Source organism: Streptomyces spinosisporus (assembly GCF_022698145.1).
Taxonomy (GTDB): Bacteria; Actinomycetota; Actinomycetes; order Streptomycetales; family Streptomycetaceae; genus Streptomyces; species Streptomyces spinosisporus.
This window is the reverse complement of record NZ_JALDAX010000022.1, coordinates 1-114,138: the sequence shown is the minus strand read 5'-3', so window position 1 is coordinate 114,138 and position 114,138 is coordinate 1. Positions and strand designations below refer to the sequence as shown.

Here is a 114,138-nt window from a genome sequence, read left to right as displayed (position 1 = left end):
GTGCGGGTGCCGGTGGTGCGGTCGGTCAGGAAGACGTCGATGTCGTGCGGGCCCCAGCCGATGAAGGCGGCCCAGCGGCCGTCGGTGCTGAGCGCGGGGACACCGAGGGCGGTCGGCACCCTGGAGACGGCGCCGGTGCGCAGGTCGCGCACATACGCCTGGCTGTCGGCACCGTGGCCCGGCTCCGGCACGAGGTCGGTGGCCGCGGAGTGGAAGGCGGCGAAGCGGCCGTCCGCCGTGATGGCCGCGGCGCCCGAGGCACCGTCGGCCTGGCTGCCGTCGGCCGCGGTGCTGATCCGGTCGACGCGTGGTGGGTGCGGTGCTGCGGCGGCGCTCGGGGCGGTCGCCGCGACAAGGACGAGCAGTACGGCCGCCCCTGCCGCCTTGCCGATCGGTCTGCCGTGTGCGGCGGCTGTGGACATGGTTCCCCCTGCGGTCTCGCTGTTCCCTCAGCGGTCTGCGGTCCCGCTTCGAGGCAAACGCACCGGCGGACACAGGGTCAATCGGACGTAATGCGTACAACCCGGGTGCCGGGTCAGGCGTCCGCGAGGAGCGACTGATCCAGGAACTCCCGTACGTGGCCGAGAACTTGCGCCCGGTCCGTGCCGCGCAGCCCGATGGCGACGTGGATGGAGAGGCCGTCCAGCAGCGCGCGCAGCCGGGCCGCGTAGCGGTCGGGGTCGACCCGCCGGAACTCCCCCCGCGACATCCCCTCCGCGATCAGCGCCACCAGGTCGCGGTGCCAGGCGCCCTCGATCGCGGCCTGCCGGTCACGGGCGTCGGAGTCGACGGCGGCGCTCTGCGAGCGGTTCCAGACCTCCAGCCAGAGGATCCAGTGCGGATCACGGTGACCGTCGGGGACGTACAGGTCGACGTAGGCGTCCAGCCGCTCACGGGCCGTGCCCGTGCGTCCGAGCAGCCTCCCGCGCTCCGCGCCGAGCCGGCCCTCGCTCCACTCCAGGGTCTGCAGCAGCAGCTCGTCCTTGGAGCGGAAGTAGTAGAGCAGATGCCCGCTGCTCATCCCGACCTCGCGGCCGAGCGCCGCCATGGTGAGCTTCTCCAGACCTCGCTCGGCGATCATGTCCATGGCGGCGGCGAGGACCTCCTCGCGCGGCGGGGCATTCCTGCGCACCCGTGCCGCACCGGCCATCCCCGACTCCTCCGCCATGTCCGCTACGTCCACTACGTCTGCTGAATCCTCGGCTGCTGCTGGGTGATGCAGTGAATGCCGCCCCCACCGGAGAAGATCGTACGCGCGTCGACGAGGGTCACCGCCCGCTCCGGGAACAACCGGCGGAAGATGCCGGCGGCGTCCTCGTCGCGCGGGTCGTCGAAGCCGCAGAGCACGACGCCGCCGTTGCAGAGGTAGTGGTTGATGTAGGAGTAGTCGGCCCAGTGGCCGTCGGCCTCAAGGACGGTGGGCGCCGGGACCTCCACGACCTCCAGAGCGCGGCCCCGGGCATCGGTCGCGGCCTTCAGCAGGCCGATGGCCTCCCGAGTGACCTCGTGGTCGGGATGGGCCGGGTCCGGCTGGGAGTGGGCGACCACGACGCCCGGGCGGGCGAAGGCGGCGACGATGTCGACATGGCCGAGGGTGCCGAAGCCGTTGGGGGGATAGTCGCCGGTGAGGCCGCGCGGCAGCCAGATCGCCTTGCGGGTGCCGAGGTGGGCGTGGATCTCCGCCTCGACCTCCTCGCGCGTCCAGTGCGGATTGCGCTCGGGGCCGAGCTGCACCGTCTCCGTCAGCAGCACCGTGCCCTCGCCGTCGACATGGATCGCGCCACCCTCGTTGACGAGCTTCGAGGCGTACGTCCGCGCGCCCGCGAGGTCGCCGACATGGGCGGCGATCTTCGCGTCGTGCTCCCAGCGGGCCCACCCCTGGGCGCCCCAGCCGTTGAACGTCCAGTCCACGGCGGCGAGTTCACGGCCGTCGGTGAGGAACGTGGGGCCGATGTCGCGCATCCACGCGTCGTCCAGCTCCCGCTCCACGGTGTCGATGTCCGGGCCGAGCAGCGTCCGCGCGTCCGCCGACTGCCCCGGGCCGCACACCACGGTCACCGGCTCGAAGCGGCGGACGGCGCGGGCGACCGAGGCCCAGGCCGTGCGGGCGGCGGCGAGGTCGCCGGGGTCGGCGAAGGTCGGGTTGGGGCCCGGCCACGCCATCCAGGTGCGCTCGTGCGGGGCCCATTCGGCGGGCATGCGGAAGCCGTCGGCGGCGGGGGTGTTCACGCGCGGACCAAGGGGGTTCATACGGAGCCCTTCACAGGAAGTAGAGGCGGTTGAGGGAGACCGAGTCGGCGGGCTCCGAGCGGATCGGCTCGCCGTCGAGGGTGACCAGGCCCGTGCGCCCGTCGACGTCCACCGCTCCGGTACGGGAGTTGAGCCGCAGGTCGGCGGGGCCGATACCGCGGGTGCCGCGCACGGCGACCCTTCTTCTGCGCGTGGGCATGGTGTCGCCTCCCTGGTCGAGGGCGGCCTGCGCGACGAAGGCCACCGAGATCTCGGCCGGCGTCGCGCCGTGCGCGCCGAACTGCGGCCCGAGGACGAGGGGTTCGCAGGTGTCGGTCGCCGCGTTCGGGTCGCCGACCACGCCGTACGCCGGGAAGCCGGACTTGAGGACGAGCTGCGGCTTGGCGCCGAAGTACTCCGGCCGCCACAGCACGATGTCGGCCAGCTTGCCGACCTCGATCGAGCCCACCTCGTGCGAAAGGCCGTGCGCGATGGCGGGGTTGACGGTCAGCTTCGCCATGTACCGCAGGACGCGCTCGTTGTCGTGCTCGTCCGGGGCGCCGAACTCGGCCTTCATCTTCCCGGCCATGGCGAACGTACGGCGGACCGTCTCGCCCGCCCGTCCCATGCCCTGCGCGTCGGAGGAGGTGATGCCGATCGCGCCCAGGTCGTGCAGCACGTCCTCTGCGCCCATCGTCCCCGCGCGGATGCGGTCGCGGGCCATGGCGGCGTCGCCGGGCAGGTCGGTCTTCAGGTCGTGGACGGAGACGATCATGCCGTAGTGCTCGGCGACCGCGTCCCGGCCGAAGGGCAGGGTGGGGTTGGTGGAGGAGCCGATGACGTTCGGCACGCCCGCCATCTTCAGGACGTTCGGGACGTGCCCGCCGCCGCAGCCCTCGATGTGGAAGGCGTGGATGGTGCGCCCCTCCAGCACCCTGAGGGTGTCCTCGACCGTCAGGCATTCGTTCAACCCGTCGCTGTGCAGGGCGACTTGGACGTCGTGCTCCTCGGCGACCCGAAGGGCCGTGTCCAGGGCCCGGGTGTGTGCGCCCATGTCCTCGTGCACCTTGAAGCCGCTTGCGCCGCCCTCGGCGAGCGCCTCGATCAGCGGGGCCTTCGCGGACGACGAACCCCGGCCCAGGAAGCCGATGTTGACCGGCCAGGCGTCGAAGGCGCCGAACGCGTGCCGCAGCGCCCAGGGCGAGTTGACGCCGACGCCCCACACCGGGCCGAACTCCTGCCCGATGAGCGTGGTCACGCCGGAGGCGAGCGAGGCCTCCATGATGCGCGGCGAGAGCAGATGGACGTGGGTGTCGACGGCGCCGGCGGTGGCGATGAGCCCCTCGCCGGACACGATCGAGGTGCCCGTTCCGACCACGACGTCGACCCCGTCGAGGGTGTCGGGGTTCCCGGCCCGCCCGATCGAGCAGATCCGCCCCTCACGGATGCCGATCGACACCTTCCGGACGCCCTGCACGGCGTCGATCACGACGACGTTGCTGATCACGACGTCGCAGGTGTCGCGGACGGCCGCCGCCTTGAGGTGCAGCCCGTCGCGGGCGGTCTTGCCGAAGCCGGCCAGGAACTCGTCGCCGTACACCTGGGCGTCGGACTCGACCCGGACCGTCAGGCCGGAGTCGCCGAGGCGGATGCGGTCGCCGGCCCGGGGGCCGTGGGTGGCCGCGTACTCGTAGGGGTTGAGGCGGCGGGCCTCGGTGGGGTGGCCTCCGGGGCGGCTCATCGTCCCGCCTCCTTGCCGGCATGGGTCGGTACGCCGAGGTAGCCGCACGCGGCGGCGCGGCGCAGCGCCTCGTCGCGGGCGCCGGGTGCGTCCAGCGGTCCGTCGACGAGGCCGGCGAATCCGATGGCGACGCGGGCGCCGCCGATGGGCACGAGGCCGACCTCCGCGGACTCCCCCGGGCCGAACCGCACCGACGAACCGGCGGGCACCGCCAGCCGCATGCCGTAGGCCTCGGCGCGCGGGAAGTCGAGGCGCGGGTTGGCCTCGAAGAAGTGGAAGTGGGAGGTGACGGAGACGGGCACGGTGGCGGTGTTGGTGACGGTCAGCCGCCGTACCGGCTCGGGCTCGGCGTGCGGCGGTCCCGGCAGCAGCGCCCCCGGGGCCTCGTCGCCGAGCCCGCCGCCGATCGGGTCGCTCACCACGGCGAGCCGTGAGCCGTCGTCGAAGACGGCCTCGACATGCACCTCGGTGACCACGTCCGCGACGCCGGGCAGCACCTCGGACAGGCCGAGGACGGACCGGGCGCGCTCGACGGCCTCGGCGAGCCGGGCGCCGTCGCGGGCGGCCTCGCAGACGGTGTCCGCGATGAGCGCGGTCGCCTCGGGGACGTTGAGCCGCAGCCCGCGGGCGCGGCGGGCGCGGGCCAGCTCGGCGGCTCCGAAGAGCAGCAGCCGGTCACGTTCCGTAGGGGTGAGTCTCACGCCACGGCACCTCCTTGCCTTCCCACGGTTAGAACACCACTCTAATCATTAAATCCGCAAGCCCCGGGCATTGACGCATACCCATCGAGGACGTCACATTGAACGTCGCTCTAACTCACCGAGGCGGCCGATCGAAGGAGACCAGCCATGCCGATGGAACAGCGCGGCGTCGACACCATCCCGGACGAGGAACGCACCAGCGGTCCACGCGACCTCGTGTCGATCCTGCTGGGCTCCAACCTCTGTCTGGGCGTGATCATCTTCGGCTGGCTGCCACCGTCCTTCGGTCTCGACTGGTGGGGCTCGCTCAGCTCGATCGTCGTGGGCACGGTGGCCGGTACGGCGCTGACGGCGCCGCTGGCCCTGATCTCCCTGCGCACGGCCACCAACCTGTCCACCTCCTCCGGCGCGCAGTTCGGTGTGCGCGGCCGGCTGGTCGGCTCGGTCGTCGGCCTGCTGCTGGCCCTCGGCTACACCGCGCTGACCGTGTGGATCGGCGGGGACGTGATGGTCGGCGTACTGGGCCGCCTGTTCGGCCTGCCCGCCGACGGCCTCTCCTACGGCGTCGTCTACGGACTGCTCGCCGCTGCGACGGTCGCGGGCGCGGTGTACGGCTATCGCGTACTGCTCGCCATGTCCCGCGTCCTGGCGATCGGCATGACGGCCCTGCTGGTGCTCGGCATCGTGGCGTACGCCCCGCACTTCACGGCCTCGGCGCTACCGGAGGCGGGCGGCTATCTGCTGGGCGGGTTCTGGCCGACGTGGTTCCTGGCCACGGTGGCGGCGGGTCTGTCGGGGCCCATCGCCTTCATCACCCTGCTCGGCGACTACACCCGCTACATCTCTCCGGCCCGCCACTCCTCGCGCCGGGTGCTGCACGCGACCTGGCTCGGGCTGATCCTGGGCCTGCTGGTGCCTCAACTCTTCGGCACCTTCACGGCGTTCGCGGCACGTGCGGCGACGGACTACGCGGGCCCGCTGGTCTCGGCGTCCCCCACCTGGTACCTGATCCCGCTGCTGCTGTCGGCCTCGGCCGGCTCGGTCGGCAACGCGGGCCTGATGCTCTACTCCATGGGCCTCGACCTGGACGCCATCCTGCCGCGCGCCTCCCGCGCCCGCGCCACCTACACGGTCGCCGTCGTCGCCACGGTCTGTGTCTTCGTCGGCCACTACTACTCGAGCACCCAGGACGCCATGACGTCCTTCGTCCTCCTCCTCACCGCCATCGGCACCCCGTGGGCCGTCATCACCCTCATCGGCTTCGCCCGCTGCCACGGCGTGTACGACGCGGACGCCCTCCAGGTCTTCAACCGCCGTTCACGCGGCGGCATCTACTGGTACCGCGCAGGCTGGAACATCCCGGCCACCGCTTCCTGGGCGATCGGCGCAACAGCCGGCCTCCTCGCCGTCTCCCTCCCGTCCTACGAGGGCCCCCTGCTGCCCCTCACGGGCGGGGTGGACTGCAGCTTCCTGCTGTCGGGGGTGGTCGGCGGGGTGGTGTATCTGCTGCTGCAGCCCAGGGCTCTTGCTGAGCGGACGTCGGTCAATCCAGCCCGTCCGGCGTTCGAGGACGAGGCCGTTCAGGCCGAAGCCGGGGGCCTGGAGGGCGCAGCCCCCCAGTAAAGCCACCCCCGACGCCCCGGCTCACCCCGGCTCCAGCCCCGGCATAAACTCGGCCGCGCCGAACGCCGGCTTCAGATCCGTGAACCATGTGGCCCCTTCGTCGTACGCCGCGAAGAACGGCCGGTCGACGAGGCCGGGATCACGGGCCTGGATCAGATGCAGCACGAAGACCTTCTCACCGGCCACCTCCGCGACACCGTCCACGCACACCTTGCCCGGCATCGCGGACATCACCGGTCCCCGGACGGTGCGGGCAAGTCCGGAGACACGGGAGTAGGCGTCTCGGAAGATTTGGTGGCCCCGGGGGGGGCGGCGTGGGGTGCGTAACGCACGGAGCAGCCAGCGCGGCCTCGACAAAGGCGTCCGCCCGTTCACCCGAACTCCCTCCCCCGGCCGGATCCGCGCACGGGGCAGCGCGCTCCCCCGCGGAATCAGTGGATACCCGCATGGGGGAGGCGCTACTCGTCGTACGAACTACCGGCCGTGGCGCGAAAGTTGAGGGGAGTCGGGCTCAGCCGAGCACGTGCATCCACCCATGCGTGTCCTTCTCCGTCCCCCGCTGGATGTTCAGCAGGGCCTCGCGGAGTTTGACCGTGACCGGGCCGGGCTCGCCGGAGGACTGCTGCCATTCCGCGGTCGCGCGCTTGACCGTGCCGACCGGGGTGATGACGGCGGCGGTGCCGCAGGCGAAGACCTCGGTGAGGGTGCCGTTCTCGGCGTCGCGCTGCCACTGGTCGATGGAGACGCGGCCCTCCTCGGACTCGTAGCCGAGGTCGCGGGCGACGGTGAGGAGGCTGTCGCGGGTGACGCCCTCCAGGATGGAGCCGGTGAGGGTGGGCGTGATGATCTTGTCGCCGTAGACGAAGTACAGGTTCATGCCGCCGAGCTCCTCGACCCACTTGTGCTCGACCGCGTCGAGGTAGCAGACCTGGTCGCAGCCCTTGGCGGCGGCCTCGGCCTGGGCGAGCAGGGAGGCGGCGTAGTTGCCGCCGGTCTTGGCGTCGCCCATGCCGCCGGGGACGGCGCGCACCCGGTCCTCGGAGAGCCAGATGGAGACCGGCCTGACGCCGCCGGGGAAGTAGGCACCGGCCGGGGAGGCGATGACCAGGAAGAGGTACTCGCCCGCGGGCTTCACGCCGAGGCCCACCTCGGTCGCGATCATGAACGGGCGCAGATAGAGCGACTCCTCGCCGCCGTGCGCGGGCACCCAGTCCTTGTCCTGCTGGACCAGCGCGTCGCAGGCCTCGATGAACGTCTCGACCGGCAGCTCGGGCATGCCGAGGCGGTGCGCCGAGCGCTGGAAGCGGCGGGCGTTCATCTCGGGACGGAAGGTGGCGACCGAGCCGTCGGGCTGCCGGTAGGCCTTGAGCCCCTCGAAGATCTCCTGCGCGTAGTGCAGGACCATCGTGGCGGGGTCGATGGAGAGCGGGGCGTACGGGACGAGCTGACCGTCGTGCCAGCCGCGGCCCTCCGTCCACTTGATCGTCACCATGTGGTCGGTGAAGTGGCGGCCGAACCCGGGGTTCTCCAGGATCGCCGCGCGCTCGGCGGCGGCGAGCGGGCTGGCGGAGGGCTTGAGCTCGATCGTGGGCGTCGTCATGAGTGGTTGTCCTTCACCGGTTGTGTGTGACGGGCCGCGCTCACGCCCGTACCGACCGTGGCCGGTAGTAGGACGTCCGAGCATTGCCTCATTCAGCGGCTCCGCGTTCGATTATCGCAAGGCGGAGCACGTGGACGAAACGGCGTGAAATGCGACCCAGGGGATGATGGTGGCACCCGGCGGGGACAGAGCGAAAGCCGCCGGGTGCGGATGCGACCCGGCGGCTTCGAGAGTTTCGAGTGAGCCCGGGTCAGCCGGCTACTCGTACGGCCAGCGCATCGCCGATCTCCGACGTGCTGCGGGCGGGCTTGCCGGTGCGCTCGGCGAGGTCGGCGGAGACCGCCTCGTCGATCCGGGCGGCCTCGGCCTCGTAGCCGAGGTGGCGCAGGAGCAGGGCGACGGACAGGACCGTGGCGGTGGGGTCGGCCTTGCCCTGGCCGGCGATGTCCGGGGCCGAGCCGTGGACCGGCTCGAACATGGACGGGAACTCGCGGCTCGGGTTGATGTTGCCGGAGGCCGCGACGCCGATGCCGCCGGAGACGGCCGCGGCGAGGTCGGTGATGATGTCGCCGAAGAGGTTGTCGGTGACGATCACGTCGAACCGCTCGGGCTGCGTGACCAGGTAGATGGTCGCCGCGTCCACGTGCATGTACTCGGTGGTGACCTCGGGGAACTCGGCGGCCACCTTGTTGAAGACGTTCGTCCACAGATGACCCGCGAAGGTCAGCACGTTGTTCTTGTGGATCAGCGCGAGCTTCTTGCGCGGGCGGGCCTGGGCGCGGGCGAACGCGTCGCGGACGACCCGCTCGACACCGAAGGCCGTGTTCACGGAGACCTCGGTGGCGACCTCGTGCTCGGTGCCCTTGCGGATGGTGCCGCCGTTGCCGGTGTACGGGCCCTCGGTGCCCTCGCGGACCACGACGAAGTCGATGCTCGGCTCGCCGGCGAGCGGGGTGGCGACCCCCGGGAGCAGCTTCGACGGACGCAGGTTGACGTGGTGGTCGAAGGCGAAGCGGAGCCTCAGCAGGAAGCCGCGCTCCAGCACGCCGGACGGGACCGACGGGTCGCCGATCGCGCCGAGCAGGATCGCGTCGTGCTGCTTCAGTGCCTCGAGGTCGGCGTCGGTGAGGGTCTCACCGGTGGCGTGGTAGCGCCGGGCGCCGAAGTCGTACTCCTTGGTCTCCAGCTTCACATCCTGCGGGAGGACGGCGGAGAGGACCTTCAGGCCTTCGGCCACGACCTCCTGGCCGATGCCGTCACCCGGGATCACTGCGAGATCGATGCTGCGAGAACTTGCCGACATGGAGGGGACCCTACTCCTCGTCCCATGGGATGACACGCGGCGTCCGCGATACGGACATCGGCGGTGACCCCGGCCCCGACCGGTCGCCGTGCGTTCACCCGTACGCCCGGTCGGCGTCGGGATGCGAGGGGAAGTTCCCTTGCATGGACCTCCCCGACGTCGGCATCCCGCCGCAGCTCGCACGCCGGATGAGCATGGCCGAGCAGCACGAGTACCTGCGCACGAGACTGACGCGCCGCCGCACGCTGGTGACCGCGGGCGCGGTGGCGGCGGGCGGTCTGCTGACCGGCTGCGGCGGCGGCCCGGGAGCGCGGAGTTCGGCCACCCCGACGCCGACCACGTCCCGGGTGCACGGCTCGGTCGTCTCCCCCTTCGGCCGCCATCTCGCCTTCGGCGCCGACCCGAGGACACAGATGCGGATCTCCTGGCAGGTGCCGCTCGCGGTGCGGAAGCCGTACGTACGCGTCGGCCTGAGGCCGGACGAGCTGAGCCGGAAGATCGAGGCCGAGGTCCGCGCCCTGCACACGCCCGGCGTGACGGGGGTGCGCCCGGCCCTGGAGCAGTACTACCTGCACGCCGCCCTGGACGGCCTGCACCCCGGCACGACGTACTACTACGGCGTCGGCCACGACGGCTTCGACCCGGCCTCCGCCGCCCACCGCGCCACGATCTGCTCCTTCCGCACGGCGCCGGCGGCCCCGCAGTCGTTCGTCTTCACGGCCTTCGGGGACCAGGGCGTGAGCCGGGCGGCGACCGCCACCGACCATGTGGTGCTGCGCCAGAGGCCCGCCTTCCATCTGCACGCCGGCGACATCTGCTACGCCGACACCAACGGCCAGGGAAAGAAGACCGACGGCTACGACCCCGCGTACTGGGACCTGTTCCTCAAGCAGAACGAGGTCGTCACCCGGTCCGTGCCGTGGATGGTGACGACCGGCAACCACGACATGGAGGCGTGGTACTCACCCGAGGGCTACGGCGGCCAGCTCGCCCGCTGGTCCCTGCCGGACAGCGGCTTCGACGCCCGTACGGCGCCCGGCGTGTACTCCTTCGTCTACGGCAACGTCGGCTTCGTGGCGCTGGACGCGAACGACGTGTCGTACGAGATCCCGGCCAACTTCGGCCACACGGACGGGAAGCAGACGAAGTGGCTGGACCGCGAGCTGTCCGGGCTGAGGGCGTCGAGCCAAGTGGACTTCGTCGTCGTCTTCTTCCACCACTGCGCCTACTCGACCTCCACCCACGCCTCCGACGGCGGTGTGCGCGCCGAGTGGCTGCCGCTGTTCACCGAGCACCAGGTGGACCTGGTGATCAACGGCCACAACCATGTCTACGAGCGGACCGACGCCGTCAGGAACGGCGAGGTCGGCAGGCCCGTACCGATCGGCGCGTCGACCGACCCGACCCGGGACGGGACCATCTACGTCACGGCGGGCGGCGGCGGGCGGGATCTGTACGGCTTCCCGCCGGGCGTCAAGGAGAGCTACGAGGGACACATCACGCCCCACGACGAGATCGACACCTTCCGGTGGACCAGGTCGAAGGCCGCCGAGAAGGAGACGGCGCAGTGGTCGCGCGTGCGCTACCGGGGCTTCTCGCTGCTGGCCGTGGAGGCGGTGCACGGCGCGAAGCCCACGCTGAAGGTGTCGGCGCTCAGCGACCAGGGTGAGCGCATCGATCACTTCGAGGTGCGGCGCGGCGCCTGAGCCCGCGCCTCACCTCGCGGATCGTGAGTCGTCAGTCGTGGATCGCCACTGCTCAGTGACCCGTGGAGCCGCCGTTGTCCCTGCGGTCCAGGGCGCGCTGGAGGGCGGCGGCGGCGTTCTTGCGGTCGGACTCGCTCGTACGGGAGAGGTGACGGCGGCGGCGGGCGGTCGTCTCGGCCATGGGAAATCGACTCCTTCGACATCCGGGAGTGCGGAAAAAGGGGTTACGAGACGCCGGGTGCTGGCGGGGAGCGGTGCCGCAGGGGTTGCCTGCACGGGGCCCGGCTCACGACCGCCATTCGCTTGGTCGAGCGAGACGTTCGGCTTCTACAAAAGTAAGGGAGCGGCCCCGGTCTGTCTCCACAATTACTCGGACTTCCTACTATCTGAGACGGTGGATCGGGTCACACCCCGCTGAGCTGGGCTTTTGAGGGTGGCTCTCCCAGGGGGTGCCCAAGCCCTCCCGCCGGAGCAACGATGGACGAAGGCGGTCGCACCCGCCGCCCGGTCCGGACCCGGGAGGGAGACCCGATGGCCACGGAACGTCCCCACGCACAGGCTCCTCGCACACTGAAGATGACCCAGCGCCGCTTCGGCGGACCGGAGGTCCTGGAGCCGGCGGAAGGACCGCGTCCCGCACCCGCCGCGGGCGAGATCCTGCTCCGGGTGCACGCGGTGGCCGTCAACCCCGTGGACCTGCAGATCCGTTCGGGCAGGGCGCCCCTGTACGGGCAGCCGCCCTTCACCCTCGGCTGCGACGTCTCCGGCACCGTGGAGGCCCTGGGGGACGGGGTCACCGGCCTGCGTCCCGGCGACGAGGTCTTCGCCAGGATCGACTCCGGCGGATACGCCACCCATGTCACCGCACCGGCTGCCCACTTCGCCCCGAAGCCCGCCTCCCTGGACCACATCCACGCGGCCGCCGCCCCGACCGCCGTACTGACCGCCTGGCAGGCCCTGATCGACATCGCCGGGGTCGGCCCGGCCACCCGCGTCCTGATCCACGCGGCGGCCGGCGGCGTCGGGCACGCGGCGGTGCAGCTGGCCAAGGCGGAGGGCGCGTACGTCGTCGCGACCGCGCGCGCCGACCGGCACGACTTCCTGCGCGACCTCGGCGCCGACGAACCGGTCGACTACACGGCCGGCGACTTCACCGAGGCCGTGCACGACATCGACGCCGCCCTCGATCTGATCGGCGGCGACTACGGCCCGCGCACCCTGAACACCCTGCGCCCGGGCGGCCTGTTCATCACGGCCGTCCCCGGCGACCCGGGGCTCGCCCCGGAGGAGGTGGAGGCCCGCGGGATGCGCTTCGCCGCCGTGGAGACGAGGCCGTCCGGGGAGCGCCTCGCCAGGATCGCCGCACTGCTGGCGAACGGCCGCATCCGCATCCACGTCGAGGCGGCGCTCCCCTTCGCCGAGGCGGCCAAGGCACATGAGTTGGGCGAGGCGGGCCGGGCGAAGGGCAGGCTCGTGCTGGTCCTGCCGGAGTGACAGCCCGGAGCGACAACCCGGAGTGACGACACGGAAGGGCGAGGTCATGAACGACACGACGAAGGCAGTGCTGGAGGGCGGCCCCCGGGACCTGCCCGAACGGATCGTCGCGCTCGCGGCACCCGAGGTGGACCTGAAGATCGAACTGCGGGGCGGCTACGAGCACTTCCGCCGGACCGCACGCCAGGCGGACACGGCGGAGGGGACGCTCCCCGTGTACGAGTGGTGGGAACGCACCGAGATGCCGGGCTGAACCGGCCGGGGCATGCGAACGGGCCGGGTCGAGGGACCCGGCCCGTTCGTGTGTCCGCGGAGGTCAGCCCATGTGCGGGTAGGTGTAGTCCGTCGGCGGGACCAGGGTCTCCTTGATGGCCCGGGTCAGCGTCCAGCGCAGCAGGTTCTGCGGGGCGCCGGCCTTGTCGTTGGTGCCGGAGGCACGGCCGCCGCCGAAGGGCTGCTGGCCGACGACGGCGCCGGTGGACTTGTCGTTGATGTAGAAGTTGCCGGCCGCGTAGCGCAGCTTCTCCATCGTGTACGCCGCCGCCGCTCGGTCATTGGCGATGACCGAGCCCGTCAGCGCGTAGTCCGAGACCGACTCCATCTGCGTCAGCATCTCGTCGTACCTGTCGTCCTCGTAGACGTGCACGGCGAGGAACGGGCCGAAGTACTCGGTGCGGAAGACCTCGTTCTCCGGGTCGGAGCACTCCACGACGGTCGGGCGGACGAAGTAGCCGACCGAGTCGTCGTAGGAACCGCCCGCGACGATCGTGCAGGCCGGGTCGGACTTGGCGCGGTCGATCGCGGCCTTGCTCTTGGCGAAGGCGCGCTCGTCGATCACGGCGCCCATGAAGTTCGACAGGTCGGTGACGTCACCCATGGTCAGGTGGTCGACCTCGGCCGCGAACTCCTCCTTGAAGCCGGAGTTCCAGATGGACGCCGGGATGTAGGCGCGGGAGGTCGCGCTGCACTTCTGGCCCTGGTACTCGAAGGCGCCGCGGGTCAGGGCGGTCTTGAGGACCGCGCGGTCGGCGCTGGGGTGCGCGACCAGGAAGTCCTTGCCGCCGGTCTCGCCGACCAGACGCGGGTAGGTGCGGTACTTCCCGATGTTGTTGCCGACCGTCTTCCACAGGTACTGGAAGGTCTTGGTCGAGCCGGTGAAGTGGATGCCCGCGAGGTCGCGGTGGACCAGGGCGACCTTGGAGACCTCGATGCCGTCACCGGTGACGAGGTTGATGACGCCCTTGGGCAGACCCGCCTCCTCCAGGAGCTGCATCAGCAGGACGGCCGCGTGCGTCTGGGTCGGGGACGGCTTCCAGACGACCACGTTGCCCATGAGGGCGGGGGCGGTGGGCAGGTTGCCCGCGATCGCGCTGAAGTTGAACGGCGTGATCGCGTAGACGAATCCCTCCAGCGGGCGGTGGTCCATGCGGTTCCAGACGCCCGGGGAGTTGGCCGGGGGCTGCTCGGCCAGGATGTTGCGGGCGTAGTGGACGTTGAACCGCCAGAAGTCGATCAGCTCGCAGGGGCTGTCGATCTCGGCCTGCTGGGCGGTCTTGGACTGACCGAGCATGGTGGAGGCGGCGATGGTCTCGCGCCAGGGGCCCGACAGCAGTTCGGCGGCGCGCAGGATGATCGCGGCGCGGTCGTCGAAGGACATCGCGCGCCAGGCGGGCGCGGCGGCGAGGGCCGCGTCGATGGCGTCCCGCGCGTCCTGCTGGGTGGCGTGCCGGCCGGTGCCGATGACGGCCTTGTGGTTGTGCGGCTGGACCACCTGGAAGGGTTCGCCGCCGCCGAGGCGCTTCTCGCCGCCGATGGTCATCGGCAGGTCGACCGGGTTCTCGGCCAGCTCCTTGAGCTTGGCCTCCAGCCGGGCGCGCTCGGGCGAGCCGGGGGCGTAGCCGTGCACCGGCTCGTTGACGGGGGTGGGGACCTGGGTCACAGCGTCCATGAGATCCGTAACTCCTTGTACGTGAGCGGGTGTTCGGGGTCAGCCCTTGCTGATCATGCTGCGGACGAAGAACCGCAGATTGGCAGGCTTCTCCGCGAGCCTGCGCATGAAGTAGCCGTACCAGTCGGTGCCGTAGGCGGTGTACACGCGCATGCGGTGGCCCTCGGCGGCCAGCCGCAGGTGCTCGTCGCCGCGGATGCCGTAGAGCATCTGGAACTCGTACTCGTCGGGCTTGCGTCCGGCGCGGTGGGCGAGTTCCTGGGCGATCGAGATCAGACGCGGGTCGTGGGAGCCGATCATCGGGTACCCCTCGCCCTCCATCAGGATCTTCAGGATGCGGACGTACGCCTTGTCGATCTCGTGCTTGTTCTGGTACGCGACCTCGGCGGGCTCCTTGTACGCGCCCTTCACCAGCCGCACCCGGCTGCCGGCGGCGGCGAGCCGGCGGGCGTCGGCCTCGGTGCGGAACAGGTAGGCCTGGATGACGCAGCCGGTCTGCGGGAAGTCCTTCCGCAGCTCCTCGTGGATGGCGAACATCGAGTCGAGGGTGGTGTGGTCCTCGGCGTCGAGCGTGACCGTCGTACCGATGGCGGCGGCCGCGACGACGACCTGGCGGACGTTGGCGAGCGCCAATTCGTGGCCACCCTCCAGAGCCTGGCCGAACATGGACAGCTTGACGGACATCTCGACCTGTTCGCCCAGGTCCAGCACCGCCAGCCGGTCGATGAGCGCCAGGTAGGCGTCGCGGGCGGCGTGGGACTGCTCGGGGGTGGTGATGTCCTCGCCGACGACGTCCATCGTCAGCTCCAGGCCCTTGCCCGTGAGGTCCTTGATGATCGGCACGATGTCGTCGACGGTCTCACCGGGGATGAAGCGGTCGACGACCTGCTTGGTCACCGGGGCCGCCGAGATCAGGCGTCGCATCCGGTCGCTGCGCGACGCGGCAAGAATCACGGGACCCAGCACGGGGCACCTCCACAAACCAGCAGATAGAACCACCGTGAAACCTAAGGATTGCTCCGATCGTCGACCATCGACAGCTGTCACGCATCCGTGCCGCAGATCTCAGACAGATGTATGAGGCGCCTGCGGAAATGCGGGAGAATGCCCCCGTGACGGCGGACTACAAAGGTGACTACCAGGAACTGGTCGACGAGATCTCGGAGCTCCTCGGGGCGCCCGCGACCCTGGAGAGCCGGGACTTCGAGCTGATCGCCTTCGGTGCCTACGACAGCGAGGGCGACCTCGACGCCTCGGCCCTGGACCCGGTGCGCACCCGCTCGATCCTGACCCGGCGCTCCACCTCCGCCGTCCGCACCTGGTTCGAGGGCTTCGGCATCACCCGGGCGACGGGCCCGGTCCGTATCCCGCGCACGCCCGAGGCGGGTGTGCACCGGGGGCGCATCTGTCTTCCGGTACGCCATCGGGGTGTCGTCCTCGGCTATGTCTGGCTGCTGGACTCCGATCCGGGCCCGACCGAGCAGCAGCTGGCCGCGGCGATGGACGTGACGGTCCGCATCGGCGCCCTGCTCGCGGACGAGGCCCAGCACGGCGCCGATCTCACCCGGGAGCTGCGCGCCGTGCTCACCGCCGAGCGGGGCTGGCAGCAGGACATGGCGGTGGCGGAGCTGCGCACCGCGCTGGCCTCGCGCGCGGACGCCCTGCACACGGTGGTCTGTGTGACCCCCTGGCCGTCCGCCGACCCGGACGACGCCCCTTCGGTCCGTACCGTGCCGGGCGCGACGGCGCTGTGCACGGTGCCGTGGGGCGCGGCCTCCCAGTCCCTCGCCCTACTGGTCCGGCTGCGCTCGGCGGACGTGCTGACCCCGGCGGTCACGGCGGCGGGACGGCTGCTGGAGCGGGCCCGGCAGCTGGACCGCGGCACCACCGCCGCGTCCGGTGTCGCCCCCGCGCGCACCGGTCTCGCGGAACTGGCGACGGCCTGGCGCGAGGCCTCGGCGGCGGCGCGTGCCGCACTCGCGGAACCCCGGCTCGGCCCGGTAGCCGAGTGGACGCACATCGGCCCCTTCCGGCTGCTGACCTCGCTGCCGCCGGAGGTGGCCCACGACCCGGCGGTCGACCTGCTCCTGTCCCCCGCCCACCGCGAACTCGCCCGCACCGCGGAGGTCTACCTCGACTGCGCGGGCCAGGCCACCCGCACCGCCGCCGAACTGGGCATCCACCGCCAGACCCTCTACTACCGCCTCTCCCGCGTGGAGCAACTGACCGGCCTCGACCTGGACGACGGCGAGGACCGGCTCCTGCTGCACATGGCGCTGAAGGGGGCGCGGCTGTGAGCGGGGCCGTGCGACGGGCGGGTCAGTTCTCCGTGATGCCCTCGACGATCTGCCTGAGGCCCTCGGTGAGGGTGTCCGCGTCGGGCGCGGTCTTCGGGTCGAAGGTCCACTGCGAGATGAGCCCCGACATCAGGGTCATGTAGAAGCGGCCCAGGGTGTCGGCGGTCTCGTCCGAGATCTCCTCCTCCGGCACCGACGTCATCAGGGACACCAGGCCACGGCCGCCCTCGCGCTGCGCGCGCGACAACTGGTCGCGCACTTCGGGCAGTTGGTCGCCCATGGTGACGATCTCCAGGCTCAGCCGCCACAGCGAGCCGGGCCGGCGCATCGAGTCGACGATGTTCGACCACACCTCACGGAAGCGCTCCAGCGAACCGGGCGCGCCCCCGATCCCGGCCTCTCCCCCGAACGACATCTCCTCCACGAGCGCGAGGTAGGCCTGCGCCAGCAGTGCGTCCTTCGACCCGTAGTGATAGCCGATCGACGCGAGGTTGGTCCCCGACTCCTTGACGACGTCCCGCGCGGTCGTACGCAGGAACCCCTTCTGAAGCAGGCAGCGTTTGGCGCCTTCGAGCAGATCCTCACGGTGTCCCATGCCCGCCACCCTACCGCCGATCCATACAACCGTCCTAGACGAACGATTTATACGCTCGTTCTAGACAAGCGTTTAAGACGCCCGTACAGTCCCTGTCATGACGAACTCACCGAGCACCACCACCTCCCCGTCCGGCCTCGCCGGCCGCCGTGAATGGACCGCCCTGGGCGTCCTGATGCTCCCGCTGCTGCTGGTCTCGATGGACGTCTCCGTCCTGTACTTCGCCATCCCGGCGATCAGCGCGGACCTGGAGCCGAGCGGCACCCAGCAGCTGTGGATCTTCGACATCTACGCCTTCGTCCTGGCCGGCCTGCTGATGACCATGGGCTCGCTGGGCGACCGCATCGGCCGCCGCAGGCTCCTGCTGACCGGCGCCGCGGCCTTCGGCACCGCCTCGCTCGTCGCGGCCTACGCGAACAGCGCCGAGACCCTGATAGCGGCCCGCGCGGTGCTCGGCATCGGCGGCGCGACCCTGATGCCGTCGACCATGGCGCTGGTCCGCGCGATGTTCACCGACCCCGGCCAGCGCGCGAAGGCGATCGGCCTGTGGTCCGGCGTGATGACCGCCGGCATCGCGCTCGGCTCGGTGATGAGCGGTGTCCTGGTCCAGTACTTCTGGTGGGGCTCGGTCTTCCTGGTCAACCTGCCCGCGATGGCGCTGCTCCTGGTCCTCGGCCCGTTCCTGCTGCCGGAGTCGCGCGACCCCGAGCCCGGCCGCTTCGACTGGCCGAGCGTCCCGCTGTCGATGGCCGCCGTGCTCCCCGTCATCTACGGCCTCAAGGAGATCCCCTCCGAGGGCTGGCACGCCCAGTACGTCGTCTCGATCACCGTCGGCCTGCTCTTCGCGGCCCTCTTCGTCCACCGCCAGCGCACCGCGGCCTCCCCGCTGATCGACCCGGCCCTCTTCCGCGGCCGCGGCTTCGCGCCCTCCGTGGTCCTCAACCTGGTCGCCTCGTTCGGCATGATGGGCTCGGCCTTCTTCACCACCCAGTACCTGCAGTCGGTCCTCGGCAAGAGTGCGATGGAGGCGGCCCTGTGGGCGCTGCTCCCCTCGGTGCCGATCGGCATGGCGGCGCCGCTGGCGACCTCACTGGTCCAGAAGGGCGTGAGCCGCGCCCACGTCGTCACCGCGGGCTTCGCCGTCGCCGCCGGCGGCTACGCGATGCTCGCCTTCGCGGACACCGACTCGCTCTGGCTGGTCCTGGCCGCGTGCGGCGTCCTCGCCTCCGGCATCGTCATGGTCATCTCGCAGATCACCGACCTCGCCCTGAGCAGCGCCCCGGTGGAGCGGGCGGGCTCGGCGTCCTCCCTGATGGAGACCGGCGCGGAGTTCGGCGGCGCCCTGGGCATGGCGATCCTCGGCTCCATCGGCACCGCGATCTACCGCCACGACATCCCGGCCTCGGCACCGGACGCGGCCCACGACACCCTCGGCGGCGCACTGGCGATCGCGGACCGGCTCCCGGGGCGCACGGGAGACGCCCTGGCGACCACCGCCCGCGAGGCCTTCACCAGCGGCCTGCAGGGCGCGGCGATCGCCGGAGCCGTACTCCTCGCGGCAGCGGCCCTGCTGGCGGCGCGGGCGCTGCGGGGGATCCGCGTGATCGACAAGTGACGGGCACATAAAAACGCCGGACGGGCAATGTCAGCCCGTCCGGCGTTTCGCCTTGCTGGGGTCAGACCAGGTTCACCGACCGAGCGAACGTGGCCCCGATCTCTGCGGCGACCTCAGCCAGAACCCCCGACCCCACCGTGTCGTCGACGGTCAGCACGGCCAGCGCCTCCCCGCCGGCCGCCGCCCGGGCGACCTGCATGCCGGCGATGTTGATGCCCGCCTCGCCGAAGATACGGCCGACGGTGCCGACGACGCCGGGACGGTCCTCGTAGCGCAGCACCACCATGTGCTCGGCGAGCGCGAGGTCGACGTCGTACTCACCGACGGCGACGATCTTCTGCAGGTGCTTCGGACCGGCCAGCGTGCCGGAGACCGAGACCTCCTGGCCGTCCGTGAGCGTGCCGCGCACGGTGACGACATTGCGGTGGTCGGTCGCCTCGGAGCTGGTGGTCAGCCGCACCTCGACGCCGCGCTCCTGCGCGAACAGCGGGGCGTTGACGTACGACACCGTCTCGTCGACGACGTCCTCGAAGACACCCTTGAGGGCGGACAGCTCCAGCACCTTCACGTCGTGCTGGGTGATCTCGCCGTACACCTCGACGTCGAGACGGACCGCGACCTCGCCCGCGAGCGCGGTGAAGATGCGGCCGAGGCGCTCGGCGAGCGGCAGGCCCGGCTTGACGTCCTCGGCGATGACACCGCCCTGCACGTTCACCGCGTCGGGCACGAGCTCGCCGGCGAGGGCGAGGCGCACCGAGCGTGCGACGGCGATACCGGCCTTCTCCTGCGCCTCGTCCGTGGAGGCGCCGAGGTGCGGGGTGGAGACGACCTGGTCGAACTCGAACAGCGGCGAGTCCGTGCACGGCTCCTTCGCGTACACGTCCAGGCCGGCGCCCGCGACGCGGCCCTCCTTCAGCGCGGAGTACAGCTCCTCCTCGTCGACGATGCCGCCGCGCGCGGCGTTGACGATGCGCACGCTCGGCTTGACCTTGCGCAGCGCCTCCTCGCCGATCAGGCCGAGGGTCTCGGGGGTCTTGGGGAGGTGGACGGTGATGAAGTCGGAGACCTCGAGCAGCTCGTCCAGCGACAGCACCTTCACGCCCATCTGCGCGGCGCGGGCGGGCTGGATGTAGGGGTCGTAGGCGACGACCTTCATGCCGAAGGCGGACATGCGCTGGGCGACGAGCGCGCCGATGCGGCCGAGACCCACCACGCCGAGGGTCTTCTCGGCGAGCTCCACGCCCGTGTACTTGCTGCGCTTCCACTCGCCGTTCTTCAGCGCGGCGTTGGCCTGCGGGATGTGGCGGGCGGTGGCGATGAGCAGACCGCAGGCGAGCTCGGCGGCGGTCACGATGTTGGAGGTCGGTGCGTTGACGACCATCACGCCGGCCTTGGTGGCGGCGGAGACGTCGACGTTGTCCAGGCCGACGCCGGCTCGCGCGACGACCTTCAGCTTGTTCGCGGCGGCGATCGCCTCGGCGTCGACCTTGGTGGCCGAGCGGATCAGGATGGCGTCGACGTCGGCGATGGCGGGGAGCAGTTCGGCTCGGTCCGCTCCGTTGCAGTGGCGGATCTCGAAGTCGGGGCCGAGCGCGTCCACGGTGGCGGGCGACAGCTCTTCGGCGATGAGTACGACGGGTTTCGAGCTCACGTGAGTCCTCACAAGTCCATTGCGGACGGCCGTCCCGACGGCCGCAGGCGGTGGAGGGTTGTCGCGGCCGTGGGGGCCGCTTGAGCCGCGTGGAAGACGCACGACGCTGTGGGCCTGACGCGTATGTAATACGGCAGTGTAGTGGCGCTGTGGTTCTCGTCCTGCGCCTCCGCGGAAGGATCACCCGTCCGTGATGCGACGGGCTGGACAAAGGGGCCGGAGCAGTCCGCTCCGGCCCCGTCCGTCGGAGACCTACGCCTCCTCGTTCACCCAGCTCATCAGCTTGCGCAGCTGCTTGCCGGTGGTCTCCAGCAGGGACTCCGCGTCGGCCTGCTTGTACTCGTTGTACTTCTTCAGACCGCCGTGGTACTCGGCCATCCAGTTCGTGGCGAAGGTGCCGTCCTGGATCTCGGCGAGGACCTTCTTCATCTCGGCCTTGGTGGCGTCGGTGATGATCCGCGGGCCGGTGACGTAGTCGCCCCACTCGGCGGTCTCGGAGATCGACCAGCGCATCTTCTCCAGGCCGCCCTCGTACATGAGGTCCACGATCAGCTTCAGCTCGTGCAGGCACTCGAAGTACGCGATCTCCGGCTGGTAGCCGGCCTCGGTCAGCGTCTCGAAGCCCGCCTTCACCAGCGCCGCGGTGCCACCGCAGAGCACGGCCTGCTCACCGAACAGGTCGGTCTCGGTCTCCTCGGTGAAGGTCGTCTTGATGACGCCGGCGCGGGTGCCGCCGATGCCCTTGGCGTACGACAGCGCCAGCGCGAAGCCGTTGCCGCTCGCGTCCTGCTCGACGGCCACGATGCACGGGACGCCGCGGCCCTCCTCGTACTGGCGGCGCACCAGGTGGCCCGGGCCCTTGGGGGCGACCATGCACACGTCGACGCCCGCCGGGGGCTTGATGAAGTCGAAGCGGATGTTCAGGCCGTGGCCGAAGAACAGCGCGTCGCCGTCCTTCAGGTTCGGGGCGATGTGCTCCTCGTAGACCTGGGCCTGGATCGGGTCCGGGACCAGGATCATGATGACGTCGGCCTCGGCGGCCGCCTCGGACGGGCTCACCACGCGCAGGCCCTGCTCCTCGGCCTTGGCCTTGGACTTGGAGCCCTCGTGCAGACCGACACGCACGTCGACACCCGAGTCACGCAGCGACAGGGCGTGGGCGTGGCCCTGGCTGCCGTAACCGATGACCGCGACCTTGCGGCCCTGGATGATGGAAAGGTCGGCGTCGGCGTCGTAGAACAGCTCGGCCACTTTGGGTTCTCTCCTTGTGTGCAGGTGTTGCGTCCCACCGTATGACGGTGGGCGGAAGGGACGTCTCGGGGTCTCGGTATCCGGGCGGCCGGAGTCACCCGGCCGCCCGTTTGCGCCGTTATGCCGACCGGTCGAGGGCGCGCAGCGAGCGGTCCGTGATCGAACGGGCGCCGCGGCCGATCGCGATCGTGCCGGACTGGACGAGCTCCTTGATGCCGTACGGCTCCAGCATCTTGAGCATGGCGGACAGCTTCTCGCTGCTGCCGGTGGCCTCGATCGTCACGGCCTCGGGGGAGACGTCCACGGTCTTGGCGCGGAACAGCTGGACGATCTCGACGATCTGGGAGCGCGTCTCGTTGTCGGCGCGCACCTTCACCAGAACGAGTTCGCGCTGAACGGCCTGTCCGGGCTCCAGCTCGACGATCTTCAGCACGTTGACCAGCTTGTTGAGCTGTTTGGTCACCTGCTCCAGCGGCAGGTCCTCGACTCCCACCACGATGGTGATCCGGGAGATGTCGGGGTGTTCGGTGACGCCGACCGCGAGCGAGTCGATGTTGAAGCCGCGGCGCGAGAAGAGGGCGGCGATCCGGGCGAGGATGCCGGGGGTGTTCTCCACCAGGACGGAGAGCGTGTGCTTGGACATGGTCTGTTACGTCTCTCTCTTGCGTCTCTCGCTCAGTCGTCTTCGTTGTCGCCGAAGTCGGGGCGGACGTCCCGAGCGGCCATGATCGTGTCGTTCGAGGTGCCGGCGGCGACCATCGGCCACACCATCGCGTCCTCGTGGACGATGAAGTCGACGACGACCGGGCGGTCGTTGATGGAGTTCGCCTCCTCGATGACCTTGTCGAGGTCCTCGGGGGACTCGCAGCGGATCGCGTAGCAGCCCATGGCCTCCGACAGCTTCACGAAGTCGGGGACGCGGGTGCCCCTGGCCTCCGGGTTGACGTCGTCGGGCCCGGAGTGCAGCACCGTGTTGGAGTAGCGCTGGTTGTAGAAGAGGGTCTGCCACTGGCGGACCATCCCGAGGGCGCCGTTGTTGATGATGGCGACCTTGATCGGGATGTTGTTCAGGGCGCAGGTGGTCAGTTCCTGATTGGTCATCTGGAAGCAGCCGTCACCGTCGATCGCCCACACCGTCCGGTCCGGGGCCCCGGCCTTGGCACCCATGGCCGCGGGGACCGCGTACCCCATGGTTCCGGCGCCGCCGGAGTTCAGCCACGTGGCCGGCTTCTCGTACTGGATGTAGTGCGCGGCCCACATCTGGTGCTGGCCCACGCCCGCCGCGAAGATCGTGTCCTCGGGGGCGAGCCGGCCGATCCGCTCGATGACCTGCTGCGGGGACAGCGAGCCGTCGTCGGGCTGGTCGTAGCCGAGCGGGTAGGTGTCGCGCCACCGGGTGAGGTCCTTCCACCAGGCGCTGTAGTCGCCCTGGTGGCCCTCGCTGTGCTCTTTCTGGACGGCCTGGATGAGATCGGCCAGGACCTCCCGCGCGTCCCCCACGATCGGCACGTCCGCGGCACGGTTCTTGCCGATCTCCGCCGGGTCGATGTCCGCGTGGACGATCTTGGCGTACGGGGCGAAGCTGTCCAGGTTGCCGGTGACGCGGTCGTCGAAGCGGGCGCCGAGGGCGACGATCAGGTCGGCCTTCTGCAGCGCGGTGACGGCGGTGACCGCACCGTGCATGCCCGGCATTCCCACGTGCAGCGGGTGGCTGTCGGGGAATGCGCCGAGCGCCATCAGGGTGGTGGTGACGGGCGCTCCGGTGAGTTCGGCGAGGACCTTCAGCTCGGCGGTGGCGCCGGCCTTGATCACCCCGCCGCCGACGTAGAGGACCGGCCGCTTGGCGGAGGTGATCAGCTTCGCGGCCTCGCGGATCTGCTTGGCGTGCGGCTTGGTGACGGGCCGGTAGCCGGGCAGGTCCATGGCCGGCGGCCAGGAGAAGGTGGTCCGCGCCTGGAGGATGTCCTTGGGGATGTCGACCAGGACCGGTCCGGGGCGGCCGGTGGAGGCGATGTGGAACGCCTGCGCGATCGCCCGCGGGATGTCCTCCGCCTTGGTGACCAGGAAGCTGTGCTTGGTGATCGGCATGGTGATGCCGACGATGTCCGCCTCCTGGAAGGCGTCCGTACCGATCGACTTGGAGACGACCTGGCCGGTGATCGCCACGAGCGGCACCGAGTCCATCATCGCGTCGGCGATCGGCGTCACCAGGTTGGTGGCACCGGGGCCGCTGGTCGCCATGCAGACGCCGACCCTGCCGGTGGCCTGCGCGTAACCGGTCGCGGCGTGTCCGGCTCCCTGCTCGTGGCGGACCAGCACGTGGCGCACCCGCGTGGAGTCCATCATCGGGTCGTACGCCGGAAGGATGGTGCCGCCGGGAATGCCGAATACCGTGTCGGCCCCGACCTCCTCGAGAGAGCGGATGAGGGACTGCGCACCCGTGACGTGCTCGGGAGCGGACTGCTGTCCTCCGGATCGGGGCCGCGGCTGCGGATGGGTCCCGGTGGCCTGCTCGGTCATCGTCATTCTCTTCTCGATGCTGAGGGTTTTTGCGAGGTTTGTACGGTGTTCAGGCGCTGCACGGGCGGTGCCTGTGCAACAAAAAACCCCTCGTGCCGTAAGGCAAGCGAGGGGAGCGCGCCGGGTGTGGTCGCTGGGAGTTCCGGGTTCGTCCGGACATCACCAGCTCAGCCGACGCGCTTTCCAAGTACGAGAATTCGGGTGCGCATGGCACTGACCCTCCCCCCGGCACACACCACGTGTCAAGTGGGTGGGACGGGAGTCTCATTATGTGAGCGGAGGGCGCTTCCGCCTCCCAGGACGGCGGCAACACCACTGGTGTACACCCCGCTGCCACCGCCCGCGAAGGCCGGCTCGGCGGGTCCGTGCGGCACCGGATAGTGACCCGAGGCCAGCGCCCGGCGCAGCCGGTACTCGTCGAGCGGACCGGAGAACGCCGAACCCTGTCCGTGAGTGCAGCCCATCGCGCGCAACGCCACGACCTGCTCGGGCAGGTCCACGCCCTCGGCCACGGACTGCAGCCCGAGGTCGGTCGCGATCCGCAGCAGCCCGCTGGTGATCTTGTGCAGCCGCGCGGACTCGACGACGCCCTCGACCAGACTGCGGTCGAGCTTCAGCACGTCGACGGGGAGTCGGCGCAGCGCCGTGATCGCCGCGTGACCGCTGCCGAAACCGTCCAGGGCGATCCGCACGCCGAGCCTGCGCAGGGTGCCAAGCCGCCGCTCCAGCTCGTCCAGCGAGATCCGCGGATCGGCGTCGGTCAGCTCGATGATCAGGGAGCCGGACGGCAGTCCGTGCCGGGTCAGCAGCGCCTCGATCGAGCCGAGCGGCATCGACCGGTCCAGGAGACGGCGGGCACTGACCCGGACCGCCACGGGCACGCCCAGCCCCGTCGCGGTGCGCTCGGCGGCCTGCTCGACGGCCTCCTCCAGCATCCAGCGGCCCAGTTCGGCGGTACGGTCGCTGTCCTCGGCGACGCGCAGAAACTCGGCAGGGGTGAAGAGCACCCCCTGCGAGGAGCGCCAGCGCGCCTGCGCCTCGACCGACGAGATCCGGCCGTCCTCCAGACGGACGAGGGGCTGGTGCAGCAGCGCGAACTCGCCGTCGTGCAGTGCGGCACGCAGCCGCGTGGCGAGCTCCGCCTTGCGTACGACGTCCTGCTGCATCTGGGGTGCGTACAGCTCGACGCGGCCCTTGCCGCCCGCCTTGGCGCGGTACATGGCGAGGTCGGCGTTACGCAGCAACTCGCCCGCGCCGAGGCCCGGTTCGGCGAAGGCCACACCGATGGAGGCGGCCACCCGGACATCGTTGCCGTCGATGAGGTAGGGCTGCGAGAGCGTCACCCTGAGGCGGTCGGCGAGCTCCAGGATGTGCCGTTCGCGCGCGGAGCGGTCACGGGTGCCGTCCCCCACGATCAGCGCCGCGAACTCGTCGCCGCCGAGCCGGGAGGCGGTGTCGCCCTTGCGGACCGCGTCCTGCAGTCTGCGGGCGGCCTGGACGAGCAGCTCGTCCCCGGCCTGGTGCCCGATCGTGTCGTTGACGGCCTTGAAGCCGTCGAGGTCGATGAAGAGGACGGCCGTGCCCCGGTCGGTGGAGCGGCGGCCGGACAGGGCCTGCTGCACGCGCTGGGTGAACAGGGCGCGGTTGGGCAGGTCGGTGAGCGGGTCGTGCTCGGCGTTGTGCTGCAGCTGCGCCTGCAGGCGGACCCGTTCGGTCACGTCTCGGCTGTTGAAGATGAGGCCGCCCTGATGGCGGTTGACGGTCGACTCGACGTTGAGCCAGCCTTCGCCGCTGTCGGCTTCCCCCGAGCGGGAGGCGCCGCCGCCGGACCGGAACCGGCACTCGATGCGCGTAGTGGGTTCCTCGAGCGGGCTGGCGGCGAGGAAGCGGCGCACCTCGTGCACCACGCAGCCCAGGTCCTCCGGGTGGATGAGACTGGCCAGTTCCGTGCCCACCAGCTCCTCCGCCGGACGTCCGTAGACCCCGGCGGCGGCCGGGGAGACGTACCGGAGTATGCCGTTGGGTGCGGCGATCATGATGACGTCGCTGGAGCCCTGCACCAGGGAGCGGAAGTGGTTCTCCTTCTGCGCCAGCTCCTGGGTGAGGGTGATGTTGTCGAGCAGCATGATGCCCTGGCGCACCACGAGCGCGAGCACGACCGTGCCGCCGGTCAGGAGCACCACGCGGTCGACGCTTTGGCCGTTGAGGACGTTGTAGAGGATCCCCAGCGTGCAGACGGCGGCGGCGAGGTAGGGCGTGAGCGCGGCCAGGGAGCCGGCGATGGGCCGGGCGGCCGGATAGCGGCCGTGGTCGCCTCCCTGTGGCGCGGGGTGGTGCTGGTGGACGCCGCCGTGCGGGCCCGGCAGGTGTTCGTGCACCACGCGCGTGTGCCCGTCGTCCTCGGCGGAGTGCTGTCCGCCGCGGGGCGCGGCCCAGGGGGCGTACGCGAGGAGCAGCGAACCGGCGAACCAGCCCGCGTCGAGCAACTGGCCCGAGTGGTAGCTGTTGTGCAGCAGCGGCGAGGTGAACAGGGCGTCGCACATCACCGTCAACGCCAGTGCGCCGATGGCGGTGTTGACCGCGGTGCGGTTGACCGCCGAGCGCCGGAAGTGCAGGGCGAGCACCATGCTGACCAGGGCGATGTCCAGCAGGGGGTACGCCAGCGACAGCGCGGTGTGCGCGACGCTCGACCCGTCGAACTTGGCCGCCTGGGCGAGCGCGAGGCTCCACGACAGCGTGAGCAGGGAGCCGCCGATCAGCCAGGCGTCGAGCGCGAGGCAGACCCAGCCGGCCTTGGTCACCGGCCGTTTGGCGAGCACCAGGAGCCCCACGATCGCGGGCGGTGCGAAGCACAGGAAGAACAGGTCGGCATAGCTGGGGGTGGGCACCGGGTCCCCGAGGACCACCTCGTACCAGCCCCAGACCGCGTTGCCCAGGGACGCCATGGCCGAGGAGAGCGCGAACAGCAGCCAGGCGGGGCGAAAGCGGATACGGCGGCCCCGGGCGTACAGGAAGAGCGACACGGCGGCGGTGCCCGCGGCGGCGCTCAGCCCGAAGTCGCCCATGATCAGGGCGAGTTGCGTGGAACCCCAGCCGAGCGCGGCACCGACGGCGTAGGCCGCGCACACCAGGGCGAGGGCGAGTTGGCGGACCAGGCCGGGCCGGCCGGCGGGGACCGGCCCGCGGGGCAGCAGCACCCTGGGCGAAGGCCGCGTCCGCAGCGCTCCGTCGAAGGTGGTCGTGGGGGGCATGGCCGGGCTCACCGGGTGCTCCCGGTCCGCTGGGCCCCCGGGTCCCGCGCGTCCCTGGGCGCTGGATGCGCATGCCTGCGGCGGCCGCTGTGCCTGCGGTGGTGGTGGCTGTGACGGCAGCCGTGACTGCCGTGGTGACCGCGTCTGCACGCGGCCGTACGCCAGGGTCGCCGTCGGCGGCCCCGTCGCGTCGGATCGCTCGTCCATAGGCCGTGCATCGCCCGTCGCCCCCCTCACAGTCTGCAATGTCCATCCCCGGCGCCGAACGGTGCACGGCGCAGCCCCTGCTCCGGACGATACACCAGTCTCGTCACTCAGGGACATAGTTCCTCTACGCTCCGTGACGACCAGCGGATATGCGAGCACGTACCGCGTCCGGGAGACTGCGGAGGGTGCCGGAAACGGACTGTGCGCCTGCTGCGCCCCTCGCGCGGGTCACCCGCGGGACGCTCGACCCGCCGCGTTCACGCGCCGGTTGAGCCTGTCGTAAGGATCACGTTGCGCAGCGGCTCCCGGTTCACGAAACGGGTCAACTGGTCCACGAGCAGCCGCTTGGCGCGCGGCAGGAACGCCGAGGTGGGTCCGCCGACGTGGGGGCTGATGAGGACACCGGGCGCACGCCACAGAGGGTGTTCGCGGGGCAGGGGCTCGGGGTCGGTGACATCGAGGGCGGCGGTGATACGGCCGCTCTCCACCTCGGCGAGCAGGGCCTTGGTGTCGACGACCGGGCCGCGGGCGACGTTCACGAGCAGGGCGCCGTCCTTCATGCGCGCCAGGAAGTCGGCGCCGGCCAGGTGGCGGGTGGTGTCGTTCAGGGGCGTGATCAGGACGACGACGTCCGCCTCGGGGAGCAGGGCGGGCAGTTCGGTGAGCGGGTGCACCGGGCCGCGCGCCGTGGTGCGTGCGGAGCGCGCGACGCGCGCCACCCGCGCCACTTCGAACGGCACGAGCCGGTCCTCGATCGCGGACCCGATGGAGCCGTACCCGACGATGAGCACGCTCTTGTCCGCCAGGGCCGGCCGGAACCCGCCGAGCCACTCACCGCGGTCCTGGGCGCGCACGAAGTCGGGGACGCCGCGCAGCGAGGCGAGGATCAGCGTGAGCGCGAGCTCGGCGGTGCTCGCCTCGTGCACCCCGCGCGCGTTGCACACCCGCACGCCGGGCGGCAGGTCCTTCAGGGCCGGCTCCAGGCTGTCGATGCCGGCCGACAGCGTCTGCACGACCTGTACGCCGCTCAGCTCGGGCACGGGGCGCCGGAGCACCTCGGCGGGCTTCATGTAAGGGACGACGTAGTAGGCGCAGTCGGCGGGATCGGCGGGGTAGGTCTCGGCGCCGTCCCAGAAGCGGTAGCGGGGGCCTTCGGGGAGCCCCTCGATGGTGTCCGGCGGGATGGGGAGCCACACGTCAGCAGTCATGCCAGGAGGCTATGTCAGGCCGCTGGGAGCGCAGAGGTTAGGTTGGGGGACCGGTAAGAGGGAGGGTCACGAGCAGGTGGATCGCAGGACGATCGGCGCGGGGGCACTCGAGGTGGGGGCCGTCGGCCTCGGGTGCATGCCGATGAGCTGGGCGTACAGCGGGTCGCGGCAGCGGGGCGACGAGTCCGTCAGGGCGGTGCACGGCGCGCTCGACGCGGGCTCGACGCTGCTGGACACGGCCGACATGTACGGCCCGTTCACCAACGAGCTGCTGGTGGGGCGGGTGCTGAAGGAGCGGCGCGAGGACGCGTTCGTCTCCACGAAGGTGGGGCTGCTCGTGGGTGAGCAGCACATCGTGGCCAACGGCCGCCCCGGCTATGTGAAACGGGCCTGCGACGCCTCCCTCAGGCGCCTGCAGACGGATGTGATCGACCTCTACCAGCTGCACCGCGAGGACCCGGAGGTTCCCGTCGAGGAGACCTGGGGCGCGATGGCCGAGCTCGTACAGGCGGGAAAGGTCAGGGCGTTGGGGCTGTGCGCGGTCGGCGCGCGCGGCGGCCGACGCTCGGGCGGGGGCCTGCACGACGCGACGATCGGACTGCTGAAGCGGGTGCAGCAGGTGTTCCCGGTGAGCGCGGTGGAGGCCGAGTTGTCGGTGTGGTCGCCGGAGGCACTGGAGTCGCTGCTGCCGTGGTGCGAGGCGCGCGGCATCGGCTTCCTGGCTGCGATGCCGCTCGGCAACGGCTTCCTGACGGGCACCCTCACCCCGGGCGAGGGCTTCGAGCCGGACGATCTGCGCGCCCGGCACCCCCGTTTCACCGCGGAGATGATGGCCGCGAACCAGCCCATCGTGGCCGGACTGCGCCGCACGGCGGCCCGCCACGGCGCCGAGGTCACCCCCGCCCAGGTGGCGCTGGCCTGGATACTGGCGCAGGGACGGCACGTGATACCGGTCCCGGGCACCAAGCAGGAGCGCTGGGCGCGGCAGAACGCGGCGGCCGCGGCGCTGCGGCTGACACCGGCCGACCTCGCCGAGGTGGCGGAGCTGCCGGGCGCGCGGGGATCCTGGGACTGACGAGCGCGGTCGCGAGACCGGAAGCGGCCGGGTGCCGCTGCGTCGCGCAATCGGTATCGGCTGATCGGGAACCTGCGGGGCGCGAGCGGTGTAAGACAAGTAGAACCTGCCGCTGGACCGCCGCCCGAAGGGACCAAGACCGTGCTACGACGAGCTGTGCCGGCCGTGCTGGCCACGACCGCACTCCTGCTGACGGCAGGCTGTTCCTCCGGTGACGGGGACGGCGGATCCGCGAGCGACGACAGGAAACCACCGGCGAGCACGACGGCGAACTCCTCCCCGTCCCAGCGGTCCTCCGAGCAGGCGGCGCCCGCCAAGGGCTCGGTCAAGGTGCTGCGCACGGTGACCACGGACCTGGACACCCCGTGGGGCGTCGCCCCACTGCCCGACGACAGCAGCCTGCTCGTCGCCGGACGCGACAAGGGGACGATCACCAAGGTCGATGTGAAGACCGGGAAGAAGACCGAGCTGGGCAAGGTGTCGGGCGTCTCCCACGCCGGCGAGGGCGGTCTGCTCGGCATCGCCCTCTCCCCGGACTTCGCCTCGGACCACATGATCTACGCGTACTTCACCTCGGGCTCGGACAACCGCATCGTCCGCATGCTCTACGACGCGAAGAAGCCGGCCGGCGAACAACTGGGCGCTCCGGACACGATCTTCAAGGGCATCCCCATGGGATACATCCACAACGGCGGCCGCATCGCCTTCGGCCCGGACAAGATGCTCTACGCCGGCACGGGCGAGAGCGGTCAGCAGGGCCTGGCCCAGGACAAGAAGTCCCTGGGCGGCAAGATCCTCCGCCTGACCCCGGAGGGCGAACCGGCCCCCGGCAACCCGTTCCCGAACTCCCCGGTCTACACCTACGGCCACCGCAATGTGCAGGGTCTGGCCTGGGACGACAAACAGCGCCTGTTCGCCTCGGAGTTCGGCCAGGACACCTGGGACGAGCTGAACGTGATCAAGCCGGGCGGCAACTACGGCTGGCCGGACGCGGAGGGCAAGTCCTCCGATTCCGCGTACCAGAACCCGATAGCCCAGTGGCACACGGACGACGCCTCCCCCAGCGGTATCGCCTACGCCGAGGGTTCCATCTGGATGGCGGGGCTGAAGGGTCAGCGCCTGTGGCGCATACCCCTGAAGGGCACGGAGGCCTCGGCCGAACCGCAGGCGTTCCTCTCCGGCAAGTACGGCCGGCTGCGCACGGTGGTGTCGGCGGGCGGGGACAAGCTGTGGCTGACGACGAGCAACACGGACGGAAGGGGGAACCCGAAGAGCGGCGACGACCGGATCCTGGAGCTGCAGGTGAAGTAGCCGGCGGTCACTTGGCCGCCTGCTCCGCCTCCCCCGGGTCCTCGCTCCCCTCCGGGGCGTCGGTCGCTTCCGGGGCATCGGTCGCTTCCGATCCGTCGGGCTTCGGCCGGCGTACGACGACCTTCCCGGACGCGAGGTCTATCGGCCCGCGTCCGGGGTCCGCGTCGCCCACGTCCTCGCGGGTCAGCTCCAGCCGGTTCTGCTCGTCACGGGTGTGTTTGCGGCCCGGTGCGAACAGCTCCTCGAAGGCGTTGAACACGGCGTCCCCTCTCTCATCCGGCAACCATGCGGTCCCCGTCCCCCGTCGGAAACAGCCCGAGGCGATGGGCCACGGCGGCGGCCTCTCCTCTTCCTGCAACGCCCAGCTTGCCCAAAATGTTCGAGACATGGACGCTCGCCGTCTTCGGGGAGATGAAAAGCTCCTCGGCTATCTGCCGGTTGGTGCGGCCGACGGCGACCAGGCGCAGGACGTCGTACTCCCGGCTGGTGAGGCCGAGGGCCTCGGCGGGGTCGGCGCTGCGTCGCGGCGGGACGGGGCTCAGCGCAAGGCGGGCGCGCTGGGCGAGCAGGGCGACGGAGTGGGCCAGCGGACGGGCGCCGAGGTGGTCGGTGATGGCCCGGGCGAGCCGGAGCAGTTCGGCGGCGCGGTCGCGTTCCTCGTCGCCGCCGGCCGTGAGCAGGGCCTCGGCCAGGCGGAGACGGACCCGGGCGAGGTCGTAGGGGCGCTCCAGGCGTTCGAAGGCGGTGACCACCTCGGACCAGAGGTCGGCGGTGTCGCGGCTTTCGGCGCGGGCGAGTTCGGCGCGCACCCACTGTTCGTGGGCCAGCCAGATGGGAGCGTCGGTGGCGGTCTTCTTGGCGGCGTCGCGGAGCCGCTGAAGGACCTCCGCGCGGTTCTCGGCCGCGGCCGGCAGGGCGCGGGAGTCGGCCTCGGCGGTGGCGGCGGCGAGCAGCATGGGCCAGCCGTAGCGCTGGGTGCCGGGCGGGACCCCGGTGGCGAGGACACCGGCCAGTTCCGCGCGGGCGTCGAGGAGGCGGCCCTCTGCGGCGGCGATGCCGATCGCGATGCGGCTCAGCAGCAGCGAGTACTGCGGCATGGGGTCGTGGGTGCCCAAGTGGGCGCGCGCGGCGGCCAGTTGGCGGGCGGCCTCGGCGAGGTCGCCGCGGCCGAGGGCGACATGCGCGAGGCACATCGCGCCGCCGCCCTGGGGCTTGGCGCTGAGCCCCACGCGCAGCGCGCCCGCGGCGGCGTCGGCGGCCTCGTCCCAGCGGCCCAGGGAGTACAGCGCCTCCGAGAGGTTGGCCCACACCCAGGCCTCGGAGTCCAGCAGCCCGAACTTACGGGTGTAGGCGAGGCCCTCCTGGAGGATCGGTACGGCTTCGCGGGTGCGGCCGACCGCGTCGAGCTCGCTGGGCAGGTTGACGTAGGCGCGGCCGGCGACGCTCGGGACGCCTTCGGTCAGGGCCTGCTGCTTGACCTCGTACATCTCCGCGAGCCCCGGCTCGGGGGAGCCGGAGTCGACCAGGAGGGCGCCGAGGGTGATGCGGGCGTTGAGTTCGGTCTCGCGGGCGCCGACCATGCGCGCGTACTCGACGGCGCTCTCGGCGGCCGAGAGGGCGTCGGGGCCGGGCTCGTGGAGCATCGACCACCGGGCGACGTTGTCGAGGACCTCGGCGTGCACCTCGGAGGGCGGCAGGCCGCGTACGAGCCGCTGCGCGGTGCCCAGTTCCCGCCAGCCGTCGCCGCGGGCCAGGGCCTGGACCAGACGGGAGCGCTGGACCCAGAACCAGGCGGCGCGCAGGGGGTCGCCGTCGTCCTCCAGCAGATGCAGGGCACGCTTGGTGATCTTCAGGGCGCGTTCGCGTTCCCCGGACAGCCGGCCCGCGACCGCGGCCTCGGCGAGGATGTCGAGATAGCGCAGGGGGGTGGTGGCGGGGTCGCAGCCGCAGGGGGGATAGACCTCGGTGTAGTCGATGGGGCGCAGGGTGTCCCGTACGTCCTCGGGGGCGGCGTCCCACAGCTCCATCGCCCGCTCCAGCAGCCGCAGTTGCTCGCTGTAGGCGTGGCGGCAGCGGGCCTCCACGGAGGCGTCCAGGACGGCGGGGAGGGCCTTGGCGGGGTGGTGGGCGTGGTACCAGTAGCTGGCCAGGCGCATGATGCGCTGGTCGGCGGGGACGAGCGTGGGGTCGGCCTCCAGCGCCTCGGCGTAGCGGCGGTTGAGGCGGGAGCGCTCCCCCGGCAGCAGGTCGTCGCTGACGGCCTCGCGGACCAGGGAGTGCCGGAAGCGGTAGCCGTCGCCGTCGGGTGTGGCCAGCAGGATGTTGGCGTTCACGGCGGCCCGCAGCGCCTCGATGAGATCGTCCTCGGCGAGCCCGGCGACGGCCGTGAGCAGCCGGTACTCCACGGTGGAACCGCCTTCGGCGGCCACCCGGGCGACCCGCTGGGCGCTCTCGGTCAGCCGCTCGACGCGGACCAGGAGCAGATCGCGCAGGGAGTCGGTGAGGCCGGTGCCGCAGCCCTCGGTGCCGCAGACGGCGAGCTCCTCGACGAAGAAGGCGTTGCCGTCGGAGCGTTCGAAGATGGCGTCGACCTGGGTGGGGTCCGGTTCGGTGGCGAGGATGCCGGCGAGCTGGCGGCCCACCTCGTCCCGGGTGAACCGGCCCACGTCGATGCGGCGGACGGTGCGCAGCCGGTCCAGTTCGGCGAGGAGGGGGCGCAGTGGGTGGCGGCGGTGGATGTCGTCGGCGCGGTAGGTGGCGAGGACGACGAGCCGGCCGGTGCGCAGGGTGCGGAAGAGATAGGCCAGCAGATGGCGGGTGGAGGCGTCGGCCCAGTGCAGGTCCTCCAGGGCGACGACGACGGTGCGGTCGGCGGCGACGCGCTCCAGGAGGCGGGCGGTGAGTTCGAAGAGGCGGGCCATGCCCTCCTCGTCGTGCCGTCCTCCGCTGGACTCGCCCAGCTCCGGGAGCAGGCGGGTCAGCTCCTCCTCCTGTCCGGCGGCCGCGGCGGCGAAGTCGTCCGGCATCTCGCGGCGCAGGGCGCGCAGGGCCGTGGAGAAGGGTGCGAAGGGCAGTCCGTCGGCGCCGATCTCCACACAGCCGCCGAGCGCGACGACGGCGCCGTCCCGGCAGGCCGCGGTGGCGAACTCCTCGACGAGCCGGGTCTTGCCGACCCCGGCCTCCCCGCCGATCAGCAGCGCCTGCGGCTCGCCCGCGGCGGCGCGGACGAGCGCGTCGTTCAAGGCCTCCAGCTCTTCGGTACGGCCGACGAACACCGGACTGACGGACTTGGTCTCCACGAGCCCGAGCATGGCACGGGGGTCCGGCGGTGCGGCACCGGTTTTCGCCTCGACGGCGTCCCCCGGACGCACCGCCGTCCTCACCGCGGGGAGGTGCGGTGAGGACGTGGGCAGGGCCTCGGTGGTGCGGTTGTCGTCCGTGGGGCGGTCGTGCGTCGTGCGCTCGTGTGTCGTGCGGTCGTCCGTCGTGTGATCGCCCGTCGCGCGTTTCTTCTCCGGTGCAGGACGGCCGTCCCCCGCGCGGCCGTCCTGCCGGAGCGCCCCGCTCACGCTGCGCGGGTGTTCGACCGGAGCCGGCGCAGGCGGGGGGTATGGGTCTCGTGCTCCGCGGAGCGTGCGGCGGCCTCGCGGCGGGCGGCACGCCGGGTGCGGAGGGCCTCGCGGGCCAGGCGCTCCTGCTCGGCCTGACGGATCAGTTCGGCGGAGCGGATCTGGGAGTACTCGTACTCGTACATGGTGTGTCCCTTGTGAGATGTGGTGTCCGGCGTCGCTTTCTGCGATGCCTCAACCTTCGTCTCCAAGGGGCGTGCGCCACATCGGGAGAGTTCCGCATCTTCGGCCCGGCCCGGGGCCTTAGACACGCAGGAGGGGTCTTAGGGCGTCCGTAAGGTGCTCACGGATGCCCTAAGACCCCTCAGGACCTGCGGCGGCTCAGCCCGCGGAGGGCAGCCCGAGCAGGACGTCGGTGTACTTCAGGACGGCCAGGAGCAGGCCGATGACGCCGAGCGCGACACCGCCCCAGGCGACCGACTTGATCCAGACGGCCTGCGGCCTGCCCGGGGCCCCGAACGCGGGCCGGGCCAGCACGACGACGCCGATGACCAGGGCGAGCAGGGCGAAGACGCCGCCCCACAGCGCGGTGGCGTGCCAGGCGTTGCCGTAGCCCTCGTCGAGGAGCTTGGAGACGCTGGCGTTCTGGGAGCTCTGGGCGTGCAGCTGGCCGATGAGCGACTCGCGCGCGGACGCGACGGTGCCCACCCAGCTGCCGGTCAGCGAGACGATGCCGAGGGCGGCGGAGACGACGGCGCCCGCGCCCTGGCCGACACCGGAGGGCGCCACGTCCTCGGCGTCGTCGGACTCGGCAAGGTCGGCCTGAGCGGTCGCCTCCTCGGGGGTCTCCTCGGCAGTGTCCTCGGCGGTCTTCTCGCTCGCCTCGGTCGCCTCGGTCGCGGTGGCGTCCACCGTCTCCTCCTCGGGCTTCACTTCGGTGGCCTCGGTTCCGGCCTCGTCAACAGTCTTGCTGGTTCCCATACCTCGCACCGTACGGACGCTGTCTGAGAAGTCTCTGAGAGATCACCGGGGCGATCCGTCGAGCCTCTCCCTACTGATCTGTGTGTTCGGCACGCGCGCGTGTTGCGCGCCACTCCGGGGCGAGGATCGACCACACCTCGAGGTCGTGCCGCACCCCACCATAGGGGTGCGCCTGGCGTCGTACGCCATCCCGGGTCATTCCGAGGCGACGGGCGACGTTCAGGCTGGACACATTCCCGGACGCGGCCACCCATTCGACGCGGTGGATGCCGCGTTCCTCCACCGCCCAGTCGATCAGCACCCGCATCGCGCGGGTGATCAGTCCGCGGCCGGTCGCGGCGGGTTCCAGCCAGCAGCCGACCTCGCAGTTGCCGCTCTCTGCGTCGAAGTTCAGCGTGAGCACACCGCCCACGAGCTTTCCGTCCAGCCAGATGCCGTGGTAGGAGGCGGTGTCGGCGGCGCGCAGGTCGGCGTAGCGCTGGAGCGTCTCGCGGGCGGTGGACACGTCGACGACGGTCGAGCCGAACGGGATGAACTGCCCGATGAACTCCCGCCCGCGCTCCAGATGCGCGAGAAACTCCTCGGCGTGCCACGGCTCGAGCGGACGCAGTTGCGCTCCATCGTCACCCAGGGATATCGCGTACATCCTCGTCCTGCCCCTTCGCCAGTACGTCCGCCACCTCGGCGTCCGTCGCCGCGGCCAGCCTTTCATGGGCGGCGCGGCACTCGGGCGGCTCGATGCTGATGAGGGGCAGCCGGGCGTCCAGCCACCGTGACAGCCACCAGTTGGCGCCGCCGAGCAGATGCATGAGGGCCGGCACCAGCAGGGTGCGCAGCACGAAGGCGTCGAGCGCGACGGCGGAGGCGAGCGCGATGCCGAACATCGCGATCACGCGGTCGCCGCTGAGGACGAAGGCGAGGAAGACCGAGATCATGATGACCGCGGCGGAGTTGATCACGCGGCTGGTCTCGGCGAGCCCGACGCGGACGGCACGCCGGTTGTCACCGGTCTCCAGCCACTCCTCGTACATCCGGCTGACCAGGAAGACCTGGTAGTCCATGGAGAGCCCGAAGAGGACGGACACCATGATCACCGGGAGGAACGGCTCGATGGGTCCGGCGCGGCCGAGGCCCAGCAGCTCGCTCCCCCAGCCCCACTGGAAGATCGTGACCACCACGCCGAAGGCGGCGGCGACCGCGGCGACGTTCATCGCGGCGGCCTTCACGGGGATGCCGACGGACCGGAAGGCGAGCAGCAGCAGGAGGCAGCCGAGGCCGATGACGACGCCGACGAACAGGGGCAGCTTGTCGACGATGACGTCCGCGAAGTCGTCGTAGCCGGCGGTCACCCCGCCGACGTGCACATCGAGTGAGGTGCCGGTCTCGGCGCGCGGCAGCACCTCGGTGCGCAGCCGGTCGACGAGGTCGCTGGTCCGCTGCGACTGGGGCGCGGAGGTCGGGACGATCGTGAAGTACGCGGTGTCGCCGCCGGCGTCGTACGTCACCGGGGTCGCCGAGGCGACGCCCTCGGTGGTGCGGATGGTGGCGTCGAGGTTGTCGAGCGCGAGCCGGTCCTCGGCGCCGTTCACCCGGGTGACCAGGGTGAGCGGGCCGTTGACGCCGGGCCCGAAGCCCTCCGCGAGGAGGTCGTAGGCCTGCCTCGTCGTCGACGCCTCGGGGTCGTTGCCCTGGTCGGAGGTGCCCAGGTGCAGGGAGAGGGTGGGCAGCGCCAGGACGGTCATGACGGCCAGCGCGATCACGCCGAGCACCTTGGGGTGGCGCTCCACGAACGCCGACCAGCGGTGGGCGAACCCGGTCGGCAGTTCGGGCTGCGGCCCGTGCTCCGCCAGGCGCCGTCGCTCGCGTCGGCTCAGGGCGCGCAGGCCGATGAAGGACAGCAGGGCCGGGAGCAGGGTCACGGAGGCCGCGACCGTCAGGACCACGGTCAGACAGGCGGCGATGGCCACGCCGTTGAGGAAGCTCAGCCGGAGGATCAGCATGCCGAGCAGGGCGATGCACACCGTGGCGCCCGCGAAGACCACGGCGCGTCCCGTGGTCGTCACGGCACGGGTGGCCGCCTCGGTCACGGACAGCCCGCGTTTGAGTCCGCGGCGGTGTCTGGTGACGATGAAGAGCGCGTAGTCGATGCCGACGCCGAGGCCGATCAGCATGCCGAGCATGGGCGCGAAGTCGGCGACGGTCATGGCGTGCCCGAGCAGCACGATCGCGGCGTACGCGGTGCCGACGCCGACGAGGGCGGTCGCGATGGGCAGCACGGAGGCGGCGGGTGAGCCGAAGGCGAGGAAGAGCACGGCCGCCGCGACGACCACGCCGACGATCTCCGCGAGATGACCGCCGGACGACTCGGTGAGCGCGACGGCGCTGCCGCCCAGTTCGACCTGGAGCCCGTCGGTCCCGGCGGACTCGGCGGTGCGGACGACGGCCTCGGCCTCGGACGTGGCGATGTCCTCGGCGCGGTCCTCGAAGGCGACCGTGGCGTACGCGGTGTGTCCGTCGGCGCTGATCCGGCCCGTGCCCTGGCCGTCGTACGGGCTGCTCACGGAGGCCACGCCGGGCAGCTCCGCGATCCTGTCCAGGGTCTGGGTCATCGTCTGCTCGACGTCCGCCGCCCGTACGGTGCCGGAGGCGGTGTGCCAGACGACGGTGTCGCCGGCGCCGCCGAGCCCGGGGAACCCGTCCCGCAGCAGTGCGGTGGCGGCGCCCGATTCGGTGCCGGGGGCCTCGTAGTCGTTCGAGTACGACGAGCCGGCGACGGCGGCGGCCGCGCTGACCCCGCCGAAGGCGAGGAGCCAGAGGAGAACCGCGAGGAGGCGGTTGCGAACGCACCAACGGGCCAGTGCTGCCACGAACGAACTCCCGGACGATGTGTGGATCTTTGACCGGGAACAGTCGTTCACAGGGTGAACGGCCCGCAAAGAACGCATGAGCAATGCGAGGACCACTCTTGCAGGCAGAAGTGATCGTTCATGCCGTTCGTGCGGTTATTCACAGGAGTGGGAGGCAGATCACAGGACAGTAACGACGACTCTGTCACCTCAGTCGAACTGGTCCCCCAGCGCCATCACCATCACCCCGCCGACCAGCAGCCACAGCGCCCGCCGGGTGCGTCCGCGGGAGCCGAGCACCGCGGCCAGGGCACAGACGGCGGCGCCGAAGGCGTAGGCGGCGGGTACGAGGGCCGGCGCGGAGCCAAAGGCCCGCAGTACGGCGGCGGCCAGTCCGGCGAGGGCCAGCAGCGCTCCCGTCCCGGCCGCCGCCCAGCGGGCCCGCCGCGCGTCCCCGACCGTGTCCTCGGCGTCGTCGGTGTCCACGGACTCGTCCGGAATCCCGGAATCAGCGCGTCCCTTCATGGCGGGCGAGGGTAGCGCGTCCGCCTGAGGGACCGGCCGGGAAACCGGCTGCGGGCCGCCCCGGGCAGGTGCTAGCTTCCGCTGGTCAGCCGTCCCCGGCTCCTCGCCGACAACCGAAGCGGGTGCATTGTTTGAAGGTCCGACCGAGCTCCTACGCATCGCCTTTCACTACGAAGACCTCAAGGAGCCCGTTCACCGATGTCCGATCCACGTTCCAGGACCTCGCCAGACCCTCTCACTGACCGTGTGAACCACCCGGACTACCCGCGCAGCAGCCAGTACGACGCCCGCTGGGCCGTCGAGAACCAGATGGGCCCGAACGCCCTGTGGCTGCTGGAGTGGCTGGCCCCCGCCCTGGGCCTGGACGCCCTGCGCCCGTGTGCGCGGGTGCTCGATCTGGGCTGCGGCCGCGCGATGACGTCGATCTTCCTCGCGCGGGAGTTCCACGCCCAGGTCACCGCGGCCGACCTGTGGGTGAAGCCCGACGACAACGCCCGGCGCATCGCCGAGGGGGGGTTCGCCGACCGCGTGCTGCCCGTGCACGCCGAGGCCCATGAACTGCCCTTCGCCGAGGGCGGTTTCGACGCGATCGTCAGTATCGACGCCTATCAGTACTTCGGCACCGACGACCTCTATCTGCCCACGCTCACCCGGCTGCTGAAGCCCGGCGGACGGATCGGCGTCGTCGTACCGGCACTGCGCGAGGAACTCGCGGGCACCGAACCGCCTGAGCATCTCAAGCCCTGGTGGGAGCCCGACTTCTGGTGCTTCCACTCCCCCGACTGGTGGCGGCGCCACTGGACGCGCAGCGGGGCCGTCGAGGTCGAGGCCGCCGACTGGCAGCCGGACGGCTGGCGGGACTGGCTGCTGTGGTGCGAGGTGGTCGCCGAGGAGAGCCCGGACGAGCTCCACCGCACGATGGCCCGCCGGGTCGGCGAGATGGTGCGCACGGACGAAGGCCGCATGCTCGGTTTCGTACGGGTCGTGGGGCGCCGCAAGTAGCCCTGCGCACACAGCGGTACGGCCCCGGAGTTCATCCCTCCGGGGCCGTACCGCGTGCTGCCGCTCAGCCTTCGCTGACGCCCAGCTTCTCGAGGATCAGCTCCTTGACGCGGGCCGCGTCGGCCTGGCCGCGGGTGGCCTTCATGACCGCGCCGACCAGGGCGCCGGCCGCGGCCACCTTGCCGCCGCGGATCTTGTCGGCGATGCCCGGGTTGCCGGCGATGGCCTCGTCGACGGCCGTGCCGAGCGCCGAGTCGTCGGAGACGACCTTGAGGCCGCGCTTGTCGACGACCTCGTCCGGGGTGCCCTCGCCGGCGAGGACGCCCTCGATGACCTGGCGGGCCAGCTTGTCGTTCAGGTCGCCCTTGGAGACCAGCTCGGTGACCCGGGCGACCTGCGCCGGGGTGATCGCCAGCTCGTCCAGCGAGGTGCCCGACTCGTTGGCGCTGCGCGCCAGTTCGCCCATCCACCACTTGCGGGCGGAGGCGGCGTCGGAGCCGGCGTCGATGGTGGCGACGATCGGCTCCAGCGCACCGGCGTTCAGGATCGCCTGCATGTCGGTGGCCGTGATGCCCCACTCGGCGAGCAGCCGGGTGCGGCGGGCCAGCGGCATCTCGGGCAGGGCGCCGCGGATCTCCTCGACCCACTCGCGCGAGGGCGCCACCGGGACGAGGTCGGGCTCCGGGAAGTACCGGTAGTCCTCGGCCTCCTCCTTGACCCGGCCCGAGGTCGTGGACCCCGTGTCCTCATGGAAGTGGCGGGTCTCCTGGACGATCGTGCCGCCGGACGACAGCACGGCCGCGTGCCGCTGGATCTCGAAGCGGGCCGCACGCTCCACGGACCGCAGCGAGTTGACGTTCTTCGTCTCGGAGCGGGTGCCGAACTTCTCGGTGCCGTTCGGGCGCAGCGACAGGTTCACGTCGCAGCGCATCTGGCCCATCTCCATCCGGGCCTCGGAGACACCGAGCGCCCGGATGAGCTCGCGCAGCTCACGGACGTACGCCTTCGCCACCTCGGGGGCGCGCTCGCCCGCGCCCTCGATGGGCTTGGTGACGATCTCGATGAGCGGGATGCCGGCGCGGTTGTAGTCGAGCAGCGAGTGGGAGGCACCGTGGATACGGCCCGTCGCGCCGCCGACGTGCAGCGACTTGCCGGTGTCCTCCTCCATGTGGGCGCGCTCGATCTGGACGCGGAAGGTCTCGCCGTCCTCCAGCTGTACGTCGAGGTAGCCGTTGAAGGCGATCGGCTCGTCGTACTGGGAGGTCTGGAAGTTCTTCGGCATGTCCGGATAGAAGTAGTTCTTCCGGGCGAAACGGCACCACTCGGCGATCTCGCAGTTCAGCGCGAGGCCGATCTTGATCGCCGACTCGACGCCGGTCGCGTTGACGACCGGGAGTGCGCCGGGCAGGCCGAGGCAGGTCGGGCAGGTCTGCGAGTTGGGCTCGGCGCCCAGCTCGGTCGAACACCCGCAGAACATCTTCGTCTTGGTGCCGAGTTCGACATGGACCTCGAGGCCCATGACGGGGTCGTACGACGCGAGAGCGTCCTCGTACGACACCAGGTCGGTCGTGGTGGTCACTGAAACTTCCCTCTCAGCCCAGCAGGACGTCGTCGTCGCCCAGCCGCTTCAGCTCGCGGTACAGGACGGCGAGGCCGGTGACGATGCCGACGGCGGCCACGGTCGCGTCGATCAGTCGCAGCGCGTCCTGCTCGGAGCGCGCCTTCTTGATCCGCTTGGCGACACCGAACGCGCCGAAGGCGGTGGTGGCGATGGACACGTACATACCGGACTTGGACTTCTTGAAGTCCTGAGCCTTGGTGAGCGTCTTGGTCACAGCGACGGAGCCTCCTCCAGGAGCGGGTGCCCCCACCTTTCCACGTAGGCGGCCTCGACCGCGGCGCCGACCTTGTACAGACGGTCGTCCTTGAGCGCCGGGGCGATGATCTGCAGGCCGACCGGGAGGTTGTCCTCCGGGGCCAGACCGCAGGGCAGCGACATGGCCGCGTTGCCCGCCAGGTTGGTCGGGATGGTGCACAGGTCGGCCAGGTACATCGCCATCGGGTCGTCGGCGCGCTCGCCGATCGGGAAGGCGGTGGTGGGCGTCGTGGGCGACACGATCACGTCGACCTGCTCGAAGGCCTTCTCGAAGTCACGCTTGATGAGCGTGCGGACCTTCTGCGCGGAGCCGTAGTACGCGTCGTAGTAGCCGCTGGACAGGGCGTACGTGCCGAGCATGATGCGGCGCTTGACCTCGGGGCCGAAGCCCGCCTCACGGGTCAGCGAGGTGACCTCCTCGGCCGAGTGGCTGCCGTCGTCGCCGGTCCTGAGGCCGTAGCGCAGGCCGTCGAAGCGGGCGAGGTTGGAGGAGCACTCGGAGGGGGCGATGAGGTAGTACGCCGACAGCGCGAGGTCGAAGGACGGGCAGTCCAGCTCGACGATCTCGGCGCCCAGCTCCTTCAGCAGCGCGACCGACTCGTCGAACCGCTGGATGACTCCGGCCTGGTAGCCCTCGCCGCGGAACTGCTTGACGACACCGACACGCATGCCCGCCACGCTGCCGCTGCGCGCGGCCTCGACGACCGGCGGGACCGGGGCGTCGATGGAGGTGGAGTCCATCGGGTCGTGTCCGGCGATCACCTCGTGCAGCAGCGCCGCGTCCAGGACCGTGCGGGCACAGGGGCCGCCCTGGTCGAGGGAGGAGGAGAACGCCACCATGCCGTACCGGGAGACGCCGCCGTACGTGGGCTTGACGCCGACCGTGCCGGTGACGGCGGCCGGCTGGCGGATGGAGCCGCCGGTGTCGGTGCCGATGGCGAGCGGGGCCATGTGCGCGGCCAGCGCGGCGGAGGAGCCGCCGCCGGAGCCGCCCGGGATGCGGGTGAGGTCCCACGGGTTGCCGGTCGGGCCGAACGCGCTGTTCTCCGTCGAGGACCCCATGGCGAACTCGTCCATGTTGGTCTTGCCGAGGATGACCACGTCGGCGGCCTTCAGCCGCTTCGTGACGGTCGCGTCGTACTGCGGGACCCAGCCCTCGAGGATCTTCGAGCCGACGGTCGTCGGGACGCCCTCGGTGGTGAAGATGTCCTTGAGCGCGAGCGGGACGCCGGCCAGCGGGCCGAGCTTCTCACCCTTCTCCCGCTTCGCGTCGACGGCACGGGCCTGGGCCAGCGCACCCTCGCGGTCGACGTGCAGGAAGGCGTGCACCTTCTCGTCGACGGCGTCGATCCGGGCGAGGTGGGCCTCGGTGACCTGGACGGCGGTGAGTTCGCCGGAGGCGATCTTCGCGGCCGTCTCGGCGGCGGTGAGCTTGATGATGTTGCTGTCCGTCATGGGATTCAGTCCTCCCCCAGGATCTGCGGCACCTTGAAACGCTGCTGCTTCTGGGCCGGGGCGCCGGAGAGCGCCTGCTCGGGGGTGAGCGACGGACGGACCTCGTCCTTGCGCATGACGTTCGTCAGCGGGAGCGGGTGCGAGGTCGGCGGTACGTCTTGGTCGGCGACCTCACTGACGCGGGCGACCGCGCCGATGATGTCGTCCAGCTGGCCTGCGAAGTGGTCGAGTTCTTCGGGCTTCAGCTCCAGACGCGCCAGCCGGGCGAGGTGGGCGACCTCCTCGCGCGTGATGCCAGGCATGCAGCGATCCTCTGGGGTGAGTGTGTGTGATGTGCGACTGGGCCCAATCCTATGGGGCCGGACCCGGTGGCCGTTAAACGGTTTACGGCTTGCCGCCGGGCGTCCCGGGGTTCGCTGCGCGGGAAGTCGTCCCGTCAGACCGCGAAGAGCAGTGCGGCACTGATCAGGACAACGATCGCGGTGGCGAAGTGGATCCCGAACGCCACGGCTTTCGCACCGCCGTGCCGCAGCACTATCAGCGTGTCGAACAGCGGCACGAGCGCGACGGTGACCATGAACCAGGCCTCGGCACGGGCGCCCACGAAGACGAGCAGGGCCAGGCCCATCAGGCCGAACGTGCCGTCCCTGAGGCCCTTGATCGAGAGATACGCGCCGGCGTCGCCGTCGGGGCGCGCGGGGACGCCGTAGCCGGTTGCGGCGGGGCCGGGCTGGAGCAGGAAGCGGTAACCGAGGAACAGGCAGAACAGGTCGAGCAGGACGGCCAGCGTGTAGGCGGTGACAGTCATGTCTCTTCTCCTCTACGTCGATTTCTAGCACTGCTAGCAACAGGAGCGAAGCTAGCAGAGCGTCGACAGATTGGCTAGCGCTGCTAGAATTCCTGGTATGTCGATCCAACAGCGCCGGGAGCGCGAACGAGCGGAACGCGAGCGGCTGATCGTCACGGCGGCGCGGGACCTTGCGGAGGCGGAGGGCTGGGACGCGGTGACGACCCGGCGCCTCGCGGCGGAGATCGAGTACAGCCAGCCCGTCCTCTACAGCCACTTCAAGGGCAAGGGCGCGATCATGGCGGCGGTCGCGGTCCAGGGCTGCGCGGATCTGGCGGTCGAACTGCGTGCGGCACGTACGGCGGCCAAGGGCACCCGGGAGGCGCTCGCCGCGGTGGGCCGGGCCTATGCCGACTTCGCCCGGCGCCGGCCGGCCCTGTACGACGCGATGTTCACCCTCGCCACGGACCTCCCCTTCGCCACCTCGGAAGCCCCGGCCCCCCTGAAGGAGGCCTTCGGCGAACTCCTCGCAGTCGTGGAGCCGATCACCGCCGACGGCGAGGACACGGCCCTCCTCACGGAGACCTACTGGGCAGGTCTGCACGGTCTGGTGACCCTGATGCGCAGCGGGCGCCTACCGAAGAGGGCTCATGAGGAGCGGTTGGCACTGCTGATCGGGCATTTTGCGGCGGGGGGTGAGTGAGGGGCCCCTGGCGGGTGCTTGCGGCAGGGCGGCGCCCGGGTGCGCTTTTGATGGAGCAGCGCGCGGGCGGTCCCGGGGTGACGGCCGCCGTCGGCCGGCCCGGACGGGCGGGCGGCCCCTCATCGCGGGTGGCGGTCTCCGGCCGGGGGCTGGTGAGGGCAGTGGCGCGGCGCGGTGCGCGGTTGCCAGGCGTGTTCTGCGGCAGCGCGGTTGGGCGTCGGCCGGCCGCGGGTGAGCGCCGCCTCTGCCCAGGTGGGCAGTCGCCCTACTCGTCGCCCGCCGCTGCCGGCAGAGCCGCGCGGGGGCGTACCCAGCCTCGGGAGCCTCGGGCTCGTAGCCAGGCTGTTGTCTCGTCGGCCGGCATGGCTGCGGCCACCAGCCAGCCCTGGACGGCGTCGCAGCGGAGGTCGCGCAGGCGTTCCCAGGTCTCGTCGTCCTCGACGCCCTCGGCCACGACGAGCAGGCCGAGGGAGTGGGCGAGGTCGACGGTGCAGCGGACGATCTCCGCGTCCTCCGCGTCGACGGCCAGGCGGGCCACGAAGGAGCGGTCGATCTTCAACTCGCTCACCGGGAGCCGCCGTAGATGGACGAGAGACGAGTAGCCCGTGCCGAAGTCGTCCAGTGACATCTTCACTCCGTGCCCGGTCAGACCGGCCAGGGTGTCGGCGGCACGCTGCGGGTCCTCCAGCAGGACGTGTTCCGTTATCTCGAGTTGGAGCGCTCCCGCGGGAACTCCGTGCCGGGCCAGCCGTGCGGCGACGGAGCCCGCGAAGCCGGGGGTGTGGACGTCTCGCGGGGACACGTTGACCGCGACCGGCACGAACAGGCCCTGGGCCCGCCACTTGGCCACCTGTCCGAGCGCTGTCTCCAGGACGTACTCGGTGAGATGGGGCATCAGCCCCGACGACTCCGCGATCGCTATGAACTCGTCCGGCGGCACCTTCCCGCGCTCGGGATGCACCCACCGCACCAGCGCCTCGAGCCCGGCCACCTGCCCGTCGAAGCGGACCTTGGGCTGGTAGTGCAACTGCACCTCGTGGGCGTCGAGGGCCCGGCGCAGATCTCCCAGCAGGCCGAGGCGGTCCGGGGTGTTGGAGTCCCGCTTGGACTCGTAGACCTCGACGCCCGTACGGTCCCGCTTGGCCTGGTACATCGCCACGTCCGCCCGGCGCAGCATCCCCTCGGCGTCCAGGGCGTGGTCCGGGAAGACGGCGACTCCGGCGCTGGCCTCCAGGACGAGCGTGAGCCCGTCGAGGTCGAGCGGGGAGCTGAGCGCGGTGACCAGGCCGCGCGCCACCCGGGTCGCGGACGTCGTGGAGTCGGCGACCGGCAGCAGCACGGCGAACTCGTCCCCGCCGAGCCGCGCGGCCTCCGCTCCGCGCGGCAGGGCGAGACGCAGCCGGTCGGCTATCTGCAACAGCAGCCGGTCACCGGCGAGATGCCCGAGTGTGTCGTTGACCGAACGGAAACGGTCCAGGTCGATCAGCATCAGGGCAGCCCGGGCACCGATGCGCTCGGCGTCGTCCAGCGCGGTCCAGATCCGCTCCTGCAGCCACTGCCGGTTGGGCAGCCCGGTCAGCGGGTCGCGCAACTGCTCCTCGGCCCGCGCCCGGGCGATCCACAGCGTGGAGTCGAGGGCGATCAGCGGGATGGCGAACAGCGGCAGCAGCACGGGCTGTGCGGCGGCGACCACACACACCAGCGGGGCGATGCCGAGCAGCGCGACCGCGACAAGTCCCTGTCTGACCAGGGCCGTACGCGCCACGGTGGGCAGTCCGCCGCGCGGCACGTGCAGATACCACAGCAGGGTGCGGGTGACCACGAGGTAGGCGGCGGCGACCAGCACCACCTCGGGGGCGGTGTAGAGGGTCCAGGTGTCCGGGTCCCAGGGGTTCTCGACGGACGGCACGCGTCCGAACGCGCCCAGCACCAGGGCTCCGGCGCCGATGCCGAGGATGTCCACCGAGCCGTGCAGCACGCCCTGGCGCCAGCGGTTGCGGCGGGCGATGCCGACCAGCACGACGACGGTGAGGCTGACCATTCCGGCCGGCACCCAGCCGTAGAGCATCAGGACGGCGAGGGTCAGGGCGGCGCCGGAGCCCGTGCCGCCCCACCAGCGGGAGCGGCCGAGCATGACCAGGTGGCCGACGATGATGCCGGTCAGCACGGCGAGGGACCAGCCGACGGTGCCGCACGGGAAGAGTGCGTGGACGCCGCTGAACGCGCGGTAGAAACCGGCGCCGAGGACGAAGGCGGCCGCGGCCACGACGGCGGCGGGCAGGGCGGGCCAGGACAGGTGACGGTCGTGCTCGCCGTCCGACAGGCCCGCGGGGTGCTCGATGCCGGGGTGCGGGGCACGCCCGTCCGGTGCGGTGTACTGTCCGGTGGCGCGCCCCTCCGCGCCCGGGCGCTCCGAGGGCCGCCCGGCCCACCGGCTCGCCCGCCATGCGCCGGTGACCCGGCGCACGCGCAGCCCTGAGTCAGGGGCGGCGCTCTCGGTCGGTTCCATTCCCGTCCCTCTCACAGCCGGCGGTGCCCACGCCACGCGGCCCGATGCCCGACAACCATCAACGGCACCGCATTGGAAAACCCTTCCCCTTGCTCACCAAGAGCAAGGGGATGCCCCAACCGCAGCTGGGCACGGCAGGTGCACATCTCAACAGTAGGCCGCAGAAGGCTTCCACGGGCAGCGGTCGTCGACGGTTGCCCGAATGCACCCCAGCCACCCGTATGCATCTGGTATGCGCCGATCGGGTGGCCTTCAATCGCTACTCCTCTGTGGGAAGCGCAACTTCGGCCGCCGCGTCCGGGCCCTGTTCCAGCAGGACGTCGAAGCCCTCCTCGTTCAGCACAGGCACCTTGAGCTGCATCGCCTTGTCGTACTTCGAACCCGGGTTGTCACCCACCACCACGAACGACGTCTTCTTCGAAACCGATCCGGTCACCTTCGCTCCGCGGCTCTGCAGCGCCTCCTTGGCGCCGTCGCGCGTGAAGTGTTCGAGGGTGCCGGTGACCACGACGGTCAGTCCCTCGAGCGGGCGCGGGCCCTCGTCCTCGCCCGAACCCTCCTCCTCCATACGGACCCCGGCGGCCCGCCACTTGCGCAGGATCTCCTGGTGCCACTCCTCGGCGAACCACTCCTTGAGGGAGGCGGCGATGATCCCGCCGACGCCGTCGGTGCCCGCCAGTTCCTCCTCCGTGGCCTGCTCGATGCGCTCGATCGACCGGAACTCACGGGCCAGCGCCTCGGCGGCGACCGGGCCGACGTGACGGATCGACAGACCGGTCAGGACGCGGGCGAGCGGGCGCTCCTTGGCCGCGGCGATGTTCTCCAGCATGGCGACCGCGTTCTTCTTCGGCTCGCCCTGCTGGTTGGCGAAGACCGTGGCGATCTTCTCGTCGCCGGTCTTCGGGTCGCGCTTGGGCAGGCCGCTGTCCTGATCGAGGACATAGGCCTTGATGGGCAGCAATTGCTCGACGGTGAGGTCGAAGAGGTCGCCCTCGTCCTTCAGCGGCGGGTCGGCGGGCTCCAGCGGCTTGGTCAGGGCGGCCGCGGCGACATACCCGAAATGCTCGATGTCCAGCGCCTTGCGGCCCGCGAGGTAGAACAGCCGCTCACGCAACTGGGCCGGGCACGCGCGGGCGTTCGGGCAGCGCAGGTCGACGTCGGCCTCCTTCATCGGCCGAAGCGGCGTACCGCACTCGGGGCACTCGGACGGCATCACGAACTCGTGCTCGCTGCCGTCGCGCAGGTCGACGACCGGACCGAGGATCTCCGGGATGACGTCCCCGGCCTTGCGCAGCACCACCGTGTCGCCGATGAGGACGCCCTTGGCCTTGACCACGTCCTGGTTGTGCAGGGTGGCGAACTCCACCTCCGAGCCGGCCACCGTCACCGGCTCGACCTGGGCGTACGGAGTGACGCGGCCCGTGCGGCCCACGCCCACGCGGATGTTGATGAGCTTGGTGTTGACCTCCTCCGGCGCGTACTTGTACGCGATCGCCCAGCGCGGGGCGCGGGAGGTGGAGCCGAGGCGTCCCTGGAGGGGGATCTCGTCCAGTTTGACGACGACTCCGTCGATCTCGTGCTCCACGGAGTGGCGGTTCTCGCCGTAGTACGCGATGAACTCCCGTGCGCCGTCGAGGCCGTCGACCACTCTGTTGTGCGGGGAGGTGGGCAGGCCCCAGGTCCTCAGCAGGTCGTAGCCCTGGGAGAGGCGGGTGAGGCCCTCGAAGCCCTCGAGGACGCCGATGCCGTGGACCACCATGTGCAGCGGGCGGGTGGCGGTGACGCGGGGGTCCTTCTGGCGCAGTGAACCGGCGGCGGCATTGCGCGGGTTGGCGAAGGGCTTGTCGCCGGCCTCCACCAGACGGGCGTTGAGCTCCTCGAACTTCTCCATCGGGAAGTAGACCTCGCCGCGGATCTCCACGCGGTCCGGGACGCGGTCGCCCGCCAGGCGGTCCGGAATCTCCGTGATCGTACGGACATTGGGGGTGATGTCCTCGCCCGTGCGTCCGTCGCCGCGGGTGGCCGCGCGGACCAGGCGGCCGTGCTCGTACGTGAGGTTGACGGCGAGGCCGTCGACCTTGAGCTCGCACAGGAAGTGGTACTCCTGCTCGCCCAGCTCGCGGTGGATGCGGTCGGCCCAGGCGGCGAGTTCCTCGTCGTTGAAGGTGTTGTCCAGGGAGAGCATCCGGGAGGCGTGCTGGACCGCCGTGAACTCGGTCTCGTACGACCCCGACACCTTCTGTGTCGGCGAGTCGGGTGTGCGCAGCTCGGGGTGCTCCTCCTCCAGCGCCTCCAGGGAGCGCAGGAGCTTGTCGAACTCCGCGTCGCTGACGACCGGAGCGTCCTTCACGTAGTACCGGAAGCGGTGCTCCTCGATCTGCTCAGCGAGCTTCGCGTGCTGCTCCCGTGCTTCGGCGGGCACCGCCGTCTCCGCTTGCTTGTCGCCGGCCACCGTATGGTCCTCCCGTTACTCTGGGTTGTCCGCGAGGGATCTCGCCGCCCGGACGCAGTGGGCGAGGGCACGGCGCGCGTAGTCCGGGGAAGCCCCCGCGAGTCCGCACGACGGCGTGATCGTCACCGCCTCCGCGAGCAGCTCCGGTCGCAGCCCCAACCTGCGCCACAGCGTCCTGACACCCATGACGCTACCGGCAGGGTCTGACAATGGGCCGTCCGTGCCCGGCACGACACCGGCGAAGAGCCGCGTCCCCCCTTCCACCGCCTCACCGATCACCTCGTCGTCACGCTCGGTGAGCAGCGCGAAGTCGAAGGAGATCGCCGCCGCGCCCGCCCGGCGCAGCAGGGCGAACGGGACATCCGGTGCGCAGGAGTGGACCACGGCGGGGCCGCCCGTGTGAACCCCGACGACGTCGCGGAGGGTGGCCTCGACGAGCTGGCGGTCCACGGCGCGGTGGGTGCGGTAGCCGCTGGCGGTCTTCACCTGGCCGCGCAGCACGGCCGTGAGCGAGGGTTCGTCGAGCTGCAGGACGAGGGTGGCGCCGGGGACGCGGCGCCGCACCTCCTCCAGGTGCAGACGGATGCCTTCGGCGAGGGAGGCGGCGAGGTCGCGGCAGGCGCCGGGGTCCGACAGGGCCGCCTCTCCGTTCCTCAGCTCCAGTGCGGCGGCGAGGGTCCAGGGGCCCACCGCCTGCACCTTCAGCGGGCCCTCGTAGTCCTGGGTGAACTCCTCCAGGGCGTCGAGGTCCTCGCCGAGCCAGGACCTGGCGCGCTTGGTGTCCCGGCCGGGCCGGTCCCCGATCCGCCAGCCGCTGGGCTCCACGCGTGCGTACAGCTCCACGAGCAGGCCGGCGGTGCGGCCGATCATGTCGGCGCCGGGGCCGCGGGCGGGCAGTTCGGGCAGGAAGGGGAAGTCCTCGAAACTCCCGGTGACGGTCTTGGCGGCCTCCCGGGCGTCGCCGCCCGGCATGGAACCGATGCCGGTGGCGGGGCCGAACATCGCCTCGGTCACCGCCCCGGCCTCACCGTCAGGTCGTTGACCTCCGCGTCCCTCGGCAGGTCGAGGGCCATCACGATCGTCGTCGCCACCGACTCCGGGTCGATCCACTGCGCGGCGTCGTACTCCTTGCCCTCCTGCTGGTGGACCTTGGCCTGCATGGGGCTGGCGGTGCGGCCCGGGTAGACCGTGGTGACGCGGACGCCGCCCGCGTGCTCCTCCTGGCGGAGCGAGTCGGCGAGCGCCTTGAGGCCGTGCTTGGAGGCGGCGTACGCGGACCAGTGGGCGCTGGCGCTCAGGCCGGCGCCGGAGTTGACGAAGACCACGTGGCCGCGGGCAGCGCGAAGCTGGGGCAGGAAGTGCCGGGTCAGCTCGGCCGGGGCGATCAAATTGACGTTCAGCTGGTGGCGCCAGGACTTGGGGGTGAGGTCACCGACCGGCCCGAGGTCGACGACCCCGGCGATGTGGAGCAGGGAGTCGACGCGGTCCGGGAGCGTCTGGTGGGAGAAGGCCCAGGACAGCTTGTCCGGGTCGGCGAGGTCGCCGACCAGCGTCTTCGCGCCGGGGAACTGTGCCGCCAGTTCCTTCGCACGGCCCGCGTCGCGCGCGTGGAGCACAAGTTCGTCCCCGCGCGCGTGGAGGCGGCGCGCGACGGCCGCGCCGATGCCGGAGCCCGCTCCGGTGATCACATGTGTAGCCATGCCGCCATGCTCGCACCCCACCGGCCCCGCCCGTCGCCTGCCCGGGCTCCCCCGCTCACCTCAGGCCCACCTCACTCGATGCCCCGGCTCTCCTCCAGGTACGCCAGCGCCCCCACCGGCTCCTCGGCGAAGAAGACCAGGTCGGTGAGGGGGCGGGGGAGGAAGCCCTCGTCCTCCATGCGCCGGAACTGTTCCTTGAGGCCGTCGTAGAAGCCCGCGGTGTTAAGCAGGACGACCGGCTTGTCGGTGTGCCCGTGCTTCTTCAGTTCCAGGATCTCGGTGGCCTCGTCGAGGGTTCCGGTGCCGCCCACCATGATCACCACCGCGTCGGACTTCTCCAGGAGCAGCCTCTTGCGCTCGGCGAGGTCACGGGCGATCACCATCTCGTCCGCGCCCGGCCGCGCCTTGGCCGCCAGGAAGTCCACGGAGACCCCGCACAGCCGTCCTCCGGCCTCCTGCACGCCGTCGGCGACCACCTTCATCAGCCCGACGTCGGAGCCGCCCCAGACGAGCGTGTGACCGCCCTTGCCCAGGAGTTTCGCGAAGTCGCGCGCGGGGCGCGTGTAGCGGTCGTCGAGGTCGGCGGCGGAGAGGAAGACGCAGATTCGCATGCAGCCACCGTACGCGGGAAGAACCGGCGCCCCTGGAGCGCTGTCCCGATATGGCCAACGGACACACGATCACCATCGAGCAGGGCGACCGGCACGTGCGCGTGGTGCACGGCGACCAGGTTCTGGCGGAGAGCGACCGGGCTCTCGTGCTGCACGAGACGGGCTGCCCGGTGCGGTACTACATCCCGCCCGAGGACGTACGCCTGGACCTGCTGACGCCCTCGGAGACGCACACGTACTGCCCGTTCAAGGGCACCGCCTCCTACTGGTCGGCACCGGACCGGGCGGATCTCGTCTGGTCCTACCCCGACCCCAAGCCCGACGTCCTCCAGATCAAGGACCACCTCTGCTTCTACGAAGTGGACGTGTCGTGAGCGATTGAGCGCGCATATCTCCGTGCGGTGGGGCAGTCTCCGAAAGCATGGAGAAGAAGACCCTTTCACGCGACGGCACGCCCCTCGCGTACGAACGGTTCGGACAGGGCCCCGCGGTCGTTCTCGTGAGCGGCGCGATGTCGACGAGTGCCACGGTGGTGCCGCTCGCCGCGGCCCTCTCCGACCGCTTCGACGTCTGCGTCTACGACCGCCGGGGCCGCGGCGAGAGCGGGGACACCGCGCCCTATGCGGTCGACCGCGAGGTCGAGGACCTGGCGGCGCTCGTCGACGTCATGGGCGGCGAGGCCTCGCTGTACGGCATCTCCTCGGGCGGCGCGCTCGTCCTGGAGGCGGTGGCGAGCGGGCTGCCGGTGGGGCGCGTGGCCGTCTACGAGGTGCCGTACGTGATGTCCGAGGACGCGTCGAAGGAGCGCACCGAGTACACCGCGAGCCTCACCGAGGCGCTGCGCGGCGGCCGTCGCGGGGACGCGGTCGAGCTGTTCCTGCGTCTGACGGGCCTGGCCGAGGAGATGATCCAGGGCGCCCGCCAGTCCCCCATGTGGGCCGGCATGGAGGCACTCGCACCGAGCCTCGCGTACGACGACGCCGTCCTGGGCGCAGGATCGGTCCCCCGCGCACGGCTCGCCTCGATCGCCGTGCCCGTCCTGTCGGTCTCCGGCGGCGCAAGCCCCACCTGGATGAGCGAGGCCGCCCGCGCCGTGGCGGACGCAATCCCCCAGGGAACGTACCGCCTCCTGGAGGACCAAACCCACCGAGTGGACCCACACGCCCTCGCACCGGTACTGGCGGAGTTCTTCACCTGAGCCGACGGGAAGGTCGGGGACGGCCGGCGCCGGGCCTGCCCGGAACGGCGGAACGCCATGAAGCGCCCGGACAGCGAGCCGCCGAGCACGACCGGAACGACAGGGTGGCCGGGGCCGCAGGCCCCGCTCTACGCCACGGTCGCCGTCGCGCGCGTCGTCGACGCGATCGTTGCCGAGCCCACCACGCGCGTGCCGTCGTACAGGACGATCGCCTGGCCGGGGGCGACGCCGCGGACCGGGTCTGTGAAGGACACCTGCAGCGTGCCGTCGACCAGTTCGGCCCGTACCTCGGTCTCGCCGCCGTGGGCGCGGAGTTGGGCGGTGTACGTGCCGGGGCCGGTCGGGGCGGTGCCGCACCAGCGGGGCTTGACGGCGGTCAGGGCGCTGACGTCCAGGGCGGCGGCCGGGCCGACCGTGACCGTGTTGTCCACCGGCGAGATGTCGAGCACGTAGCGCGGCTTGCCGTCGGGCGCCGGGGTGCCGATGCGCAGCCCCTTGCGCTGGCCGATGGTGAAGCCGTACGCGCCCTCGTGGGTGCCCAGCTTGGTGCCGGACTCGTCGACGATGTCGCCCTCGGCCCGGCCCAGCCGGTTCGCCAGGAAGCCCTGGGTGTCGCCGTCGGCGATGAAGCAGATGTCGTGCGAGTCGGGCTTCTTGGCGACCGCGAGGCCGCGGCGCTCGGCCTCGGCGCGGATCTCGTCCTTGGTGGTGACCGTGTCGCCCAGCGGGAACATGGCGTGCGCCAGCTGCTTCTCGTCCAGCACTCCGAGGACGTACGACTGGTCCTTGGCCATGTCGGAGGCGCGGTGCATCTCGCGCGTGCCGTCCTCGTTGACGATCACCTTGGCGTAGTGACCGGTGCAGACCGCGTCGAAGCCGAGGGCAAGCGCCTTGTCCAGCAGCGCGGCGAACTTGATCTTCTCGTTGCAGCGCAGGCACGGGTTGGGGGTGCGCCCGGCCTCGTACTCGGCGACGAAGTCTTCGACCACGTCCTCGCGGAAGCGGTCGGCGAGGTCCCAGACGTAGAACGGGATGCCGATGACGTCCGCGGCGCGGCGGGCGTCGCGGGAGTCCTCGATGGTGCAGCAGCCACGCGCGCCCGTGCGGAACGATTGCGGGTTCGCGGACAGGGCCAGATGGACACCGGTCACGTCGTTGCCGGCCTCGGCGGCGCGGGCGGCGGCGACGGCGGAGTCCACTCCGCCGGACATGGCGGCGAGTACGCGAAGAGGGCGGGTGCGCTGCGGGATGTCAGTCATAACCCTTCAAGAGTACGGGGACGCGGGAACCGGAGCCCACGAGTATCCGTTGGTGATCACATGGGGGAGACGAAGAACGACTCGGACCGGCGCATCGGCCGCCGCGCGCTGCTGATCGGCGGTGCGGCGGCCGCTGTCGGCACGGCCGTCCTGGCCCGCGAGGAGCTGTCGCATCTGTGGTGGCGGATGCCGGGGGTGGAGAAGCCGCGCACGCCCGGCGCGGTCGACTTCCGGGGCGCGAGCTGGGTGGCCGCCTCGTCGGCGAACTACCGCCGGGCGGACCGTCCTTCGGACTACGCGATAGACCGTGTGGTCGTCCATGTCACCCAGGGCAGCTTCGACAGCGCGGTCAGGGTCTTCCAGGATCCGGGCCACCAGGCCGCGGCCCACTACATCGTCCGCAAGGACGGGCACGTCACGCAGATGATCCGCGAGCTGGACGTGGCGTACCACGCGGGCAACCGGGAGTACAACGAACGCAGCGTCGGCATCGAGCACGAGGGCTTCGTGGACCGCGCGTCCTCCTTCACGGACGCGATGTACGCGAGCTCGGCGCGCCTGACGGCCGGGATATGCGGGCGCTACGGCATACCTGTGGACCGCAGGCACATCATCGGGCACGTCGAGGTGCCGGGCACGGACCACACGGACCCCGGGCCGCACTGGGACTGGGACCGGTACATACGGCTCGTGCACCAGGCGGCGTCGGCGAAGTCCGCGACATCGAAGCCCGCGACGTCGAAGCCCGCGAAGTCGTAGCAGGCCCCCGGCGCCTCAGGTCAGGCCCGCCGCGCGCGCACGCTCGACGGCCGGACCGATCGCCTTGGCGACGGCATCGACGTCCGCCTGTGTGGAGGTGTGGCCGAGGGAGAAGCGGAGGGTGCCGCGGGCCAGGTCGGGGTCGGTGCCGGTGGCGAGCAGGACGTGGCTGGGCTGGGCGACGCCGGCGGTGCAGGCGGAGCCGGTGGAGCACTCGATGCCCTGGGCGTCCAGCAGGAGCAGCAGGGAGTCGCCCTCGCAGCCGGGGAAGGTGAAGTGGGCGTTGGCCGGGAGCCGGTCCACCGGGTCTCCGCCCAGGATCGCGTCCGGGACCGCCGCGAGCACCGCCTCGGCCAGGCTGTCGCGCAGGGCGCCGATCTCGGTCGCGAACCACTCGCGCTGCTCGACGGCCAGCCGGGCGGCGACCGCGAAGGAGGCGACGGCGGGGACGTCGAGGGTGCCGGAGCGGACATGGCGCTCCTGGCCGCCGCCGTGCAGCACGGGCACGGGGGTGTGCTCACGGCCGAGGACCAGGGCGCCGATGCCGTACGGACCGCCGATCTTGTGGGCCGAGACGGTCATCGCGGCGAGCCCCGAGGCGGCGAAGTCGACCGGGACCTGGCCGAAGGCCTGGACCGCGTCGGCGTGCAGCGGGATGCCGAACTCCTGCGCCACATCGGCGAGTTCGCGGACCGGCATGATCGTGCCGATCTCGTTGTTGGCCCACATCACGGTGGCCAGGGCGACGTCGCCGGGGTTGCGTTCGATCGCCTCGCGCAGGGTCTCGGGGCGGACGCGGCCGTAGGGGTCGACCGGGAGGTACTCGACCGTGGCGCCCTCGTGTTCGCCGAGCCAGTCGACGGCATCGAGGACGGCGTGGTGCTCGACGGGGCTGGCGAGGACGCGGGTGCGGGCCGGGTCGGCTGCGCGGCGGGACCAGTACAGGCCCTTGACGGCGAGATTGTCGGCCTCGGTGCCGCCGGAGGTGAGAACGACCTCACTGGGGCGGGCGCCGAGCGCTTCGGCGAGGGTCTCGCGGGCCTCCTCGACCGTGCGGCGGGCCTGCCGGCCGGAGGCGTGGAGGGAGGAGGCGTTGCCCGTGACGCTCAGCTGGGCGGTCATCGCCTCGACTGCCTCGGGGAGCATCGGGGTCGTCGCGGCGTGGTCGAGGTATGCCATGGTGCCCCGATTCTACGGGGCCCCGAAGCGGGTCCGACGTCCCGGTCGCAGGGCGGGAGCAGGGACGGACCGCGCGTCGCTGCGTGATCCCTCACAGGCTCCAGGAAACGGTGTTGGACAGCTGCATCGCGATCACCAGGACCACGAGGTCGGCCACGCCCAGGGTCAGGCCCAGCAGCGCACGGCCGCGGCGGGCGGTGCCGCGCCAGAGGGCGGCGGCGGCCAGGACGATGGCGATCGGGCCGAGGAAGATGTTGAGGACCAGCAGGCCGAGCAGGCCGAGGATGAAGGACGCGACGGCCATGCCGTCGGCGTCCCGCCGGGGCGTGGTGGTGGTGCGGCCGGTGGCCGGTGCGGTCAGTTGCATGACAGGTCAGCTCCAGGAGTGCGTGCGGACGGTCGGTCGGGCGGTCGGTCAGTTCACGGACGTGCGACGACGGCGGCCGTGGCGCTCGCGGAGCGCGAAGATGCCGAGCCAGGCGGCGATGACGGCGGCCGCGACGAGGGTGAAGGCGATCGGTGCGTGGGCCACGGTGCCCAGCACCGCGCCGAACAGCATCAGTGCGGCGACGAGGAACAGCATGGGATGGATCCCCCTCCGAGTGACGTTTCGGTGAACAGTTGTAGTAACAGTTGTTCACTGACTACAGAGTCTAGCGCGCTCCACCGCTTCCCAAATCCAGAGAACAGTTGTTAACTGGATGACATGAGTCACACCCTCGGCATCCGGCAGGCCCAGAAGCAGAAGACCCGGCAGGCGCTGCTGGACGCGGCGCTCGGTCTGCTCGCGGAGCAGAGCCTGAGCAGCCTGGGCCTGCGCGAGGTCACGCGTGCCGTGGGCATCGCCCCCACCGCCTTCTACCGGCACTTCCGGTCCATCCCCGATCTAGGCACAGCCCTCGTCGAAGAGGCGCTCGGCAGCCTGCACCCGATGATCCGGACGACGGTGACCTCGGCGGACAACAGCGAGGAGCGCATCGAGCGCGCCATCGAGTTGATCGCGGGTCACGTGGACGCGTACCCCGCACACGTCCGCTTCATCGCCCGCGAGCGGCACGGCGGAGTGCAGCCGGTGCGCGACGCCATCCGGGACCAACTGGCCCGGTTCGCCGAGGAGGTGAAGGACGAGCTCGCCAAGGACAAGGAGTCCGCGGGCTGGAGCGAGGACGACCTGCTCATGCTCGCCCACCTCTATGTGGACCAGATGCTGATCACCGCCTCGCTCTTCCTGGAGGCGATGGAGGGCACCGAGGAGGACCAGGAGCGCGTCGCCCAGGTCGCCTCCCGGCAGATGCGGCTGATCAGCATCGGGCGCCATCACTGGCTGGACCGAGCCGGCGGGCGCGGGCACGTCAGGGGCCGTACAGCTCCGTGACCGACGCGGCCGCGGCGGCCAGTTCCGCGCGCACCTCGGGCGGTCCGACGACCTCGACGGAGTCGGCGAACTGCAGGAGCTGACGGGCCTGACGCACGACGCCGTACGACAGCCGTACGGTGACCCACTCGTCCGCGCCTTCGCCGTCGCCGCTCCCGTCGCCGGGCCCGGTGTCCGGGAGTTCGGCGAGTTGGGAGGCGTTCAGGCGCAGGAACATGTCCAGGCGGTCGCGCCGGACGCGGACGGTGACGTCGAGCCCGCCGGGGCGCTCCTCGACCTGGCGACGCAACACCTCCCAGACGTCGGCGAGTTCGATGCCGGGCCGCCGCCTGACCGGGTCCCCGAGGACGGTGGCGGAGTGCACCCGGTCGGCGCGGAAGAGCTGCGGCTTCGTACGGCGGTCGGCCACCAGGTACCAGACGCCCGCCTTCGACACGAGACCGTAGGGGTCCACGGTGTACGTCCGCGCCTGATGCTGTCCGCTGTGCCGGTAGCGCAGCCGCAGCCGGCGGTCGGCGAAGACGGCGTCCTGCAACGTCTGCAGGTCGACGGCGGGCTGCGGACCGCCCTTCCAGCGGGTGGCGTCGACGAGGATGCGGCGGGAGGTCACCTCGGCGGCCGGGCGGTGCGGGGCCGGCAGCGCGGCCATGACCTTGCGCAGCGCCGAGCCGAGGGCGGCGTCCAGGCCGAGCGCGGCGTGCGCGCCCTGCGCGGCGAGGATGAACAGCGCCCGGGACTCGTCCGCGGTCAGCCCGGTCACGTCCGTACGGAATCCCGCGAGCAGTTCGATGCCGCCGTGCCGCCCGCGTTCGGCGTAGACGGGGACGCCGGAGGCGGACAGGGCCTCGATGTCGCGGTAGATGGTGCGCACCGACACCTCGAGCCGTGCGGCGAGTTCATGCGCCGGGACACGGCCGCGGGTCTGCAGGAGCAGCAGGATCGAGAGCAGGCGGTCGGACTTCACCGGGCCAGAATCCCGCCCTCCGGAGGCCGCTGCAAATGCTGACGGAAACTGTCAAGTTATCCGCGGCAGTCTCTCCCCGGCATTCGACGGAAGAGAGGCCACCCATGAACGCGATCGACCCGCGTCCCGTGTACACGCGCGCCACCGAGCAGGCGGCGGCGCTCATCGGGACCGTACGCCCCGATCAGCTCGACGGTCCGACCCCGTGCGCCGAGTTCGACGTCCGCGCGCTGCTCGGCCACATGGTCGGCGGCACCCGGCGCCATGCCGTCATCGGCGAGGGCGGCGACGGCTTGGCCGTGCCCGCCTTCACCGACGGCGTCAAGGACGACGGCTGGCCGGCCGCCTACGAGGAGGTCCGTTCAAGGATCCTCAGGGCCTGGGCGGGCGACGACCGCATGGAGGCGCCGGTGCGCGTGCCGTGGGGCGAGGTCCCGGGACGAGCGGCGCTGTCGGGTTTCGTGATGGAACTGGTCACCCACACCTGGGACTTGTCCGAGGCGCTCGGCCACCCGCTGGAACTCGACCAGGAACTCGCCGAGTTCGCCCTCGTCACCGCCCGCCGCGTCCTGCCGACCCCCGATCGGGACGAGCGGACCCCCTTCGCCGCGGCACGGACGGCCCCCGAAGGGGCCGACCACTACGGGCGGTTGGCGGCCTGGCTGGGGCGCGAACCGCTCAGCCGAGCCTGACCCGGGCCAGCTGGCGCGACTGGGCCACCAGGCGGTCGGCGCTGTCCCAGACCTCGGCGTCCTCCTCCAGGAAGCCGCCCGCGAGGTTGCGGGTGGTGACGGAGATGCGCAGGGGGCCGGGGGCCGGCCGGGCGCGGACGTGGACGGTGAGTTCGACCGTGGGCACCCAGCCGGAGAGGCCGAGTTCGAAGGCGGTGGGCGGCAGTGCGTCCACCGCCAGCAGCAGCGAGAGCGGATCGGCATCGCGGCCGTCGGCGAGGCCGAACCAGGCGCGCATCTCGCCCTTGCCGGAGGGGGCGCCGAGCGCCCAGCCGAGGGTGGCCGGGTCGAGTTTGATCATCAGGCGGTCGGTGATGGCCGAGCTGCCGTCGACCGGCGCGGGGCCGTCCTGGGGGCCGAAGCACTGGTCCATGGGCGGCAGGGCGGGCGGCTCGGCGGTCGTGCGCACGTCGTCGGGGAGCGCGTCCAGGTCGCCGTAGGAGGCGAGGACGCGGATGCGTTCGACCTCGCGGCCGTCCTCGTCGCGCTGGAAGAGAGAGGCCTGGCCGGTGGAGAGCGTGCGGCCGGCGCGGACCACGTCCGTGCGGACCACCGCCGGGCCCGGCTGGGACGCGGTGAGGTAGTGCGCGGAGATGCTGAACGGGTCGCGGTGCGGCAGGGTCTCCCCGAGCGCACGGCCCAGGACGGCCAGCAGGTAGCCGCCGTTGACGGCGTTGATGATGGTCCAGCCGGCGGAGAGGTCGATGTCGTGGACGCCGGGCTCGCGCAGGGTGAGCGCGGTGTCCCGGTCGAACTCGCTGTCGCCGACGGTGGCCCGCACGGGCTGGGCGGAAGCTGCTTCTGGCATGACAGAACCGTACAACGAGAAACTACTAAGCGGTAGCTTTGGGGGGTTACTCCTCGCGCACCGTGGAGCGCCGGTTCCACGCACGCGGGGCCCGCCAGTGGTACTTCATCGCGAGCAGGCGCAGCACGAAGGCGGTGACGACGGCGAGGCCGCTGGTGAACGGGGTCAGGGCGTCGTAGCGGATGCACAGGACCACCATGGTGGCGCCGACCATCGCGGGGACCGCGTACAGGTCGCGGTCCCAGCGCAGCAGCGAGGGGACCTCGTTGGCGAGCACGTCGCGCAGCACACCCCCGCCGACCGCGGTGGCGAGGCCGAGGGTGGCCGACGAGGTGAGGCTCAGCCCGTACTCGTACGCCTTGGTCGTCCCGGCGACGCAGAACAGGCCGAGGCCGGCCGCGTCGAAGACGTTCACGCCGGTCTGGATGCGCTCGACGTGCGGGTGCAGGAAGACCACCATGAGGGCGGCGAGCAGCGGGGTGACGAAGTAGCCGAAGTCGGTGAAGGCGGCGGGCGGCACGGCGCCGATGATCAGGTCACGGAACAGCCCTCCGCCCAGCGCGGTGACCTCGGCGAGCACGGCGATGCCGAACACGTCGAAGTTCTTGCGGACGGCCAGCAGCGCGCCGGAGATGGCGAACACGAAGATGCCGACGAGGTCGAGCGTGTGCTGGACGGAGGGGCTGAACAGTTGCTGAAGCACGCCACATTCTTACGCAGGGGTCCTACAGGGCCGGTTTGCCCGCCGTGTAGAGCCACTTGTGGAACAGGTCGTCGAGCTGCTGCCCGGAGACCTTCTCGGCGAGCCTGATGAACTGCCCGGTGTCGGCGTTGCCGTAGCGGTGCAGATGCGTCCAGGCCGGCAGCAGCTTGAAGAACGCCCTGTCACCGATCCGTTCGCGCAGCGCCTGCAGGGTCATCGCGCCGCGCTGGTAGACCGCGGAGGCGAACATGGTGTCGCGCTGCGGGTCGGCCACGACGGTCTGCCAGAAGGAGCTGTCGGCCGGGCGGGAGTCGTAGCCCGCCAGGAAGGAGTCGTGGGCGCTGCGGGTGCCCTGGTGCTCGGCCCACAGCCACTGGGCGTAGGTGGCGAAGCCCTCGTTGAGCCAGATGTCCTTCCAGCGCTCGACCGAGACCGAGTCGCCGAACCACTGGTGGGCCAGCTCGTGCACGATCGTCGTCTCGTTGCGTACGGCCGAGTAGGCGGGCTTGCTCTGCACCTCCAGCGAGAACCCGGCCTCCGGCATGTCGTCGACGATCGCGCCGGTCTCCTCGAAGGGGTACGGCCCGAAGACTCGCGACCAGTAGTCGGTGGCCGCGGCGGTGACGGCGTACACGTCCACGGTGTTGCTGTTCGCGAGCACCGGGTCGATGGCGACGTAGATCGGGATCCCGGACGGGGTCCTGCCGGTCTTCACGTCGAACTTTCCGATGGTGGCGGTCGCGAGATAGGTCGCCATGGGACGGCTCTCGCGCCAGTGGGTGTACGTCGAGCCGCCCTTGTCGTACGTCGAGACGAGGCGGCCGTTGGAGACACCGGTCAGGCCCTTGGGGGCCTTGATGCGGATGTCGTAGGTGGCCTTGTCGGAGGGGTGGTCGCTGGAGGGGAACCAGGTGGAGGCGGCGTTGGGTTCGCAGGCGACGAAGACGCCGTCGGGGGTCTTCATCCAGCCGTAGTCGGAGCCGAAGACGATGGGGCCGCTGAGGGCTTCGGGGACGCCGCCGTAGGTGACGGTGACCGTGAAGGTGCGGTGTTCGCGGAGCACTCCGTGCGGGGTGATGTGCAGTTCGTCGCCGTCACGCGTGAAGTCGGCACGTCTGCCGTTCACTTCGACTCTCGTGACGTCGAGCTTCTGCAGGTCGAGGTCGAAGGAGGAGAGGGATTCGGTGGCCCGGGCCGTGAGCGTCGTGCGGCCGTCGAGGCGGTCGGTGTCCGGGTCGTACGCGACGTCGAGGGCGTAGTGGCGGGCGTCGAAGCCGCCGTTGCCGAGGTTGGGGAAGTAGGTGTCGCCGATGCCGGGGGCGCCCTGGGTGGGGGCGGAGGAGGCGGCGACAGCCAAGAAAGAAGCCGCCGCGGTGGCGACGGCTGTCCAGCGTGCCGAACGGGAGAGTGCCATGAGTCGTCCCTTCGGTGCGTAGTCCGATCAGACGGATACGCGAGACTCTGCACTCTCCCGTTCAAGCATGTACATGACTTTACCAACTCGTCATGCGTTACTTGTCGGTTGACTCCTGACCGGCTTCCCCTTCGGCAGCGGAGCCGCTCTCGGCACCGGAGTCGCTTTCCGCGACCTCCGCCGCCACCGCCGCCGAGGTCTCCGCGGACTCCGCCAGCACCTCGTCGGCGACCAGCTCGGCCGCCTCCTTGGCCGCGGTCAGCAGCACCGTGTCCTGCGGGGCCTGGTCCTCGAAGTTCTCCGGGTGGTGGCAGGCGACCTGCTGGCCGGGCCTGAGCTCCACGAGCTTCGGCTCGGTCGTCCTGCAGACCTCCGTCGCCTTCCAGCACCGGGTGTGGAAGCGGCAGCCGCTCGGCGGGGAGATCGGCGAGGGCACGTCGCCCTTGAGCAGGATGCGCTCGCTCTTGGCGTTCTTGCGCCGTGGGTCCGGGATCGGCACCGCGGACATCAGGGCCTTGGTGTACGGGTGCATCGGCGCCCGGTACAGCGACTCCCGGTCGGCCAGCTCGACGATCTTGCCGAGGTACATCACCGCGATCCGGTCCGAGACGTGCCGGACGACGGAGAGGTCGTGCGCGATGATCACATACGTCAGACCCAGCTCCTGCTGGAGGTCGTCGAGCAGGTTGACGACCTGGGCCTGGATCGACACGTCCAGCGCGGAGACCGGCTCGTCCGCCACGACCAGCTTCGGCTTCAGGGCGAGCGCACGGGCGATGCCGATGCGCTGGCGCTGACCGCCGGAGAACTCGTGCGGATAGCGGTTGTAGTGCTCGGGGTTGAGCCCGACCACCGACAGCAGTCGCTGCACTTCCTTCTTGATGCCGCCCTCGGGCGTGACGCCCTGGAGGCGGAAGGGAGCGCCGACGATCGTGCCGATGGTGTGGCGCGGGTTCAGCGACGAGTACGGGTCCTGGAAGATCATCTGCACGTCGCGGCGCATCGGGCGCATGCCCGCCACCCCGAGGTGCGTGATGTCCCTGCCCTCGAACTCGACCGTGCCGCCGGTCGGTTCGAGCAGCCGGGTGATCAGCCGGCCCATCGTCGACTTGCCGCAGCCGGACTCGCCCACGACGCCGAGGGTCTCACCGGACCTGACCTCGAAGTCGAGGCCGTCGACCGCGTGCACGGCGCCGACCTGCCGCTGCAGCAGGCCCTTCTTGATGGGGAAGTGCTTCTGGAGCCCGGTCACCTTCAGCAGGGTCTCGCCGGGAGCGGCGTCCTTGGTGAGGGTGGCACCTTCGCTCTTCGCGGGAGTGGTCACAACTGTGTCCTCGGCGTTCTCGCTCACAGCTTCGGCGCAATCTCTTCGGTCCAGATCCGCTCCCGCTGCTCCTGCGTCATGTGGCAGGCGGCCCAGTGCTGGCTGCCCACCTCGGTCAGCTCGGGGCGCACCGTGCGGGTGAGGTTGTCCTTGGGGACGTCGGCGTAGGGGCAGCGCGGGTTGAAGGCGCAGCCGGACGGCACGTTGATCAGCGAGGGCGGGGAGCCCTTGACCGGGATCAGCCGGTCCTGCTGCTCACGGTCGAGGCGTGGCATCGAGCCGAGCAGGCCCCAGGTGTAGGGGTGGCGGGGCTCGTAGAACACCTTCTCCGCCGGACCGCGCTCGACGCAGCGGCCGCCGTACATCACCAGGATGTCGTCGGCCAGCTCGGCGACGACGCCCAGGTCGTGGGTGATGATGATGACCGCGGAGCCGAACTCCTTCTGCAGATCACGGATCAGGTCGAGGATCTGTGCCTGGACGGTCACGTCCAGGGCGGTCGTCGGCTCGTCCGCGATGAGCAGCTCGGGGTTGTTGACCAGCGACATCGCGATCATCGCGCGCTGGCGCATACCGCCGGAGAACTCGTGGGCGTAGCTGTCCACGCGCTTGTCCGGCTGCGGGATGCCGACCCGGTCGAGCATCTCTATCGCGCGCCGCCTGGCGGTCTTCTTGTCCACGTCGTGGTGGATGCGGTACGCCTCCACGATCTGCTGACCGATCGTGTAGTACGGGTGCAGCGCGGACAGCGGGTCCTGGAAGATCATCGACATCTGCCGGCCGCGCAGCTTGCGCACGTCGTCCGGGTCCGAGGTCAGGAGCTCCGTGCCGTCCAGCCAGATCTCGCCGGAGATCTGCGCCTTGCGCTTGCCGTACTGGCCGGCGGTGTGCAGGCCCATGATGCCGAGCGAGGTCACCGACTTGCCGGAACCCGACTCGCCCACGATGCCGAGGGTCTTGCCCTTCTCCAGCTTGAAGGACAGCCCGTCGACGGACTTGACCAGTCCGTCGTCGGTCGGGAAGTGCACCTTCAGGTCGCGCACTTCGAGGAAGGCGGTCGGGGCCGGCGAGGCCGAGGTGGGTTCGCCCACGGCTGCTCCGGTCTTGCTGAGTTCGGTCATGCGAGCCTCACTCGGGGGTCGATCACGGCGTACAGGACGTCCACCACGAGGTTGGCGATGAGAACCGCTAGGGAGGTGATCAGGGTGACGCCCAGGATGATGGGCAGGTCCTGGTTCTTGATGCCGTTCAGCACGGCCTGGCCGAGGCCCGGCAGGCTGAACGTCGTCTCGGTCAGGATCGCGCCGCCGATGAGGGCGCCGAGGTCCATGCCGAGCATGGTGAGGATGGGGGTCAGCGTCGAGCGCATGGCGTGCTTGCGGATGACGACCTGCTCCTTGAGGCCCTTCGCGCGTGCCGTGCGGATGTAGTCCTCACCCAGGATCTCCAGCATGGTGGCGCGGGTGATTCGGGCGTACATCGCCGCATAGAGGAACGCGAGGGTGACCCAGGGCAGGATCATGCCGCCCAGCCAGCCGGTGAAGCTGTCGCTGAGGGGTACGTACTGCCCGTCGATCCAGCCCAGCCCGTAACTGAAGATGGCGAGCGAGAGCAGACCGGTGAAGTAGATGGGCAGCGAGACACCGCTGAGGGCGACGACCATGGCGCTGCGGTCCCACAGGCTGCCCCGCTTGAGCGCGGAGAGCACACCGGCGGCGACACCGAAGATCAGCCACAGCACGGCGGCACCGAGCGCCAGACCCAGGGTCACCGGGAAGCGGTCGGTCAGCACCGGCCAGACGGCCTGCTCACTGCGGAAGGAGTAGCCGAAGCACGGCGCGGCGCAGTTCGTGACATCGCCGCCGGCCGCGTAGGTGCGGCCCACGAAGATGCCTTTGAAGAAGTGCCAGACCTGAACGAAGATCGGGTCGCTCAGACCCAGCTTCACCCGGACCGCTTCCACCGCCGCGGGATCCGCCTGCTTGCCCACGAAGCTCGTGGCGATGTCCACGCCCGCCCACTTGGGGACGAGGAAGAAGATGCAGAAGACCACCAGGATGATGACCACCAGCATCACTGCGGCGGCGAACAGCCGCCTGATGAGGTAAGCGAGCACAGCTTACGGCCCGCCGCGGACCGCGGGCTTCCGGAGATTGTCCGGAAGCCCGCGGTCACGCCGCGCCGGCCTTCACCTGCCTTTCGTGCCGTTCGGCTGGTGCGCCGGGACTACTTCTTCGGGTTCTTCAGGCCGAGGTTGACGAAGTCGTAGTAACCGCTGTACGCGTCCGTCGTGTAGATGTTGCCCACGTTCGAGCCGCGGAAGTTCAGCAGCCGCTCGAAGGTGAAGGGCAGGTAGTACGCGCCCTCGCTCACCTTGTGGTTGATCTCCTTGGCGATCTCGGCCTTCTTCGCCTCGTCGGTGGCCTGCGTCGCGTTGTACTGGTCGAAGAGGCCGTCGATCGTCTTGTCCTTGATCATGGCGAAGTTGTTGTTGCCGCTCTGGAGGATGTACTTGCTGCTCCACAGCGGGATGCCGTAACCCTGGACGCTCGGGAAGTCCGGACCCCAGCCCATGATGATGATGCCGAGCTTCTTCTTCTCGACGTTGGCCGGGGCGCCGATGATGCCGGCGCTCTGCGAACCGTCGTACTGGTAGATGTCGGCGGTGATGCCGACCTTCTTCAGCGCGGCCTGCAGGGACGTGGCCGTGGCCACCTCCTGCTGCTTGTTGTTACGAACGGCGATCGTGGTCTTGAAGCCGTTCGGCTGGCCGCACTCCTTGAGTTCCTGCTTGGCCAGGGTGGCGTTGCCGTTCTTGTTCTCGCCGGCGATCTTGTACGGGTCGTACTTCTGACCCTCGGAACCCGGGACCGACGGCGGCAGCATGTTGGTGCCGATGAGGCCACCGGCGACCGGGCCACCACGCGCGGTCTGCAGCGACACGTGGTCGGCGGCGTAGATCACGGCCTTGCGGCAGTGGATGTTGTCGAACGGCTTGACCGTCTGCGGGAAGACCGCGTAGCGGATGAAGCCGGAGACCGGGTTGTCCAGGTTGGCCTTGTGCTGCTTCAGGGCGATGGTGCGGCCCTGCGGGCCAAGACCCGTCTGGCTGGCGTCGATGTCGTAGTCGCCGTTGATCAGACGCTGGTCGGAGTCGCTCTGGTTCGAGGAGATCGTGAGCGAGATGGTGTCCGGGTAGGCCTTGCGGACCGGGTCCGAGGAGGCCTTCCAGTTGGTGTTGCGCACCAGCACCAGCTTCTTGCCCGGGCTGTACGACTGGAACTTGTACGGACCCGAGGAGAACGGGTGCAGACCGTACTTGGACTTGGTGTCCTTGTCCTGGCGGACCGGCGAGGCCGAGGTCATGGCCAGCACCTGCTTGAAGTCGGAGTTGGCCGACGGCAGGTGGAAGACGATGGTCTTGGCGTCGGGCGTGTCGATCGCCTTCAGACCGAGGTGGTCCTTCGACTTGTCCTTGTACGGGCCCTTGTAGGTGCCCTTCGGGTCGAGCATCTGCTGCAGGTAGACGGGACCGCCGGACAGCACGTCCTGCGCCCAGGAGCGCTCGATGCCGTACTTGATGTCCTGGGAGGTGATCGGCTTGCCGTCCTCCCAGGTGATGCCGTCACGCAGCTTGAACGTGTACGTCTTGCCGTCGGCCGAGACCTGACCCTCGTCCGCGGCGAGGTCGGGCGTGAGCTCGGCGCCCTTGGCGCCCGGCTCGGTCTTGAAGGTGAGCAGCTGACGGCTGTAGTAGCGCGAGAAGTCCCACATGAAGCCGTAGTAACCACGCGTGGTGTCCCACGAGTCGGCGTCCTGGGTGGTGACGAACTTCAGCTCGCCGCCCTTCTTGACCTCCGAGGCCTGGGCGACCTTGTTGTTCGCCGCGTCGAAGCCGGGGGCGCCGGTCTTCGAACCGCCGTCGTCGTTGCTGCCGCCGCACGCTGCCGTGGTCAGCAGCGCGGCGACCCCGACAGCAGCGGCCAAGGCCTGCTTACGCCGCCCTGAGGTGCGTTGGGTAGTCACGATCTCGGATCCTCCGGTATTGATGAGAGACCCCGTGGATGTACTCACGGGACGCTGGGGGTACGGCAGTTCAGCGGGAGCCCTTCGGGTCGAGCGCGTCCCGCACGCCGTCGCCGAAGAGGTTGAAGGCCAGCACGGTGATGAAGATGGCCACGCCGGGGACCACCATGAACATGGGGTCCGAGTCGTAGTAGTCGATCGCCGTCGAGAGCATCTGTCCCCAGGACGAGGTGGGCGGCTTGACGCCCACGCCCAGGAAGCTGAGTGCCGCCTCGGTGAGGATGTTGGTGGGGATCATCATCGTCGTGTACACGATGATGGGCGCCACCAGGTTGGGCAGCAGCTCCTTGAAGAGGATGTGGAACCGTCCGCCGCCCAGGGACCGGGCCGCCTCGACGTATTCGCGTTCACGCAGCGAGAGCGTCTGACCGCGCACCACACGCCCGATGTAGGGCCAGCCGAAGAAGCCGATGACCAGGATCATCACGAACACGCGCACGCTCGAACCGGTCAGACCGAGCATCTCGTTCGGCATGACGGAGACCAGCGCGATGATGAAGAGCAGCTGCGGGAAGGCGAGCAGACCGTCCATGATGCGGCTGATGACCGAGTCGACCCAGCCGCCGAAGAAGCCGGCCAGGATGCCCAGGACCGTGCCGATCACGACGGCGACGATCGCCGACAGGAAGCCGACGAGGAGCGAGATCCTGGCGCCGTAGAGGATGCGCGCGAAGATGTCGCGGCCGTTGACCGGCTCGACACCCAGCAGGTGGTCGCCGCTGATGCCTCCCAGGGACCCCGTGGGCGTGCCGAACAGCGGGTCGATCAGGTTCTCGTGGTACGCGTCGGGGTCCTGCCCGACCAGGTTCGCGAGCAGGGGGGCGAACACGGCGATCAGGATGAGGGCGATCACGACGACGCCACCCGTGAGCGCGAGCTTGTCGCGCTTGAGCCGCTCCCAGGCGATCCGGCCCAGGGAGCGCCCTTGAACGGCCTTTTCCCCGGTGGTGGCGACCGCCGCTTCTTCGACCGCGCTCGGGGCCGCTTCCGCGGTCGGCTCGTGCAATGGTGCCGTCATCTTGGCAGGGACCCCTCTCAACCGGCGGTAGCCGGCCCGCACTTGCCGCTGTAGCGGCGTGATCAGTCCGTCGTTCCTCGGGGGCGAACCCCCACAGCGGGAGTCCTAAACCCCCCTGGAGCGGGAGTCTTCAACGCTTTGGCGATCTGTTGCCAGACTTGGCGGTGAAAGGATGCGTAAACGTGATGCAGGCTGGTGGGTTCCGTTATCCGGACAGCAGGTTACGGCCGTCGGACGCAGGACATTTCGGACACAAATGGACATGAGTGTACTTTCTTGCGCCATCTACGCGCGGAGATCAGCTTCTCGTCCGGTACGGACTCACCATTCGGTCTCAGTATCCGCCATGCACCGGCGGGTAGCCGTACCCACCCGCAGGGGCCTGCGCCGGAGCCGCCGCGTGGGCCTCGCGGTCGTAGAACGGGCGGGCGTTGGCGCGCATCCAGAGCGCCACCGGGTCGTACTCGTCGGACATCGCCACCGTCGACACCGGCAGCCCGTCCGGGACGGCGCCGACGGACTGCTGCATCATCGCGCGCACCGAGTCCACCGCGGGCGGGCTGGTGTCGTACACATCCAGACCGATGGCGAGATACGGCGCCCCGAGGGCCGGCTGCACCCAGGCGCGGCGCAGCGAGCGGACGGACGGGGTGCGATGGGCGTTCTGCGCGAGCAGGGCGTAGAACTGCGGGATCTCGATCGCGGGTTCCGACAGCCGCAGGGGACCCGCGGCCTGGCGCTCCAGGCCGGTGGCGATCCGGCGCAGATCCAGCCAGGGGATGCCCACCCCGCCGCCCGGCGCGTGCGGGTTGAGCCAGAGGCCGTAGTGGTCGGGGTAGAGGGTGCGGGCCACGTCGAGGCCGTCGACCACCTCGTACGACCTGTTCCAGCCGCTGGCCGAGAGCTCCTGGGCGGAGGTGACGCACGGGGCGTAGCCGTAGCCGTCGACCTCCATGTTCCCGTACTGGGCGTCCGGGGAGCCCGCCTGACCGTGCCACAGGAGCATCCAGATCTGGCCGGAGCCCGGGGTCGCGAGTGCGCGGAGGAGTGCCTCGTAGGCGTCGTAGCGCCCTGGCGTCACCTGGCGCAGCATCTGCTCGACCTGCCCGGTCGTGGTGCCGCTGGCGCTCACGTGTACCGCCCCTTCTGGTGGTTGCCCCGCATATGGAAACAGCTTAAGCGCCGAGTGGCCCCAGGCCCGTTCGGTCGGCTGCCGCGCACGCGGTCAGATGTGGTCCCTCGTATAGAAAGGGCGCACCTGCTCGCGCATCCAGTTCGCGACCGGGTCGTCCGTGACGTCCAGCAGGACCAGATTGACCGGCCATGCGGTCGGGACCCGGGTCACGGCCCGCTCCAGCGCCTGCAGGGGCAGCGCCCGCAGATCGCCGTCCAGGTGGCTGAGTTCGACCCCCACGAACATCACCGGGTCGGCCGTCTCGATCGCGGCGAGACAGCGGCGGGCCGTGACGACCACGCCGGTCTCGGCGAACTCGGCGGAGGCGGCGGCCAGGAAGTCGACCGGGTCGTCCTGCCAGTCCGGTTCGAAGAGCCGGACGCGGCCGCCGGAGGCCGGGCCGTCCAGCGGCGTGCGGCCCACCCGGCACAGCTCGGCGACGGCGGCCGGCGGGAGCGGGACGCCGATCACACCGTCGGGGTTGACCGCGATACCCACCTGCGGCGGCAGCCCGCGGGCGAACTCGACGGCCGGCGCGATCGTGAACGACATATGGCCGCCGACGACATGACGGAACTGCTCCTCGGAGCTGAAGACCGGGACATAGGCCTGGCCCTCGAGCTCCAGCGTGGGCAGATCCAGCGGACCGCTGTGCGGGCCTCCGCCGCCGGGCAGCGGCACCCACACATAGCTGCGGCCGAGCACCTCGATGATGCGGCCGCCCGCGGAGGGTATGCCGAGCGAGGCCGACAGCACCTCCTCCAGCTCGTTGCCGGGCCATCCGCCGTGCGGATGGGGGTGCGCCTGCATGGGAAAGTCCGCGGGAAGATCCGCTGGGAAGTCCATCTGTGTCCGACCGCCTGCTGTGAACCACTGCTGTTGAGACGTACTGCTGTTGAGACGTACTGCTGCTGGGAAGCGCTGCCGTGGAGAAGCACCGCTGAGGCTGGAAAGGCTAGCGGGTGCACGGACAAAGGGGTCAGCCCGTGAAGGCGATGCTGCGCAGGACGTCGGCCGCGGCGCGGTCCAGGAGGACCGCCGAGCCCACCCCCTCGGGCAGGTCGCCGCGTTCCACGGCGCGGATCAGGCGGGCGGCCGCCGTGCGGTGCCTCAGGAAGGCGTAGCGGGAGACCCCGCGGCCCCGCTCGCGCTGGCCGGCCAGGGCCGCGTCCGGCGGGACGTCGAGCAGCAGCAGGTGCAGGGTGCCGCCGCGGCGGCGGGCCTCGCGGCCCAGCCAGCCGCGCACCCAGGCCTGGGTGCCGCAGTCGTGCACGACCGCGCCCTCGCCGGCGCGCAGGGTCCGGCGCAGGCCGGCGTAGTGCGCGAGGCGGACCAGAGGGCGGTAGAGCGCGTACGGCAGGGAGCGGGGCATGCGTGCCGCCCAGCGGTCCCGGGTGTCCTGGGAGTCGATGCGCACACCGCGCACGGTGCGCGACATCAGCGTCGACTTGCCGCTGCCGGGCAGACCGGTGATCACCACGAGGTCGCGCGGGCCGAAGAGCAGCGCGTGCGGGCTGCGCCCCGAGCGGTCGCGCAGGTCGCGGACCACGGGAGCCCGGCCGGCGCAGGCCTCCCGGGCCGGGGCCGCGGACTGCTTCGGCAGCGCGACCGCCGAGCTCGTGGCGTACGCGGTGGTCCTGTTCACCGAGATCGTCCTCCCCTGGGGCCGGGTACGGATCCCCTGCCCTACGAGTGTAAAGAGAAGGTAATGCGCGGTGTCTCGTGTTTTGGTGATCGCCCTGCCACAAGCCCGTCACAAAAGGCGGCGGCACCTGCGGCCCTGCCACCCGCGGACGAGGCATGCAATGATGTGCGCGCCAACTGCATACCGGCCGCTTGAATCCGCGCGGGAGAGACCCCGGAACACCGGGGCGCCGAAGGAGCAAGTACCTCCCTTGAATCTCTCAGGCCCCGTTACCGCGCGGGCGAGGCACATCTGAAAAGCGGGCCGCTGTGACAGTGGCTCCACCCAAGGTGCAAGCCCGGATCGCCGTCGCGATCAGGGCGAACCTCTCAGGTTCCGATGACAGATGGGGAGGAACGACATCGCCCTGTCATGACTTGGGAGACCACCCATGAGCAGCACCCCCCCGCGCCGTACCGCGCTCGATGCCCTGCATCGCTCGCTCGGCGCCACCATGACCGACTTCGCCGGCTGGGACATGCCGCTGCGCTACGGCTCCGAGCGCGACGAGCACCTCGCCGTGCGCACCCGGGCCGGGCTGTTCGACCTCTCCCACATGGGCGAGATCACCGTCACCGGCCCCCAGGCGGCCGCCCTGCTGAACCACGCCCTGGTCGGCAACATCGCCTCCGTCGGCGTCGGCCGCGCCCGCTACACCATGATCTGCCGCGCCGACGGCGGCATCCTCGACGACCTGATCGTCTACCGGCTCGCCGAGACCGAGTACATGGTCGTCGCCAACGCCTCCAACGCCCAGGTCGTCCTCGACGCCCTGACCGGGCGCGCCGCCGGCTTCGACGCCGAGGTGCGCGACGACCGCGACGCCTACGCGCTGATCGCCGTCCAGGGCCCCGAGTCCCCCGGCATCCTCAAGTCCCTGACCGACGCCGACCTCGACGGCCTGAAGTACTACGCGGGCCTGCCCGGCACCGTGGCCGGCGTCCCCGCCCTGATCGCCCGCACCGGCTACACCGGCGAGGACGGCTTCGAGCTCTTCGTGAAGCCGGAGCACGCCGTCGCACTGTGGCAGGCGCTGACCGAGGCCGGCGAGGGCGTCGGCCTGGTCCCCTGCGGACTGTCCTGCCGCGACACCCTGCGCCTGGAGGCGGGCATGCCGCTGTACGGGCACGAGCTGTCGACCTCCCTGACCCCCTTCGACGCCGGGCTCGGGCGCGTGGTGAAGTTCGACAAGGAGGGCGACTTCGTGGGGCGTGCCGCGCTGGCCGACGCCGCCGCCCGCGCCGAACAGAACCCGCCCCGCGTCCTGGTCGGCCTGATCGCCGAGGGCCGCCGCGTCCCGCGCGCCGGGTACCCGGTCGTCGCCGACGGCACGGTGATCGGCGAGGTCACCTCCGGCGCCCCCTCCCCCACCCTCGGCAAGCCGATCGCGATGGCCTACGTCGACGCCGCGCACGCGGCCCCGGGCACGCCCGGAGTGGGCGTCGACATCCGCGGCAGCCATGAACCGTACGAGGTCGTGGCGCTGCCGTTCTACAAGCGCCAGAAGTAGACACTGGGCGTGGGCGACCGTCCGCACCGACGTGAGTCCGCGCACAGTGTCCCTGCTCATCCCCGCATGCAGCAGTCCCTCATTCACCAGCACCTTCGCGCGTACAGGAGAATTCAGGCCATGAGCAACCCGCAGCAGCTGCGCTACAGCAAGGAGCACGAGTGGCTGTCGGCCGCCGAGGACGGCGTCTCGACGGTCGGCATCACGGAGTTCGCGGCCAACGCGCTCGGCGATGTCGTCTACGCCCAGCTTCCCGAGGTGGGCTCCGCCGTGACCGCGGGCGAGACCTGCGGCGAGCTGGAGTCGACCAAGTCGGTCAGCGACCTCTACTCCCCCGTCACCGGTGAGATCACCGAGATCAACGAGGACGTCGTGAACGACCCGTCCCTGGTGAACTCGGCCCCCTTCGAGGGCGGCTGGCTGTTCAAGGTACGCGTCACCGAGGAGCCGACCGACCTGCTCTCCGCCGACGAGTACACCGCCCAGAACGCCGGCTGAGGAGTCGTAGCCGAATGACCGTCCTGAACACGTCCCTGCACGAGCTCGACCCGGAGATCGCCGCGGCGGTCGACGCCGAGCTGGTGCGCCAGCAGTCGACCCTGGAGATGATCGCCTCCGAGAACTTCGCACCGCTCGCGGTGATGGAGGCCCAGGGCTCGGTGCTGACCAACAAGTACGCCGAGGGCTACCCCGGCCGGCGCTACTACGGCGGCTGCGAGCACGTCGACGTCGCCGAGCAGATCGCCATCGACCGGCTCAAGGAGCTGTTCGGCGCCGCCTACGCCAACGTCCAGCCGCACTCCGGCGCGTCCGCCAACCAGGCCGCCCTGTTCGCGCTGGCCCAGCCCGGCGACACCATCCTGGGCCTGGACCTGGCGCACGGCGGCCACCTCACCCACGGGATGCGGCTGAACTTCTCCGGCAAGCAGTTCAACGTGGTCGCCTACCACGTGGACGCCGCCACCGGCCTGGTCGACATGGCCGAGCTGGAGAAGCTCGCCAAGGAACACCGCCCCAAGGTGATCATCGCCGGCTGGTCGGCGTACCCGCGCGAGCTGGACTTCGCCGCCTTCCGCCGGATCGCCGACGAGGTCGGCGCGTACCTGTGGGTCGACATGGCGCACTTCGCCGGACTGGTCGCGGCCGGGCTGCACGCCAACCCGGTGCCGTACGCGGACGTGGTCACCTCCACCACCCACAAGACGCTGGGCGGCCCGCGCGGCGGCATCATCCTGGCGCGCAGCACCGACTTCGCGAAGAAGCTGAACTCCTCGGTCTTCCCCGGCTTCCAGGGCGGCCCGCTGGAGCACGTGATCGCCGCCAAGGCGGTGTCCTTCAAGGTCGCCGCGAGCGAGGAGTTCAAGGAGCGGCAGCGGCGTACGGTGGAGGGGGCGCGGATCCTGGCCGAGCGGCTGACCGCCGACGACGCCCGGGCAGCCGGGGTGAACGTGCTCTCCGGCGGCACCGACGTGCATCTGATCCTCGTCGACCTGCGCGCCTCCGAGCTGGACGGGCAGCAGGCCGAGGACCGGCTGCACGAAGTGGGCATCACCGTCAACCGCAACGCCGTGCCCGACGACCCGCGCCCGCCGATGGTCACCTCGGGGCTGCGGATCGGCACCCCGGCGCTGGCCACCCGCGGCTTCGGCGCCGAGGACTTCGCCGAGGTCGCCGACGTGATCGCCGAAGCGCTGAAGCCGACCTACGACGCCGAGGCGCTGCAGGCCCGGGTCAGGGCGCTCGCCGACAAGCACCCGCTGTACCCCGGTCTGAACAAGTAGTTCCCCGGTGGGGGCACCCGACGCTGTGTGCCCCCACCCTCTCAGGAGGTTCCCGTGGCCATCTCGGTCTTCGATCTGTTCTCGATCGGCATAGGCCCGTCGAGCTCCCACACGGTGGGTCCGATGCGGGCGGCCGGACTGTTCGCCCGGCGGCTGCGCAACGAAGGCCTGCTGCCCACGGTGGCCTCCGTCCGCTCCGAGCTCTACGGCTCGCTCGGCGCGACCGGCCACGGCCACGGCACCCCCAAGGCGGTCCTGCTCGGCCTCGAAGGCGCCTCGCCGCGCACCGTCGACGTGGAGACGGCGGACGAGCGGGTGGAGACGATCAAGAGCACCAAGCTGCTGAACCTGCTCGGTGAGCACGAGATCCCGTTCTCCTTCGACGACGACCTCACACTGCACCGCCGCAAGGCGCTGCCGTACCACGCCAACGGCATGACCCTGTGGGCGTACGACGCCGACGGCACGGAACTGCTGTCCAAGACGTACTACTCGGTCGGCGGCGGTTTCGTGGTCGACGAGGACGCGGTCGGCGCCGACCGCATCAAGCTCGACGACACCGTCCTGAAGTACCCCTTCCGCACCGGTGACGAACTGCTGCGCCTGACCCGGGAGACCGGCCTGTCGATCTCCGCGCTGATGCTGGAGAACGAACGCGCCTGGCGCACCGAGGACGAGATCCGCGAGGGCCTGCTCGACATCTGGCGCGTGATGCAGGCCTGTGTGTCCCGCGGCATGTCCCGCGAGGGCATCCTGCCGGGCGGTCTGAAGGTACGGCGCAGGGCCGCCGTCTCCGCCCGCCAACTGCGCGCCGAGGGCGACCCGTTGGCGCACGCGATGGAGTGGATCACGCTCTACGCGATGGCGGTGAACGAGGAGAACGCCGCGGGCGGCCGCGTGGTCACCGCCCCCACCAACGGCGCCGCCGGCATCATCCCGGCGGTCCTGCACTACTACATCAACTTCGCGGCCGGCGCCGCCTCCGAGCAGGAGAAGGAGGAGTCGGTCGTACGCTTCCTGCTCGCCGCCGGTGCGATCGGCATGCTCTTCAAGGAGAACGCTTCGATCTCCGGCGCCGAGGTCGGCTGCCAGGGCGAGGTCGGCTCGGCCTGTTCGATGGCCGCCGGGGCGCTGGCGGAGGTGCTCGGCGGATCTCCCGAACAGGTCGAGAACGCCGCCGAGATCGGCATGGAGCACAACCTCGGCCTGACCTGCGACCCGGTCGGCGGGCTGGTCCAGATCCCGTGCATCGAACGCAACGGCATGGCCGCGGTCAAGGCGGTGACCGCGGCGCGGATGGCGCTGCGCGGCGACGGCTCGCACAAGGTGTCCCTGGACAAGGTCATCAAGACGATGAAGGACACCGGCGCCGACATGTCGGTCAAGTACAAGGAGACGGCGCGGGGCGGGCTCGCGGTCAACATCATCGAATGCTGACGTTTCCACGCCGTTTCCACATCCGGAAGGGATCACCCGTGCCAGTGTGGGGGGTACATCAACCCCTGTCCCCCCACCGGCACTTCAGGGAGTCCTCACATGCTGCGCGGCATCGACGTAAGCGCCTACCAGTCATCCTCGTACAGCACCGACGGCCTCTCCTTCGTCTTCATCAAGGCGACGGAAGGCCGTTCGTACGTCAACCCCAAGCTCACCGCCCAGACCAAGCACGGCCGTGACGCCGGACTCGTCGTCGGCTTCTACCACTTCCTGTGGCCGGGCAACCTCCAGGCCCAGGCGGAGTACTTCGTCAAGCACGCCCCCGAGAAGGCGGGCGACATCCTCGCCGTCGACTGGGAGCGCACCAGCGAGGGCACGCACGCGAGCAACGCGGAGAAGGACCACTTCATCCGCATCGTGAAGGACCTCCGCCCGAACAACCAGGTCGTGCTCTATGCGAACCGCGACTTCTGGCTCAACGTCGACACCACGTCGTACGCCGGCGACGGCCTCTGGATCGCCGACTACGTCACGGCGGGCAAGCCCCGCATCCAGGCCAAGTGGCGCTTCCACCAGTACACCAGCGACCCGCTCGACAAGGACGTGGCGAACTTCGCGGACAAGGCGGCGCTGAAGAAATGGGCCGCCGGATAGGGTGCCGAGCACGAGAGTCGTGCGGCGGAGGGGGCGTCATGGGTGGGGCCGTCAGTGCGGTCAGCAGGAATGGGGTGTACTCGTTCGCCAAGCCGAACCGGGAGAGCATCACGTTGCTCGCGGGGCTCGGGGTGGAGGGGGATGTGCATGCCGGGACGACCGTGAAGCATCGGAGCCGGATGCGCAGGGATCCCTCGCAGCCGAATCTGCGGCAGGTGCACCTCATCCACGAGGAGCTGTTCGACGAGGTGCGGGCGGCCGGGTTCGAGGTCGCGGCCGGGCAGCTCGGGGAGAACGTCACCACGCGCGGGATCGATCTGCTGGGCCTGCCCGTCGGAACGCTGCTGCGGCTCGGTGACGAGGCCGTCATCGAGGTCACCGGGCTGCGGAACCCCTGTCTGCAGATCGACGGCTTCCAGGACGGGCTGCTCAAGCAGGTCGTCGGGCGGGACGAGGACGGTGTCCTGCGGCGCCGTGCCGGGATCATGAGCGTGGTCGTGACGGGTGGGGTGGTGCGGCCGGGCGACCCGGTGGAGGTCGAGCTGCCGGACGGGCCGCACCGTCCCCTTGACGTCGTCTGAGCCGTACGGCCGTCGCGTCCCCTCGGGTTCGTCCGAGCCGTACGGCCGCAACGTCCCTGGTCGTTCCTTACGCCCGGAACTCCGCGGGCCGCTCCGGGGACGCCTCCGCGAGGGCCTTGGTGACCGTGTCGACGTTCTCGCGCATGCCGTACACCGGTGTGCCGGGCTGCTGGCGCCAGGAGTCGTCGAGGCCGCCGGTGTCGACGGTGTCGAAGCCGAGCTCGTCGATCAGGTCCCGTACCTTCCGCTTCGCGGCGGCGTCGTCGCCCGCGACGGGCAGCGCCATGCGGTCGGCGGCGCCGGCCGGGCGGGGCAGGTCGAGGATGTCCTGTGCGTAGGTCTCGTTGAACGCCTTGATCACGGGGTGGCCGATCAGGCGTTCCGCGTAGCGGCTCTCGGTGAGGCCCTCGTCCTCGATCGCCGCGATCCTGCCGTCGCGCTGCGGGTAGTAGTTGCCGGTGTCGATGACCGCGACGCCGTCCGCGGCCCCGTCGAGCAGCCCGGACGGGAGGTCGGGAAGCGCCTTGAGGGGGATCGTGACGACGACGACCTCCGCGCCGCGGGCCGCTTCGTCGACGGTGACGGGTGTCGCGCCGGTCTCCTCGGCCAGTGCCGTGAGCGTGTGGGGGCCGCGGGAGTTGGCGACGGAGACGTCGTGGCCGAGGGCGGTGAGCCGCCGGGTGAGGTTGCCGCCGATGTTGCCCGCGCCGATGATGCCGATCTTCATGACAGGACCTTTCGCTTCATGACGGACCTTTCGTGAGGGGTGCCCCCCGCGATCCATGCACACGCATGCGCCTCGGGCGAGGACAACCTCGCGGGCGCCCGCACTATTCCGGCGGCTGCGCCGACCGGATGACGGAGGGGCGTCATCCGGCGAACGGGTCCTCCAGCTCGGCTTGCAGCACCTCCGCCGCCCCTTCCGCGTCCCCGTCCGCGACCGCCCGTACGAGCGCCTCGTGGGCCGCGTCCGCGGTGTTCGGGTCGCGCGTCCGCAGACCGGTCAGGGCCAGCAGCTCCACCAGTCCGGTGCGCAGGACGGGCGTGAACTCGGTGAACAGGTCGGTGAGTACGGGGTTGTGGGCGGCGGCGACCACGGCCGCGTGGAAGGCGATGTCGGCGTCGACGAAGGCCGCGTCGTCGCCGGACGAGGCGGTACGGCGTCCTTCCAGCGCGAGCTCGATCGCGGCGATGTCCTCGGGGGTGCGCCGCCGGGCGGCCAGCCGGGCGGCGTGCACCTCGACCGCCATGCGCACCTCGTAGACGTCGGTCACCGCGGCCCGGCGCAGCCGGGTGGGCCAGTCCTCGGCCGGTTCGGTGGCGATGACGAAGACTCCGGCGCCCTGCCGGGGCTGGACGAGGCCGGCTCCGGCCAGCGCGCGCAGCGCCTCGCGGACGGTGGAGCGGCCCACGCCGAGCTCCTTGGCGAGGGTGGTCTCGCCGGGCAGCCGGGTGCCGACCGGCCAGTGGCCGCCGGTGATCTGCGCGCGCAGCTGCTCCGTGGCCTGTTCGACCAGGGGGCTGGGGCGGAGGGCGCCGAGCGGCATACCGGGTTCTCCCACTTGTCTGAGGCACTTGTCTGAGGAGTGAGCCATTCTCACTTGTCTGAGGAGCTGAGCAGTGGTTAGCCTACCGGCATGACGCTCCGTGGTCTCCTTCTTCTCGGCTGCCGCGGCGGGGCCTGACGCGACCGGCACCCCGCCGCGGGTCGCCGTGCTGCCGGTCACCGTCCGACCGAGCCGAAGGCCAGCAGCAGACGATGACCACCATCCCGTACGAGCTGTGGAATCCACAGCGTCCGAGCCCCATGCCCCACCACCGCTACCGCCCCTTCCATGAGCGGGTGAACGTCCCCTCCGGCGACCGGAGTTGGCCCTCCGCCCGGATCGAACGCGCTCCCCTGTGGGTCCCCGTGGACCTGCGCGACGGCAACCAGGCGCTCGCCGAGCCGATGGACACGCCCCGCAAGCGGCGCTTCTTCGAACTGCTGGTGGCGATCGGCTTCAAGGAGATCGAGGTCGGCTACCCCTCGGCGAGCCGTACGGACTTCGACTTCGTACGGCACCTGGTGACCTCCGGCGCCGTGCCGGACGACGTCACGCCGGTGGTGTTCACCCCGGCCAGGCCGGAGCTGATCGACCGCACCTTCGAGGCGATCGCGGGACTGCCGCGGGCGGTCGTGCATCTGTACATCGCGACCTCGCCGGTGTGGCGGGAGGTGGTGCTGGGCCGGGACCGGGGCGAGGTGTCGAAGACGGTCCGCACGGCGGCGGAGCACATGGCGCGGCTGGCCGGGGACGCACCGGGCATCCGCTTCCAGTTCTCCCCGGAGACCTTCAACCTGACCGAGCCCGACTTCGTCCTCGAACTGTGCGACTCGCTCACCGAGTTGTGGGACGCGAGCCCCGACCGGCCGGTCACCCACAACCTGCCGGCAACCGTGGAGATCGCCACCCCGAACGTGTACGCGGACCAGATCGAGTACATGCACCGCCATCTGGCCCGGCGCGAGGCGGTGATCCTCTCCGTCCACCCGCACAACGACCGCGGCACGGGCGTGGCCTGCGCCGAACTCGCCGTGCTGGCGGGCGCGCAGCGCGTGGAGGGCTGCCTGTTCGGCAACGGTGAGCGCACCGGTAACGTCGACCTGGTGACACTCGCGCTCAATCTGTACACCCAGGGGGTCGATCCCATGGTCGACCTCGGCGACATCGACGCGGTGCGGGAGACGGTCGAGCACTGCAACCGACTGCCCGTCCACGCACGCCACCCCTACGCCGGCGACCTCGTCCACACGGCGTTCTCCGGCACCCACCAGGACGCGATCGGCAAGGGCCTGGCCCAGCACGCCCGCACGGCGGCCGAGTTGGGCGTCCCGGCGGACAAGGCGCCCTGGACAGTGCCGTATCTGCCGATCGATCCGGCCGACATCGGGCGTTCCTACGAGGCCGTCATCCGGGTCAACTCGCAGTCCGGCAAGGGCGGAGTGGCCTATCTGCTGCGCACGCGGCACGGTGTCGACCTGCCGCCGCGGATGCGTCCGGACTTCTCGCGCGTCGTCCAGGAGGCGACCGACGACAGCGGCCGGGAGGCGACCCCGAAGGAGCTGTACGAGCTGTTCCGGACGACGTATCTGACGGAGGGCGCCCTGCGGCTGCACGCCTGGTCCGCGCACGAGGAGGCCCCGGGCGTCCACCGCTTCGTCTGCACCCTGGAGGCCGACGACCGCACGGGCGACTACGAGGGCACGGGCGCGGGCCCGCTCACGGCCTTCGTCGACGCGCTCGCCGGCGCCGGCTTCCCGGTCGAGGTGCTGGACGTCACCGAGAACGGGACGACCGCCTTCGCCGAGTGCCGGGTGAACGGCACCACGACCTGGGGCGCGGGCACGGGCCCGGGCGCCACGGTCCAGGCGGTGCTGTCGGCGGTGAACCGGGCGGTGCGATGAGCGAGGTGCTGCGCGCCGAGGACGTCCATGTCGTCCGCGACGGCCGGCCGCTGCTGCAGGAGGTGTCCCTGACCGTCCGCTCCGGCGAGCACTGGGCGCTCCTGGGCGCCAACGGCGCCGGCAAGTCGACCCTGCTCGGCCTGCTCGGCGCGCGGGTCCATCCCACCCGGGGGACGGTGGACGTGCTCGGCCGCCGCCTGGGCCGGGTCGACCTGCGCGAGCTGAGGTCGTACGTCGGTCACGTCGACCCGCGCCATCCGCTCACCCAACCGCTGAGGGTGCGGGACGTGGTGCTGACCGGGCTCACCAACTCCGTTGTCCCGCTCCCCCGTTGGCGTCCGACGCCGGTGCAGGAGGAGCGGGCCGAGCGGCTCGTCGAAACCCTCGGTCTCGCCGAGCACCGCGACGCCCGCTGGCCGACGCTCTCGCACGGGCAGCGCGGGCGGGCGCTCATCGCGCGTGCGCTCATGCCCGAGCCGCGGCTGCTCCTGCTGGACGAGCCGGCGACGGGACTCGATCTGCCGGGTCGTGAGCAGCTGATCGACGCCCTGGACGAGCTGCGCCTCGCGCACCCGGAGCTTGCGACGGTCCTGGTCACCCACCATCTGGAGGAGCTGCCGGCCGGCACCACGCACGCCGTGCTGCTGCGCGAGGGCCGTGTGCTGGCGCAGGGACGGGCGGCCGACGTCCTCACCGGCGACCAGGTCGGCAAGTGCTTCGACCTGCCCCTGGCACTGTCGCGGCACGACGGCCGCTGGAGCGTGCGGATCCGGCGCCGGGCATGACGGCCCGGACATGACGAAGGGGGGTGCCCGTCCGCCGTGCGGACGGGCACCCCCCTTTCGCGTGCTACTTGCTCAGGTACGCCCAGAACTCGTCGAACGACAGCACCTTGTCGCCGTTGAGGTCACGTGTCTTGATGATGGCCTCGGCGACCGACTCGGTGACGTTCCAGTCGCCTCCCTGGGCCAGGGCGGTCTTGAACTCGGCGGCGGTGATGAAGCCGTCGCCGTCGGTGTCGATCCGCTGGAAATCCTTGCGTGCTGCTTCGATGTCGGCCACCGATCCGCCCCTTATGTTCGTGCTTCTGTGCCGTGCCGGCCTACTGACGCAGGTCAGACTAACGGCCCGGATGCGCCCGCAGCGCGGCGACCACCCAGCCGAACTCCTCCTCGAAGGCCCGCACGGGCTGGTCCTTCAGGATGCCGAGCAGTTCGCGCCAGCGGGCGATACGGACATTGTGGCTCGCCGTGACGCGCTCGAGGACGGCGGCCCGGTCGGCATCCCCGAGCAGTTCCCGCAGCACCTTGTCGGCCTCCGGCGACTCGGGCGCGACCCCCTTCTCCCGGGCCCGGCCCACGAGTTCCACGACCCGCTTGGCGAACCACATGGACGCCCCGGCGGGTGTGCCGGGCCCCCGGTCGGCGTGGTTGAACTCCGCCGCCCTGCGCATCTGCGCCCGGAACTCGGGGTCCTGCACCATCTCCGCGAGCTCCACCCAGGCATCGACCTGCTCCGGGGTCGGGTCGTCCGGCAGGTTCACCGCGGTGTTGCGCATCCGCTCGCGGACATCCGGGTCGACCAGGTCGAGCCCGTGGAACATCTCCTCCACGAACTCCTCCATGATCCGCCGGCGTTCGGCCGCCGACAGCCTGGCCAGTTTGTTCATCAGGGTCATCTCCTCCGCGGTCGAACCGCGTCGCGCCACGGACGACAGCACCGCACGGGTCACCTTCAGAGTGCTGATCCGCGCGTCCAGCGCCACCACGTGCGCCGCCGCGACCTCCGCGACCGTCCGGTCCCCGGCCAGCACCTTGCGCACGTCGTCGAGCCCGAGACCCAGCTCGCGCAGCGTGCGGATCAGCTCGAGCCGGGCGGCGGACCCGGCGTCGTAGAGCCGGTAGCCGCCCGCGGAGCGGGTCACCGGGGTCAGGACGCCCTCGTCGGACCAGTAGCGGATGGTGCGCACCGTCAGACCGGTGGACCTGGCCAGCTCCCCGATGGTGAAAAGTCCGGTGCCGTCGTCGATCATGTCTGCGAGTCTGGGCCTTCCAGTGGGTGGAGACTCAAGGAGCGCGATGGAGACGTTGCGGGACATTCTCGATGCCGCGGCCCACGGTGTCCTCCCGCCCGCCGACGGCCGTACGACCGTGGTACCGCAGGACTGCGCGCGGGACGCGGGGGTGCTCGCCTTCACCGCGCACGCCGTCGTCTTCACCGACGAGGACCCGGACTGGATCCACCGCGCGCTGCGCGCCGTCGAGTGCGACGCGCTGGCCGCGCCCATGAACCCGCGCTTCCTGGCGGCGTTCGCCGAGCGGACGGGACGTACGTCCGAGACGATCGACGCGATGCTGGTCGCCGCCCCGCTCCCGGGCGAGGCACCCCTGGCCCTGAAGGAGCTGGCCTCTGGAGGGATCGAGGACGCCGGGCACTCCCGCGTCGTCTACGCCCGCGGGCGGCGCGACGAGGTGCGGGCGTGGGCGGCCGAGGGCGGGGTGCTGGTGACGGGGCGCGGGATCGGCGGGCGGCTGGAGGTCTCCGTCGAGGTCGACGAGGGGGCGCGGCACCGGGGGCTGGGCCGGGCCCTGGTGACGGCGGCCCGCCATCTCGCCCCGGAGCCGCTGTGGGCGCAGGTCGCGCCGGGCAACGCCCGCAGCCTGCGGACGTTCCTGGCGGCGGGCTACCGCCCGGTGGGCTCGGAACTGCTGCTGCGCGCGCCGTAGCGCAGGCTCAGCGGAAGACGCCCGTGTGGCCGAGCGAGTAGCGGCCCGGCTGCGGGTACACCGCGAGGCCGTGCGGGCCGCTGCCGACCTTGATGCGGGCCAGCTGCTCGCCGGTGCGGGTGTCGATGGCGTACACCTCGGAGTTGTAGCGCCCGGACAGCCAGAGCACCTTGCCGTCCGCCGAGACGCCGCCCATGTCGGGGCTGCCGCCGTCGGGCAGATGCCACTTCTTGGTGAGCTTGTTCGCGCGGAAGTCGAAGACGGAGACGGAGCCCTCGCCGCGGTTGGAGATGTACATCTCGCGCGAGTCGCGGCTGACGTAGAGGCCGTGGGCGCCCTTGCCGGTGGGCAGCAGGGTGGGGCGGGTGAACTTGTCGCCGTCCAGGATCCACACGCCGTCGGCCTCCATGTCGGCGATGTAGAACCGCTTGCCGTCGGGCGAGATCTTGACGTCCTGCGGCATCGACCCGTCGTACGGCAGCTTCTCCTGGCCGACGACCTTCATCGCCGCCGTGTCGACCTTGAGCAGTTCGCCGCTGAACTCGCAGGAGACGATGAAGTAGCGGCCGTCGGCGGAGAAGTCGGCGTGGTTGACGCCGTAGCAGCTGACCGGGACGGTCTTCACGCGCTTCATGGTGTGCGCGTCGCGGAAGACGAGTTCGCGGTCGAGGGAGGCCATGACGACCGCGTGCTTGCCGTCGGGCGTGAAGTAGAGGTTGTAGGGGTCGTGCACGTCGACCGTCGGGCCGGCCTTCCCCGTCCTCGGGTCGATGGGGGTGAGGGTGTTGCCCTTGTCGTTGTTGACCCACAGCGTCTTGAGGTCCCAGGAGGGGACGACGTGCTGGGGCTGGTTGCCGACCGGGATCGTCTCGATGACCTTGTACGTCTTGGGGTCGATGACCGAGACCGTGTTGGAGTTGGTGTTGGGGACGTAGACGCGGGAGGGGAAGCCCTTGACCACCGGGGAGAGCCGGTTCGGCCGGTCGGCCGCGTACACGTCGTGCGGGTCGAGCACGGGCGGCATGCCGGGCAGGCCCGGCGGGGGCGCCTTCTTGTGCACCGGGGCGGCGGCGGGCTTGCTGCCGAGGGCCTCGTCCTTGTGCTGTCCGGAGGCGTCGGCGCACGAGGCGAGCGGGGCGAGCGCGGCGAGGACACCGGCGGCGACCAGGACGCGGGTGCGACGGGTGGGGGTGCGCGGGGTGGGGGTGCGCGGGGTGGGGTGCATCAGCTGAACAGCTCCGTGGTGGTCACGGCGGACAGGCCGCGGTGGGCGAGTTCTTCCAGTACGACGGGGAGCGCGGCGACCGTGTCCCGGTAGCCGAAGTGCAGGCTCACCACGGATCCGCCGCGGACCTCGCCGAGGACGTTGCGGGCGACGGCGTCCGCGCCGGGCGCGGTGTAGTCGAGCGAGTCGACGTCGTACGACAGGACGTGCGGGTAACCGGCGGCCCGGGCCAGGTCCACGACCTGAGGCGACGCGAGCGGCGCCCGGGAGGGGCGGAACCAGGTCCCGATGGAGCCGGTCAGCTTCTTCAGGCGGCCGGCACAGCCGGTGATCTCGGCGCGGGCGTCGGCCGCGGTCATCGTGTTGATGGCCAGGTGCCGCTGTGTGTGGTTGCCGAGGTCGTGCCCGCCGTCGAGGATGCGCCGTGCCAGCTCCGGGTGCTGGTCGAGCCAAGTGCCGACGGCCAGGACGGTGATGCGGGCGCCGCGCTTCTCCGCCGCGCTGAGCAGGGCGCGGGCGATGGCGGGGTCGCCCTGACCGTGGAAGGTGAGGGCCACTCGGGGGCGGGTGCGCGGGCCGTGGGTGAGCTGGGCGGGCCGGCCCGGGTAGCGGCGAGGGGAAGCCGCGGGCGCCGGGGTGGGGGGATCGACGGCGGTGTGCGCCACGGAGGTGGAGCGCGCGGCGGCACCGTTCGGTGCGCAGCCCGCGCCGAGGGCGCCCCCGGCAAGAAGCCCGGCGCCCGTGCGAAGCGCCGTCCGGCGATCGGTCGAGGTCACCGCACCATTTAAAGGGCGATAAGCCAAAAAACGGGCGATTGACCCAACCGGCGCACACATTCGGGTCGCACCCCGGCAACCGCCCCTAGCGGTCCGCCACCCTCATCTCGAACCACGTCGTCTTGCCGCGCGGCAGCAGGTCGACGCCCCAGCGGTCGGAGAGTTTGTCGACGAGGAACAGGCCCCGGCCGCTGACGTCCATGTCCTGGACCGGCATGAGGCAGGGCAGGCCTCGGGAGGGGTCGCGGACCTCGATGCGGAACCAGCCGCGGCGGCGGCGCATCCGCAGGCCGAAGGTGCGGGCGCCGGTGTGGCGGACCGCGTTGCCGACCAGTTCGGAGACGAGCAGGACAGCGTCCTCGGTCGTCTTGGGCGTCAGCCCCCACTGCCGCAGGACCACGACCTGGGCGAGCCGGCGGGCGGTGGCGGCGGACTCCGGGCGGGACGGCAGCGGGACCTCCGCCTCGGTCGGGTTGCCGAACAACTCGAGCGCCTTGAGCGCCTGTTCGTCCTCGACCGCGGGCGACCAGCGCGCCGCCGTCACACGGCTGTGTCCCCGCGGCTGTTCGATGCCCTCCAGCCCCGCCATGCCCCCATCATGGCCGCACGAAGCGCCCTCCGGGGCCGTTCCGGGGGAATACGCCCCCCGGAATACGTCCTTCCGAATGGCTCGTTCGGCATATGCCAACGGCAGTTCGGAGGCTTCCACAGCCCGACTGACCTGCGGCGAAGGCTCTTCCACGGGCAATCGACGGTCTCCCTCGACAAGGCAGACTTAAGGTTGCCTTAAGGCTCCCATAATCCGCCCCATCGAGGGACCCGGATCAGACACCGCGTCAATTGCAAGTGGTTCGGCGGATGTTCACAGTCAGAGGAACTTCGCCTTGCCCGGCCCTTCCTCGACGAAGCTCCGCATCCCGCGCTCGCGGTCCTCGGTCGCGAACAGGCCTGCGAACCAGTTGCGTTCGACGGCCAGCCCGGTCTCGATGTCCGTCTCCAGCCCGGTGTCGACCGACTCCTTCGCGGCCCGCAGGGCGATCGCCGGACCCAGCGCGAGCCGCGCCGCCCACGCGTGCGCGGCCGCGTAGACCTCCTCGGCCGGCACCACCCGGTCCACCAGGCCCAGCGCCAGCGCCTCGTCCGCCTTGACCATACGGCCCGTGAAGATCAGGTCCTTCGCCTTCGACGGTCCCACCAGCCGGGCCAGCCGCTGGGTGCCGCCCGCGCCCGGGATCAGTCCGAGCAGGATCTCCGGCTGCCCCAGCTTGGCGTTCTCCGCGGCGATGCGGTAGTCCGCGCACAGCGCCAACTCGCAGCCGCCGCCCAGTGCATAGCCCGTGATCGCCGCCACCACCGGCTTGGGGATGCGGGCCACCGCCGTGAAGGAGTCCTGGAGGGCACGCGAACGCAGGACCATCGCCGTGTGGTCCATGTTCTGCATCTCCTTGATGTCCGCGCCCGCCGCGAACACCTTCTCCCCGCCGTACACGATCACGGCCCGGACGTCCTCGCGCCGGGTCGCCTCCTCGGCGAGTTCCTTCAGGCGGTCCTGCGTGGCGACGTCCAGCGCGTTCATCGGCGGACGGTCGAGGCGGATGGTGCCGACACCTTCGGCGACTTCGAGATTCACGGTCATGAGGGCAGGTTAACGGGGACTAACGGCAACGGCCCCGGTGCAGTACCTCACACCGGGGCCGTACGTCGTGCGCCATGGACCGGCGGAGGGCCTACGCCTTCCACTTCTCCCACGACATGTTCCAGCCGTTGAGCCCGTTGCCGGGGTCGACCGTGCGGTCGTGGGAGCGCTTGACGACGACCACGTCGCCGACGATCGAGTGGTCGAAGAACCACCGGCCGGGGAGACCGCGGTCGTAGCCGCCGCGCGTGTCCTGCAGGCCGACGCAGCCATGGCTGGCGTTGTAGTTGCCGAAGGCGCCGCCGGCCCAGTAGTTGCCGTGAATGAAGGTCCCGGAGTCGGTCAGGCGCATCGCGTCGGGGACGTCCTTGATGTCGTACTCGCCGCCGTAGCCGACCGTTTCGCCGTTCATACGGGTCACCCGCAGCCGCTCGCTGATGACCATCTGGCCGTTCCAGGTGTCGTAGCCGGGCTTTCCGGTGGTGACGGGGAGGGTCTTGACGACCTTGCCGTCCTGGGTGACCTTCATCTTGTGGGTCTTGGCGTCGACGACCGAGACCTGGTTGCGGCCGATGGTGAACTTCACCGTCTTCGTCTGCTTGCCGTAGACGCCCGAACGGCCCTCGACGCCGTCCAGATTGAGCTTCACCGTGACCTTCGTGCCGGACGCCCAGTACTTCTCGGGGCGGAAGTCGAGGCGGTCGTTGCCGAACCAGTGGCCCTCGACGTCGACGGCCGGCTCGGTCTTGATGCTGATGGCCTTCTCGACGTCCTCGGGGTGTGTGATGCCCCGGGTGAAGCGCACCGAGAACGGCATCCCCACGCCCACCGTGGAGCCGTCCTCGGGGGTGAAGTTGCCGATGAAGGTGTTCTTCGGGGTGAGGGTGGTGAAGCTCGAGTCCTCCGCCGCCTCGCGGCCCTCGGAGTCCTTGGCGACCGCGTGCACCGTGTACTTGGTGGAGGCCGCCAGATGCGTGGACGGGGTCCAGCCCGTACCGCCGGTGGTGATCTTCCCGGGCACCACCGCGCCCTTGTCGTCCTTGACCTCGACCGCGGTCAGTCTGCCCTTGCTCGCGGTCACTTTGAGGGCGCCGCTCGTGTCGACCGACTTCGCCGCGTTCTTGGGGGCGATGGTGACGACCGCCTCGGACTGCTTGCTCTGCGCCGCGTCCGCCCCCTTGTCCTTGCTGTCGCCCGACGACCCCGAACCCGAGCCTCCGCCGCCGCAAGCGGTGACGGCCAGCAACAGCACTCCGCATATGAGTGCCGGCACTGCGCGGCGCCCGCGTCCGCTCGCGTCAACCGACGCCCCCGATATCGGCCGCACGTTCAAGTTGTTCTCCCCTCGCCGGGCCTGGTCAGGCCCGCACCCCGGCGCGTACCACGCGCGCATTGGCGCATATTAACCGCAAGGTTTTGGGGATCGTGTCAGGTGAAGGTCACCGTTCAGTCGCAACATCGACTCCTGCGCCTGGCTCAATCCCCGCCTCCTCACCGGTTATTTGACCGCGCCGCCCGCCTTCCACTCCTTCCACCCCATATTCCATCCTCCGAGCCCGTTGTCGGGAGCGACCTTTTTGTCATTGCTGTGGACGACCTGGACGACGTCTCCGACGAGCGTGCGGTCGAAGAACCAGCCGGCCGGGGTGTCGGAGCTGCCGCCCTTGACGTCCCTGAGCCCCACACAGCCGTGGCTGACGTTGACGTGCCCGGGGGCGTCCGGTGCCCAGTAGTTGCCGTGCAGGAAGGTGCCGGAATCGGTGAGCCGCATCGCGTGCGGGACGTCGGGGATGTCGTACTCGCCCTTGCCGTTCTCCTTCTTGAAGCCGACCGTGGCGCCGTTCATCCGGGTCAGCTCCAGCATCTCCATCACCACCATCGTGCCGTTGTACGTGGTGTGCTTGGGCGCCCCGGCCGTGATCGGCACGGTGGCCAGCAGTGCTCCGGAGCGCCGTACCTGCATGGTGTGGGCCGCGGCGTCCACCACGGAGACCTGGCTGCGGCCGACGGTGAACGAGAAGGTCTTGTACTGCAGTCCGTAGACACCGCGTGCGCCCTCGACGTCGCGGAGCCTGAGCGAGACCGTGACTTGGGTGCCGGGCTTCCAGTACCGCTCGGGGCGGAAGTCGAGGCGGGCCTTGCCGAACCAGTGCGGCCGGATCTCCACGGCCGGTTTCGCGGTGACGCGGATGGCGCGCTGGACGGCGGCGCGATGCTCGATCTCCCGGTTGAACTCCAGGGAGACGATCATTCCGGTGCCGACAGTGGAACGGTTCTCCGGGGTGACGTAGCCGATGAAGCGCTCGTCCGGGACGTACGTGGTGAACGTCGTGTGCCGTGCGGACCTGCGTCCGTGGCCGTCCAGGGCGATCGCGTCGACCGTGTACTTGGCGGCCAGCGACAGCCTGGGGTCCTTGGGCTCCCAGCGCAGGCCGTCCGCGGAGATCCGGCCGGGCACCGGGGACTCCTGCGCGTCCTGGGACTTGACGACCTTCACCGACTCCAGACGACCGCTGGGCACCCGCACCAGCAGTTTCCGCTCCGGCCTGACGCCCTTGCTGCCGTCGTCGGGGACGACGCGGATGACGTCCTCGGGCGCCGGTGCCTTGCCGAACGCCTCCCCGATGCCGCCGCCCGAGGGGTGCGACGTGCAGCCGGCCGCCCCGGCCAGCAGCCCTGCCCATGTCAGTACGGCGGCCAGAGCGGCCCCCGCGCGCCGTGCGCGCCCTTGTGCATGCCTCACGGGCTGCCCAACGACCGGGCCGCCCGGGAGAAACGTCGGTGCGGGCCGTGCGGGGTCGCCCGGCCGTGCTCTGGGCAGAACAGTGGGGAGGACGACGACGGGGAGCCGCGGCCGGGACGCCGCGGCTGCTTCCACGTCGCCCCACGAGCCGTGGGAGGCGGAGAGGTGTCCAGCGCAGCCGAGCAGGAGGCGGTGGCCGAGGGGGGCGAACACCCGGCCGCCGTGGTCAACGGCGCGCCCCGGAAGATGCCGGGAGTGCCGGTGCGGCCGGGTGCGCCGACACCGCTCGGGGCCAGGTTCCGGACCGGGCCCGACGGGGTGGCGGGCACCAACTTCGCGCTGTGGGCGGGCGGGGCGGAGGCGGTGGAGCTGTGTCTGTTCGACGAGCGGGGCAAGGAGACCCGGACCCGGCTCACCGAGCTGACGCACGAGATCTGGCACGGCTTCGTGCCGGGCGTCATGCCCGGGCAGCGCTACGGCTACCGGGTGCACGGCCGCTGGGACCCGTGGACCGGCGGCCGCTGGAACCCGGCGAAGCTGCTCCTCGACCCGTACGCGCGCGCGGTGGACGGCGACTTCAGTCTGCCGCCGGAGGTGTACGGGCATGTGCGGGACTGGCCGCAGCAGCAGGTCGCCGACACCGTGCGCGACGACCGGGACTCGGCGCCGTACGTCCCCAAGGGTGTGGTCGTCCACGATGACGACGACTGGGCCGACGACCGCCGACCGAAGACGCCGTGGGCGGACTCGGTCATCTACGAGCTGCATGTGCGGGGGTTCACCAGGCTGCACCCCGGCATCCCGGAGGAGCTGCGGGGCACCTACGCGGGACTCGCGCACCCGGCGGCGATCGAGCACCTCGTCGGGCTGGGCGTCACGGCCGTCGAGCTCCTGCCCGTCCACCAGTTCGCGCACGAGGACCATCTGCTGCGCCGCGGCCTGAAGAACTATTGGGGCTACAACTCCATCGGCTACTTCGCCCCGCACGCCGCGTACGCCGCGTCCGGGACGACCGGCCAGCAGGTCGGGGAGTTCAAGCGCATGGTGCGCGCGCTGCACGCGGCCGGGATCGAGGTCATCCTCGACGTGGTCTACAACCACACGGCGGAGGCGAACGAGTACGGCCCGACCCTGTCGATGAAGGGCATCGACAACCGGGGCTACTACCGCCTCCAGTCCGACGCCCGGCGCTACGCCGACTACACGGGCTGCGGCAACACCCTGCACGTGGTGCAGCCGCACGTGCTGCGCCTGATCACCGACTCGCTGCGGTACTGGGTGACGGAGATGGGCGTCGACGGCTTCCGCTTCGACCTGGCGGCGGCGCTGGCGCGCTCGATGCACGACGTCGACATGCTCTCGCCGTTCCTGGCGGTCATCGCCCAGGACCCGGTGCTGCGGCGCGTGAAGCTGATCGCCGAGCCGTGGGACGTGGGGTCCGGCGGGTACCAGGTGGGGGCGTTCCCGCCCCTGTGGACGGAGTGGAACGACCGGTACCGGGGCGCGGTGCGGGACTTCTGGAGGGGGGCGCTGCCGGACGTACGGGATCTCGGCTACCGCCTGTCGGGCTCAAGCGACCTGTACGCCTGGGGCGGTCGGCGGCCGTACGCGTCCGTCAACTTCATCACCGCGCACGACGGTTTCACCCTGCGCGACCTGGTGTCCTACGAGCGCAAGCACAACGAGGCCAACGGCGAGGGCAACCGGGACGGCACGGACGACAACCGGGCATGGAACTGCGGGGCGGAGGGCGAGACGCCGGACGAGCGGGTGAAGGGCCTCCGGCGACGCCAGCTGCGCAACCTGCTGACGACACTCCTGCTGTCGACAGGCGTGCCCATGCTGGTCGCGGGCGACGAGATGGGCCGCACCCAGCGCGGCAACAACAACGCCTACTGCCAGGACAACGAGATCGGCTGGCTGGACTGGGAACTGCTGCAGGAGCCCGGCTGGAAGGCGCTGTACGACCTCACGTCCCGCCTGATCGCCCTGCGCCACCGGCACCCGGTCCTGCGCCGCCGCGCCTTCTTCTCGGGCCGGGCCCACTCGGCCGACGGCCTGCGCGACCTGGCCTGGTTCACCGCCCGCGGCACGGAGATGACGGAACGAGACTGGTACGCCCCCGCCGCCACCCTCGGCATGTACCTCTCCGGCCGCGACATCCCGGGCCGCGACGAACACGGCGCCCCCATCCTGGACGACAGCTTCCTCGCCATCCTGCACGCCGGCGACCGACCGGCCACCTTCACCCTGCCGGGCACCCCATGGGCCGACCACTACGAGACGATCGTCGACACATCCCACGAGTCCCAGGCGACCGCCCCGACGACCGAACACCGCGCGGGCACGACAATCACGGTCCCGGCACGGGCGGTGCTGCTGCTCAGGGTGGCCGGATGAGTCAGCCGAGGATGCCGCGTTCGTACGCCGTTGCCACCGCTGCTGCTCGGTCGTTCACGCCGAGTTTGGTGTAGAGGTGGGTGAGGTGGGTTTTGACCGTGGCCTCGCTGATGAAGAGTTCGCGGGCGATCTCGCGGTTGGAGGTGCCCTTGGCGACGAGGGCGAGGACTTCGCGTTCGCGGGTGGAGAGGGGCTCGTTGCCGGGGGTGTTCGGGGAGCGGACCGCGGAGACCAGGCGGGAGGCGACCGCGGGCGACAGCACCGTACGGCCTTCCGCGGCGGCGCGGACCGCGGTGAACAACTCGTCGCGCGGGGCGTCCTTGAGGAGGTAGCCCGTCGCGCCGGCCTCGATCGCGGGCAGGGTGTCGGAGTCGGTGTCGTACGTGGTCAGGACGAGGACCTTGGCGCGGGCGCCGCGCCGGGTCAGCTCCTTGATCGCGTCGACTCCGCCGCCGCCCGGCATGCGCAGGTCCATGAGGATCACGTCCGGGTCGAGCGCGGCGGCCCGCTCCAGCGCCTCGACGCCGTTCGAGGCCTCGCCGAGGACCGTGAACCCGGGGGCCGACTCGAACATGCCGCGCAGACCGTCCCGTACGACAGGGTGGTCGTCGACGATCAGCAGGGAGATCAGGGCGTCATCGCTCATGGCGGACCAACGGTACGCGAGCCGACAGCGCGGTGCCGTGCCCGGGTTCGGACTCCACGGCCAGCGACCCGGCGATGCGTTCGGCGCGGGCCCGCATGCCGTCGAGGCCGAACCCTCCGGACCGGCTGCGGGCCGGAAGCGCGAGCGGGTCGAAGCCCGTGCCGTCGTCGCGGATGTCGAGGACGACCTCGTCGCCCATGAAGGACAGGGTGACGCCGACGCGCGAGGCGCGGGCGTGCCGGGCGTTGGACAGGGCCTCCTGGACGATGCGCAGCAGGGTCGCGGAGACCTCCTCGTGGAGCTGCTCCGTGGTGCCGGTGACCGTGAACTCGGCCCGTACACCGGTCCGTTCGCCCCATTCGGCGACCGTCTTCTTCAGCGCCTCGGGCAGCCCGTCGTTCTCCAGCGCCACCGGGGCCAGATTCTGCACCGAGCGGCGGGCCTCGCCGAGGCTGTGCCGGGCCAGGTCCATGGCCCGGTGCAGATGCTCGCGGGCCGGCCCCCGCTCGGGGGTGTTCGCGACGACCTGCAGCTGGGCGATGATCCCGGTCAGGCCCTGCGCGATGGTGTCGTGGATCTCGGCCGCCAGCCGCCGCCGCTCGTCGGCGACCCCGGCCTCCCGTGCCTGGACGAGCAGTTGGGCGTGCAGGGCCGCGTTCTCGTCGAGGGCCTGCTGCAGGGCGGCGTTGGTGCGTTCGAGTTCGGCGATGGTCTCGGTCCGCTCGCGGGCCCGCTCGGCCTCCTGCTCGGTGAGATGGGCGACCACCATCTGCAGCCCGGAGTTGGCGATCAGGAGCGCGACGAAGACCGTCCACTGCAGTACGCCGTGGAAGGGCACCCCGCCGGCCTGCGCCCCGGCCACGGTGACCGCGCTCGCGAGCAGCCCGATCCGGTGCCATCGGGGCGGGAGGGTCTCGTCGGCGTCCATGTAGCCGGTGGCGGCGTAGAACGCGAAGAACGGGTTGAGGTAGGTGAGCGCGAAGGCCAGCCCCCAGCGCACGGCGTAGTACACCGCCCCGGTCCGGGACGGTGTACGGCGGCGGTCGGGCCCGCGCGGCCGGGTGCTGTGCCACCACAGCTGGAGCGCGACGGCCGCGGCGATCAGGCCGAAGGCGGCGTACCACTTGGCCGGGGCGGCATGCGGGTCGGCGGTGGCGAACGCGAGGACGACACCGCTGCCCAGCAGCCCGTACGGCCCCCAGGTGTGGAACTGCTCCCATCGTCTGTCGAGCTGTGTGTCCACCGCGGTCATGTCCCCAGTCTGCACGTCCGGCCGCCTACTCCCAGCGGAACCATCGGGTGGCCGCACCCGTCAGCAGCAGGATCCACACCACCAGCACCCCGAGGTGGCCCCAGCCCGGCCAGTGCCCGGCCGCCGCCTGGTTGAGGGCCTGCGCGGCGGCGCCGAACGGCGTGTAGCCCACGATCTTCCCGAGCAGGTGCGGCATGGCCTGCACCGGCAGCCACACGCCCGCGCAGAACATCGCCGGGAAGAACACGGCGGAGCCGATGGCACCCGCGATCTTCGTCGTACGGGACAGCGCCGACACCAGCGATCCGAGAGCGAGGGCCGCAAGGACGGCCAGCACGAGCGCCAGGAGATATCCGAAGCCCTGCTTGGGCAGCCTTACGTCGAAGGTGAGCCGCCCGACCACGAGCACCAGCAGCGCCGACACCAGGGAGGCCACGCCGAAGACCACCATCTGCGCCGACAGCAGGGCGCCCGGACGGACCGGCGTGGTGGCCATCCGGCGCAGGATGCCGCGCTCCCGGTAGCCGGTCAGGGCCTGCGGCATGGCCTGCAGCCCGCCGACGATCATCCCCAGCAGCACCGCCACCGGGACATACGCGTCGATGGTGCGCAGCCCGCCGAGGTCGTCCTGGTGCTGCCGGAAGGACGGGATCGAGCCGAGGATCAGCAGCAGCAGGGTGGGGAAGAGCAGGATCCAGAAGACGGCGCCGGGCTCACGGCGGAACAGCCGGACCTCGGTCCTCAGTACGGCGGTGCTCATGCCGTGGCCTCCTTCGTACGGTCGTCGGTCAGGTCGAGGAACGCGTCGTCGAGCGTGGCGTCCACGACCCGGAGCTGGTGGGCGGTGATGCGGTGGCGGGCGAGCAGGGTGATGACGGCGTTGACCGTCTCGTCCGTGCCGGCCAGCGTGATCCGGCCGTCCCGGTGCTCGACGGAGGCCAGCTCGGGCAGCGCGTTCAGGTCACGGTCGTCCACCGGCGCGGACGGCGTGAAGCTGATGACGGTGGCTCCCGCCGAGCGCCGGATCAGTCCGGCCGGGCTGTCGAGGGCGGCCACCCGCCCCTTGTCGATCACGGCGATCCGGTCGCACAGCCGCTGCGCCTCCTCCATGAAGTGGGTGACGAGCAGGACGGTGACACCTCCGGCCCGTACGTCCTCGATCAGCTCCCAGGTGTCGCGGCGGGCCCGCGGGTCCAGGCCGGTGGTCAGTTCGTCGAGGACGACGATCCGCGGGTTGCCGATCAGGGCGAGCGCGATGAACAGACGCTGCTTCTGGCCTCCGGAGAGCTTGCCGAAGCGCGCCGACAGCTTCTCCCCCAGACCCAGCCGCTCGGCGAGGGGCGCCCAGTCGAGCGGGTCCGGATAGAAGGACGCGTACAGTTCCAGCGCCTCGCGCACGGTGAGCTTGGCCTGCAGCTCGCTCTCCTGCAGCTGGGCGCCGAGGACGCGCGCCACGCGCGCGTGGTCGGCGACGGGGTCGAGGCCGGTGACCCGGACGCGGCCCGCGTCCGGGACGCGCAGCCCCTCGATGCACTCGACGGTCGTGGTCTTCCCGGCGCCGTTCGGGCCGAGGATCCCGAAGATCTCGCCCTCCTCGACGGCGAAGGAGACACCGTCGACGACGGCACGTCCGCCGTAGGTCTTGCGCAGATCGGTGACTTCGATGACAGGCATGCCATCAGAGTCCCGGGGAGCCGCGGTCCGCCACATCGGCCGTCGCGCTCGAAGCCGCATCAACCGATCGGTTGATGCCGGCGTACGACCGGACCGGCCAAAACTCGGTGGGCGTTGTCGGTGCCGGTCCGTAGGCTCACGTCCGATGCCCAGTACACGTGCCGCCGCAGCAGAGCCCCACGAGACCGCCGAACGATCCGCCGTACGCGCGCTGCTGCGCCTGTGGCCGTACGTCCGGCCCGTGCGGGCGCGTCTGTTCACGGCCGCGTTCATCGCCGTGGTCGCCTCGTGCACGGGGCTGGTGTTCCCGCTCGTCCTGAAGTGGATGGTGGACGGTCCGGTCGCCGACCGGGACCCGGCGGGCGTCTGGCTCGGGGCGCTGTATCTGCTGCTGCTCGGTTTCGCCGAGGCACTGCTGTTCGGACTGCGGCGGTGGCTGGTGGCACGGCCCCTGTCGAGCGTCGAGGCCGGGATGCGCGCGGATCTCTACGGCCATCTGCAGCGGCTGCCGGTCGCCTTCCACGACCGCTGGTCCTCGGGCCAGTTGCTGTCGCGCGGCACGACGGACCTGATGCTGCTGCGCCAGTTCCTCGCCTTCCCGCTGACGTTCCTGTTCGTCAACGGCGTGACGATCCTCGTCGGCGTGATCATCATGCTCCTTCAGGACTGGACGCTCGGGCTGGTGATCCTCGGCCCCGCCGTCCCCGTGATCATCACCTGTGCCGTCTTCGAGAAGCGCTACGCCCACGCGTCACGCCGCGCCCAGGACCAGGTCGGCGATCTGACCACGGTCGTCGAGGAGAGCGTGCTCGGCATCCGCATCGTCAAGGGCTTCGGCAGGCACCGCAGCCAGGCACGCGCGTTCCGCGAACTCGCCCAGACCCTGCGCGGCACGGAACTGCGCAAGGCGGGGCTGCTCGCCACGATCTGGGGCGTCATCGTCACCCTCCCGGAAGTCGCGATCGGCGCGGCCCTGGTCCTCGGCACGATCCAGGTGGCCGACGGCTCCCTCTCCACCGGCACCCTGGTCGCCTTCCTCTCCACAGCCCTCGCCCTCCGCTGGCCGATCGACTCCATCGGCTTCCTCCTGGCCATGACCCAGGAAGCAGCAACAGCAACGGACCGCTATTTCGAGGCCATGGACGCCGAACCGGAGGTTGCCACCTCTGCGGGCCGCCGCCCCGCTACCGCTACCGCTGTGGGCAATCGTTCCGCAGGGCGGAACGGGTGGGCACAGCCTGCAGCGCCGGGTGCCGCCAAAACGAGCGCCCAGGACAGCGGACTCCGCTTCGAAAACGTCCAGTTCCGCTACCCAGACGCCGACAAAACCACCCCACCCGTCCTGAAAAACATCACCCTCCACATCCGCCCAGGCGAATCCATGGCCCTGGTAGGCGCAACAGGCAGCGGCAAAACCACCCTCACCGCCCTGGTTCCCCGCCTCCACGAACTCACCGCGGGCAGAATCACCCTGGACGGCGAGGACATCACCACCATCCCCCGCGAAGAACTCCGCGCAAAAGTCGCCGTAGCCTTCGAAGAACCCACCCTCTTCTCGGCGAGCATCGCGGACAACGTCCTCATGGGCGCCGAGACCACCGCAGGCGCAGCCGACCTGAACCGCGCCCTCGCCGTAGCCCAGGCCGACTTCGCCCACGCACTCCCCGACGGCACGGACACCAGGGTCGGCGAGCAGGGCCTCACCCTCTCCGGCGGCCAGCGCCAACGCCTCGCGCTCGCACGTGCGGTCGTGGGAAAACCGAGATTCCTCGTCCTCGACGACCCCCTGTCCGCGCTGGACGTGCACACCGAGGCCGCGGTCGAGGCCGCCCTGCGGGACGTGCTCGCGGAGACCACCGCCCTCATCGTGGCGCACCGCCCGTCCACGGTCCTGCTCGCCGACCGCGTCGCCCTGCTGTCCGGCGGCCGGATCACCGCCGTCGGCACGCACCACGAACTGCTGCGCACGAACGCCGAGTACGCGTACCTGATGTCCGGGACCGGAGAAGCGGAGGACGACCGATGACGGCTCCGACCACGTCCGCGCCCACGGCGGACGACGAACCGGACCTCCCCCGCCCCAAGGACGCCGGCGACCCCTTCGACCGGGACGTCCTGCCCGCTCCCCCGGGCGCCACCGCCGCGCTGCTGCGTTCCCTGCTCGCCCCGATGAAGGGCCGGGTCTCCGTCACGACGCTGCTCCTGCTGCTCCAGCAGGCGGCGGTGCAGGCGGGCCCGCTGCTGGTGGCGTACGCGATCGACCATGCCGTACCGGCGTTCCGGGACCACGACCACGGTCCGCTGATCGCCGTGGCCGTCGCCTATCTGCTGTGCGCGCTGGTCTCCGGCGGACTGCAGTCGGCGTTCATCGTCGCCTCGGCCCGCGTCAACCAGGAGGTACTGCTGGACTTGCGCGGGCGGATCTTCCGGCACGCGCAGGCGCTCAGCATCGACTTCCATGAGCGCTACACGAGCGGCCGCCTGATCTCGCGTTCGACGACGGACGTGGAGTCGCTCAGGGAACTGCTCAACGAGGGCCTTCAGGAACTCATCACGGTCATCCTGTCCTTCGTCTACATCTCGGCGATGCTGCTCTGGCTGGACCTGGGGCTGGGCGCGGTGGCGGTGGCGTCCTTCGTGCCGCTGTATCTGCTCGTACGCGTCTACCAGCGGCGGGCGGTACGCGTGTACCGGACGCGGTCCACCGCCATCGCGGCCGTCATCGTCAAGTTCGTCGAGACCATGAACGGCATCCGCCCGGTGCGCGCCTTCCGCCGCGAGGCCGCCAACGACGCCGAGTTCCGGGTGCTGAACCGGCGGCACGAGCGGGCCAACGGCGACGCGCTGCTGGAGATGGCCCGCTATGTGGTCGGCTCCCGGCTGGTCGCCAACACGGCCGTCGCGGGGATCGTGCTGTGGGGCGCCTACCGGGTGGCGAGCGGTTCGCTGGAACTCGGTGTGCTGGCGGGCGCGGTGCTGTATCTGCGCCGGCTCTACGACCCCATCGACCGGCTCGGCATGTTCCTGAACGCGTACCAGTCGGCGGCCGCCTCCCTGGAGAAGATCGCCGGGCTGCTCGCGCAGACGCCGTCCGTGCCCGAGCCGTCGGCGCCCGGGGAGCTGCCGCCGCTGAAGAGCGAACACCCGGGCCGCGAGGTCGTGTTCGATGCCGTCGCCTTCGGCTACCGCACCGGCGGCGAGGTTCTGCCCCGCTTCGACCTGACCGTCCCCGCCGGGCAGACGGTCGCGGTCGTCGGCTCGACCGGCGCCGGCAAGTCGACGCTGGCGAAACTGCTCGCCCGGTTCTACGACCCCTCCCAGGGACGGGTCCTGCTGGACGGCGTCGACCTGCGCGAGCTGTCCGTGGCCGAACTGCGGCGCGGGGTGGTGATGGTGACGCAGGAGGCGTTCCTGTTCTCCGGCACGGTCGCCGAGAACATCGCCATCGGCCGCCCGGACGCGAGCCGTGCGGAGATCGAGCGGGCGGCGAAGGCGATCGGGGCGCACGAGTTCATCAGCGCGCTGCCGGACGGGTACGACACGGACGTACGCAAGCGGGGCGGCCGTATCTCCGCGGGTCAGCGCCAACTCGTGGCGTTCGCACGGGCGTTGCTCGCCGACCCGGCGGTGCTGATCCTCGACGAGGCGACCAGCTCGCTGGACGTCCCGGGCGAGCGGGCGGTGCAGCGCGCGATGTCGACGGTGCTGGAGGGGCGTACCGCGATCGTCATCGCCCACCGGCTGTCGACCGTGGAGATCGCGGACCGGGTGCTGGTCATGGAGCACGGCGGGATCGTGGAGGACGGCAGCCCGGCCGAACTCATCGCGGGGACAGGGAGGTTCGCGGATCTGCATCGGGCATGGCGGGACAGTCTGGCATAGCGGATCACGGGATCGGGGGACGGATGATCGACGCGTACGAGGAGCCGGGCGAGCCCGACGGTCGCGGCGGCGCACGGTATCTGTGGTGGCTGGTGCGGTGCCAGGCCGGCCGGTCGCTGGCCGGTGCGGGGTTCGGCAGCGTGTGGATGGTGCTGCTGGCGGCGACGCCGTATCTGCTGTCCCGGGCGATCGACGACGGCCTGGTGCCCGGTGACTTCCCGGCACTGGCGGGCTGGACGGCGGTGCTCTTCGCGGTCGGAGCATGCAACGCCTGGCTGGGCGTCCTGCGCCACCGCACGATGACCCGGGTACGGATGGACGCCAACTTCCGTACGGTCAAAGTGGTCATGGGCCACGCGGTCCGGCTCGGGGCCGCGCTGCGCCGCGGGGTCGGCGCCGGTGAGGTTGTCACCATCGGGGTGGGCGACGTGCAGACGATCAGCCAGGCGCTGACGGTCGTGGGGCCCGGGGTCGGCGCGGTCGTGGCGTATCTGGTGGTCGCGGGACTGCTCCTGTCCATCTCTGCGCTGATCGCCGCGGTCGTCCTCCTCGGCATCCCGCTGATCGTCGTCCTCGTGGGACCGCTGCTGGCCCGGCTGCAGGGCGCGGAGACCGAGTACCGCGAACGGCAGGGCGTGCTCACCGCACGGATCGCGGACCTCGCGGGCGGACTGCGGGTCCTCAACGGTCTGGGCGGCAAAGGGCTGTTCGCGGACGCCTTCCACCGCGACTCGCAGCGACTGCGCCGCCAGGGCTACCGCGTCGGCTCGGTGACCAGCTGGGTGCAGGCGCTCGGCGTCGGCCTGCCCACCCTCTTCCTCGCCGTCGTCACTTGGCTCGCGGCCCGCCTGGCCGCCCAAGGCACCCTCACCATCGGCGAGTTGGTCTCGGTGTACGGCTACGTGGCAGTCCTCGTCGGCCCGGTGGGCTTCTGGGTCGAGTGCGGCTACCAGATCAGCCGCGGCCTGGTGGCAGCCCGCCGGGTCGTACGCTTCCTCCAGCTCCAGCCCCTGGAGGACACGGGCACCCACGACGCCCCCGCAAGCCCGTCACCCCTGCACGACCCCGAGTCGGGCGTACGAATCCTCCCGGGCCACCTGACGGCCCTGGCCTGCACCCGCCCGTCGGACGCGACAACCATCCTGGACAGGCTGGGCAGATACGTCCCCTCAACGGCAACCTGGGGCGACATCCCGCTGGACAAGATCCGCCTGAACCAGGTCAGAGAGCACATCCTGATCGCCGACCACGAAGCAGACCTGTTTGCAGGAACGCTGCACGAAGCAATGGGCGGCACATCTCTTGGGGGCGCGAGGCTGTATCGATATGCGGCTCCGCCGCGGGGCGCGACCAACCACACACAACCCGCACCCGGCGACGAACAAGCAGCCCTCCACACAGCAGCCGCAGAAGACATCATCCAAGCCCTCCCCGAGGGCCTCGACTCCACCATCGACCCCCAGGGAAGAAACCTCAGCGGCGGCCAACGCCAACGCATCCGCCTGGCAAGAGCCCTCCTGGCCAACCCCGAGATCCTCCTCGCCGTAGAACCGACCTCCGCCCTGGACGCCCACACCGAGGCCCTGGTCGCCCAACGCCTCCGAGCCGCCCGCCAGGGCCGTACCACCGTGCTCACCACAACATCCCCTCTCGTGCTCGACCGAGCGGACACCGTGTACTACCTCGTCGACGGCAAGGTCACAGCCACCGGAAAACACCAGCAACTCCTGGACACCGAACCGGGCTACCGCGCCCTCGTGGCCCGCGACACCGGCGCCGAGGAGGTCGTACGGTGACGGCGGACCCGTCGGGCAGACTCCCCGTCGCGGAACCCTCCGACGTACGCCGAGCAGCCGTGCGGCTGATCCGCGCGGACGGCCGCGCCTTCACCGCCGTACTCGCGCTCAACGCGCTCGCCGCCGTCGCGGGCCTCGCCGGTCCCTGGCTGGTCGGCCGGATCGTGGACGAGGTGGAGGCGGGCGAGGGCGTGCACGCGGTGGACCGTCTCGCGCTGTGGATCCTGCTCTGCTCGCTGGCCCAGCTGGTGCTCGCGCGCTACGCCCACTACGTGGGCCACCGCTTCGGTGAGCGGGCGCTCGCGCGGGTGCGGGAACAGTTCGTGGAAAGGACCCTGACCCTGCCCGCCGCCGTGGTGGAACGGGCGGGCACCGGTGATCTGACGGCGCGCGGCACGGGCGACGTGACGACGGTCGGCACGACCCTGCGCGACGTCGGGCCCGCTCTGCTCATCAACACCGTGCAGGCGCTGTTCCTGCTCGGCGCGGTGTTCTGGCTGAACCCGCTGCTCGGCGCGTGCGGGCTGCTCGGTCTGATCGGCATCTGGTGCGCGCTGCGCTGGTATCTGCGCCGGGCCCGCGACGGCTATCTCGCCGAGGGTGCCGCCACCTCCGACGTCGCGGAGATCGTCGCGGCGACGGCGTCCGGCGCCCGTACCGTCGAGGCGCTGCGGCTGGAGAAGCGGCGGATCGCGGCGAGCCGGGACGCCCTGGAGACCTCGCGGCACACGCGGCTGTACACGCTGTTCCTGCGCTCCGTGTTCTTCCCCGCGGTGGACGTCTCCTATCTCGTTCCCGTGGCGGCCGTCCTGCTGCTCGGCGGGGTGCTGCACGGGCGGGGCACGCTGTCCCTGGGCGTCGTGGTGGCGGCGGCCCTGTATCTGCAGCGGCTGAGCGGTCCGCTCGACGAGATCCTGATGCGGGTCGAGCAACTGCAGAACAGCGGCGCCTCGTTCGCGCGCGTGGAGGGACTGGCCCGGGCGCCGCGGACACCGGACGCCGAGTCGCCCGCGCCGGACGGCGACCTGATCGAGGTGAGCGGGGTGCGCTTCGCCTACGACCGCGGCGGCGAGGTGCTGCGCGGGGTCGATCTGACCGTACGGCCGGGCGAGCGGCTGGCGGTGGTGGGGCCGTCCGGCGCGGGCAAGACCACGCTCAGCCGGCTGCTCGCGGGCGTCGACGCGCCGACCGAGGGCACGGTGACGGTGGGCGGGGTGCCGGTGGTCGGTCTGGGACCCGAGCAGCTGCGCCGTCAGGTCGTCCTGGTCACCCAGGAGCACCATGTCTTCCTCGGCACGGTCCGCGACAATCTGCTGATCGCCGAACCGGCCGCCGACGACGAGCAGGTGTGGGCGGCGCTGGCGGCGGTCGGCGCGGACGACTGGGTCCGGGAGCTGCCGGACGGCCTCGACACCGTGCTCGGCGAGGGAGGTCGCCGCACGGACGGTTCGCAGGCGCAGCAACTCGCCCTCGCCCGGGTCGTGTTGGCCGATCCGCACACCCTGATCCTCGACGAGGCCACCGCACTGCTGGACCCGACGACGGCCCGGCACACCGAACGGGCCCTGGCCGCTGTGCTGGAGGGCCGCACGGTCATCGCCATCGCGCACCGGCTGCACACCGCGCACGACGCGGACCGGGTCGCGGTGATGGAGGACGGCCGGCTGACGGAATTCGGCACGCACGAGGAGCTGGTGGCGGCCGAGGGGGCGTATGCGGCGCTGTGGCGGACCTGGCACGGGGACCGCACCTGACGATCCCTGCAGGACCCAGAGGTCCGCATACCGGACATGAGCATCCGGACAACGAACCAATTCCGGCCAACTTCCTGACGCGCCCCTGACAGAAAGCGCCATCCGGTGCCAGGCTTCCCCCGGCCGCTTCACAGCAACCCCACAGAAACGCCGCTGTGTCGTCACGGCCGTGCACCTGGTTCCGCATTGGTTCTGCCCAGTTCTGCCCGGACGGTCGACCCACCGTCCGGATCTCCCCTGGCCGCGCAACCCGCGGCCACGCAGAAGGAGTCAGTGTTGAGAAGCAATTCCTCTCGCAGACGCACCTCCCACATCGTCGCCGTCGCCGGCGTCACCGCCCTGCTCGCCGCGGCCGTCCAGGCGGGCGCCGCGTCCGCCGCCCCGGCCGCCCAGGCCGACCCGTCCCACGCGGCCGTCAAGCTCACCCCGTCCCAGCGCGCGGAGCTGATACGCGACGCCGACACCGCCCGTGCGCAGACCGCCCGCGACATCGGCCTCGGCGCCAAGGAGAAGCTGGTCGCGCGCGATGTCGTCAAGGACGCCGACGGCACCCTGCACACCCGCTACGAGCGCACCTACGACGGGCTGCCGGTCCTCGGCGGCGACCTGATCGTGGACACCGCCAGGTCGGGCGCGACGACGCACGTCGTCAAGGCGACGAACGCCGCCATCAAGGTCTCCGACGTCACCCCGGACATCACCAGGGCGGCCGCCGAGAAGCAGGCCGTGCAGCGCGCGAAGGCCCTCGGTTCCACCAAGGCGGCCGCCGACAGCGCGCGCAAGGTGATCTGGGCGGCGAGCGGCAAGCCGGTCCTGGCGTACGAGACGGTCGTCGGCGGTCTGCAGGACGACGGCACCCCGAACCAGCTGCACGTCATCACCGACGCGGCCACCGGCGAGAAGCTCTACGAGTACCAGGGCATCGAGACGGCGACCGGCACCGGCAACACCCAGTACAGCGGCACGGTTTCGCTGACCACGACACAGTCGGGCTCCACGTACACGCTGAACGACGGCGACCGGGGCGGCCACAAGACGTACAACCTGAACCACGGCACGTCCGGTACCGGCACGCTGTTCTCGCAGACCAGCAACACCTGGGGCAACGGCACCACGTCGAACGCCGCCACGGCCGGCGCGGACGCCCACTACGGAGCCGCCGAGACCTGGGACTTCTACAAGTCCACCTTCGGCCGCACCGGCATCAAGAACAACGGCGTCGGCGCCTACTCCCGCGTCCACTACGGCAACTCGTACGTGAACGCCTTCTGGGACGACAGCTGCTTCTGCATGACCTACGGCGACGGCTCCGGCAACCAGGACCCGCTGACCGCCATGGACGTGGCCGGGCACGAGATGAGCCACGGCGTCACCTCCAACACCGCGGGCCTCAACTACACCGGGGAATCGGGTGGGTTGAACGAGGCGACCTCCGACATCTTCGGCACGGGTGTGGAGTTCTACGCCAAAAACTCCTCCGACCAGGGCGACTACCTCATCGGCGAGAAGATCGACATCAACGGCGACGGCACCCCGCTGCGCTATATGGACAAGCCCAGCAAGGACGGCGCGTCCAAGGACAACTGGTACTCCGGCATCGGCGGCGTCGACGTGCACTACTCGTCGGGCCCGGCGAACCACTTCTTCTATCTGCTGAGCGAGGGCAGCGGCGCCAAGGTCATCAACGGCGTCAGCTACAACTCGCCGACGGCGGACGGGCTTCCGGTCACCGGCATCGGCCGGGACAAGGCGCTGCAGATCTGGTACCGCGCGCTGACCACGAAGTTCACCTCCACCACCAACTACGCGGCGGCCCGCACCGGCACGCTCGCGGCGGCGGGTGAGCTGTACGGCACGACGTCCGCCGAGTACAAGGCGGTGCAGGACGCATGGGCGGGCGTCGCGGTCGGCTCGCGCTCGGGCGGCGGGGGCGGCGGCACGTCGTTCGAGAACACGACGAACGTGTCGATTCCGGACAACGGCGCGGCCGTGACGTCGTCCGTCACCGTCTCCGGACGTAGCGGCAACGCCCCCTCGAACCTTCAGGTTTCGGTCGACATCGTGCACACCTGGCGCGGCGACCTGGTGATCGACCTGGTCGCGCCGGACGGGTCGACGTACCGCCTCAAGAACTTCAGCGGCTCCGACTCGGCGGACAACGTCCAGCAGACCTACACGGTCAACGCCTCCTCCGAAACCGCCAACGGCACCTGGAAGTTGCGGGTCCAGGACCAGGCGGCGCAGGACACCGGCTACATCGACAGCTGGGCGCTCACCTTCCCGTAGACCGACCGCGAGCCCCAAGTCAGGGCGCCGCTCCGGAGGTTCGACTCCCCGGGGCGGCGCCCTCCCCTTTGCCGCACGCGTACCGACGCATGGACATGCCTTTACCGATGCCCTGTGCTGTTACACGACTGCAATGTTCACCCGGCAGTCGATTTTCAGCCAACATCACTTCGGGGTCCTGACATGTACGCGGCCCCGGTGTCAGTCTTCCTCACAACCGCCGCACAACGTCACTCCGAACGCCGGCCGGGCCCCCACGCCCTACCGGTCCCCCACGACAAGGAGCTTGTGTGACCACCCCCCGCTACGCGCGTCACAAGCGCTCATACCTGGCCATCGCCACCGCCGTCGCGGCCGGAGCCCTGCTCACCGGCGGACTCACCGCCGGAACGGCGTCGGCCCAGGTCCCGTCCGACCAGGCCGGCCAGGCGCCCCTCGCCGCCGCGCCGACCACGCTCTCGGCGGCCGCCCGCACCTCGCTCATACAGAAGGCGCAGGCCGACATAGCCGAGACGGGCCGCCGACTCGGCCTCGGCGCCAAGGAGAAGCTGATCGTCAAGGACGTCGTCAGAGATGTCGACGGCACGGTGCACACCCGCTACGAGCGCACCTACGCGGGCCTGCCGGTCCTCGGCGGCGACCTCGTGGTCCACACGTCCAAGGCGGGCAAGTCCGAGGGCGTCACCAAGGCGACCAAGGCCGCCATCAAGGTCGCCTCGCTCAAGGCGCAGGTCACCCCGGCCAAGGCCGAGAAGCTGGCGGTGAGCGCCGCCAGGACGCTCGGCTCCACCAAGTCCGCGGCGGACGGCGCCCGCAAGGTCGTGTGGGCCGGCTCCGGCAAGCCCGTCCTCGCCTACGAGACGGTCGTCGGCGGTCTGCAGGACGACGGCACCCCGAACCAGCTGCACGTCATCACCGACGCCGCGACCGGCAAGAAGCTCTTCGAGTACCAGGGCATCGAGAACGCCACCGGTACCGGCAAGACGCTGTACTCGGGCACGGTCGAGCTCACCACGTCCGGCTCGGGCTCGTCGTACACGCTGACCGACGCCTCGCGCGGCGGCCACAAGACGTACAACCTGAAGCACGGCACGTCCGGCACCGGCACGCTGTTCACCGACGCGGACAACACCTGGGGCACCGGGGCCGCGTCCAGCGACGCCAACGACCAGACCGCGGCCGCCGACGCCGCCTACGGCGCGCAGGAGACCTGGGACTTCTACAAGTCCACCTTCAACCGCACCGGCATCAAGAACGACGGTGTCGGCGCCTACTCCCGCGTCCACTACGGCAGCAACTACGTCAACGCGTTCTGGGACGACAGCTGCTTCTGCATGACGTACGGCGACGGCTCGGGCAACAACCACCCGCTCACCGCTCTGGACGTGGCCGGCCACGAGATGAGCCACGGCGTCACCTCCGCCACCGCGGGCCTGAACTACTCGGGTGAGTCCGGCGGTCTGAACGAGGGCACCTCGGACATCTTCGGCACCGGAGTCGAGTTCTACGCCGACAACGCCTCCGACAAGGGCGACTACCTCATCGGCGAGAAGATCGACATCAACGGCGACGGCAGCCCGCTGCGCTACATGGACAAGCCCAGCAAGGACGGCGGTTCGGCCGACTACTGGTCCTCCGGTGTCGGCAACAAGGACGTGCACTACTCGTCCGGTGTCGCCAACCACTTCTTCTACCTGCTGTCGGAGGGCAGCGGCAAGAAGACGATCAACGGCGTGGACTACGACTCGCCGACGTCCGACGGCTCGACGGTCACCGGCATCGGCCGGGACAAGGCGCTGCAGATCTGGTACAAGGCGCTGACGACGTACTTCACGTCGACGACCAACTACAAGCAGGCTCGTGCGGGCACGCTGTCCGCGGCGTCCGACCTGTACGGCGCGGACAGCACCGAGTACAAGGCGGTGGCCGCGGCCTGGTCCGGGGTCAACGTGAGCTGACCCCGCGGGGGTTCGGCGGACGGGCGGCACCCGGGGCGAAGCACATCCCGGGTGCCGCCCTACTCTTGGGTGCCATGCGCCTGGAGGACTTCACGTACGACGACGTCGGCGGAACCCGCCGCGGGGGTTTCTGTCCGCCGGGGTTCCACCCGCTGCATGTGCGCACGCGCATAGGCGAGGGCGAGAAGGTCTTCCGCAGAGCCTGCGAGGCGCTCCTGACCTGGGAGCTGCACCGCGAACTCGGCATGGGCGTCGAGGCGGGCGCCGACCGGGCCGCCCCGGAGGTCGACGTCACCGTCACCCTGGCCGGAATGCTCAAGGCCCCGTGCCGGGTGGTCTACACGGTCGAGGAGCCCCGCCGCGTCGGCTGGGCCTACGGCACCCTGGCCGGCCACCCCGAGTGCGGCGAGGAATCCTTCATGGTGGACCGCACCGGCGACGGCACCGTCTGGCTGACCGTGACGGCCTTCAGCCGCCCCGCCAAGTGGTACACCCGAGCCGCCGGCCCCACCACCCGAGCCCTCCAACACGCCTACGCCCGCCGCTACGGCACGCTCCTGCGCCGCATGTGCGCCCCGTACTCGGAGGACTGACCCACCACCGGCTCACCACACGGGCGGTGCAGTGAGCCGACGGTAGGGCTGCGGCACCAGGGCCAGCCGCTGGGGGCGCCAGAGGTCGTCCCGTTCGCTCAGGCTCAGCTCACCGTCCTTGCGGAGCAGCCAGACGACCTCGTACTGGAAATGCAGTACGGCGTCGCCGCTCATCCTCGTCAGCAGGGACGCGACGAGCCGGACCATGTCGTCCTGCTGGTCCGCGACCTCGACCCCCTTGGCCATGCGGAAGCGCACGTCGACGGTCGGGGTGAAGCCGAACGCGGTGACGACGGGATGCCACGGCTGCGGCACCCGCGACGTGACGACACGCACCCACGTCCCCAGCCGGGTGACGGCCCCCTCCTCCACCAGCCGCTCACCGGTGACCGACGCGTCGAAGAGCCCGGTTTCCCTGCCGGTCTCCGCCAGCCGGAGCGCAACGTCGGGCGCGGACGAGGGCGTCGCGCAGTCGAGGTCGTATTCGATCGCCATGCGTTCAGAGTGCCCGCCCGTACGGGGTCACCGCATCAACACCCCACCCCCCTCCCCCGTCTCCTCCGAAGGCACCGCCACCAGTCCCAGTTCCGCGCTGGAGGCTAGGTGGCGGTGGGTGGGGAGGATGCGGATCGTGTAGCCGTAGGGGCCGGTGCGGTCCAGGGCGAGGGGGCCCTCGTAGAGCCAGCGGTTCTCGGTGTCGGGGCCGCCTGCCGGTTTCAGGGGGACCGTGGCCGCGTCCGTGATGCGGTCCTCCTGGTCGACGCGGCCCGAGACGGCCTGGACCTCCACGTCGTCCGGGCCCAGTTCGCCGAGCCCGACGCGTACGCGCAGGGCGAGCGTGGTGCCGAGTTCCGCGGTGGGCATGTGGGCGGACGTCTCCACATGGTCGACGGTGACGTCGTGCCAGGCGGACCGCACCCGTGCCTTCCAGGCGGCGAGTTCGCGCGCGGAGTCCGGGTCCATGGCGCGGTGCGCATGGGCGGCGGGGGTGTAGAGGCGCTCGACGTACTCGCGCACCATCCGGCCGGCCAGCACCTTCGGGCCGAGCAGGGTCAGGGTCTGGCGCACCATCTCGATCCACCGGTCGGGCAGGCCGTGCCGGCCGCGCTCGTAGAAGCGGGGGGCCACCCGCTGCTCCAGCAGGTCGTAGAGCGCGCCCGCCTCTATGTCGTCGCGGCGCTCGGGATCGGTCCCCGCGCCGTCCGCCGTGGGGATGGACCAGCCGAAGTCGGGCTGGAACCACTCGTCCCACCAGCCGTCCAGGACGGAGAGGTTGAGGCAGCCGTTGAGGGCGGCCTTCATCCCGGACGTGCCGCACGCCTCCAGCGGGCGCAGCGGGTTGTTGAGCCAGATGTCGCAGCCCGGGTAGAGCTTCTGCGCCATCGCCATGCCGTAGTCGGGCAGGAAGACGATGCGGTGGCGCACCCGCGGGTCGTCCGCGAACCGCACCAGCTCCTGCACCAGCCGCTTCCCGCCGTCGTCCGCCGGGTGCGCCTTGCCCGCGACCACGATCTGGATCGGATGCTCCGGGTGCAGCAGCAGATCCATCAGCCGGTCGCGGTCGCGCAGCATCAGGGTCAGGCGTTTGTACGACGGGACGCGCCGCGCGAACCCGATGGTGAGGACGTCCGGGTCGAGGACGTCGTCGATCCACCCCAACTCGGCCGTTCCGGCGCCGCGTTGGCGCCAGGAGGCGCGCAGCCGGCGCCGCACCTCGTCCACCAGCTGCTCGCGCAGACTGCGCCGCAGCTCCCAGATGTCCTGGTCGGGGATGTCCCCCACCGCGTCCCAGCGGTCCGAGCCGCCGACGGTCAGCGCGTCCTCGGTGCGCTGCGCGCCGATCTGCCGGACCCCGAGCCGGAAGACCTCGGGGGCCACCCAGGTGGGCGCGTGGACCCCGTTGGTCACGGAGGTGATCGGCACCTCGGCGGGGTCGAATCCCGGCCACAGTCCGGAGAACATCTCCCGGCTGACGTTGCCGTGCAGCAGGGAGACGCCGTTGGCGCGCTGGCCGAGCCGCAGCCCCATCACGGCCATGTTGAAGAGGTTCGGCTCGCCGCCCGGATAGGTCTCCATGCCGAGCCGCAGGATGCGTTCGACGTCGATGCGCGGGAGTTCGGCGTCCGGTCCGAAATGGTGGGCGACCAGTTCGCGGTCGAAGCGGTCGATGCCGGCGGGCACGGGCGTGTGGGTGGTGAAGACGGTGCCGGCCCGGACCGCCTCCAGTGCCGGGTCGAAGTCCAGCCCCTGGTCGCACAGTTCGGCGATGCGCTCCAGGCCGAGGAAGCCGGCGTGGCCCTCGTTGGTGTGGAAGACCTCGGGCGCGGGGTGGCCGGTGAGCCGGCAGTACGTCCGCACCGCCCGAACCCCTCCTATGCCGAGGAGCATCTCCTGCAGCAGCCGGTGTTCGCTGCCGCCGCCGTAGAGCCGGTCGGTGACCCCGCGTTCGCCGAGGTCGTTCTCCTCGACGTCCGAGTCGAGCATCAGCAGCGGGACGCGGCCGACCTGGGCGAGCCAGATGCGGGCGTGCAGCTGCCTGCCGCCGGGCAGGGCGAGCTGGACCTGGGCGGGGGTGCCGTCGGGCTCCTCGACGAGGGTGAGGGGCAGTTCGTTGGGGTCCAGGACGGGATAGTGCTCCTGCTGCCAGCCGTCGCGGGACAGGCTCTGCCGGAAGTAGCCGTGCCGGTAGAGCAGGCCCACGCCGATCAGCGGGACACCGAGGTCGCTGGCCGCCTTGAGATGGTCGCCGGCCAGGATGCCGAGGCCGCCGGAGTACTGCGGCAGGGCGGCCGTGATGCCGAACTCGGGCGAGAAGTAGGCGACGGCGGCGGGCAGCTCGCCGGACTGCGCCTGGTACCAGCGCTCCCCGGTCACATAGTCGGCCAGGTCGTCCGAGACGGCGGTCAGCCGGCGCAGAAAGCGGCGGTCCTCGGCCAGCTCCGCGAGCCGCGCGGGCGACACGCTGCCGAGCAGCCGTACGGGATCGCCGTCGCTGACGGCCCAGCGCTCGGGGTCGACGGACTGGAACAGGTCGCGGGTCTCCGCATGCCAGGACCAGCGCAGATTGCGGGCCAGATCGCTCAGCGGCCGGAGGGGTTCGGGGAGAACGGGTCGGACGGTGAATCGACGGATCGCCTTCACTTTCCACCTCGACGCGTGTGGCTGTGCGGACGCACAACACTGTGCGCCTCGTCGTCACATCGAAGGTATCGGTGCGGAGGGCTCCGCAACCACGGCACACCGAAGAACGCGACACACTCCTACGTAGTCCGGAAAACGCCGCAACCTTCACTCGTCCACCATGGCGGACATGGCCGATTCCGCCCCCGTAGGCCCTCTTGTGGGTCTTCTCCACCGCACGAGAGGCTGCCAGTGGAGCCAATGGAGGGGGAATGACCCATGGCACGGACGCGAACGCGGCGTCTGCGCTGGACCGGGGGCCTCACCGCGGTGGCCTGTGCTGCCGCGCTTTCGGCCATCACCCTGCCTGCGCACGCCTTACCCGAGGGGCAGATACTCGGCGCCGGTGAACCCGGCACCGTCGGCGGAAGTTACCTGGTGACCCTGAAAGGGGACACGAAGGCTCCGTCGGAGACCGGAAAGGAGATCGCCGAGCAGTACGGGGCGAAAATAAGCCAGACCTACGGCACGGTCCTCAACGGCTACGCGATCAGGGCGGACGAGAGACAGGCCAAGCGCCTCGCCGCCGACTCCAGAGTCGCCTCGGTCGTCCAGGACACCCGCATCACACTCGACCACACCCAGAAGAACCCGCCGTCCTGGGGCCTCGACCGGATCGACCAGCCGGCCCTGCCGCTGGACAGGAGCTACACCTGGCCCGAAACGGCCGGCCGCGGGGTGACGGCGTACGTCATCGACACCGGCATCCGGATCACGCACAAGGACTTCGGCGGCCGCGCGAGCTACGGCTGGGACTTCGTCGGAAACGACCGGACCGCCTCCGACGGCAACGGCCACGGCACCCACGTCGCCGGCACGATCGCCGGCGCGACCTACGGCGTGGCCAAGCAGTCCAAGGTCGTCGCCGTACGCGTCCTGGACAACGCCGGATCCGGTACGACCGCGCAGGTCATCGCGGGGATCGACTGGGTGACCAAGCACGCGAGGAAACCGGCCGTCGCCAACCTCAGCCTGGGCGGCTACCACAACGCCCAGCTGGACGCGGCCGTACGCAACTCGATCGCCTCGGGCGTCACCTACGCCGTCGCCGCGGGCAACGACGGCCTGCCGGCCGCGCTGTACTCCCCGGCCGACGTCAAGCAGGCGATCACCGTCGGCGCGAGCGACAGGAACGACGCGCGGGCGAGCTTCTCCAACTTCGGCTCGGCCGTCGACCTGTTCGCCCCGGGAGTGTCGATCACCTCGGCCTCCTATGCGAGCAACACCGGGAAAGCGACCTTCTCCGGTACGTCCATGGCGACCCCGCACGCGACCGGCACGGCCGCGCTCTATCTGGGCGGCCATCCGAAGGCGACACCGGCCCAGGTCTCCAAGGCGCTGGTCAAGCTGGCGGTGTCCGGAAAGATCTCCGGCCGGGGCCTGGGCTCGCCGGACGAACTGCTGCAGGTCCCGGCCTCGTAGGAGGTGTTGTCGGGCTTGTCATCGCGTAGTACCGAGACCGGCCCCGTTCGTTTCCGAACGGGGCCGGTCTTGTGTGTAGACATACGCGTGAGTAGTTAACAAAGTGCCGGATTGCTCACCCGAATAGGGTGGGAAGGCTCCCCCGGGTACACCTCCAAGACTGCACAGAGATCACGCAGGACCCACCTCCCCACACCCATCCGCCCACCCACGTTGTCGCGGACAGGAGCGGTCATGCCCGCCACGCACCACTCGTCAGCACCCCCGACGGCCCCGATGTACAGCGCCGAGGCATCCCTCGGGCGCATCCCCGTGCTGGACGTCCGGCCGATCGTCCAGCACGGCCGCAGGCCCGCCAAGGCCGTCACCGGAGAGTCGTTCGAGATCTCGGCCACCGTGTTCCGCGAAGGCCACGACGCGGTCGCGGCCAATGTCGTCCTCACAGACCCGCACGGTCGCCCGGGCCCCTGGACCCCGATGCGGGAGCTGTCGCCCGGCACCGACCGCTGGGGCGCCACCGTCACCGCGGGCGAGACCGGCCTGTGGACGTACACCGTGGAGGCCTGGGGCGATCCGATCACCACCTGGCGTCACCACGCCCAGATCAAGATCCCGGCGGGAATGGACACGGACCTGGTGCTGGAGGAGGGCGCACGGCTCTACGAGCGCGCGGCCGACGGCGCCCCCGAGAGCGAACGGGACGTGCTCGTCGCCGCCGTCGACGCCCTGCGGGACGAGTCCCGTCCGGCCGCCTCGCGTC

Annotated in this window: 101 protein-coding genes and 2 riboswitches (1 of these 103 only partly in view); of the genes, 34 read left to right on the top strand and 67 right to left on the bottom strand. The window is 70.9% G+C overall.

The features are described 5' to 3' along the window. From MQN93_RS38320 to ureA, 5 genes are all read right to left on the bottom strand, one after another. Nucleotides 1-422, bottom strand: partial view of a TolB family protein gene (locus tag MQN93_RS38320; protein WP_242713109.1) — the beginning only. 649 nt of this gene lie to the left of the window's left edge; 422 of the gene's 1,071 nt are visible here — the first part of the coding sequence; it begins with the start codon at nt 420-422; its stop codon lies beyond the left edge, outside the window. 113 nt (nt 423-535) lie between these two features. Then, on the bottom strand, nt 536-1,150 hold the full coding sequence (locus tag MQN93_RS38315; RefSeq protein ID WP_242713122.1) for a TetR/AcrR family transcriptional regulator: 615 nt from the start codon (nt 1,148-1,150) through the stop codon (nt 536-538). 32 nt (nt 1,151-1,182) lie between these two features. Next, the gene (locus MQN93_RS38310) at nt 1,183-2,229 is read right to left on the bottom strand and encodes an agmatine deiminase family protein (protein WP_242713108.1); all 1,047 of its coding nucleotides are present in this window, start codon (nt 2,227-2,229) and stop codon (nt 1,183-1,185) included. A gap of 31 nt (nt 2,230-2,260) precedes the next feature. Continuing rightward, nucleotides 2,261-3,970 carry an urease subunit alpha gene (locus tag MQN93_RS38305; RefSeq protein WP_242713107.1) on the bottom strand — a complete coding sequence of 570 codons (1,710 nt, stop codon included), beginning with the start codon at nt 3,968-3,970 and terminating at the stop codon, nt 2,261-2,263. After that, the gene (ureA, locus tag MQN93_RS38300) at nt 3,967-4,671 is read right to left on the bottom strand and encodes an urease subunit gamma (protein ID WP_242713106.1); all 705 of its coding nucleotides are present in this window, start codon (nt 4,669-4,671) and stop codon (nt 3,967-3,969) included. Before ureA ends, MQN93_RS38305 begins: the two co-directional genes overlap by 4 nt. 147 nt (nt 4,672-4,818) lie before the next feature. On the opposite strand from ureA, the gene MQN93_RS38295 reads away from it, so the two are divergent. Continuing rightward, the gene (locus MQN93_RS38295) at nt 4,819-6,294 is read left to right on the top strand and encodes a cytosine permease (protein WP_242713105.1); all 1,476 of its coding nucleotides are present in this window, start codon (nt 4,819-4,821) and stop codon (nt 6,292-6,294) included. A gap of 21 nt (nt 6,295-6,315) precedes the next feature. On the opposite strand, the gene MQN93_RS38290 is transcribed toward MQN93_RS38295, so the two are convergent. From MQN93_RS38290 to MQN93_RS38280, 3 genes are all read right to left on the bottom strand, one after another. After that, nucleotides 6,316-6,525 carry a hypothetical protein gene (locus tag MQN93_RS38290; protein ID WP_242713104.1) on the bottom strand — a complete coding sequence of 70 codons (210 nt, stop codon included), beginning with the start codon at nt 6,523-6,525 and terminating at the stop codon, nt 6,316-6,318. 280 nt (nt 6,526-6,805) lie between these two features. Continuing rightward, nucleotides 6,806-7,894 carry a branched-chain amino acid aminotransferase gene (locus tag MQN93_RS38285; RefSeq protein WP_016432481.1) on the bottom strand — a complete coding sequence of 363 codons (1,089 nt, stop codon included), beginning with the start codon at nt 7,892-7,894 and terminating at the stop codon, nt 6,806-6,808. 250 nt (nt 7,895-8,144) lie between these two features. Beyond that, nucleotides 8,145-9,197 (bottom strand): 3-isopropylmalate dehydrogenase, encoded by a 1,053-nt coding sequence (locus tag MQN93_RS38280; protein WP_016432482.1) that lies wholly within the window; start codon nt 9,195-9,197, stop codon nt 8,145-8,147. A gap of 143 nt (nt 9,198-9,340) precedes the next feature. On the opposite strand from MQN93_RS38280, the gene MQN93_RS38275 reads away from it, so the two are divergent. Beyond that, entirely contained in the window at nt 9,341-10,903 is a 1,563-nt protein-coding gene (locus MQN93_RS38275; RefSeq protein WP_242713103.1) for a purple acid phosphatase family protein, read from the top strand. Between the two features lie 52 nt (nt 10,904-10,955). On the opposite strand, the gene MQN93_RS44060 is transcribed toward MQN93_RS38275, so the two are convergent. Continuing rightward, complete coding sequence (locus MQN93_RS44060; RefSeq protein WP_016432484.1) at nt 10,956-11,084, bottom strand: hypothetical protein; 129 nt, start codon at nt 11,082-11,084, stop codon at nt 10,956-10,958. 350 nt (nt 11,085-11,434) lie between these two features. Here MQN93_RS44060 and MQN93_RS38270 point away from each other — a divergent pair, with 350 nt between their 5' ends. Both MQN93_RS38270 and MQN93_RS38265 read left to right on the top strand, forming a co-directional pair. Continuing rightward, nucleotides 11,435-12,397 (top strand): NADP-dependent oxidoreductase, encoded by a 963-nt coding sequence (locus MQN93_RS38270; RefSeq protein WP_242713102.1) that lies wholly within the window; start codon nt 11,435-11,437, stop codon nt 12,395-12,397. 46 nt (nt 12,398-12,443) lie between these two features. After that, nucleotides 12,444-12,650, top strand: a complete 207-nt coding sequence (locus MQN93_RS38265; protein WP_016432486.1) for a DUF5988 family protein — start codon at nt 12,444-12,446, stop codon at nt 12,648-12,650. Between the two features lie 63 nt (nt 12,651-12,713). On the opposite strand, the gene pruA is transcribed toward MQN93_RS38265, so the two are convergent. After that, nucleotides 12,714-14,345: an L-glutamate gamma-semialdehyde dehydrogenase gene (gene pruA / locus MQN93_RS38260; RefSeq protein ID WP_242713101.1), complete on the bottom strand. Its 1,632-nt coding sequence runs from the start codon at nt 14,343-14,345 to the stop codon at nt 12,714-12,716. A 39-nt stretch (nt 14,346-14,384) separates the two neighbouring features. Then, on the bottom strand, nt 14,385-15,311 hold the full coding sequence (locus tag MQN93_RS38255; protein WP_242713100.1) for a proline dehydrogenase family protein: 927 nt from the start codon (nt 15,309-15,311) through the stop codon (nt 14,385-14,387). Between the two features lie 128 nt (nt 15,312-15,439). On the opposite strand from MQN93_RS38255, the gene MQN93_RS38250 reads away from it, so the two are divergent. Next, entirely contained in the window at nt 15,440-16,642 is a 1,203-nt protein-coding gene (locus tag MQN93_RS38250; protein ID WP_242713099.1) for a PucR family transcriptional regulator, read from the top strand. 22 nt (nt 16,643-16,664) lie between these two features. Here MQN93_RS38250 and MQN93_RS38245 read toward each other — a convergent pair whose 3' ends face one another. Beyond that, entirely contained in the window at nt 16,665-17,237 is a 573-nt protein-coding gene (locus MQN93_RS38245) for a TetR/AcrR family transcriptional regulator (protein WP_242713098.1), read from the bottom strand. Nucleotides 17,238-17,334: 97 nt separating this feature from the next. Between MQN93_RS38245 and MQN93_RS38240 the strand changes: the two genes are divergently transcribed. After that, on the top strand, nt 17,335-18,852 hold the full coding sequence (locus MQN93_RS38240; protein ID WP_242713097.1) for an MFS transporter: 1,518 nt from the start codon (nt 17,335-17,337) through the stop codon (nt 18,850-18,852). A gap of 61 nt (nt 18,853-18,913) precedes the next feature. On the opposite strand, the gene serA is transcribed toward MQN93_RS38240, so the two are convergent. The 6 genes from serA to MQN93_RS38210 all read right to left on the bottom strand — a co-directional run bounded on the left by serA (nt 18,914) and on the right by MQN93_RS38210 (nt 28,940). Then, a complete protein-coding gene (serA, locus tag MQN93_RS38235; protein ID WP_242713096.1) occupies nt 18,914-20,503 on the bottom strand; it encodes a phosphoglycerate dehydrogenase in 1,590 nt (529 codons plus the stop codon). A 252-nt stretch (nt 20,504-20,755) separates the two neighbouring features. After that, nucleotides 20,756-21,754 (bottom strand): ketol-acid reductoisomerase, encoded by a 999-nt coding sequence (gene ilvC, locus MQN93_RS38230; protein ID WP_016432493.1) that lies wholly within the window; start codon nt 21,752-21,754, stop codon nt 20,756-20,758. A 118-nt stretch (nt 21,755-21,872) separates the two neighbouring features. Further along, the gene (gene ilvN / locus MQN93_RS38225) at nt 21,873-22,397 is read right to left on the bottom strand and encodes an acetolactate synthase small subunit (RefSeq protein ID WP_016432494.1); all 525 of its coding nucleotides are present in this window, start codon (nt 22,395-22,397) and stop codon (nt 21,873-21,875) included. 32 nt (nt 22,398-22,429) lie between these two features. Next, nucleotides 22,430-24,280 (bottom strand): acetolactate synthase large subunit, encoded by a 1,851-nt coding sequence (locus MQN93_RS38220; RefSeq protein WP_016432495.1) that lies wholly within the window; start codon nt 24,278-24,280, stop codon nt 22,430-22,432. 236 nt (nt 24,281-24,516) lie between these two features. Next, nucleotides 24,517-27,525, bottom strand: a complete 3,009-nt coding sequence (locus MQN93_RS38215) for a putative bifunctional diguanylate cyclase/phosphodiesterase (RefSeq protein WP_242713095.1) — start codon at nt 27,523-27,525, stop codon at nt 24,517-24,519. A 464-nt stretch (nt 27,526-27,989) separates the two neighbouring features. Beyond that, nucleotides 27,990-28,940 carry a 2-hydroxyacid dehydrogenase gene (locus MQN93_RS38210; RefSeq protein ID WP_242713094.1) on the bottom strand — a complete coding sequence of 317 codons (951 nt, stop codon included), beginning with the start codon at nt 28,938-28,940 and terminating at the stop codon, nt 27,990-27,992. A gap of 76 nt (nt 28,941-29,016) precedes the next feature. Between MQN93_RS38210 and MQN93_RS38205 the strand changes: the two genes are divergently transcribed. Then, nucleotides 29,017-30,015: an aldo/keto reductase gene (locus tag MQN93_RS38205; RefSeq protein WP_016432498.1), complete on the top strand. Its 999-nt coding sequence runs from the start codon at nt 29,017-29,019 to the stop codon at nt 30,013-30,015. 156 nt (nt 30,016-30,171) lie between these two features. Continuing rightward, on the top strand, nt 30,172-31,326 hold the full coding sequence (locus MQN93_RS38200) for a PQQ-dependent sugar dehydrogenase (protein WP_037780366.1): 1,155 nt from the start codon (nt 30,172-30,174) through the stop codon (nt 31,324-31,326). Between the two features lie 7 nt (nt 31,327-31,333). Here the strand turns inward: MQN93_RS38200 and MQN93_RS38195 are convergent, their stop codons facing one another. The 7 genes from MQN93_RS38195 to MQN93_RS38165 form a co-directional block, all read right to left on the bottom strand. Continuing rightward, complete coding sequence (locus MQN93_RS38195; RefSeq protein WP_242713093.1) at nt 31,334-31,585, bottom strand: DUF6191 domain-containing protein; 252 nt, start codon at nt 31,583-31,585, stop codon at nt 31,334-31,336. 13 nt (nt 31,586-31,598) lie between these two features. Further along, a complete protein-coding gene (locus MQN93_RS38190) occupies nt 31,599-34,637 on the bottom strand; it encodes a helix-turn-helix transcriptional regulator (protein WP_242713121.1) in 3,039 nt (1,012 codons plus the stop codon). A 254-nt stretch (nt 34,638-34,891) separates the two neighbouring features. Continuing rightward, nucleotides 34,892-35,080 (bottom strand): hypothetical protein, encoded by a 189-nt coding sequence (locus tag MQN93_RS38185; protein ID WP_016432502.1) that lies wholly within the window; start codon nt 35,078-35,080, stop codon nt 34,892-34,894. Nucleotides 35,081-35,276: 196 nt separating this feature from the next. Next, nucleotides 35,277-35,876, bottom strand: coding sequence for a hypothetical protein (locus tag MQN93_RS38180; protein ID WP_242713092.1), 600 nt, complete (start codon nt 35,874-35,876; stop codon nt 35,277-35,279). 70 nt (nt 35,877-35,946) lie between these two features. Next, nucleotides 35,947-36,522, bottom strand: coding sequence for a GNAT family N-acetyltransferase (locus MQN93_RS38175; RefSeq protein WP_242713091.1), 576 nt, complete (start codon nt 36,520-36,522; stop codon nt 35,947-35,949). Then, nucleotides 36,500-38,743, bottom strand: a complete 2,244-nt coding sequence (locus tag MQN93_RS38170) for an MMPL family transporter (RefSeq protein ID WP_242713090.1) — start codon at nt 38,741-38,743, stop codon at nt 36,500-36,502. Before MQN93_RS38170 ends, MQN93_RS38175 begins: the two co-directional genes overlap by 23 nt. A 189-nt stretch (nt 38,744-38,932) precedes the next feature. Further along, a complete protein-coding gene (locus MQN93_RS38165; RefSeq protein ID WP_016432506.1) occupies nt 38,933-39,247 on the bottom strand; it encodes a hypothetical protein in 315 nt (104 codons plus the stop codon). 198 nt (nt 39,248-39,445) lie between these two features. On the opposite strand from MQN93_RS38165, the gene MQN93_RS38160 reads away from it, so the two are divergent. Beyond that, nucleotides 39,446-40,249, top strand: a complete 804-nt coding sequence (locus tag MQN93_RS38160; RefSeq protein WP_242713089.1) for an SAM-dependent methyltransferase — start codon at nt 39,446-39,448, stop codon at nt 40,247-40,249. Nucleotides 40,250-40,313: 64 nt separating this feature from the next. Here the strand turns inward: MQN93_RS38160 and gatB are convergent, their stop codons facing one another. From gatB to MQN93_RS38135, 5 genes are all read right to left on the bottom strand, one after another. Continuing rightward, nucleotides 40,314-41,828 carry an Asp-tRNA(Asn)/Glu-tRNA(Gln) amidotransferase subunit GatB gene (gatB, locus tag MQN93_RS38155; RefSeq protein WP_016432508.1) on the bottom strand — a complete coding sequence of 505 codons (1,515 nt, stop codon included), beginning with the start codon at nt 41,826-41,828 and terminating at the stop codon, nt 40,314-40,316. 13 nt (nt 41,829-41,841) lie between these two features. After that, complete coding sequence (locus MQN93_RS38150; protein ID WP_108015575.1) at nt 41,842-42,033, bottom strand: hypothetical protein; 192 nt, start codon at nt 42,031-42,033, stop codon at nt 41,842-41,844. 47 nt (nt 42,034-42,080) lie between these two features. Then, complete coding sequence (gatA, locus tag MQN93_RS38145) at nt 42,081-43,580, bottom strand: Asp-tRNA(Asn)/Glu-tRNA(Gln) amidotransferase subunit GatA (protein WP_016432510.1); 1,500 nt, start codon at nt 43,578-43,580, stop codon at nt 42,081-42,083. 5 nt (nt 43,581-43,585) lie between these two features. Beyond that, on the bottom strand, nt 43,586-43,882 hold the full coding sequence (gene gatC / locus MQN93_RS38140; RefSeq protein ID WP_242713088.1) for an Asp-tRNA(Asn)/Glu-tRNA(Gln) amidotransferase subunit GatC: 297 nt from the start codon (nt 43,880-43,882) through the stop codon (nt 43,586-43,588). A gap of 134 nt (nt 43,883-44,016) precedes the next feature. Further along, complete coding sequence (locus MQN93_RS38135) at nt 44,017-44,388, bottom strand: DUF4267 domain-containing protein (protein WP_242713087.1); 372 nt, start codon at nt 44,386-44,388, stop codon at nt 44,017-44,019. A 97-nt stretch (nt 44,389-44,485) separates the two neighbouring features. On the opposite strand from MQN93_RS38135, the gene MQN93_RS38130 reads away from it, so the two are divergent. Continuing rightward, a complete protein-coding gene (locus MQN93_RS38130) occupies nt 44,486-45,070 on the top strand; it encodes a TetR/AcrR family transcriptional regulator (RefSeq protein ID WP_242713086.1) in 585 nt (194 codons plus the stop codon). 265 nt (nt 45,071-45,335) lie between these two features. Here MQN93_RS38130 and MQN93_RS38125 read toward each other — a convergent pair whose 3' ends face one another. From MQN93_RS38125 to MQN93_RS38105, 5 genes are all read right to left on the bottom strand, one after another. Continuing rightward, nucleotides 45,336-47,579: a putative bifunctional diguanylate cyclase/phosphodiesterase gene (locus MQN93_RS38125; RefSeq protein ID WP_016432514.1), complete on the bottom strand. Its 2,244-nt coding sequence runs from the start codon at nt 47,577-47,579 to the stop codon at nt 45,336-45,338. Nucleotides 47,580-47,838: 259 nt separating this feature from the next. Beyond that, nucleotides 47,839-50,031 (bottom strand): NAD-dependent DNA ligase LigA, encoded by a 2,193-nt coding sequence (ligA, locus tag MQN93_RS38120; RefSeq protein WP_242713085.1) that lies wholly within the window; start codon nt 50,029-50,031, stop codon nt 47,839-47,841. Nucleotides 50,032-50,046: 15 nt separating this feature from the next. Further along, nucleotides 50,047-51,033, bottom strand: coding sequence for a methionine synthase (locus MQN93_RS38115; RefSeq protein ID WP_037781122.1), 987 nt, complete (start codon nt 51,031-51,033; stop codon nt 50,047-50,049). Nucleotides 51,034-51,041: 8 nt separating this feature from the next. Beyond that, nucleotides 51,042-51,731 (bottom strand): SDR family oxidoreductase, encoded by a 690-nt coding sequence (locus MQN93_RS38110; protein ID WP_016432517.1) that lies wholly within the window; start codon nt 51,729-51,731, stop codon nt 51,042-51,044. Between the two features lie 71 nt (nt 51,732-51,802). Continuing rightward, the gene (locus MQN93_RS38105; protein ID WP_016432518.1) at nt 51,803-52,342 is read right to left on the bottom strand and encodes an LOG family protein; all 540 of its coding nucleotides are present in this window, start codon (nt 52,340-52,342) and stop codon (nt 51,803-51,805) included. Nucleotides 52,343-52,392: 50 nt separating this feature from the next. Here MQN93_RS38105 and MQN93_RS38100 point away from each other — a divergent pair, with 50 nt between their 5' ends. Both MQN93_RS38100 and MQN93_RS38095 read left to right on the top strand, forming a co-directional pair. Beyond that, nucleotides 52,393-52,716: a DUF427 domain-containing protein gene (locus tag MQN93_RS38100; protein WP_016432519.1), complete on the top strand. Its 324-nt coding sequence runs from the start codon at nt 52,393-52,395 to the stop codon at nt 52,714-52,716. A 47-nt stretch (nt 52,717-52,763) separates the two neighbouring features. Further along, complete coding sequence (locus MQN93_RS38095; RefSeq protein WP_242713084.1) at nt 52,764-53,540, top strand: alpha/beta fold hydrolase; 777 nt, start codon at nt 52,764-52,766, stop codon at nt 53,538-53,540. Between the two features lie 128 nt (nt 53,541-53,668). Here the strand turns inward: MQN93_RS38095 and mnmA are convergent, their stop codons facing one another. After that, on the bottom strand, nt 53,669-54,799 hold the full coding sequence (mnmA, locus tag MQN93_RS38090) for a tRNA 2-thiouridine(34) synthase MnmA (RefSeq protein WP_242713083.1): 1,131 nt from the start codon (nt 54,797-54,799) through the stop codon (nt 53,669-53,671). 60 nt (nt 54,800-54,859) lie between these two features. On the opposite strand from mnmA, the gene MQN93_RS38085 reads away from it, so the two are divergent. After that, a complete protein-coding gene (locus MQN93_RS38085) occupies nt 54,860-55,558 on the top strand; it encodes an N-acetylmuramoyl-L-alanine amidase (RefSeq protein ID WP_242713082.1) in 699 nt (232 codons plus the stop codon). 15 nt (nt 55,559-55,573) lie between these two features. Here MQN93_RS38085 and MQN93_RS38080 read toward each other — a convergent pair whose 3' ends face one another. The 3 genes from MQN93_RS38080 to MQN93_RS38070 all read right to left on the bottom strand — a co-directional run bounded on the left by MQN93_RS38080 (nt 55,574) and on the right by MQN93_RS38070 (nt 57,320). Next, the gene (locus MQN93_RS38080; RefSeq protein WP_242713081.1) at nt 55,574-56,737 is read right to left on the bottom strand and encodes a cysteine desulfurase family protein; all 1,164 of its coding nucleotides are present in this window, start codon (nt 56,735-56,737) and stop codon (nt 55,574-55,576) included. A 91-nt stretch (nt 56,738-56,828) separates the two neighbouring features. Continuing rightward, complete coding sequence (locus MQN93_RS38075) at nt 56,829-57,104, bottom strand: hypothetical protein (protein ID WP_016432524.1); 276 nt, start codon at nt 57,102-57,104, stop codon at nt 56,829-56,831. A gap of 48 nt (nt 57,105-57,152) precedes the next feature. Then, nucleotides 57,153-57,320 carry a hypothetical protein gene (locus tag MQN93_RS38070; protein ID WP_242713080.1) on the bottom strand — a complete coding sequence of 56 codons (168 nt, stop codon included), beginning with the start codon at nt 57,318-57,320 and terminating at the stop codon, nt 57,153-57,155. A 123-nt stretch (nt 57,321-57,443) separates the two neighbouring features. On the opposite strand from MQN93_RS38070, the gene MQN93_RS38065 reads away from it, so the two are divergent. Continuing rightward, nucleotides 57,444-58,112 carry a TetR family transcriptional regulator gene (locus MQN93_RS38065; RefSeq protein ID WP_242713079.1) on the top strand — a complete coding sequence of 223 codons (669 nt, stop codon included), beginning with the start codon at nt 57,444-57,446 and terminating at the stop codon, nt 58,110-58,112. Here the strand turns inward: MQN93_RS38065 and MQN93_RS38060 are convergent. Then, a complete protein-coding gene (locus MQN93_RS38060) occupies nt 58,090-59,076 on the bottom strand; it encodes a helix-turn-helix transcriptional regulator (RefSeq protein WP_242713078.1) in 987 nt (328 codons plus the stop codon). The two genes, MQN93_RS38065 and MQN93_RS38060, sit on opposite strands and share 23 nt — an antisense overlap. 104 nt (nt 59,077-59,180) lie before the next feature. Here MQN93_RS38060 and MQN93_RS38055 point away from each other — a divergent pair, with 104 nt between their 5' ends. Further along, the gene (locus tag MQN93_RS38055) at nt 59,181-59,768 is read left to right on the top strand and encodes a TIGR03086 family metal-binding protein (protein WP_242713077.1); all 588 of its coding nucleotides are present in this window, start codon (nt 59,181-59,183) and stop codon (nt 59,766-59,768) included. Here MQN93_RS38055 and MQN93_RS38050 read toward each other — a convergent pair. The 11 genes from MQN93_RS38050 to MQN93_RS38000 form a co-directional block, all read right to left on the bottom strand. Next, complete coding sequence (locus MQN93_RS38050; RefSeq protein ID WP_016432529.1) at nt 59,755-60,615, bottom strand: thioesterase family protein; 861 nt, start codon at nt 60,613-60,615, stop codon at nt 59,755-59,757. The genes MQN93_RS38055 and MQN93_RS38050 overlap by 14 nt on opposite strands. 46 nt (nt 60,616-60,661) lie before the next feature. Beyond that, on the bottom strand, nt 60,662-61,318 hold the full coding sequence (locus MQN93_RS38045; RefSeq protein ID WP_016432530.1) for a trimeric intracellular cation channel family protein: 657 nt from the start codon (nt 61,316-61,318) through the stop codon (nt 60,662-60,664). A gap of 22 nt (nt 61,319-61,340) precedes the next feature. Then, the gene (locus MQN93_RS38040) at nt 61,341-62,732 is read right to left on the bottom strand and encodes a M1 family metallopeptidase (RefSeq protein WP_242713076.1); all 1,392 of its coding nucleotides are present in this window, start codon (nt 62,730-62,732) and stop codon (nt 61,341-61,343) included. A 97-nt stretch (nt 62,733-62,829) separates the two neighbouring features. Further along, on the bottom strand, nt 62,830-64,056 hold the full coding sequence (locus tag MQN93_RS38035) for an ABC transporter ATP-binding protein (protein ID WP_242713075.1): 1,227 nt from the start codon (nt 64,054-64,056) through the stop codon (nt 62,830-62,832). A gap of 23 nt (nt 64,057-64,079) precedes the next feature. After that, nucleotides 64,080-65,177: an ABC transporter ATP-binding protein gene (locus tag MQN93_RS38030; RefSeq protein ID WP_016432533.1), complete on the bottom strand. Its 1,098-nt coding sequence runs from the start codon at nt 65,175-65,177 to the stop codon at nt 64,080-64,082. Then, nucleotides 65,174-66,172: an ABC transporter permease gene (locus MQN93_RS38025; protein ID WP_016432534.1), complete on the bottom strand. Its 999-nt coding sequence runs from the start codon at nt 66,170-66,172 to the stop codon at nt 65,174-65,176. Before MQN93_RS38025 ends, MQN93_RS38030 begins: the two co-directional genes overlap by 4 nt. A 110-nt stretch (nt 66,173-66,282) precedes the next feature. Beyond that, nucleotides 66,283-68,082, bottom strand: a complete 1,800-nt coding sequence (locus MQN93_RS38020) for an ABC transporter substrate-binding protein (RefSeq protein ID WP_016432535.1) — start codon at nt 68,080-68,082, stop codon at nt 66,283-66,285. A 70-nt stretch (nt 68,083-68,152) separates the two neighbouring features. Then, nucleotides 68,153-69,160 carry an ABC transporter permease gene (locus MQN93_RS38015; protein ID WP_016432536.1) on the bottom strand — a complete coding sequence of 336 codons (1,008 nt, stop codon included), beginning with the start codon at nt 69,158-69,160 and terminating at the stop codon, nt 68,153-68,155. Between the two features lie 334 nt (nt 69,161-69,494). Beyond that, entirely contained in the window at nt 69,495-70,292 is a 798-nt protein-coding gene (locus MQN93_RS38010; protein WP_016432537.1) for an enhanced serine sensitivity protein SseB C-terminal domain-containing protein, read from the bottom strand. A gap of 93 nt (nt 70,293-70,385) precedes the next feature. After that, nucleotides 70,386-71,180, bottom strand: a complete 795-nt coding sequence (locus MQN93_RS38005) for an enhanced serine sensitivity protein SseB (RefSeq protein ID WP_016432538.1) — start codon at nt 71,178-71,180, stop codon at nt 70,386-70,388. Between the two features lie 133 nt (nt 71,181-71,313). Next, nucleotides 71,314-71,979 (bottom strand): AAA family ATPase, encoded by a 666-nt coding sequence (locus MQN93_RS38000; RefSeq protein WP_242713074.1) that lies wholly within the window; start codon nt 71,977-71,979, stop codon nt 71,314-71,316. A gap of 192 nt (nt 71,980-72,171) precedes the next feature. Further along, nucleotides 72,172-72,264, top strand: a riboswitch (glycine riboswitch). Beyond that, a riboswitch (glycine riboswitch) is annotated at nt 72,265-72,374 on the top strand. 35 nt (nt 72,375-72,409) lie between these two features. Here MQN93_RS38000 and gcvT point away from each other — a divergent pair. The 6 genes from gcvT to MQN93_RS37970 all read left to right on the top strand — a co-directional run bounded on the left by gcvT (nt 72,410) and on the right by MQN93_RS37970 (nt 77,981). After that, on the top strand, nt 72,410-73,528 hold the full coding sequence (gcvT, locus tag MQN93_RS37995; RefSeq protein WP_242713073.1) for a glycine cleavage system aminomethyltransferase GcvT: 1,119 nt from the start codon (nt 72,410-72,412) through the stop codon (nt 73,526-73,528). A gap of 120 nt (nt 73,529-73,648) precedes the next feature. Continuing rightward, the gene (gene gcvH / locus MQN93_RS37990) at nt 73,649-74,026 is read left to right on the top strand and encodes a glycine cleavage system protein GcvH (protein ID WP_016432541.1); all 378 of its coding nucleotides are present in this window, start codon (nt 73,649-73,651) and stop codon (nt 74,024-74,026) included. Between the two features lie 14 nt (nt 74,027-74,040). Beyond that, nucleotides 74,041-75,309 (top strand): serine hydroxymethyltransferase, encoded by a 1,269-nt coding sequence (gene glyA / locus MQN93_RS37985; RefSeq protein ID WP_242713072.1) that lies wholly within the window; start codon nt 74,041-74,043, stop codon nt 75,307-75,309. Nucleotides 75,310-75,363: 54 nt separating this feature from the next. Further along, entirely contained in the window at nt 75,364-76,746 is a 1,383-nt protein-coding gene (locus MQN93_RS37980; protein WP_016432543.1) for an L-serine ammonia-lyase, read from the top strand. Between the two features lie 99 nt (nt 76,747-76,845). Continuing rightward, nucleotides 76,846-77,400, top strand: coding sequence for a GH25 family lysozyme (locus MQN93_RS37975; RefSeq protein ID WP_242713071.1), 555 nt, complete (start codon nt 76,846-76,848; stop codon nt 77,398-77,400). A 38-nt stretch (nt 77,401-77,438) separates the two neighbouring features. After that, the gene (locus tag MQN93_RS37970; protein WP_242713070.1) at nt 77,439-77,981 is read left to right on the top strand and encodes an MOSC domain-containing protein; all 543 of its coding nucleotides are present in this window, start codon (nt 77,439-77,441) and stop codon (nt 77,979-77,981) included. Between the two features lie 67 nt (nt 77,982-78,048). On the opposite strand, the gene MQN93_RS37965 is transcribed toward MQN93_RS37970, so the two are convergent. Next, entirely contained in the window at nt 78,049-78,765 is a 717-nt protein-coding gene (locus MQN93_RS37965; protein WP_372504522.1) for an NADPH-dependent F420 reductase, read from the bottom strand. 85 nt (nt 78,766-78,850) lie between these two features. Further along, nucleotides 78,851-79,528: a FadR/GntR family transcriptional regulator gene (locus tag MQN93_RS37960; protein ID WP_242713069.1), complete on the bottom strand. Its 678-nt coding sequence runs from the start codon at nt 79,526-79,528 to the stop codon at nt 78,851-78,853. Between the two features lie 212 nt (nt 79,529-79,740). On the opposite strand from MQN93_RS37960, the gene MQN93_RS37955 reads away from it, so the two are divergent. Together MQN93_RS37955 and MQN93_RS37950 are read left to right on the top strand one after the other, a co-directional pair. Beyond that, a complete protein-coding gene (locus MQN93_RS37955; protein ID WP_242713068.1) occupies nt 79,741-81,429 on the top strand; it encodes a 2-isopropylmalate synthase in 1,689 nt (562 codons plus the stop codon). Then, complete coding sequence (locus MQN93_RS37950) at nt 81,426-82,214, top strand: ABC transporter ATP-binding protein (RefSeq protein ID WP_242713067.1); 789 nt, start codon at nt 81,426-81,428, stop codon at nt 82,212-82,214. The genes MQN93_RS37955 and MQN93_RS37950 overlap by 4 nt, the downstream gene beginning before the upstream one ends. A 64-nt stretch (nt 82,215-82,278) precedes the next feature. Here the strand turns inward: MQN93_RS37950 and MQN93_RS37945 are convergent, their stop codons facing one another. Together MQN93_RS37945 and MQN93_RS37940 are read right to left on the bottom strand one after the other, a co-directional pair. Continuing rightward, nucleotides 82,279-82,491: an EF-hand domain-containing protein gene (locus MQN93_RS37945; RefSeq protein ID WP_016432550.1), complete on the bottom strand. Its 213-nt coding sequence runs from the start codon at nt 82,489-82,491 to the stop codon at nt 82,279-82,281. A 58-nt stretch (nt 82,492-82,549) separates the two neighbouring features. After that, entirely contained in the window at nt 82,550-83,461 is a 912-nt protein-coding gene (locus tag MQN93_RS37940; RefSeq protein ID WP_242713066.1) for a MerR family transcriptional regulator, read from the bottom strand. A gap of 46 nt (nt 83,462-83,507) precedes the next feature. On the opposite strand from MQN93_RS37940, the gene MQN93_RS37935 reads away from it, so the two are divergent. Beyond that, nucleotides 83,508-84,155 (top strand): GNAT family N-acetyltransferase, encoded by a 648-nt coding sequence (locus MQN93_RS37935; protein WP_242713065.1) that lies wholly within the window; start codon nt 83,508-83,510, stop codon nt 84,153-84,155. Between the two features lie 7 nt (nt 84,156-84,162). On the opposite strand, the gene MQN93_RS37930 is transcribed toward MQN93_RS37935, so the two are convergent. The 6 genes from MQN93_RS37930 to MQN93_RS37905 form a co-directional block, all read right to left on the bottom strand. Then, a complete protein-coding gene (locus tag MQN93_RS37930) occupies nt 84,163-85,380 on the bottom strand; it encodes a YVTN family beta-propeller repeat protein (RefSeq protein ID WP_242713064.1) in 1,218 nt (405 codons plus the stop codon). After that, complete coding sequence (locus MQN93_RS37925; protein ID WP_242713063.1) at nt 85,380-86,156, bottom strand: polysaccharide deacetylase family protein; 777 nt, start codon at nt 86,154-86,156, stop codon at nt 85,380-85,382. The genes MQN93_RS37930 and MQN93_RS37925 overlap by 1 nt, the downstream gene beginning before the upstream one ends. 85 nt (nt 86,157-86,241) lie before the next feature. Continuing rightward, on the bottom strand, nt 86,242-86,745 hold the full coding sequence (locus MQN93_RS37920) for an ATP-binding protein (RefSeq protein WP_242713062.1): 504 nt from the start codon (nt 86,743-86,745) through the stop codon (nt 86,242-86,244). A gap of 279 nt (nt 86,746-87,024) precedes the next feature. Next, nucleotides 87,025-87,792, bottom strand: a complete 768-nt coding sequence (locus MQN93_RS37915; RefSeq protein ID WP_242713061.1) for an enoyl-CoA hydratase/isomerase family protein — start codon at nt 87,790-87,792, stop codon at nt 87,025-87,027. A gap of 91 nt (nt 87,793-87,883) precedes the next feature. Continuing rightward, the gene (locus tag MQN93_RS37910) at nt 87,884-89,125 is read right to left on the bottom strand and encodes a L,D-transpeptidase (RefSeq protein WP_242713060.1); all 1,242 of its coding nucleotides are present in this window, start codon (nt 89,123-89,125) and stop codon (nt 87,884-87,886) included. 165 nt (nt 89,126-89,290) lie between these two features. Continuing rightward, nucleotides 89,291-90,535, bottom strand: coding sequence for a L,D-transpeptidase (locus tag MQN93_RS37905; protein WP_016432558.1), 1,245 nt, complete (start codon nt 90,533-90,535; stop codon nt 89,291-89,293). A 165-nt stretch (nt 90,536-90,700) separates the two neighbouring features. Between MQN93_RS37905 and glgX the strand changes: the two genes are divergently transcribed. After that, on the top strand, nt 90,701-92,935 hold the full coding sequence (glgX, locus tag MQN93_RS37900; RefSeq protein ID WP_242713059.1) for a glycogen debranching protein GlgX: 2,235 nt from the start codon (nt 90,701-90,703) through the stop codon (nt 92,933-92,935). Nucleotide 92,936: 1 nt separating this feature from the next. Here the strand turns inward: glgX and MQN93_RS37895 are convergent, their stop codons facing one another. Genes MQN93_RS37895 through MQN93_RS37880 form a run of 4 tightly spaced genes read right to left on the bottom strand, consistent with a single transcriptional unit; the run spans nt 92,937 to nt 96,507 of the window. Further along, nucleotides 92,937-93,581, bottom strand: coding sequence for a response regulator (locus MQN93_RS37895; RefSeq protein WP_242713058.1), 645 nt, complete (start codon nt 93,579-93,581; stop codon nt 92,937-92,939). Continuing rightward, nucleotides 93,571-94,833, bottom strand: a complete 1,263-nt coding sequence (locus MQN93_RS37890; RefSeq protein ID WP_242713057.1) for a sensor histidine kinase — start codon at nt 94,831-94,833, stop codon at nt 93,571-93,573. Before MQN93_RS37890 ends, MQN93_RS37895 begins: the two co-directional genes overlap by 11 nt. Nucleotides 94,834-94,858: 25 nt before the next feature. Next, nucleotides 94,859-95,593 carry an ABC transporter permease gene (locus tag MQN93_RS37885; protein ID WP_016432562.1) on the bottom strand — a complete coding sequence of 245 codons (735 nt, stop codon included), beginning with the start codon at nt 95,591-95,593 and terminating at the stop codon, nt 94,859-94,861. Next, nucleotides 95,590-96,507, bottom strand: a complete 918-nt coding sequence (locus MQN93_RS37880; RefSeq protein ID WP_016432563.1) for an ABC transporter ATP-binding protein — start codon at nt 96,505-96,507, stop codon at nt 95,590-95,592. The genes MQN93_RS37885 and MQN93_RS37880 overlap by 4 nt, the downstream gene beginning before the upstream one ends. A gap of 145 nt (nt 96,508-96,652) precedes the next feature. Here MQN93_RS37880 and MQN93_RS37875 point away from each other — a divergent pair, with 145 nt between their 5' ends. The 7 genes from MQN93_RS37875 to MQN93_RS37845 all read left to right on the top strand — a co-directional run bounded on the left by MQN93_RS37875 (nt 96,653) and on the right by MQN93_RS37845 (nt 108,776). Beyond that, nucleotides 96,653-98,533, top strand: coding sequence for an ABC transporter ATP-binding protein (locus MQN93_RS37875; protein WP_242713056.1), 1,881 nt, complete (start codon nt 96,653-96,655; stop codon nt 98,531-98,533). After that, a complete protein-coding gene (locus MQN93_RS37870) occupies nt 98,530-100,389 on the top strand; it encodes an ABC transporter ATP-binding protein (RefSeq protein ID WP_242713055.1) in 1,860 nt (619 codons plus the stop codon). Before MQN93_RS37875 ends, MQN93_RS37870 begins: the two co-directional genes overlap by 4 nt. Nucleotides 100,390-100,412: 23 nt before the next feature. After that, complete coding sequence (locus tag MQN93_RS37865; RefSeq protein ID WP_242713120.1) at nt 100,413-102,185, top strand: ABC transporter ATP-binding protein; 1,773 nt, start codon at nt 100,413-100,415, stop codon at nt 102,183-102,185. Beyond that, entirely contained in the window at nt 102,182-103,939 is a 1,758-nt protein-coding gene (locus MQN93_RS37860; protein WP_242713054.1) for an ABC transporter ATP-binding protein, read from the top strand. Before MQN93_RS37865 ends, MQN93_RS37860 begins: the two co-directional genes overlap by 4 nt. A gap of 276 nt (nt 103,940-104,215) precedes the next feature. After that, nucleotides 104,216-106,225 (top strand): M4 family metallopeptidase, encoded by a 2,010-nt coding sequence (locus tag MQN93_RS37855; RefSeq protein WP_242713053.1) that lies wholly within the window; start codon nt 104,216-104,218, stop codon nt 106,223-106,225. A gap of 290 nt (nt 106,226-106,515) precedes the next feature. Then, the gene (locus MQN93_RS37850; protein WP_242713052.1) at nt 106,516-108,183 is read left to right on the top strand and encodes a M4 family metallopeptidase; all 1,668 of its coding nucleotides are present in this window, start codon (nt 106,516-106,518) and stop codon (nt 108,181-108,183) included. Between the two features lie 74 nt (nt 108,184-108,257). Continuing rightward, a complete protein-coding gene (locus tag MQN93_RS37845) occupies nt 108,258-108,776 on the top strand; it encodes a DUF1990 domain-containing protein (protein ID WP_242713051.1) in 519 nt (172 codons plus the stop codon). Between the two features lie 12 nt (nt 108,777-108,788). On the opposite strand, the gene MQN93_RS37840 is transcribed toward MQN93_RS37845, so the two are convergent. Together MQN93_RS37840 and MQN93_RS37835 are read right to left on the bottom strand one after the other, a co-directional pair. Then, nucleotides 108,789-109,271: a SitI3 family protein gene (locus tag MQN93_RS37840; RefSeq protein ID WP_242713050.1), complete on the bottom strand. Its 483-nt coding sequence runs from the start codon at nt 109,269-109,271 to the stop codon at nt 108,789-108,791. A 27-nt stretch (nt 109,272-109,298) separates the two neighbouring features. Next, nucleotides 109,299-111,917, bottom strand: a complete 2,619-nt coding sequence (locus tag MQN93_RS37835) for a glycosyltransferase family 1 protein (RefSeq protein ID WP_016432571.1) — start codon at nt 111,915-111,917, stop codon at nt 109,299-109,301. A gap of 258 nt (nt 111,918-112,175) precedes the next feature. Here MQN93_RS37835 and MQN93_RS37830 point away from each other — a divergent pair, with 258 nt between their 5' ends. Next, the gene (locus tag MQN93_RS37830; RefSeq protein ID WP_242713049.1) at nt 112,176-113,378 is read left to right on the top strand and encodes a S8 family peptidase; all 1,203 of its coding nucleotides are present in this window, start codon (nt 112,176-112,178) and stop codon (nt 113,376-113,378) included. Between the two features lie 234 nt (nt 113,379-113,612). Beyond that, the coding region (locus MQN93_RS37825; RefSeq protein WP_242713048.1) for a maltotransferase domain-containing protein at nt 113,613-114,138 on the top strand (526 nt) is incomplete at its 3' end.

What these genes read in the sequence shown, in the direction of transcription:
- MQN93_RS38315 (WP_242713122.1), bottom strand. Translation starts at nt 1,150, where the DNA reads ATGGCCGGTGCGGCACGGGTGCGCAGGAATGCCCCGCCGCGCGAGGAG.
- MQN93_RS38305 (WP_242713107.1), bottom strand. Translation starts at nt 3,970, where the DNA reads ATGAGCCGCCCCGGAGGCCACCCCACCGAGGCCCGCCGCCTCAACCCC.
- MQN93_RS38295 (WP_242713105.1), top strand. Translation starts at nt 4,819, where the DNA reads ATGCCGATGGAACAGCGCGGCGTCGACACCATCCCGGACGAGGAACGC.
- MQN93_RS38290 (WP_242713104.1), bottom strand. Translation starts at nt 6,525, where the DNA reads ATGTCCGCGATGCCGGGCAAGGTGTGCGTGGACGGTGTCGCGGAGGTG.
- MQN93_RS38285 (WP_016432481.1), bottom strand. Translation starts at nt 7,894, where the DNA reads ATGACGACGCCCACGATCGAGCTCAAGCCCTCCGCCAGCCCGCTCGCC.
- MQN93_RS38280 (WP_016432482.1), bottom strand. Translation starts at nt 9,197, where the DNA reads ATGTCGGCAAGTTCTCGCAGCATCGATCTCGCAGTGATCCCGGGTGAC.
- MQN93_RS38275 (WP_242713103.1), top strand. Translation starts at nt 9,341, where the DNA reads ATGGACCTCCCCGACGTCGGCATCCCGCCGCAGCTCGCACGCCGGATG.
- MQN93_RS44060 (WP_016432484.1), bottom strand. Translation starts at nt 11,084, where the DNA reads ATGGCCGAGACGACCGCCCGCCGCCGCCGTCACCTCTCCCGTACGAGC.
- MQN93_RS38270 (WP_242713102.1), top strand. Translation starts at nt 11,435, where the DNA reads ATGGCCACGGAACGTCCCCACGCACAGGCTCCTCGCACACTGAAGATG.
- MQN93_RS38265 (WP_016432486.1), top strand. Translation starts at nt 12,444, where the DNA reads ATGAACGACACGACGAAGGCAGTGCTGGAGGGCGGCCCCCGGGACCTG.
- pruA (WP_242713101.1), bottom strand. Translation starts at nt 14,345, where the DNA reads ATGGACGCTGTGACCCAGGTCCCCACCCCCGTCAACGAGCCGGTGCAC.
- MQN93_RS38250 (WP_242713099.1), top strand. Translation starts at nt 15,440, where the DNA reads ATGCGGGAGAATGCCCCCGTGACGGCGGACTACAAAGGTGACTACCAG.
- MQN93_RS38245 (WP_242713098.1), bottom strand. Translation starts at nt 17,237, where the DNA reads ATGGGACACCGTGAGGATCTGCTCGAAGGCGCCAAACGCTGCCTGCTT.
- MQN93_RS38240 (WP_242713097.1), top strand. Translation starts at nt 17,335, where the DNA reads ATGACGAACTCACCGAGCACCACCACCTCCCCGTCCGGCCTCGCCGGC.
- ilvN (WP_016432494.1), bottom strand. Translation starts at nt 22,397, where the DNA reads ATGTCCAAGCACACGCTCTCCGTCCTGGTGGAGAACACCCCCGGCATC.
- MQN93_RS38220 (WP_016432495.1), bottom strand. Translation starts at nt 24,280, where the DNA reads ATGACGATGACCGAGCAGGCCACCGGGACCCATCCGCAGCCGCGGCCC.
- MQN93_RS38215 (WP_242713095.1), bottom strand. Translation starts at nt 27,525, where the DNA reads ATGCCCCCCACGACCACCTTCGACGGAGCGCTGCGGACGCGGCCTTCG.
- MQN93_RS38210 (WP_242713094.1), bottom strand. Translation starts at nt 28,940, where the DNA reads ATGACTGCTGACGTGTGGCTCCCCATCCCGCCGGACACCATCGAGGGG.
- MQN93_RS38190 (WP_242713121.1), bottom strand. Translation starts at nt 34,637, where the DNA reads ATGCTCGGGCTCGTGGAGACCAAGTCCGTCAGTCCGGTGTTCGTCGGC.
- MQN93_RS38185 (WP_016432502.1), bottom strand. Translation starts at nt 35,080, where the DNA reads ATGTACGAGTACGAGTACTCCCAGATCCGCTCCGCCGAACTGATCCGT.
- MQN93_RS38180 (WP_242713092.1), bottom strand. Translation starts at nt 35,876, where the DNA reads ATGGGAACCAGCAAGACTGTTGACGAGGCCGGAACCGAGGCCACCGAA.
- MQN93_RS38175 (WP_242713091.1), bottom strand. Translation starts at nt 36,522, where the DNA reads ATGTACGCGATATCCCTGGGTGACGATGGAGCGCAACTGCGTCCGCTC.
- MQN93_RS38165 (WP_016432506.1), bottom strand. Translation starts at nt 39,247, where the DNA reads ATGAAGGGACGCGCTGATTCCGGGATTCCGGACGAGTCCGTGGACACC.
- MQN93_RS38160 (WP_242713089.1), top strand. Translation starts at nt 39,446, where the DNA reads ATGTCCGATCCACGTTCCAGGACCTCGCCAGACCCTCTCACTGACCGT.
- MQN93_RS38150 (WP_108015575.1), bottom strand. Translation starts at nt 42,033, where the DNA reads ATGTACGTGTCCATCGCCACCACCGCCTTCGGCGCGTTCGGTGTCGCC.
- gatA (WP_016432510.1), bottom strand. Translation starts at nt 43,580, where the DNA reads ATGACGGACAGCAACATCATCAAGCTCACCGCCGCCGAGACGGCCGCG.
- gatC (WP_242713088.1), bottom strand. Translation starts at nt 43,882, where the DNA reads ATGCCTGGCATCACGCGCGAGGAGGTCGCCCACCTCGCCCGGCTGGCG.
- MQN93_RS38135 (WP_242713087.1), bottom strand. Translation starts at nt 44,388, where the DNA reads ATGACTGTCACCGCCTACACGCTGGCCGTCCTGCTCGACCTGTTCTGC.
- MQN93_RS38130 (WP_242713086.1), top strand. Translation starts at nt 44,486, where the DNA reads ATGTCGATCCAACAGCGCCGGGAGCGCGAACGAGCGGAACGCGAGCGG.
- MQN93_RS38125 (WP_016432514.1), bottom strand. Translation starts at nt 47,579, where the DNA reads ATGGAACCGACCGAGAGCGCCGCCCCTGACTCAGGGCTGCGCGTGCGC.
- MQN93_RS38115 (WP_037781122.1), bottom strand. Translation starts at nt 51,033, where the DNA reads ATGTTCGGCCCCGCCACCGGCATCGGTTCCATGCCGGGCGGCGACGCC.
- MQN93_RS38110 (WP_016432517.1), bottom strand. Translation starts at nt 51,731, where the DNA reads ATGGCTACACATGTGATCACCGGAGCGGGCTCCGGCATCGGCGCGGCC.
- MQN93_RS38105 (WP_016432518.1), bottom strand. Translation starts at nt 52,342, where the DNA reads ATGCGAATCTGCGTCTTCCTCTCCGCCGCCGACCTCGACGACCGCTAC.
- MQN93_RS38100 (WP_016432519.1), top strand. Translation starts at nt 52,393, where the DNA reads ATGGCCAACGGACACACGATCACCATCGAGCAGGGCGACCGGCACGTG.
- MQN93_RS38095 (WP_242713084.1), top strand. Translation starts at nt 52,764, where the DNA reads ATGGAGAAGAAGACCCTTTCACGCGACGGCACGCCCCTCGCGTACGAA.
- mnmA (WP_242713083.1), bottom strand. Translation starts at nt 54,799, where the DNA reads ATGACTGACATCCCGCAGCGCACCCGCCCTCTTCGCGTACTCGCCGCC.
- MQN93_RS38085 (WP_242713082.1), top strand. Translation starts at nt 54,860, where the DNA reads ATGGGGGAGACGAAGAACGACTCGGACCGGCGCATCGGCCGCCGCGCG.
- MQN93_RS38080 (WP_242713081.1), bottom strand. Translation starts at nt 56,737, where the DNA reads ATGGCATACCTCGACCACGCCGCGACGACCCCGATGCTCCCCGAGGCA.
- MQN93_RS38075 (WP_016432524.1), bottom strand. Translation starts at nt 57,104, where the DNA reads ATGCAACTGACCGCACCGGCCACCGGCCGCACCACCACCACGCCCCGG.
- MQN93_RS38070 (WP_242713080.1), bottom strand. Translation starts at nt 57,320, where the DNA reads ATGCTGTTCCTCGTCGCCGCACTGATGCTGTTCGGCGCGGTGCTGGGC.
- MQN93_RS38065 (WP_242713079.1), top strand. Translation starts at nt 57,444, where the DNA reads ATGAGTCACACCCTCGGCATCCGGCAGGCCCAGAAGCAGAAGACCCGG.
- MQN93_RS38055 (WP_242713077.1), top strand. Translation starts at nt 59,181, where the DNA reads ATGAACGCGATCGACCCGCGTCCCGTGTACACGCGCGCCACCGAGCAG.
- MQN93_RS38050 (WP_016432529.1), bottom strand. Translation starts at nt 60,615, where the DNA reads ATGCCAGAAGCAGCTTCCGCCCAGCCCGTGCGGGCCACCGTCGGCGAC.
- MQN93_RS38040 (WP_242713076.1), bottom strand. Translation starts at nt 62,732, where the DNA reads ATGGCACTCTCCCGTTCGGCACGCTGGACAGCCGTCGCCACCGCGGCG.
- MQN93_RS38030 (WP_016432533.1), bottom strand. Translation starts at nt 65,177, where the DNA reads ATGACCGAACTCAGCAAGACCGGAGCAGCCGTGGGCGAACCCACCTCG.
- MQN93_RS38015 (WP_016432536.1), bottom strand. Translation starts at nt 69,160, where the DNA reads ATGACGGCACCATTGCACGAGCCGACCGCGGAAGCGGCCCCGAGCGCG.
- MQN93_RS38005 (WP_016432538.1), bottom strand. Translation starts at nt 71,180, where the DNA reads ATGGACTTCCCAGCGGATCTTCCCGCGGACTTTCCCATGCAGGCGCAC.
- gcvT (WP_242713073.1), top strand. Translation starts at nt 72,410, where the DNA reads ATGAGCAGCACCCCCCCGCGCCGTACCGCGCTCGATGCCCTGCATCGC.
- gcvH (WP_016432541.1), top strand. Translation starts at nt 73,649, where the DNA reads ATGAGCAACCCGCAGCAGCTGCGCTACAGCAAGGAGCACGAGTGGCTG.
- glyA (WP_242713072.1), top strand. Translation starts at nt 74,041, where the DNA reads ATGACCGTCCTGAACACGTCCCTGCACGAGCTCGACCCGGAGATCGCC.
- MQN93_RS37975 (WP_242713071.1), top strand. Translation starts at nt 76,846, where the DNA reads ATGCTGCGCGGCATCGACGTAAGCGCCTACCAGTCATCCTCGTACAGC.
- MQN93_RS37970 (WP_242713070.1), top strand. Translation starts at nt 77,439, where the DNA reads ATGGGTGGGGCCGTCAGTGCGGTCAGCAGGAATGGGGTGTACTCGTTC.
- MQN93_RS37965 (WP_372504522.1), bottom strand. Translation starts at nt 78,765, where the DNA reads ATGGATCGCGGGGGGCACCCCTCACGAAAGGTCCGTCATGAAGCGAAA.
- MQN93_RS37960 (WP_242713069.1), bottom strand. Translation starts at nt 79,528, where the DNA reads ATGCCGCTCGGCGCCCTCCGCCCCAGCCCCCTGGTCGAACAGGCCACG.
- MQN93_RS37955 (WP_242713068.1), top strand. Translation starts at nt 79,741, where the DNA reads ATGACCACCATCCCGTACGAGCTGTGGAATCCACAGCGTCCGAGCCCC.
- MQN93_RS37950 (WP_242713067.1), top strand. Translation starts at nt 81,426, where the DNA reads ATGAGCGAGGTGCTGCGCGCCGAGGACGTCCATGTCGTCCGCGACGGC.
- MQN93_RS37940 (WP_242713066.1), bottom strand. Translation starts at nt 83,461, where the DNA reads ATGATCGACGACGGCACCGGACTTTTCACCATCGGGGAGCTGGCCAGG.
- MQN93_RS37935 (WP_242713065.1), top strand. Translation starts at nt 83,508, where the DNA reads ATGGAGACGTTGCGGGACATTCTCGATGCCGCGGCCCACGGTGTCCTC.
- MQN93_RS37930 (WP_242713064.1), bottom strand. Translation starts at nt 85,380, where the DNA reads ATGCACCCCACCCCGCGCACCCCCACCCCGCGCACCCCCACCCGTCGC.
- MQN93_RS37920 (WP_242713062.1), bottom strand. Translation starts at nt 86,745, where the DNA reads ATGGCGGGGCTGGAGGGCATCGAACAGCCGCGGGGACACAGCCGTGTG.
- MQN93_RS37915 (WP_242713061.1), bottom strand. Translation starts at nt 87,792, where the DNA reads ATGACCGTGAATCTCGAAGTCGCCGAAGGTGTCGGCACCATCCGCCTC.
- MQN93_RS37895 (WP_242713058.1), bottom strand. Translation starts at nt 93,581, where the DNA reads ATGAGCGATGACGCCCTGATCTCCCTGCTGATCGTCGACGACCACCCT.
- MQN93_RS37890 (WP_242713057.1), bottom strand. Translation starts at nt 94,833, where the DNA reads ATGACCGCGGTGGACACACAGCTCGACAGACGATGGGAGCAGTTCCAC.
- MQN93_RS37885 (WP_016432562.1), bottom strand. Translation starts at nt 95,593, where the DNA reads ATGAGCACCGCCGTACTGAGGACCGAGGTCCGGCTGTTCCGCCGTGAG.
- MQN93_RS37880 (WP_016432563.1), bottom strand. Translation starts at nt 96,507, where the DNA reads ATGCCTGTCATCGAAGTCACCGATCTGCGCAAGACCTACGGCGGACGT.
- MQN93_RS37875 (WP_242713056.1), top strand. Translation starts at nt 96,653, where the DNA reads ATGCCCAGTACACGTGCCGCCGCAGCAGAGCCCCACGAGACCGCCGAA.
- MQN93_RS37870 (WP_242713055.1), top strand. Translation starts at nt 98,530, where the DNA reads ATGACGGCTCCGACCACGTCCGCGCCCACGGCGGACGACGAACCGGAC.
- MQN93_RS37865 (WP_242713120.1), top strand. Translation starts at nt 100,413, where the DNA reads ATGATCGACGCGTACGAGGAGCCGGGCGAGCCCGACGGTCGCGGCGGC.
- MQN93_RS37845 (WP_242713051.1), top strand. Translation starts at nt 108,258, where the DNA reads ATGCGCCTGGAGGACTTCACGTACGACGACGTCGGCGGAACCCGCCGC.
- MQN93_RS37840 (WP_242713050.1), bottom strand. Translation starts at nt 109,271, where the DNA reads ATGGCGATCGAATACGACCTCGACTGCGCGACGCCCTCGTCCGCGCCC.
- MQN93_RS37830 (WP_242713049.1), top strand. Translation starts at nt 112,176, where the DNA reads ATGGCACGGACGCGAACGCGGCGTCTGCGCTGGACCGGGGGCCTCACC.